This window comes from Petroclostridium xylanilyticum (assembly GCF_002252565.1).
GTDB lineage: Bacteria > Bacillota > Clostridia > SK-Y3 > SK-Y3 > Petroclostridium > Petroclostridium xylanilyticum.
This window is the reverse complement of sequence record NZ_NPML01000002.1, coordinates 115,344-230,686: the sequence shown is the minus strand read 5'-3', so window position 1 is coordinate 230,686 and position 115,343 is coordinate 115,344. Positions and strand designations below refer to the sequence as shown.

The window sequence follows — 115,343 nt, the reverse complement described above, 5'->3', positions numbered from 1 at the left end:
TTTCAAAAGAAGATAACATATGATAAACCTTGGTTAACCACTTATATTTACTCTGTTCACCAGCACTATTTAGCTTATTATCACTTTGTAATAAATGCTGCAGGAGATTATTCCATTTTACTAATGAAATGTCTCTGTCACGAACAACTTCTTCAAGCAATTGGGTATCCAAAGGAACACCATTATCTTCTTCCTTTAAAAGATGAATAGTATCTCTCAGTCCTAATACCAGGTTCATATCCGCTAACGGTTTACCCATATATTCTTTAAGGCCCTGTTTTAAGGTCATTAAATATCCAATAAAATTTCCACTATCTACAGTCGAAATATACCGTGGTCTTAAAATTTCAAGCGTCCTGGTATCATACCAGTTGTATAGATGTCCTTTCCATTTTTCCAGTTTTTCCACTGTCTTTAATGTATTATTTAGTCGTTCTCCCATCTCAAGGATACCCATATATCCCAAATCCCGGGCTGCCAATACGGATATCAGCGCAAACCCGATATTTGTGGGGGATGTCCTGTGCGCTATCCCATTTGGAGGGTCTTCCTGGTAATTATCCGGTGGGAGATAATGCTCCTGTGCTCCAACAAAATCTTCAAAATACCGCCAGTTTTTGCGCGCAAGCCGTCTTAACTCCTGCCTATCTTCGTCAGATAACTCTTCCACATTCTTTTCATCTACTATGCTTACAAAATAAGCAATAAAAGGTGCCGCACTCCAGACAACAAAAAGCAACAGTGCAACAAGCCATACCGGAGATGACAACAGTATTGCCACACCAAGAATGATGCCCCCTATTAAACCAGATACCCACATTCTCTTCCAGAAGCTTTTTATATCATTTTTTAAACGCTTTTCCGCATCGGCGGCCGTCACCCACTCCAGCGTATTTCTTTTGGTCACAAATACTCTAATGAGTGTTCTAATAATTGCATCGCCCATCAAGTATGCCTGGTACGGTAAAAAGACAAATAACAGAAGTACCTGGTAAAGCGTAGCCTTAAACCCATAAATGATGGTGCAGTGCCGCTTTTCACCACAAAACCTGTAGTTCTTTGCCAGAACTGCGTCCACTGTTGCAGTTACAAGAGAGAAAAACAGGGTGAGCACTGCAAAAGACAGCCATACCAGACTATTCCCCGGTAATACTCCAAAAGACAATGCAATTAGGATTGTAAGGGCAGGAGCCGTCAAACTTCTCCGCATATTGTCAAATATCTTCCATTTAGCGATTGTGGATAGAGAGTTCCTTACCAGTTTCCCCTGTCTATCTTTCACTCTGGACGCCAGCCAGGGTATAAGCTGCCAGTCTCCTCTCACCCATCTGTGCAGCCGGGCAGCATATGCACTATACCGCGCAGGATATCCGTCTATAAAATCTATATCGGTTACAAGCCCGGCCCTTACATAAGAACCTTCTAATAAATCGTGGCTTAGTACGGTATTTTCGGGTATAGCATTTTTTAAAGCTTTTTGAAAAATATCAACATCATAGATTCCCTTTCCGGTAAAAATACCCTCTCCAAAAAGGTCCTGGTAAACATCAGAAACCGCCGTGGTATACGGGTCTACCCCTCCCTGACCCGCAAATACACGGGAAAAGAAAGAACGGTTGGCACTTACAATATCCACATTAATACGGGGTTGAAGAAGGCCATAACCTTCCACTACTATCCCCAGTTTTTCATCCAATACCGGCCTGTTGAGCGGGTGAGCCATGGTTCCGATAAGCTTTTTTGCCGCATCTTTGGGTAAACTGGTATCAGCATCCAGGGTGATCACATATTTGATTTGAGGAATCTTGGATAAGTCTCCGCTAATCACCGAAAAACTGGTTTCTTTTGATCCCTGTAACAGGTCATTTAATTCAATAAGTGCGCCCCTTTTACGCTCCCATCCCATCCATTTGTTCTGTACGGCATTATACTGCCTGTATCTATGAAAAAAGTAAAAAATATCCTGCTCTTTTGAAGCATAGCGTTCATTTAATTCCTTGATACCCAAAATAGCTGTCTGAATAATTTTTGTTTCTTCCGGCATTTCTTCCTGTGGTGCATCTTTATAATCTCCTACAAGAGCAAAAAATAAATTTTTCTCCCTGTTGGCCAGATAAAATACTTCCAATTGACTTACCAGTTGCCTTACGCGCTCTTCATTAGGCAGGAGGGTTGGAATAACTACCATTGAAGTCTCATTTTCAGGAATACCATTTTCCAGCTCCAACTTGGGCAGTATAACCGGCCGGGATATGCGGGTGCTTACCCAATTCACAATGGCTACGGCTATATCACTTGCAGGAATAAGCACCACTATGCCGGCAAGAAGACTTAGCCATATATTATTCCTCCCTGTAAACCTATATGCATAGGAAATAAAAACACCGGCTATCACTGCGGTAATAAGGATAATTGAACTTAAATACAAAAATGTAGGATGATTTTTTGCAGCCTGAACAATTTTTTGCATTCCTTTTGGCTTGTAGCCAATCTTATCATTTAAAACTGCCCTCCCTTTTCCTATCAAATAATATCCTACATGCCCTAGTCTTTCATCGTCCGTATTATCTTTCGAAACTGCCTGCGCACATTCTATAGCTTTTCTTGCAATCTGGGTTTCATTGATTTTAGCAGCCCTGGATATTCTCTCAATTTCATGCCTGTAATAATCCCTCGACGCAAAATCCATCCGGGGATAAATGCCGGCAGGGTCCTGACGAAGTATTTGTTCCACCTGGCTTAAACATTCAAAGATGCCTGACCAGTCCAAAGCAGAAACCAGTCTTAAACTTGTAATGGAATTCCCTATGGAAATCTGTCTTGCAGCTTGCTCCTGGTGTTCTTGCTGGATAATCTTTTCAGCTGTATTATCTTGTTCAACCAGTCTTTCATCCAGGTATTGCAAAATCGGTGCGGCTTTATGCTGCTGCTTTTTAAGTCTTTGCAGCAAGTGTTCCGTATAGGATGGCGTTAATTTTTCCATTCCTTTAATATTTTCTTTCATAAGCTGCACCAGGACTTCAGGTGGTTGTTCCAGCCTTGACAGTAACAGGTCAGCAGTTTCATCGGCTTTTAAAAATTGCTGTTGTGAATTTATTATCTTTTCGCAAATATGCCTGATGTTTTCAATTAAAGCAATACGGACCATGATTGCCATCGCCCACAGTTCTCCACTGGAAAGTAAACTTTGGGATTGGTATGCCTTTATAAAACTGACCAAACTTTTTTCATTAAACCTTCCATCGGTATGCGCAACCAATTCCAGTGCAATTGCATATACTCTAGGATATCCCCTTAATGGTCCGCTTTTTAAAACCGGAAGTTGAGAACAGTACTTTTTAGATAGGCTTTGCCGGATTTCTTTAACCTGCTGTTCTATAATATAAAAATTATCAAGCAGCCATTCAGCTGCGGAAGCCGTTGGCTTCTTATTTTTAGCATATTCATTTAGTTTGTTGTATACTGCAGCAATCAATTTATAGTTATCATTCATCCTTGGAACCAGCCAGGAAATCGACCTCGTATCATCGGCAACGATATGATTTCTGGCTATCTCAACAGCATGCCTTTCTAATTCTTCAGGACCCAGTAAAGCATCCTGTATCTCTCCTGCTTCCTTATTACTGTGGCTGAAATGCCTGTATATCAATACGAATATGACAAAAGCTGCTAAAACAATAAACATCGCATTCAGAATATCGGTCATATTACTCCCCATTCCTTAGTTAGTATTTACAAGTATTAAATCCTGCTTTTTTACATATAATGAATGGCAAATTTTAGTGCATTTTGGGTGTCCTATAAAATATCTTACCCAAATTGCTAAATTTTCATAAGTTAACAATAACTTATATAAATTTTTTTAGGAAAAACAATGGAAAACAATGGGGACGGTTCTCATTGTCAAGATTTGCTAACAGCAGTTCTATTAATACCTGTTATCCTAAAATATATCCAGAACAGACATAATCTCTATTTCCCTAGCTCTGTTCAAGTAATTTATCAACAAGAACCGTCCCCATTGTTTTTCGACGCAACTGGTCACATTTGAGGTGTGAATGGCCCGGTTTAGGGTTTTAATTAACCGTCTTATCCGTCAAAAATGATAATATAAATAAAAATAATCTCCTCCATTTTAAGAAGAGATTATTTTTCCTTTTAATTCTTTTAACCTGTGTTTACTCATAAAAGCTACTTTATCAGTTTCTAAAAACTCAATTTGATAGGTTCTGTTTCCTGTTTTCCTGATTTTATGAATTTTATTTTTGTTTACAATAAAAGACCTGTGCACCCTTATGAAATATTGCGGCAGGCTTTGCTCCAGCCCGTTTAGCGTCTGTTGTACACAGTACACATTTTCAGCAGTATAGACCAATAAACTCTTTTTCTGTTTTTCTATGAAAAGTATGTCTTCGGGTGTTATAAAAATAATTTCATTATTGTTTTCTATAATAATTTTATTTGCTTTTCTTAGAACAGTTTTTTCTTTTTTTACTTCATTTGTTAATACACTGATGGTTTCTATAAACTTTTTTATATCAATCGGCTTTAGGATATAATCATACGGATGTACACCGAAAGAGTACATCGCATATTGTGAATGTCCCGTGATGAACACAAGTTTTGTATCAGGACTAACGGTATGGATGATTTTTGCAACATCCAGTCCATTTAACTTTTCACTGGCATCAAGTTCTATATCCAGCAGCGCAATATCCGGTAGATACTCTTTTGCAAAATCAATCGCTTCACTGCTCTTTGAGGTATCAAGAATTTGAAAGGCTGGTGCACTTTCTGATACTAATTGTTTAATAAATTTTCTGGTGTAATCTTCATCTTCTAGAATTAAAATGCTGTTCATCCATAACGCCCCCTATTTTTAAGCTCTGTAGAATATCTGATTCATAGAAGTACCATATACTACAAAACTTAGTAATAATGTAACATACCATGGTATTTACTGCAGTATACCAAATCATCCTTATACGACAAAATTAGTAATAATACGACTTTAAAATCCTTTACAACCAACTTGTAAACAAAATTTATACAGACGATTCAAGTTATAATCTAATTTTACCATAATAATACATTGAATACCAATACAAAATTTCCTACAAATACCAACAAATTTCGACATATGTATACTATAAAATATTCAGATTGCAGCAGGACTTTAGGTGCAAGCCTCTGAAAGATAGGGTCTTACAATGCTTTAACCTATGTGGTAGTATAAATGCACACAAAAAAAAGAGCAGGATAACCTGCCCGTAATATATTGAGACCTGAATTTTCCGTTATCTTTAAATATAGCCCGGTAAAATATATTATTTAAGTGCTTCATCCACCTCATTTAAAGTGATCATTCCTTCATTAAATTTATAAGATTTAATTTTAACATTGTTATTGCTAACCTTTATTTCAACAGGCATATCCGCCATCGGAATGCTTTTTATCTTTTTCCCGCCGGCTTTACAATCCAAAACCTCAATAACTGCCTCGTCCATGTTCTTTACAAAAAGCAAATCATCGTGCCAAAATATCTTTTTTGAGCCATTTACTTTGGTTATTTTCTCTTTTTTAGATACATCAACAAGCTGCAACTCATCAATTGTCCGATCACTTTTGTTTAAAGAGGATATTTTTAAAAGAACCATGTAGTTGCCCTGAGGAGAAATTTGCGGGTTCATTGCACTGTCCATAAAAACTTTTTTATCCCCATTATGGGTGTTATAACTCTTTATCAGCGGTTTTGTCCCTTCGCAATAGTCATAAAACAGTTCTTCATTACTTTTCCAGCAGAGTAAAACTGTTTCCTGATGCATATAATTTGGATATTTGAATGAATCAACTTCAGCATATTCCTTAGTTTCTATGTTGTATATGAATACTTTCATGATTGCTTCATTATTCTTGTCTTGCTTGCCTATAAGAGCCACTTTATTTCCTAGAACGTCATAATCAAATATGCTTAGATTAACTTCTCCTGCTAACGGTTTTAATACTTGTTCTTTCGTTGAATAATACATGGTTTTGCCTAAAATGAAATCGCCATTTTCCAGTTTTGTAAAGACAGGCCTGTTTTCCAACCAGGGTTTGTAATAAAATGAACCCATTACTTTGCCGTTATTCACAACCTCAAATATCATACTTCCATCATCAGCTATTTTTTTTGATTGGATAATATTAATATCTGCAGGTGTTTTTTCATCTTTGATGGATATTTGTTCCTTTACGTCAACTTTTGTCTTTTTTATATCTTCAGCATGTTCTTCCAATATCTTATCTCTGACAAATAATCCGGAATTTATGCTTGCAAAGGATATTACTGTTACCCCCAAAACGCAAATAAGTGCTGCGATAATCCAAATGCCTTTTTTCATGAATTCCCCTCCTCGATTATGGTAAGTATACGTCAGTTGCCGCAGAATCTGTATTAGAATATACCGTAATATTTTGAGTACGCTTATCGTTATCATAGCTTAAAGTAATATTTCCTGTTCTTATTCTTGCACAGTATTGTTGCATAAAATTTTTTAGCAAAAATCAACGGTAATAAATACCTGTTGGTAAAATGAAAACTCCTTGTTAATATTAGTGGTAGTACCCAACCAACCACATTCTATTAACGAAGGAGTTAACAAACATGAATGATTGTACTACAGTTTTTGAAACTTTAAAAGGCTTTTTACCAATGAACTTACTGGAAAAAGCCGTTGACGAAACCGATGCAGACCACGGAACCAAGAAATTTACTGTTCTTCGGCAACTGAATACTATGATGTATGCACACTTGGTCCAGAAAGACAGCCTTAGGGATATTGTTACAGGTATTATGGCTGACCAGAAACTCCAGAAATATACTGGCACAATAAGTTTTTCACAGCTATCCCGCAAAAACAGCGACCGTGATCCGGATGTTTTTAGAAGGATATTTGAAGCTGTTCTTGCTAAACTTAAAAAGCATCACGGTATACGTATCATACCTGGTAGCTGGGGCACGCTAAAGATACTGGACGCTACTATAATAAGGCTTTGTATCTCTCTCTTTCCCTGGGCTGACTATCGGGAAACTAAAGCTGCAGTCAAGGTGCATACCCTGTACGATGTTCTTTTAGGTTACCCGGATCAGATTATAGTGACAGAGGGTATTATACATGACAAAGAGAAGATGGATTCCCTTATTACCAAACCCAACATCACATATATATTTGACCGCGGCTATTTAGACTACAAAGAGTTTGACAGGTACTGCAAGGAGGATATATTCTTTATCACAAGGCTTAAAAAGAATGCTGTAATGGAGTTAGTTAGTATAAACTCAATATCCCAGGGAGGCCCTGTACTATCTGATAAAGAAGTAATTCTCGGTGGCTTTTATACAAAGATGCAGCACTCCTTGAGAGTTGTGGAAGTAATCGACTCTTCTACAGGTGAGCCCTTTTATATAGCCACAAACCGCTTTGACCTTACAGGTGAGGAAATAGCTGAAATCTACCGTCTAAGATGGCAGATAGAGCTATTCTTTAAGTGGATAAAGCAGCATCTTAAAATCAAGAAGTTTTATGGTACCAGTTTTAATGCAGTCTTAAACCAGATTTACACGGCATTGATTCTGTTTTGCTTGTTAAAACTCATGCATATTCTGGTGGGTACCAATCATAACTTCTTGGAGATGGTAAGACTCATTGCAGGCGGACTGTGGAATACCATTGCCTACCTTAAAAAGTCTCTATCCACTGTAAAACCTCCAGGTCGCAAACGAAAGCGGTTTAATTGGAAGAGAGAGTACGTTGATTTCTACATCCAGTGTATGTTTGGTAAGGTTTCGTCATATTAAGTTTTTAAATTTAATATTGTTAGGCTTAGGTGGTCACTCCCCTTTTCTCTAACGTTAACCATAATTTTCTTATGGGTGCAGGTTATACCTGTAAATTATTACTATTGATTTTTGCTAAACTTTTATTTGCAACAATACTGATTCTTGCAATATAATAATTAATACCATACGCAGTCTCATCAGGAAAAGGATTGCCATTAGCCATGACATAATACGAATAAGAAGCACCATAATTTATATCGGTTCCTTTTGTTGCACCGGATATTCTCTTGTATCTTGCCCAGTTACCATTTGCTGTGTACAACTTACCTCTTATTGCACCATAACCATCCGATGAACTTCTTGCAAGCAATCCCTCCGGGTTTCTCTGTGCATACCAATCATCTGCACCCATTCTAATTTCATAATGCAAATGAGGACCGGTAACATTGCCAGATTGCCCAGTCTTTCCTAAATATGTGCCAGCTGATATTGTTTGACCTTCACTTATACTCGTTGAAAACTCACTCAAATGGCAATAATAATGATAAAATTTTGTGCTCGTATAAACAGGATGTATAGATTCTATAACAATATATTTTCCGTATGAAGAATTACCTAAATCTTTTTTCTTAATAACTTTACCCGCATATGTTGCATAAACACTTGTACCGATACTTGATGCAAAATCTAGTCCCATATGTCCGTAAGTACTACTTGAAGTTAATTTTTCTCCATATAAATAGCCAGCATTAACAGGAGAAGAAACTGGAGAGCGCATATCTATTTGTCCATATGCTCCAAAAACATTGGATACTGCTATTATGGAAATCGTAACTACTATCGTACATATAAAGATAAATGATCTTTTCAGTGTTTTACAAAGTTTATCCGTTGTTAACATCTTTATCCCTCCCATTTGTTATTTTAGAACAAAAGAGCCTGAACTTTTCCCATTGATTCTCTGTTCAACACTAATAATATATTTGAAAAATATAAGAAAAGCGATTCTATATTATATTTAACTAAGTCTTCACAAAGATCAAGATACTAAGGCGTAAAAACCTTTTTTGTCCGGTGACCTTATATGTATTATCATGACTTGTATACCTCCTCGTATAATAGTACCTGTACACAACAAGTTAGTTCGTGTCCAGGTTTATTTAGGTTTATTTATTTTACCAGTATTTAACTGGTAATTAACACTTCACATTACTGATTTATGGCATACTAAATGCCAATAATATACTTTGTCTACATAACATAAATAAATAATTAAATTGTTTTGTAGCAGCAACCGGGCTTGTGGAGCTTGTGAGAAAGTGGCTTGAGATTAGAAGTTCCCGGTGAAGGTTGTGGATAAAATTGTGGTAAACACACCTTTTGTTTTCCACAGTTTTATCCATCAACCTGAACCGGTGGAACTTCTTATCGAAAGACATCTTTTCCATAAATCCACAAGCCAACCCCAACCATCACTTCTTTTTTCTATTGCTACTGCCATTAGGCCAAGCTGCTGTTTCCCTTCCGGTCATCTAGTAGCACCAAATTTGTCTGTAAAAAACTCTTTACATTTTTGAGATACCGTAGCATGATTATACTGTAAAGTTAATCTGGGACTGGCTTTTGTCCTCCCTTTGGGTGATGGTTAGCTTTGCTATGCCCTTTTCAAGGTTCGAATAATCAAGAATCACCCCGCTTTTTTCCTTTCAAAAAGTTTTCAATATAATGCATAATAAATGCTTTATAACGAGATTTTCCATTCAAAAATCAGTATATTGATATAACCATATTGCTTGTAAGATGTTAATTCTAAATTTTTGTTATATTTTATATATTCTTGATACATTCCCAAAATCCTTCTAATTTTCCTAACTGGTCACTTTTACGGCGCAACTGGCCACATTTGAGGTGCGAATGGCCCAGCTTAGAATTTAAATTAACTGTCAGGAGCCAATAGGGACGTGGAGCCAGGGAGCCAACAGGGACGGTTCTCATTGTCAAGATTTGCTGGGAGCCAACAGGGACGGTTCTCATTGTCAAGATTTGCTAACAGCAGTTCTATTAATACCTGTTATCCTAAAATATATCCAGAACAGACATAACCTCTATTTCCCCAGCTCTGTTCAAGTAATTTATCAACAAGAACCGTTCCCATTGTTCTGCAGTCTTCTTGTAAATAAATCAATTTCAATGAAATTGTATTTATAGCTTCCTTCATAATTTTTGTATATGATTATAAAGTTTACATTATTATGTGTGATTACATTTTCATTTACTGTATAACCATTATCTTTGTAATATTTAATAAATTCGTCATAGTTTAGTTTAGTATAATACGTTACCGCTGTATCTGAATGTCTGAAAGCAAATGCAGTAGATGGAGGCAAGGGTAATGTTGTAAAATTCCTTAAATCTTCAGAATATGATTTATGTTCTTTTGCGTTATTAAAATTGACATCAAAACTATACCTGAAGCTGGAATCAAATGCCCGTAAAACAAATATTCCGATAGCTGAAAGCACTAACAAAACTAGTACTAGCAAAATTGCAGCAAACAACTTTTTTTTCAATATATTATCCCCCTTTAGTGACGTATTTTAGACTTTACAAATTCAAACAAGTGAAATGGACAAGTTCATTGCCCTGTGTTTAAATTAAGATATCGTTCCAAAGCCAGATCCCAAAAGGCAATGAAACTATGTCCGATAAAGTTAAGCAATTAACGAGAAAATCAATAAAATCAAAAATTTCCATAAACTAGTTTATTAATATCACTATATGCATTTTCGGCATATTTGTTGAATTCTAATCTATGTCTATATTGGTTTTGGTTACACTTCCGAAATCATCGTACATTTCCTGATAGTGTATATATCTTGTAGATGTAGACCAATTATCTTTTACCATTAAAAAATCGGCAACGTCATATTCCTTATACCCAAAAATAGAAACTGAGTGATTACTATAATAGCCGGTTGCTATGTTAAAAATCACCGGTCTATTACGATCAATTTCATTTGTGAAGGTACTAAACGACCAAATATACACGTTGCTTGCGTTAATATCGTATCCCCATTCGTCAAATACATCTTCAATTATATTGTCAATTACAGTAGGATTTGTTCCACCTTCAGGTGTGTATCCATGGTCCTCTGCAACATCCAAAACATCATTATAAATTTTGGTGGTAGAACTTGGAATATCGTCATAACCGTTATTATGGCAATAATATGACATAGCTGTTATTGATACCAGGGTACAGTCATTATCATCACCGAAGTCATCCATATCCAAGCCCGGAAAACCAGAGAGACTATTTCCGTCCTCATATCTGTAATCCTCATACCTGTCTATCATATAGTCAAATCTATCATCAATAACATAGCCGCTGATTTGACCGTCATAGGTTGCTCCTATATAAGATTTGTAACTATCCTGGATTAATTTTTTTATTTCATGATTTCTCTTATACTATTGGAACTACCATTTTGCGACATTTTGTGTTTTTTAATATCTTTTTTATCGGGAATTTTTTTTCTATCCATGTCGTAATATTTCCCATCAGAATTCAGGAAATATTCTAATGGACCATTATATACAATTCTGCCTTTACGATTATTTTTGTTATTGGAACCTGAAAAATCATTCACCTCAACATCAGAAAGAATGCCTTCTTCTAGGCTTTCTTCAAATATAGGTGTTCCGCTGAATGAAAACTCTTGAATCGGCATTTCGTCTTCATTGGCTGAAACACATATATAACCGCTTTCATTGCCATCAGTATTCAAGCAAAATGTATAACCTGTTATAGCATCATCTACGTCATAGAGAGTGTATACTTTGTTTATCATTGTATTCTTGTTCCAGGTCCCACTATTGTCCATGTTTTTCAAAACGAACAGCAGTGCTATATCGGCAGCTTCACTTTCACTAAAGAATGGTTCTGCTTTCTCATAACCTCCGTTTTTAGCAAATATTTGAGAACTGGAACTCAATAGAATTGATAAAATTAAAATTACAGACAGTAATTTTTTCATAGTAGTAACCTCCTTAACTCTATTTTTTATTTGCAACAATAAGCACATCACTTTTTCAGCCCAAGGGAATCACCACGCTTTTTTTCTTTCAAAAAATTTTCAATATAACGTATACTATATAAATTACACTTAATACATTACATTGGTGGAAACAGCAGCATGTACTCCATGTTTTGCCGTCGGCTTATAACGGCACCCGTGCCGGAATAAGCCTAAAATCTCCCTCCATGGTGATTTTCTGACAGCAACATTCCATATATGTTGCTGCTTCCCCGTCATAACGCATGTAATATATTTAGTGTTATTGATATAGATGCTTTAGGGAAGTCAATAAGGACGGTTCTCATTGTCAAGATTTGCTAACAGCAGTTCCATTAATACCTGTTATCCTAAAATATATCCAGAGCAGACATAACCTCTATTTCCCCAGCTCTGTTCAAGAAGAACCGTCCCCATTGCTCCGTACAAGAAGAACCGTCCCCATTGCTCCGTCTTGCTCTAAATCGTCTTAATCAGTATAATGAAACTTTAATGGAACAGAGGGAGTACAAAATTCATTTGAATTAGTAATATCTGAGAAAATTAAAGGTTTAAAAAGAATATTGCTTTTTTCGTTTACCTTATATGTTACTATAACTTCATATATCTTTACGTTTTTAATTTCAGCTTCTGTAATAGATTTCTTATACTCTTTTTTTATATCTTCAGTTAGCTTATCATCGTAATTCCATTTAACACTTGTTATTGAAAAAAATTTAGTAAAAAATTCCGGTACATCTACTGTAACTTTAAAGTTATTGTTAAAGTTTTCTGTTAGCGTCATAATTCTATAACTAACTGTTGATTCCTTTCCAATAACAGGTAGTTTATGTGGTTCAATAGGCGACTCAACAACAGATAATATTTTATTATTGGCCATGTTATGTGTATTTATGTAATACATTCCAATCTCTTTTGTTATTTTCTTATCTGTATTTAAATTTAACTGTAATTTATCAATATAAACATTAGTATCTATTTTATTTGGAAGTATATTTACTTGTAATTCAAAATTTTTTATATTATCACTATCGTTTATGTTCCAAATAAAATTATCTGACTCCATAATAATTTCTTCATTTTGTATTAATGATATTGACTTCAGTTCTTGTTTAATATCTTCTTCTATTTCTTCAATCGCCTGTGATGAGTTAATTTTACCATAAAACAAGATAGATTCATATGAATTTGGATCTATATCATCATTTAGTGTTATTAATGAATTATATTTATCAAATTCAATAAGTTCCATATACGACAATGATTGATTATAATTTGCTACTTTACTATTACATGAAGTTAATATTATTATGATAGATATAAAAATAACACAAATACTTATTTGTTTCATTACAGGCCTCCTCTTATTACGCTAATTTATATAACCTATGCATAGTTTTTGAAACTTTAAAAGGCTTTTTACCAATGAATGTTCTGGAAAAATCCGTTGACGAAACCGATGCAGACCGTAGAACCAAGAAGTTTACTATTTTATATTGTTAGACTTAGGTGATCACTTCCCTTTTCTCTAACACTACCCATAGTTTTCTTATATGTCCAGGTTATACCTGTAAACTATTACTATTGACTTTTGCAAAACTTTTATTTTCAACAATACTGGATATAGATATATAAAAATATTATAGAAATATTATAGAACAATCAAAAAATGATTGTTCTATAATATTTTTATATACTTTAAAGTGAAACTTGTTGCAAAGTAAAGTACCCATCATATGCTGCAGATTTGCCATCTCCCTCACCATATTCATCACGATAATTAGGATTATCATAGTCTTTTACACAGGTGAAGGTTGCATAATCATAGGTATATCTGTAAATTATTCTCCCTTTATAACCTGAAGAAATTGTTCTTGTATATGTAGTACTACAAGTTACCGTTGTAGAAGCCCCTATAGTAACACCTGTATCCGCTTTGACTTGAGCAACTGCTGTACTTGCACTAACTCCGCAAGTTGTGTTAACAGAGCCCGAAATTGTGAAAGATTGTCCTTGCTGATATGCAATTGTAGCAGAACCAACGTACCAGTCTGTAACTGGATAATAATCATTAATCTGATATATCCTTACGTTTTCAATACGATGTGTATGCCACCTCAAATCCAAATCTTGTGTCGTAACATCACCTAGAGTCGTTGAGGTGTTATCTGAGTTGTCAATATGACTGCTTTTTTCTTGTTCTGCAATTTTTTGCGCTTCTTCCAAGTCATATTGCATAGTTGTAGTTACTTCATGTGGAATGTCCAATTTCTCTTCAGTTACATTCCCCAACGGTTTTTTTGATTTTGCACTTGCAGACACTGCAAAAACATTAAAAGTCAATGCCAAAACAGTCAATGAGCATATAATTTTTTTCATGATAATTATATACCTCCCTAATATTTCTTCGTTTTCTTTCATTTTTTCACTCAATCATAGAATTTCAACATTTTCAAAACATGCCATATGGACAGATATTGCATTGCTGCACAATTATGAATGATGTTGTATGACCTAATAACACTGCGTCTTTCTTTCAGTATCACGGCCATTGGTATCCACATAATCTCCGGCAGCAAACCTCCCATATCTAACGGGGTCATAGCCCTTAATTCCTTCGTTCTGCAGTCCATGAGGTGGATGTCAGTCAAACTCCACCACGGGGTCTTTGTCCTTATAGTGAAAATTCATCCCAACTATCCGGCTCATTTTGTCAAGGTTCAAATCTATCATCAAGTGTGAAAACGCTAGTTTTACTTAGTTTTACTTGCGTCTCTTGCACCGCTTGGTTATCCTTTCCATCGCAAGAATAAGGCTGTCAAAAGTCAGCGTAAGCCGAACACAGTATTGCCCTTGAGGGCTTACAATGACGATGTATCTTTTTATATGTGGTGCAACTTATGCTGCTTTAGGTCTTCTTATGTCATTTATCATCTTCTTATGTTAATCATTTTTTATAAATCTTTTGACACTACCCATTTAACATTGTAAAATCTTTTAATAAAAAAACATTCTGATTTTGTTCGGCGATCTTATATGTATTATCATGACTTGTATACCTCCTTAACTCTATTTTTTATTTGCAACAATAAGCGCATCACTTTTTCAGCCCAAGGGAATCACCACGCTTTTTTTCTTTCAAAAAATTTTCAATATAACGTATACTATATAAATTACACTTAATACATTACATTGGTGGAAACAGCAGCATGTACTCCATGTTTTGCCGTCGGCTTATAACGGCACCCGTGCCGGAATAAGCCTAAAATCTCCCTCCATGGTGATTTTCTGGCAGCAACATTCCATACATGTTGCTGCTTCCCCGTCATAACGCATGTAATATATTTAGTGTTATTGATATAGATGTTTTATAACGAGATTTTCCATTCAGTGTATTGATATAACCATGTTGCTTGTAAGATATTAATTCTAAGTTTTTGTTATATTTGATATATTCTTGATACACTCCCAAAATCCTGCCGATTTTCCTAACTGGTCACTTTTACGGCGCAACTGGCCACATTTGAGGCGCGAATGGCCCGGTTTAGGGGTTTTAATTAACCGTCCTATCCGTCAAAAATGATATATAAACAAAAATAATCTCCTCCATTTTAAGAAGAGATTATTTTTCCTTTTAATTCTTTTAACCTGTGTTTACTTATAAAAGCTACTTGGTCAATAGAGGTCAATAGTAGGGTCAATAGGGACTAGGGTCAATAGGGACGGTTCTCATTGTCATAGAGGTCAATAGGGACGGTTCTCATTGTCAAGATTTGCTAGCAGCAGTTCTATTAATACCTGTTATCCTAAAATATATCCAGAGCAGACATAACCTCTATTTCCCTAGCTCTGTTCAAGCGTCCCCATTGTTCGTGTCTCATAAGAACCGTCCCCATTGTTCCATACATTCGCCACACAATAAGAACCGTCCCCATTGTTCGTTCATAGATTTGCGACTCTGGAGTCATAAATCTACACATTTCCTTTTGTACTATTTTTTGTAAAACTTTAAACGAACCAGCTATTCATGAAGCTTCTCTACATAAAAAACATTTTTTTCAACGTCAATGATGATGACCTTTTCCCCCTGTCTTATATCCTGTTGGTTAATAGACCGTGCAGGAGCAGAATATGTACAGTCATTAACAACGTAACGGATTCTTCCAAATTTATCTCCATAAATTGATGAAGTCACAACGGCATCGGTACCCTGAAGATGATTTATATCATGGGCACTAGTATTTTGAGCGCGATATAGTGGAATAACTATTAACTTGTATATTAAAAATGCACCAATTAAAGCCATTGTTAAAGCAAGACAAAATGATAAAAGAAAAGTCATTCCATTGTAACGATGCGCTAATAGACCAACGCCGCCAAATATAGTTATAAAGCTGGCAATTATCACCGGTTTTAAAGGTGAAATAGGAATATCAAAGAACCCTATACCCTCCCAATCGAGATCTACATCAATATCTCCCCCATCAAAGCTCAAAATTTGACCTAATAAAAAGGAGATAAGCGTATAAACAACCCCAACTGCAAAGGCAATAAAGAATATGTTACCCATCATCTTCCCTCTCCTTGCCGCTTTTTAAATCTGACACATATTATTTTACAGCAATAATATATCTATTACAATAAAAACAATATTAAACTTTGTTTACATTTGTTACTATTTATATTTCCAATTCTTTTGTTTCTTTCAATTCCTTAACACTAATTTTTATTGACCCTGTCCTTTTTCTATTTTATAATGTAAAAATAGTGGGGAGTAAATCCAATGTACAGACTATTTTCATCTATAATTTATGACCTGTGAAGGTATATCGTAGCGATTAATATGAATTACGAACCGCAAACGTTCATCATAAACATCAGGAGGTACTCTATGAAAAATGATTATATAAAAGGTGCAAAAGGAGCCATGCCTATTGCTCTTGGTTATTTACCCATTGGCTTTGCTTTCGGAGTTTTAGCTGTCCAACAGGGCTTGACAATCTTAGATATATTCTTCATGTCCCTTTTTGTATATGCAGGTTCAGCACAATTTATTGCCGCAGCTATGATCGCATCGGGGGCAGGGGTAATCTCTATTATTATGACTACTTTCCTGGTTAACCTGCGTCATTTGCTAATGAGTGCATCACTCTCCCCCTATCTCAAACACATAGCTTCTCCTATCCAGGCATTGATTTCTTTTGGAATTACGGACGAAACTTATGCAGTAGGGATCACTCAAGCCAGGGCAGAAACTTGTTCGGCAAAATATTTTGCCGGCTTGCATATTACCTCTCAGGCCAGCTGGATTGCCAGCACAGTATTAGGAGGCGCACTGGGCAATCTAATTCCTGACCCTGCCCGCTGGGGAATAGATTTTGCACTATCTGCAATGTTTATCGGCTTGTTGCTCATGCAAATGAAAGACAAAAAAGACTTGCTGGTTTCTATCTGCGCCGGAGGACTCTCACTACTGATAGCCGTGGAAGTAGATGGAAACTGGAATATTATTATAGCCACATTATTGGCTGCAACGATCGGGGTGAGTGTAGAGTTATGGAGCAAAAAATTATCCTTGCCATTATCGGAATGAGTCTGGTTACTTATATCCCCAGAATGTTACCTTTAGTTATACTATCTAAATTTGAAATGCACCCATTGTTTCTAAAATGGTTAAAGTATATACCTGTAGCAGTACTATCTGCCCTTCTGGTTCCCGGGATATTACTGTCTGATAAAAATCTTGCTGTAAGTCTTGACAACAAAAATTTTCTTGCGTCTATTCCTTGTTTTTTAGTCGCAGCTAAAACTAAAAATCTGTTTTTTACAGTATTAGCAGGAATAGTAAGTATGTTTTTACTTAAATTAATCACACAACATTTAAACTATATATAACACATTATTTATTTTACATGACTGGTCAGGAATGCGACATGGGGATAATTCCTTAGTCATCTAAGGTCATGGGACACACCTCGTGCCGAGGAATGTCCCCAAGCCGCATATTAATTTATAGATATGCCTGTTGCCTTAACAATTTTTCAAACTCGTCAACCGGCAGTGGTTTACTAAATAAATAGCCTTGTACCCTGTCACATTTTTGCTCTTTCAGAAATGCAAATTGTTCTTCTGTCTCTACTCCTTCTGCAACTATGGTAAGCTTCATACTATGCGCTAACGAAATCAACGCTTTAGCAATTGCTTCTTCATTTGAGTTTGCGGTAATGTCATGTACAAAAGATTTATCGATTTTTAAGGTATTAATTGGCAAACGTTTTAAATAATTGAGTGAAGAATATCCCGTACCGAAATCATCTAACGAAATATGTATCCCCATTTCTTTTAATCTTTTTAATACCAGGATTGTATAATCCAGATCTTTCATAGCAATGCTTTCTGTTATTTCCAATTCAAGCCATTGCTGCTCCAGCGCTGTTTCCTGCAACAATGATGATATCATTTCCACCAGGTTTTGTTGTTGAAATTGGCGTGCCGAAAGGTTTACCGCCATACATATAGGCGGCAAACCTGACTCCTGCCACTTCTTATTCTGAATACAAGCAGTACGCAACAACCATTCACTGATAGGCACTATAAGTCCTGTTTCTTCTGCCAGAGGAATAAAATCCATCGGAGGTACAAAACCCATTGTAGGATGAATCCAGCGTATTAATGCTTCGGCGCCAATAATCTTACCGGTGCCAACATCAATTTGGGGCTGATAATAAACGGTAAACTCATTTCGTTCTAGGGCATGTCTCAGATTACTTTCCATCTCCAGCCTCTGTAATATTTTAGTATTCATACTCTGGTTAAACAGCTGATAGGTATTCTTGCCAAGTTCTTTTGCATAATACATTGCAGTATCTGCATTTTTAAGCAAGGTTTGTGCATCTTGTCCATGGTCAGGGTAAAGTGCTATTCCTATACTCGTGGTAATATAAAATTCACGATCATCCAATATCCATGGGTGCTGTAGTGCTTCAACAATTTTAACAACTATCTTTAGTACATCATCTACACTATAAATTCGCGGCTGCAGCAGTACCAGTTCATCTCCCCCTAAGCGTGCAACAGTATTCCCTTCTCCCAGATATCTTTGCAGCATCTCTCCAACATTTTTTAATAACAGGTCTCCAAAAGTATGTCCCAATGTATCATTAATTGTCTTAAAGTTATCAAGATCAAGAAATATCACACTAACCATATGATTGTCTCTGCGTGCCCTAACAAGCGCATCATTTAATCTTTCCATCAATGAAGTCCTGTTAGGCAAGCCTGTCAAAGAATCGTAATAGGCCATTTTATATTGCATTTGAAGTTCTCTGTCTGCTTTTAAGACCTTTTTTCTTAAATATTTAATATATACTGCAAATATATTTAAAACTACAATTAAAATGATTTCAATCACTATAGACTGAACAGCCATAACATTCCCCCAAGAAAAAGCCCTTTGTAGTTATATAAAAATTAGACAAGTTATATAATTCGTCAAAAAAATAGAAAATCCTGCATCACTCGACAAAGTTTAATGCAGGATTTTAAAAATTAACGAATAAGTAAATTATACTTATTCTGAGTCCTTTATATAACTCAGCAACTTTTCTCTTGTATTCATTTCAGGGGCTTCTATAACAATATCCAATAATTTCTTAAGAATGCTGCCAATATTTTTTCCTTCCGGTATACCGATAGACAACAAATCTTCGCCACTGACAGCCAAATCCTTTATTGATAAACATTGACCTGACTGCTTTATTTCTTCGTAAATCCTTTTAATATTATGAAGCTTTATTTGCCTTTCTTTCAGATATTCAGGGTTTTGAGCTTTTACATCCGCTTCTTTCACCTTTAATAAATCTAAAAATATATCTTCACCTATTATTCGAACTGCTCTCCGTACAGCTTTAGGTGTTGCTTCAATAGGCCGATCATGCCATTTTACAAGCCGGGTTATCCTATTTATGGTTTTATTATCAAATCTCAGCCGTTTAAGGATTCGGTCAGCCAGCTCCATACTTTTTTCTCCATGGCCGTAAAAATGGTCTATCCCCTCGCTATCTACCGTTTTTGAAAGGGGTTTACCCACGTCGTGGAGCAGCATTGTCCATTTTAAAGCAATATCTTTTTCAATACTTTGTACTGCTTTTAATGTATGCAGCCCTACATCATATACATGATAGGGGTGATTCTGCTTTGTAAACAGACAACATTCCAATTCCGGAAGTATATATGCCAATATTTTAGCTTTTTGCATAAGCAGTAACTTCATTGGATGGTCAGATAGAAGAAGCTTATTTAATTCCTCCCGGACCCTTTCATTACTAACTTCTTTAATTAACTTTCTATTTTTATGAATAGCTTCAAACGTATGTTTTTCAATATCAAAATTTAACTGGCAGGAAAAGCGGAAAGCCCTCAACATTCTTAAAGCATCTTCTTTAAACCTTTCATCAGCAATACCGACACACCGTATAATCTTATTTGTGATATCTGAAGCCCCGTTAAAAGGGTCAATAAGACCTTCTTCAGGATGAAATGCTATTGCATTCATGGTAAAATCTCTTCTTTTCAGATCTTCCAAAATACTTTTAGTAAAAAATACTTTAGAGGGTTTTCTATGGTCATCGTATACGCCTTCTATCCGGAAGGTTGTTACTTCAAACGTTTCCCTTCCTACCGACACCGTCACTGTGCCATGCTTAATGCCTGTATCGTAAGTATCAGTAAATATCTTTTTGACTTCCTGAGGCGTAGCTGAAGTTGTAATATCCCAATCCTTAGGAGTCATACGCATCAAGGAATCCCTAACACACCCTCCGACAATATAAGCTTTATGTCCATTTTCTTTTAGCTTGCTCATAATATAATACACACCTTCAGGTATATCTAAATCAAACACATTCATTTGTATATCCTCCAAAATTTTGTTTATTGAAAAAAGAGTATACTCGAAACCATCGCAAGTATACTCTTTACTCCCATCAACTCTTAGCTTTTTCAAAAAACAACTACAAATTTCCACCTATTAGTTCAATGATAAAATCCCCAAGATCCTTGGAAGCATTAGGCTTTCCAATATATTTTATCATTTCCTTTAAATTTTGTTGTCTCCAGTCGTTGAGCATCAGCTGGAAAACAGCTTCATCAATAGGAAAGGTTGGACTGGTCTTAACAGCCAATCCGTTGTTTAACAGGAATTCTACATTCCTATCCTCCTGCCCTGGAATAGGGTTTATTAAGATCATGGGCAATCTCTTTGCCAGACTTTCTGATACGGTTAAACCACCGGGCTTGGTAACGATACAGTTTGCGGCATCCATTATAACGTCTACATTGTTTACAAATCCATAGTTATAGATTTTCTTCTTACTTTTCAAATGATCAATCTTTCGTTTTAACCCCTTATTATTGCCACATACGGATATAATCTGAAAATCCATATCCAGTTCATCCAACTGCCGGATAATCTTGATTACATTACCATAACCCATGCTTCCACTCATGACAAAAATGGTAGTTTTATCTTCAACTTCTAATAACCTTCTCGCCTCAGCCTGATCAATTTTTTTAGAAAATTTCATATGTATGGGGATACCTGTAGCCTTAATTTTTTCTATAGGAATTCCCTTTTTTTCAGCTTGATGGTTTAGGAGTTCACTGGCAGTAATATAATAATCCAGGTCAGTATCTTCCCAAAACGGATGAATGGTGAAATCAGTAATAATTCCGATGGTTTTAGCACCCAGATTTTTTTCTTTTAGCTCGGTGATGATCTGTGCAGAAAAAATATGAGTACACACAATAACATCAGGGCTATAATCCCGAATATATGTAACTAGTTTTCTAGACAAAATTGAACTGGTTAATTTTGAAATAGAAAATTTGGCATCGCTTTTTTCTTTTTTTTCTGCCAAACGGTATAATTTTCCGTAAACCGCAGGAGTGAATTGGGTAGAAATCAAATATCCTCTGGCAATTGACTCGCTTAAAATAGGATTAATGTACTCAAAGGTATCCAACATTGTACATTCTACATTACGTTCGTTAAGATAATCCATAACAGCTTTAGCGGCAGAATGATGCCCTTGTCCAGCTGTTACCGAAAGAAACAATACCCTCATGTCCCGCACTTCCTTTCATTAGTACTAAACTGATTAATGTGTTGTGCTCGTATCTATTGTATCCTTCTTATTGAATATAATCAAACATTTTTTTATTTCTTTTCGTCCATATTGTGAAATATCATCATAATCTTTGATTAATCCCGCAAAATTACTTTTTGATTGTCATAAAGGTTTTTCAACAAGCTTTACTTGTCCCATATATACATACTCTTTTTCTTTAAAAACTTCAAAGAGATGCACATCTACTCCATTCTCATTTGACTCTGCTAATGTTCTATTCTGAGCAAAAGTCAAACTTTTTTCCCTCCCGGGAACTCCCATTTACCAGCCAACTTTTGGTTCTCAGCTCTTTGAGCTATTAATACTTTCCCATCATTTATGATAATCGCTGCAGTAACTTCTTTCATACGATATATCTCCTACTATTATAGCTGTAAGCTTCCAGATTAAACTCAAGTGCCCTGTCCAAATCTCCTTTTCACAGCTTCACACCTATATATCCTCATCCCCATTTGTACAAACTTATCCTCATATTCTGTTGTGATATTTCCCTCAAAATTGCTGTTATGCAGATCAAAAGTGATATTTTTCAGCTTGAAATCACAGTGTGAGAATTCATTTAAAGAAAATTCAAATAACTTTTCATTATCCGTTTTAAAGTGAATTTCACTGTTTTGCTGTAAAGAATGTTTATATCCTTCAAGAAATTTTCTATGGGTAAGCCTTCTTTTTGCCCATCTGTTTTTAGGCCATGGGTCGCAGAAGTTTATATAAATTCTGCTCAATTCATTTTCTTCAAATATATCTGCAAACTTATTTATATCATACCAGAGAAAAACGATGTTGTTCAATTGTTTTTCTTCTGCTTTTTGTACTGCTTTAAGTAAAATTTCCTCCTTCACCTCCACCCCGATATAATTGACAGCTGGATTTAATTCTGCCAAAGTTGTTATAAACTGCCCTCTGCCTGTTCCTAGTTCCACATGTATTTCACTGGAATTATTAAAATACTCATACCACTTTCCTTTAAAATCTTCGGGGTTTATACATACATATTGTTCATAGCTTAATAGTTTTTCCTTTGCTCCCGGCTTTTTTCTTCTTCTCATCTTTATTCCCCACTTCACTTCAATATATACCACAATAATATTTATTATTATACCATTTATTCTGATTTGATTCATTTTTTCTCTTTATGAAAATAAGGAAGCCCTTGGCTTCAAGGACTTCCTAAAAACGCTTTAGATTCAAAATGCTACCACCATTAAAATTCTGCTGTCTTGACGGTTCTTGGAAAAGATATAACATCCCTGATGTTGGACATTCCTGTTATATACATGATTGCTCTCTCAAAGCCAAGTCCATACCCTGCATGTTTAGTCCCGCCGTATTTTCTCAAGTCGAGATACCACCAGTAATCTTCCTTTTTAAGTCCCAGCTCATCCATCCTTCTTTCAAGATAATCCAATCTTTCCTCTCTCTGGCTCCCTCCTATAATCTCCCCCACACCCGGGACAAGTAAATCCATTGCAGCCACTGTTTTGTTATCATCATTCATTCGCATATAGAAGGCTTTTATATCCTTTGGATAATCAGTTACAAATACAGGCTTTTTAAAAATCTGCTCCGTTAAGTACCTTTCATGTTCCGTTTGGAGGTCGTTGCCCCACTCTACAGGATACTCAAAGTTATGTCCGGCTTTCTTTAACAGTTCTATTGCTTCCGTATATGTAATATGTCCAAACTCCGAATTCGCCACATTATCTAGTCTTTCAAATAATGTTTTGTCTATAAAATTATTGAAAAACTGCATTTCTTCGGGAGCGTTTTCCATAACATAACTAATAATATATTTCATCATTTCTTCTGCAAGCTTCATGTTGTCTTTTAATTCTGCGAAGGCTATTTCCGGTTCAATCATCCAGAATTCTGCTGCATGTCTTGCAGTATTTGAATTTTCAGCTCTGAAGGTCGGGCCGAAAGTATATACATTTCTAAACGCCATACAATAGGTTTCAACCTCTAACTGACCGCTTACAGTTAGATTGGTTTCCTTGCCGAAAAAGTCTTTCGAAAAATCTATATTTCCATGTTCATCTCTTGGCAGTGCATTGAAGTCCAACGTAGTAACCCTGAACATTGCACCGGCGCCTTCAGCATCACTGCCTGTAATGATAGGCGTATGGACGTATACAAAGCCTCTTTCTTGAAAAAACTTATGAATGGCATATGCAACCAGAGATCTCACTCTAAAAACCGCAGAGAAGGTATTGGTACGCGGTCTCAAATGGGCTATAGTCCTCAAGTATTCAAAAGAATGTCTCTTCTTTTGTAATGGATATTCAGGCAAAGAGGTACCTTCAATTACTATATTACTTGCTTTTAACTCAAAAGGCTGCTTTGCCTCAGGAGTTTCTACCAGTTCGCCTTCTATTGTAATTGCCGAACCTACATTAAGCTTTGATATTTCCTTAAAATTAGACAACTTTTCTTCTTCAAAAACCACTTGAAGGTTATTAAAAAAAGATCCGTCATTGATTTCAATAAAACCAAATGCTTTTGAAGCTCTTATTGTTCTTACCCATCCCGAAATCTGAATCATTTGGTTTAGCACAGACTTTGTTTCTTTATAAAGCTGCTTTATGGTTTTCTTTTCCATTTTATTTATTTCTCCTCCTTATACCAACTTTTTAGAAATAATTCCGCTATTCAAATTTTTCTTTTTGCTTTGCTTTATTTTATTTTTGCCTCTTTAACTAAAAATACACGTTTTGTCGACCCATATTATATCATTTTACGCTTACTAAATCTATCTGTTTTATAACTGCGGCTATATATTTAATATATTTCTAAAAAAATAAAAAGCTAGCCTTTGCAAACTAACTTTTTAATATACCTGATATAAATTAGTATTAATACTCTTAGGCACTTTTTAAAACAGTGTATTCTTCCTTTTCTAATTGTTGAAAATAAGCTCTGGTTTCACTTATAATTACCCCGCTCAAACCAACAAGAGCAATAAGATTAGGAATGGCCATCAAACCATTTACAATATCCGCTATTACCCAAATTAAATCCAGTTTTAGAAATGCTCCTGCAGCTACTAATATAATAAAAATATATCTATAAGGCTTTATTCCATTAACTCCAAAAATATACTCTGTACATCGTTCTCCGTAATAATTCCATCCCAAAATTGTTGTGAAAGCAAAAAATATCAATCCGATATTAACAATGAGTTTTCCAATCACCGGGATTGGCAATCCGCTACTGAAAGCTAGATTAGTCATTGCAGCACCGGCAGTATCGGAACTCCATGCACCGGTTAAAACCAACACCAGTCCGGTCATAGTACATATCACAATGGTATCAAAAAATGTACCCGTCATTGAAATTAAACCCTGCCGTACGCAAGATTTTGTCTTTGCTGCTGCAGCCGCAATAGGTGCACTACCTAAGCCGGATTCATTTGAAAATACTCCTCTTGCTACTCCACTTTGAATAGATTTCATAACTGTAGCTCCAAGAAAACCTCCAAAAGCAGCTGTGGGCGTAAATGCACTTTTTATAATCATTGCAATCGTCTCCGGCAGCAATTTTACATTAAAAATAAGAATTATGATGGAACCTATAATATAAAACATTGCCATAAAAGGCACAATAAGTTCCGAGACTTTTGCAATACTTTTAATACCGCCTAACGTTACCAAAGCTACAAGTACAGTAATAATAAATGAAGTAACTATAATAGGTACGTTAAAAGTAATTTTTACTGCATCTGCAATTGCATTCACCTGGGGAAATGTACCGATACCAAAGAAAGCTACGGCAATGCCGAATATGGCAAACGTCTTAGCAAGCCACCTATTGCCTAACCCCTTTTCGATATAGTACATTGGTCCGCCTGACATTTGTCCGTTTTTATCGATTACTCTGTATTTTACGGCCAGTAACCCTTCTGCATATTTTGTTGCCATTCCGAAAAATGCCGCCATCCACATCCAGAATAATGCTCCCGGGCCTCCAGCTTTTATAGCCGTTGCAACTCCTACAATATTTCCAGTTCCAATAGTAGCTGCTAAAGCAGTACATAAGGCCGCAAAGCTGGAAACGTCCCCTTCTCCTGTATTATCTTCATCCTTTTTAAACAGATATTTAATTGCCAGTGGAAGTTTAAAGATTTGTAAACATCCCAGTCTTATTGTTAGATAAAAGCCTGTGCCTATAAGTAGAATGAGTAGGGGAGGCCCCCATACAAGGTCATCGATTTGTTTGAATACATGTAAAATTTGTTCCATAACTGTTCCTCCAGTCTTTTTTAGTTAGTATGGTTATTAAGTACACTCCCAGTTAAAAAGACGTATTGGAGTACATTGTTATGAATAGCTTTTATCCAAAATAAAAGCCAAATCACACGATTTGGTCTCTGGTTCAAAATGTAGCTTTAAAAATTCCCTGTCCTTTTACCTGAGAGTTTCGCTAATTAATTTTTTTCGTTATTTTACATAACAACTCAATAAAAAATAATTAGCATGCTCCTTCGGTGCTCATTTAGAGTCTCTCCAGAGGTTCGTCCAATAACGGTCACTGCCCATTCGGGTACCTGAAAGATTTACTTCTTCGGTGGATGTTTCCATCGCTCTCCCGCTATCTTCATCCGATGTTATTAAATTGTATATATAAATATTAAAATATAAACTTTATTTTGTCAACTGAAAATTTGTCATTTTTTTGTCAATGGCAGTATTTAAAGAATCTACCGGTTATGCTATGATAGTAGTAAATATTTTCCTCAACAAAAAAAGACCCATATCAACAGGCCTTTATATGACACACGCTATTCTTTTTAAAGCACTTTCCTAATATTATATAATGATTGCAATACCAACCAGTTCTGCGGAAAGTATCTGCCTATTGTCCAGTAGCTTACACCTCCAAGATTATATTCATTTACTAATCTCAGTTTTGCTTCTATGCTTCTCGCATCTTCAAACCATACTACGTGCTGCCGACGGTTTTCATCATAATAGTTATAGAAGGGTGCCTGGGATACAGGATCATACCGTATAGCCGCCCTAACCCTCGCCGCCTGATCAACTGCACCTGTGTTGGATAATGTCCTTGCCCTCGTTCCTGGAGTATAGGGCAATGTCCAGTCATAGCCATAGTTTGGGATTCCCATAAGGATTTTTTGTCTTGGTATGGCAGTTACTGCATAATTTAAAACCCTTCTTACCTCGTTGAGAGGTGCTACTGGCAACGGTGGTCCGGCTGTATATCCCCATTCGTAAGTCATGAGTATAACATGATCTGCCAGCGCACCATGGACAGGATAATCATGGGCTTCATAAAGTAAACCTGGTTGATCGGCAGCAATTTTTGGAGCCAGCGCAGTAGTAATTGTATAACCTAAAGGTTTAAGCCTGTTCACAACTTTTCTTAGGAAGTTATTATAATTCTCCCTGTCGGCCGGATAGATATACTCAAAGTCTATATCCAGGCCATAATAATTTTTAGCTCTTAACGTTTCTATTACGTTATTTATTAAAGTTTCCTGTACCCGATTATTTCTAAGTATAGCCTGGGCTATATCGCTGCTAAATCCTCCGCCTTCCTGCAGATTGGTGATTACCATAAGTGGAGCGACACCAGCCGCCCTGGCAGCCCGAATCAAAGGTACATCATCAATAGTTCTTAAACTGCCATTGGGTCTTACCTCATAACTGAATATACTAAGATAGGTAAGGTAAAGAAGTGTTTTTCTCAAAACTTCCATATCAATGTTGGGAAATGCGTATCCATTTACTTCTATCGTTCCAAGTTTCCTTGTTCTTGGTGGAATGGCTATCACCTGTCCTGGAAAAATTCGTGAAGGATCTGTTATTTGTGGGTTTGCAGCTAGTATATCTTCAACACTTACTCCATAGTCCCTGGCTATTATATAAAGTGATTGACCGGGAGCAACTCTATGGGCTCGCGTCCCTTCCATTATTACTAATGTCTGTCCTACCACCAACCGGTCGGGATTTTCAAGTTCATTGTCTGCAATTATTTTAGAGGGTGATACACCATACAACCGTCCAATTGAATACACGCTTTCACCCGACCTCACAACGTGAATAATCAAGAAACTCACACCTTTCAATATAATACTTATATAGTTTAATATATGCAAATTAGTTAAAATAAGATACAATATTATGAAAATAGTGGAGAGTGGAGAGTGGACAGTGGACAGTGGAGAGTAAAACCAAAACCGCTAAAAAGGATGATTTAGCAGGAAGAAGGAGTGCTACATGGTATAGTTGATATAAAATTACATACATTATGAAGGGTAAGTAACATCATGTATGAAATGTTACAGCCGGAAAATCACCACGGAGGGTGATTTTAGGCTTATCCCGGCACGGACGCCGGTATAAGCTGACGGCAAAATATAAAATACATGATGTTACTTACCCTAATCAACGTATTAAATGTAATTTTTATAGATTATTGTATATCAATTCTTCTACCCTTCTGCTTGGAAGGTTCGACTTTGGGAATGGTAATAGACAGGATACCATCCTTATATTCCGCTTTAGCCTGCTCGGATCTTACCTCAACAGGCAGGGGAATAGTTCTGGAAAAGTTTCCATAATACCTTTCTGCCCTATATACATTTTCATCTTTAAACTCATCATTTCTCCTAGTTTGACCGGATAACCTTATAGAGTTTTCATCAATATAGACATTAATGTCCTCTTTAGCTACTCCCGGTATCTCTGCTTTCACTACAACATCATTGTCGGTCTGGTAAACATCCACCCTCGGAGAGGTCATTCCTCCCAAAAATTTAAAAGGTGAACGCTCAAAAAAGTTAGCCATTTCCCTACTGATATTGTCCATATCCCTAAAAGGATTCCATTCAATTAGACTCATATATATCACCTCTACAATTTTTTTATTCAATAATATATTTTCCTATTTTAAAATACTTATTCTTATTAAATATTACATCTTTTTATGGTTTATGACCTTCCTTATCTCTTTTAACATACTATCAAATTTTTTTGATCTAAGAGTAGGAAAAGCCCTTATCAATCTGGAATGCCCTATATCTTTTCTGTGTAATAAAAATTCATATCTATCCCTAAGCTCCTGTAATTTGCCCTCTACTTCTTCTATTTTTTCTATTGTTAGTTCCTTTGCATGTTCAATCCTACTTTTGAGTTCAACAGATATCGAGTGTAGTTGTCTGAGTCTGAAATTCAAATTTATGGCTGAAATTACAGCTATGATAAAATCCGCCAGGAAATATAAAGATAAAATGTAAAAGACCATGATCCCATACCTAACAGGTATAAACATAATGATGCGCTGAATATGAGGATGAAATACCCTTAATATGATTACAGAAACAGCACCCCAATATATAGAAAACCTTAAACATATTCTACCTTTAATATTAAAAGGTTGACTGCTGTAATCCCACCATGTACTATGAAAAGATTTTTCTAAAATTAAACCTGTTATGTATTCCAGAATAGAAGTTAAAACCATTGCACAAATAAATAGTAAAAGGGGATTCCTTATCGGTTCTAATAATATAATCAGTATCAGTGCCCCGAATCCATATACAGGGCAGAATGGACCATTAAGAAAACCCCTGTTGGCAAACCTTTTTTCTTTATACGTTGCATAGATGGTTTCCATACACCATCCCAGGAAAGAGTATATAACAAAATAATAGAATAATGCCAAATAACTATCAAGACCGGGAAAATATGCACTATACATAAAATCTCCTCCAATCTAAAATAAAATATTCTTTACTAATATAATATTTTTAATTAGACTGTTTTGTGATTTCATAAATATTGCGATTATCCAGGTCTTTTGAATATAATTAACCCATTTGTACCGGTTCACTTCAAAATTTTAAAGCTCCATGGTTAAGAGATTGTAAACTTTCTTCGCCACCATACATATTACTATATTTATTGTAGCACTAACTATTTTTACAGTAAATAACTATTCTAAAAGGGTGCATTTTAAAAGATACAGCGGGAACATTACAAAAACCCCTTCAACATCTGTAATAGCATTTTTCCCTCCTGGACGCATTTCTCCTATAATGATTCCGTAATCTCTTATTCTCTTCTAGCCTTTCATAATATCCTCCGATAATCAAATCAACTCCAAATTCTCATATTTTATTTTTTATTATGTATAAAGATTATTTATAATAAAAAGGACTATGCGAACATAGCCCTTTCTGTTTTATGTCTTGATGGAGGTTGTTTTTTTATCTTATACTAAATAAGTAGCCAGGATAATACGGCAATAAATGCGATGGTTACAATTCCTTGAATAAGAGTTGCTATAGTTTGTGCCTTATAGGCATCATTAACTTTCATATTTCCAAACTGGGATACTACCCAGAAGAAACTGTCATTTGCATGGGAAACCGTCATTGCTCCTGCACCGACTGCCATTACAACAAGCGTCCTTGCAATATCACTTTGAAATCCCAGGGCCGGAAGCAGAGGTGCTAATAATGAAGATGTAGTTACCAGTGCCACTGTGGAAGAACCCTGTGCAGTCTTCAATGCAGCGGCAACGATAAATGGAAGGAAAATACCTAAATTCCAACCGGATAAGCTTTGTCCCAAGTAATCACCTATCTTAGTGGCTTTCAATACTGCTCCAAGCGCTCCTCCTGCTCCTGTAACCAGAAGAATTATAGCAGCAGATTTTAAGGATTCACTAACCCAATCTGTAAGTGTTTCTTCGTTTAACTTCGGTAATAACAAAAGTGAAAAGAAAAATCCAATAAAAAGTGCATTTACCGGGGTTCCCAGGAAAGTCAACACTGCCTTGACAGTACCCGCTCCAAAAGGATCACCGGGAAATTTTGCAATAGATCCAAGTGCCATTAATAAAATAGGTACTACAATCGGCGCAAAGGACATCCACGCACTAGGCAACCTGCCATATTTTTTAAGCAAATCTTCGTAGCTCTCAATGGACTCCTCAATATCTTCAGGGGTTTCCAGCCGTTTTCCGATCCATCGGGCATAGAGGTATCCTGCCAGCATTGCCGGAATTGCAATAATTAATCCAAATATAATAATTAACAATAAATTTTTTTCCATACCCAAGTTAGCCGCAGCAGCTATAGGTCCGGGAGTAGGAGGCACTAAAGTGTGTGTAGCATATAAACCCGTAGCTAATGCTACCGTCATTGCAATTGATGATGCCTTAGTACGTTTTTGAAGTGATTTTCTCAAAGAATTGAGTATAACAAATCCAGAATCACAAAATACAGGAATGGATACGATATAACCGATAATAGCCATAGCAAGTGTGGGGCGTTTCTTGCCAACAATTCTTATGACTACATCAGCCATTTTCAGTGCTCCTCCAGATTTCTCCAGTATTGTTCCAATGATGGTCCCTAAGACGATAACAATACCAATACCACCCAGCAGACTACCAAATCCATCTCCTACGGTCTTTGATATATCCCCTAAAGGCATCCGGGCCGCAAGAGCAATTCCATAAGCTACTAATAACAATGAAATAAACGGGTGTATTTTGAACTTAGAAATCATTAGGATAATTAATACTATTCCTAGTATTAATATCATTAATAACATAGGTCCTTGTACCATTAACGCCCCTCCTGCTCATGATTAAAAATTCAATTTCATTTTGGTATTAATTCTCTTGAGTATTGTGAATACAATAAAATTTTATCACCTTAATGAAGGTTTGTCTAGTATTAATTCTCTTGAGCAATCTTTGCATCTTATAATAGTAATATTCAGTTTTCAAAAAATCTTTTTACTATATTATATGTAAAAATCTACAAATTATATGTATCAAACATTTACACTTTATAGATTAACTGCCCATGTATTCATTCACAAATTTAGAGCTCCCTCTCCCCACCTCCCAGGCCCCGGGTAAAATTATGGTACTGTTTAATCCCGTCAATCCCTTTCATCCTTTCACAAACTCCCAAAACATGCATTAATAACTGAATGGCTAAACCCCGGTATAACCGGGCCTTAGCCATTCAGTTAAATTAATCCTCCAGCGCATAATAGTTTGCCGCTATAAAATCGAATATGAGCTTTGCTGCCACAGTACTAGTCATATTCCTATAATCGGTAAGAGGATTTACTTCTACAATATCAATCACGTCGACATACGGCGCTATTTCCTTAATAAAAGCATAGAGTTGATAAGTATTTATACCTCCAGGTTCATTTGCCCCTGAGCCAGGTGCAAATGCTGAATCAAGTACATCAATGTCAACAGTTAAATAAATATGGTCTGTCCCTTTGCTTGCTTTCTCTAATGCTTCCCTTGCAATTTGTTTTACATCTCTAGTATAAAACGCTTCAGGATTTATTACCAGTATGTCATTATCTTTGATAAAATGGTAATGTTCTGCATAGTTATAACCCCTAATCCCAACCTGTACAACATTGCTTCCGGATATCCTATCCATTTCTATTGCCCTTCTTATTTCACTGCTTCCTGAAAACTTACCCTGAACATAAGAATCCTCAACTAAGTCTAAGTGGGCATCCATTGGAAGTTTTTCGTTTCAGCCAAAGCTTTCTGTATAGCTTTTTTGTCGGTTGAGCCTGCCCTTTTTATGGCATCTACCATAACATACATAGCGTCATACGCATAGGGTGACCATGAATTTGGTTCTTTTCCGTATTTCGCCTTAAATTTTTTTATAAATTCCTGTACCTCAGGCCTTGGATCTGATGGGTGGAAGTAGCTGACAACTATTGCTTCTTCAACTGCTTTTCCTCCTAATTTAATAAAATCATCTGTATATATACTGTCAGTGCAGATAAAAGGAATATCCAAACCGTTATTTCTTGCCTGCTGAGCAATAAGGGCACCTTCTGTAGGATAACTTGCCATCATTATTGCTTCGGCTTTACTTGCCTTTATTTTAGTTACTATAACATTAAAGTCCTTTTCCTGGCCTCCGATATAAGATTCAACTGTAGCAATCTCACCGCCCAGTTCTTTGAAAGTTTTCATAAAAACATCGGAAACTCCCTTTCCGTAGTCATTGTTATCATAAACTACGGCTACCCTTTTTATTCCCTTCTTTTCATATAACCACTTTGCCAGTTGCATACCCTGGTAATTGTCGCCAACATTGATCCTGAATACATATTCACCAATTTTGGGCACATCCGGATTGGTTGAAGCAATGGCAAGGGTGGGAACACCATTTTGTTCATATATAGGTCCTGCGGCTAATGTTGCACCGCTGAAAAAATGCCCTAAAACACCTACAATACCTTTATCATTAACAAACTTTTGAGCAACACTAACTGCCTCTTTCGGGTCTCCTTTGTCATCACCGTATACAAGTTCTATCTGTTTTCCTAAAACCCCTCCATTTTTATTGATTTCTTCCAGCGCCATCTCAAGGCCTTCTTTGCTATACTCTCCATATTGCGCATAATCACCTGTCATAGGAGCTGCTGTTGCTAATTTAATCGTTTTTGAAGCATTAGCCTGGCTTGAACAGCCTGTTAATCCTAATAAACTAACCATTAAAACAAAACTGATAAAAACTATAAATTTCTTTGACTTTAACATAATGACCCTCCTGTTTTTATTATTGAACAGTTGCAAAAACTGCACCTGCTTTGTACTTTTAAAATTAAATATATTTTAATAGTTGCTGTTTAAAAATCTAAGTCTATAGTATCAGCTTATCCTATTCCGTTGTTAATCATATCTAGTAAGTAATTAAGTATCAGCTTATCTCTCCAAGATATATTTTCTTTACGTTGGGATCATTGAGTAGCGAAGCTGCACGACCTTTAAGCATAATCTCCCCAACTTCCATTACATAACCGAAGTCAGCAACAGATAATGCCATCTGGGCATTTTGTTCAACTAAAAGTATTGTTGTACCTTGCTTATTTATTCTTTTAATACTTTCAAAAACATCTTCTACTATTATTGGCGCCAACCCCATTGATGGCTCATCTAAAGTTAAAAGTTTCGGCTTTTGAAGGATTCCTCTTGCAATTGCAAGCATTTGCTGTTCTCCTCCGCTTAAAGTACCTGCTAACTGCTTCTGACGTTCTCTTAGTTTTGGGAAATAATCTAATACTTCTTCCATTTCTTTTTTAAAATCTTTAAACTTCATCATTCTTGAAAAAGAACTAATGATAAGATTTTCTTTGACAGTAAGTTGAGGGAATACATGCCTTCCTTCCGGTATATGTACAAGCCCTTCTTTTGCAACCCTATGCGGTTGCTGACCTGTAATATCCTTACCATCAAATAGTATTTTTCCATTTACCGGTTTCAAAAGGCAAGATATTGTCTTTAATGTAGTTGTTTTTCCGGCACCATTATTGCCTATAAGGGCTATAATCTCGCCATCAGGTACTTCAAAACTTATATTATTTACAGCTGTGATATTTCCATATTTTACTGTAAGGCCCTCCACTTTAAGCACTTTTCCTCCTCCTTCCCAAATAAGCCTCAATTACTTTTTCATCAGACTGAATTTCATGGGCCTTACCTTCTGCTATTTTTACGCCATGGTCTAAAACTACAATCCTGTCGGATATATCCATAACAACCCTCATATTGTGTTCAATCAACAATATGGTGATTCCCTTGTATTTTAAATCATTGATAAACTTAACTAACTCCATTGCCTCTTGCATCGTCATTCCCGCCGTAGGCTCATCCAGCATAAGCAGTTGCGGTTTAGATGCCAGCGCCCTTATTATTTCAAGTCTCCTCTGCTCACCATAGGATAAATTTTTAGCAATTTCCATGCATTTATTTTCAAGATTTACCTGCTTTAGAAGTTCCATTGCATTGCCATAACACCAGGCTTCTTCTTGCTTTGTTTTTGGTAAATCGAGCAGAGAATCAATAATGCTTGATTTTAGTTTGGTATGAAGGCCTATCATAACATTTTCAAGTACAGTTAAATTTGAAAATAGTCTAATATTTTGAAAAGTCCTCGTTATTCCAACCTCCGCAATCTTATAAGCAGGTAAGTTTGTAATATCCTTACCGTTAAATATTTTTTTACCTTTAGTTGCAGTGTAATGTCCTGATATTACATTGAATAGGGTTGTCTTACCCGCTCCATTTGGACCTATAATACTTACTATTTCGCCCTTTTTTACGTTAAAAGATACATCATCAACTGCCTTTAAGCCAGAGAAATATTTACAAATACTATTAATATTTAATAGTTCCACAATAATATCACCTCTTTAAATGAATCCCCTTTAGTTAATTGCAGAACCTGGAAATCTTTTATTTCAAAGATTCTGCATTTTTGGTTGGCATCGCCTTCCAATATTTCATTTTCTGCATTTAATTATAACTGTTATTGAATAAATATTTAACATAAAATCGGTTATGCATGTATAAATATTTATAATGTTTTTGTTTAATTTAATATAAATATAGCTAATTATAGAAAACTATCATAAATATGTTAACATAAAATGTATCATTAAAAAAAATACATGTATAATTATAATTGCAATTAAATGAATAAATTTGTAATTGCGTTGCAAATTCAATTTATTAAAGCTATAGGTACGTTAATTACTGAATAAACAATATTAAATAAAAAGGATTAGGATTTAAATCTAAACCCTAATCCTGGTCTTATAAAGTATGTATACCTTCAAACCGGCTTTACCCAATAACTTTATTAGAAGTCTATCGGGCAAGTGTAAGAATGTTAAATACATCTTTTTTATTTAATTTCACAAAATTCCCTACAGTGATAGCGTCTGACTGAGTACATTTAGCTGCCATTTCTTCCAGCCTATCATCCGTTATACCCAATTCTCTTAAAGTGACCGGAAGGCCCTTTTTTATTTCTAAGAATAAAATATAATCTAAAGTATATTTTTAACATGCAGATATATTTTACCACTCATTCCCTATTATTATAACAACGGATATCATATACAAGTATCTATACTAAACCTAATAAGTTTACCGGTTCACATTTCATATGCACATCTTTCTATATAAGGTAGGAGTACACCCCTTTATCTCTTTAAAAGTCCTATTAAATGTGGCAATGCTGTTAAAACCTGTAGCATGAGCAGCCTGAGCAACCGTGGTATCAGTATTCATTAACAGCTTTTCTGCTTTTTTAATTCTAAACTCAGTTAGATAACTGTGAAAGTTTTTTTCGGTTATTTCCTTAAAAATTCTTGAAAAGTGATATTCACTGAAACCTGTTGCCTTTGAAACATCCTTTAGGGTTATATTGTTTTGATAGTTTTCTTCTATGTATTTAAAAGCCTTACTTAATTTCTCCAGACCACAAACCTTTTTAACGGTACCTCCTTCATTTCCGCTGCTGATTTTGCTTATAAGGTTGCGGGAAAGAATTACAATAATATCGTATATTCTTGCATTCAGATTCAAAGCATAAGCAAACTCCTTTTTTTCATATTCCGCTATTATTCTCAAAATTTGTTCCTCCAGGGCATGGTGCAAATGCTTGTCATCCTGAAAGGAAATTTTTTTTGTCTGGGACAGGAAAGGTTTTACAGCATTCATATCGCCAAATCCATCCAGCATCGAAATATCAAATTGTATAAAAACCCTTCTTCCCTTGTTATTACGTGTATAAAAGCCATGTATATCACCACCTGCAATAATAAGGATATCTTTTTCATTCAGGTGGTATTCCCCGCTGTTTACATTGACCTTATACCCGTTTTCAAGTACATAGACCAGTTCAACAGCGTTATGCCAGTGAAAAGGGTAATCAAAATTTTCTTCAATATTTATTGTGAGTCTGAAGGGATAATCTTCAGTAAAAATTCCTTTTTCATGCAAACCTTCTATAATCATAAATAACCCCCGAATCAATTATATATAAAAATTGACCCGGGGGCAATAAGAACTAATATTCAAGTTGGACAACATCACCAATCACTTCAAATGTGCTTTTTGAGACTTTTGTCCCAGTTAGCCTCTGGCTTCTTTCGTCCGGCTGGCTGCCTCCAATATATATCTCAAATATGCCCGGTTCAAGAATGCATTTTCCTTCATTATCTATCAATGCCATCTGCCGAGGTGTTAATGCAAACGTGACTTCCTTTTCTTCTCCAGGGTTCAAATGTATTTTTTTGATTCCCCTCAACTGCCATTTTGGGACTTCAACCCTGGCTTGAACATCTTTCAAATAGAGCTGTACAGTTTCTTCAGACTCACGTTGGCCTATATTTTTAACCTTTACGCTGCATTCAATGTCTTCACTGACATTTATCCTATCTTTATCAAGTCTGATTTCACCGTATTCAAACTTGGTATAACTTAACCCATATCCAAATGGGTAAAGTGCTTCATTTTGCATATATCTATAGGTCCTGTTTTTCATGGAATAGTCCCTGAAGTCAGGAAGTTCCTCGGTTGTCCTGTAGAATGTTACCGGAAGTCTTCCAGAAGGGCTGTATTCTCCAAAAATCAAGGAGGCAACTGCCTTTCCTCCTTCAGCACCGGGATACCAGGCTTGAATAATTGCAGGGATGTTTTCATCTGCCCATGAAACTGCAAGGGCACTTCCTGAGAGGATCACCAGAATAATAGGTTTCCCTGTTTTATGGACAGCTTCAAGGAGTTCCTGTTGAAGACCTGGAAGATTCAAATCTTTTTTATCGCCGCTTGAATATTCATTGGAAGCGTCTCCTTCTTCTCCTTCAATGCTGGCATCAAGCCCCAGGCACATCACTACGACATCTGCCCTTTCGGCAGCAGAAACAGCCTCTGCAAATCTGTCTTTGGGGTCGGCCAACCCTTCAACCTTATCCTTATACAAATGACAGCCTTGGGCATAATATACCCTTGTATCGTCTGCTACCGCTTCATGTATTCCTTCAAGTACCGTCACATATCTGGAAGCTGTACCGCAATAGTTACCTGCTAATGCTTCCCTGCTATCGGCATTAGGCCCTATCACTGCAATGGATTTTATTTTGTTCCTGTCCAGTGGAAGCAGGTTGTTTTCGTTCTTTAGCAGCACCATTGATTTTTTGGATACTTCCAAAGCAAATTCCCTATGCTCCTTGCAGTCATTTTTTTCATAGGGTATGCTTGTATAAGGAACCTTTTCAGGATTATCAAACATACCAAGCTTCATCCTTGTAATAAATAACCTTATTACAGCTTTATCAATAGCTTCCTCACTTACCAATCCTTCCTTATAAGCAATCAGAAGATTAGGAAACATATTTCCGCAGTTTACATCACAGCCGCTATTCAGTGCCAGTGCCGCCGACTCGGGAGCTGTCTTTGTCACCATATGATGAAGGTGAAAATCCCGTATCGCCCAGCAGTCTGAAGTCACATGACCTTTAAATCCCCACTCTTCTCTCAGGATTTTCTTAAGCAGTGTCTCACTTCCGCAGCAGGGCTCACCGTTTGTCCTGTTATAAGCTCCCATCACCGCTTCAACCTTGGCCTCCTTTACACACTCTTTAAATGCAGGAAGATATGTTTCACGCAAATCTTTTTGTGATACTATCGCATTAAAACTATGTCTTTCGCTTTCCGGACCGCTGTGGACTGCATAATGCTTTGCACAGGCAGCTGCTTTAAGGTATTTTTCATCATTTCCCTGGATGCCTTTTACAAAAGCGACACCCAGCCTTCCTGTCAAATAAGGGTCTTCTCCGTAAGTTTCATGGCCTCTTCCCCACCTCGGATCTCTAAAAATGTTTATATTTGGGGACCAAAATGTCAGTCCCTTATAGATACCATGGTCGCCTTTCCTTTGAAATTCGTGGTATTTTGCCCTTCCTTCGGTGGAAATGACATCAGCAACCTTGTAAACCAAATCCTCATCAAATGTTGCCGCCATTCCTATGGCCTGTGGAAACATAGTTGCAACTCCTGCCCTTGCCACTCCATGTAAAGCTTCATTCCACCAGTTGTATGAAGGTATGCCGAGCCGTGGAATTGCAGGTGCGTTATAAATCATTTGTGTAACTTTTTCCTCCAGCGTCATCCTTGAAACCAAATCTTTTGCCCGTTCTTCGAAACTTAACTCCTCATTTTTATAAGCAGGTATTTCGCACATAAAATCCCTCCAGTTAAATTTTATTAGTGAATTATTTTAGATAGCTGCAAGCACCGGTAAGAAGTGTAAAAACTTATGTACATTATGTAATAATTCTATAAATACATTTTAATGAATATAGACTATAAATTCATTTCACTTTTTGCTGTAACTTAATCATTTTTTGCTTTAAATTAATCTGTTGTGCTAGTCCACCTATACTCCAAGAATTAAAGAGTTCCAAAGCTAAGAGCCTGTAAATTTGCTCCGGGCCACATCAAACTCGCTGTCGCTCAAACAGGTGATGTGGCTTCTCCTTCGCTGCATTAACAGGCTCTAAGCCTTTCCACAATATTCTTTCCGTATAGGCGGACTAGCACAACTCGTTAAATTAAATAAGTCAGGGAACTATCCCTGACTCACACTTTCCAATACAATAAATTTAAAAACATATATTTTATTTAGAAAACCCATCCCAATACACTATTTCCTCTATTTTCTTCCTTTTGGTGCTATGCCGGTCAACGTCTGCCTGGTCAGCCGGATAACCCAATGGTAAGAGTGCGATAACTTCAATATGGGATGGCAAACCTAATATTTTATGACACTGCATTGAATTGAACGCACAAACCCAACAGGTACCGAGCCCCAGGTCTGTCGCTGCTAATGTCATATGATCGATTGCTATTGCTGTATCAATATCACAATGATCCTTGCCATCAGCCCGCCTCCAAGCTTTACTATGGTCGCCGCATACCACAATAATTACCGGAGCACTTGCAATCCAATTTCTCGGATAGGTTGTTAATATTTTCTTTCTTAATTCTTCATCCCGTACAACGATAAAGTATAGCGGTTGGTAATTAACTGCAGAGGGCGCAACTCTGCCTGCTTCAAGAACTTGTAAAATTTTCTCTTCCTCTACAGGAGTATCTTTGTAATCGCGGACAGAATATCTCCTTTTTGCTAATTCTAAAAATGACATTTATTCTTACCTCCAATCATTTTAATGTTTCTCTAAATAATTATATAGATGTCCAATCATAGGCGTCAAGCTAAGCCAACAATTGTTAATATATTTAACAATTGTTGTTATTCAATCTTAAATTTTGAAACAGCTGCCGTAAGCTCGTAAGCCATTTGATTCAAATTTCTTGAAAGGTTGGAAAGCTCTTCCGAGCTGGCCATTTGTTCCTCGGTGCTTGCAGAAACCTCTTCTATTGCAGCAGCCGCTTGCTGAGAAACTGCAGAAATTTGTTCAATCGATTCTAGCGTCTTATCTTTTGATAGCAGTATTTCTCTTATTGAATTGGTCATATCATCAAAACGTTTGGAAATTTGCCCCATCTCATTGAAGATTGTTTTAAATGCACTATCAGTTTCATTCACTGCATCTGTTTGTTGTTCTATAATAGTACCTGCATCATTAGCAATACTTGCAATTCCTTCGGTCTTTTTCTGGATATCTGCAATAATATTACTTATTGTTACAGTAGCTTCTTTAGATTGTTCAGCTAACTTTTTTACTTCATCTGCAACTATTGCAAAACCACGCCCGGCCTGACCTGCCCTTGCAGCTTCTATCGAAGCATTTAATGAAAGAAGATTTGTTTGTTCAGATATCCCAACAATAACGTTAATTATACTTTTTATTTGTTTCATATCTGCATTAAGATCTTTAATATCTTTAATGATTTTTTGTGATACTGATTTTGTCAACAAAGCTTTATCATTAAGAGATTTTACTGTCTCTAATGCATTTTCACTAAGTTTCCTGGCAGCCCCAACCCTCTTTGATACATTACTCATTTCGTTTCCAACTAAATTAATCTTTTCGGATAAATTGTTCATATTAGATGCACTTTCAGCTGCTTCATTTGCTTGTTCCAAAGCGCCTTTTGCAATTTGCTGCATTGTCACAGCTATTTGTTCTGAGGCGGAATATGTCTGTTCAGATGAAGCCTTAATATTCTCAGCTCTTGATAAAACATTGTGAGCAGATATGTTCACCTGCTTTGCAAGCACTCTTATACTTGCAATCATTTCATTGAAACTACTTGATATCTTAGCCACCTCATCATGCCTATCATCAACAATCTCTATACTTAGGTTTCCTTTTTCGGCCTCTTCCATAAGATAAACCATTTTATTTAGAGGTGTTGAAATACTAAGGGCGATGATAAAAGAGACAAATACTGCAAAAATGAGGCATATTACTCCAATAAATATTATAGTACTTCTAAGGCTTTTTGATTCAGTTTGAAGGTAGCTGTAGGGTATTGTACTTACAACATACCAGTCCGTGTTTTCTATGCCGCTATAAGCTACCAGGAATTGTTCCCCATTTATATTGAAAGGAAAAGCGTATTTCTTTTGCTGGCTATTTTTATTAATTTCCTGGATTAACGACTTTTCAGCAAATTCTTTATTAACTGGTATTTTACCCGGGTTCCTGCTCGAAATGATTGACCCTTTTGTGTCAATAATAAATATGTCAGCATTATCCCCGACATTAATACTTTTATAAATGTTAGAAATGTAGTCCTCTTTTACTGTTACAACGATTATACCGAGTTTATCACCCGTAATATTGGATTTTACCTTCTTGCTAATTGAAATCAGGAAATTGCCAAACAAATCATTAATAATGCCATAGTTATAATTGGAGTTATCATCCTTATGAATTTCAAGAATTTTATCGAATTGATTAGTTTCAAAGTTATTGTTACCTATTCCAAATATAGTATCTTTATTAATAAAGATATTGATACTTGTTATGAATCTCTCGTGGGTCATTTTTTGGTTAGTTTTATTATGTATACTATAATACACTTTGAACTGTTCACTCTTTTCCATACTTAAATAGTTTGGCAAACCTGTCTGAACTTCTTGAGATGATGATATTTCCTCACATATTTTTTCTATTTGTTTCAATTCTGCACTTAAGTTTTTACTAACGCCATTCATTACTTCAACTGAATATGTCTTGATTTTAGACTGAATAGCATCACTGGATTTTTTATAACTAATTATACTTATTAAGGCTAAAGGAATAAAGGATAGTAATATAAACGAAATAATCAGCCTGGTTTGGATTTTTGTATTTCTCAAAATCCTTGATTGTGCAAAGAACGAAAGAATATTTTTAAAAAAGCCGTTTAGACTTTTTATTTTCTCATGGATGTACACTCCACTCAGCTTTTTAGCATCATTTCCATGCTTCATATACATTATACCAACCTCCATTTTTTAAAATAACGTTGAGTTATTGTATCTACATATACTCTCGCTATCCATTCCTGTATTCCTCGCCCCTTTTTTCATAAAGCATATTATAGGGCAAAAGTCTTGGTAAATGAATACAATAAATTCCTGTAATGGTTGAAATTATTCCGATTTTTTTATCCGTTTGGAGGTTGGGTCTGCTGAGGGAAAGCAAGGATAGAAAGGACATCCAATCCATTTCTTTCTCATTGCCATTTTCAAACGTAAGCCGGCTTTATGCCTTTACAGCCCCTGCCGTCATTCCGGCTACGATCTTCTTGTTGAAGAAGATAAACAGTATCAGCGGCGGAATGGATATAAGTACAACGTCGGCAAAAAGCAAATTCCAGGAAGTTATATACCTGCTCATAAAATTATAAAGAGTGAGCTGTACCGTTGCATTTTTTGCACCGGGAAGAAAGTACAGCGGATTGGCAAAATCATTAAAAATAGTTACTGCCGATAAAACTATAATTGTAGACGTAACAGGCTTTAAAAGCGGGAAAATAATCTGAAAAAACATTCTAAATCCGCTACACCCGTCCACAACAGCGCTCTCGTCGATTTCACGCGGTATGGACACCATAAAACCTTTATAAAGTATGGATGAAAACGGAAATGCCAATGCAACCTCAACCAGTATTAATCCCATTAAGGTTTTAAAAAGCCCCATCCTATTAAGAACCCATATGGTGGGTACTATTGAAGGCGGAATCATCAGCCCTGCAAGGACAATGAAATTGATCAGCGTTGAAGCTTTGTCTGTCCTCCGCTGCATGACAAACCCTGCCATTGAGCAAACTATTATTAGTACTACAATAGACAAAACAGTAATTATTGTGCTGTTGTAGAAAGCACGAATTACTATTCCATTTTCAGCCGTTAATACCGATGTATAGTTTTCAATAATCTGAAAGGTTTTAGGCCAGACAATGCTCATTTCGGCTGCTTCTGCTTTGGTTTTGAAAGAGTTTAAAATGACGAAGTAAAATGGCACCCAGAAGATCAATATGGACAGCAGGACAGCAACGGCCTCCACTACAAACTTTTTTACACCCCTGCTCATAAATCCACCTCGCTTTTGGTAAGAAATCTATATAATGGGAAGGCTATAATCGACACTATTATGAACAATATGACATTACCTGCCGTTGAGAGGCCATAAAATCCCGCAGCATACTGTTTGTAAATAATCGAAGCAATGAGGTCGGTGGTGAAACCCGGTCCTCCCTTTGTCATTGTCCATATCAGGTCGAAGGAACGCAAACCGCCAATCAATGCCAGGATGATGACCGAATTCATGGCCGGACGGCTAAGAGGCAGAGTGATATGCCAAAACTTTTCAAAAGAGCCGCCCCCATCGATCATAAGCGCCTCATAATACTGCTGGGGAATTGACATGATCCCGGCTATGAAGATGACGGTAGCCACGCCTACGCCCTTCCAAACGTCTACAAAAATAACCGATAAAAGGGCAAGTTTGGTGTTGCCCAGCCAGTCCGGCCCTATAATTCCAACTGCGGCAAGAGCCTTGTTAATAAGTCCCTGAGACGGGTGCATCATGCTGCCGAAGGCAACCCCAACTGCTATGGTACTCAAAAGATTTGGAAAAAAAACCACCGAGCGGAGGTAATCTTTTGTCTTGATATTTGTACAAAGGAATGTACCAAGCAGGAACCCAAATATCACTTTCAAGCCGCAGGTCAGCACAGCGTAAATAATTGTGTTCCTAAAACCGATATTCAACGATGGCTCCGATAAAAAAGTGATATAGTTTTCAAATCCTATAAACTGCCAATCGGTAAGTGTCCACCTTGTCATGCTGAAAAAGAACGACATCACGGTTGGCAGCAAAAACAATCCGCAATAAATGATGCCGGCAGGTAAAAGAAAAGCATACGAGTACATTTTTTTTGATATTTGGGTCATAGTCATCTCTCCTTTAGAAAATTGGCCCTACATGAAAATTGCAGGGCCATGCATTATTCATTCAAAATCAACTAAGATTATCGGCTTACCAGCCGGGAAAGCCAAGCTGCTTGGCCTGCTTCTCAACATCCCTGTCATACTCCTGAGCAGCCACTGACGGCGCCTTAAGGCCGCTGCCAACCTCAACGCAAATCTGCGGCAGGTTCGGACCCTTGATGGGTGAAAGGAATTCAAGCGCAGGAGCAGTATTGCCTGCATCAAAGTATTGGATCACATCCTTAACGGCAGGGAAGACATCGTCGGGAAGTGTTGCCCCCTTTATAGCAAACGGTCCTCCAGGTTTTTGCTTTGATACATAGGCAGCAATACCCTCCTGGGAAACAAAGAATTCTGCCCACTTTTTAGCAGCTTCAATGTTTTTGCTGTTCTTGCTTATATAAATACCTTCGGGCGTCCATACAGTAAGTCCGTTTTTATCCGCACTGTCGCCGGGTTGTGCAAAAAAACCGATATCATTTACCTTATCAGGGAAATTAGCCTCTATATTACTAACACTGGTGGAAAGCATCGGATAATGCACCCCGGTACCTTCAGCCAGCATTTTTAGAGCAGCATCATAGGTGGTGGCAAGAAAATCCTTGTTCATGTAACCCTTCTTATTGATCTCATACAGTTTTTCAAAGCCACGGAGGGCGGCGGGGGTAGTGGCAAATTTGGCCTTGTTGGCAGTATAGTCCGCAGCAAAGTTGGGAACCTGCGCCTGCACATTAAAATAATCGGCAAGCAGGATAAGCTGTGAGGTCCAGTCATCCTTGTATGACCCAATTACCGCAGTTTTACCGGCACCCTTAATCTTTTCGCAGTTGGCCAAGAGTTCATCCCATGTCTTGGGAACCGAAAGTCCTAACTCGGCATACACCTTTTTATTATATAACCATCCTCCACTCATAACAGTGTTGGCAGGGATTCCGTATACTTTCTCGTTTGCGCTGACGGTAGATTTAAAGAAATCTAATACGTTGCTCATAAACGGCTCGTTTGTAAGATCAACGAAGTTTTGCTCGGGATTTAGGACTTGGAAGAGCGAACCCGAGTTGTAAAAGCACAGGTCGGCCATATCGCCGGTGGCAAGGCGGGTCTTTACAACGTTATCCCCCTCCGCACCGCCCGGCCGAAGCTCAATCTCGGTTGCAATGTTGTACTTTTTTTCAATGGCTTCCATTACACCCTTCAGGCCATCCAGTGTGGTTTGATTACCAATCAGTAATGTAAGGGTAACCTTCTTATCGGGAGCAGCCGGGGTCTGGTTTTGCGTACCGTCCGACTGTGCCGGGGCGTTTTTGTCCGGTGCTGCCGTTTTCTGGTTTGCGCAGCCTGGAAATACCGCTATAAGCATTGCGACACAGGATATCAGCGCAACCATTTTTTTAATTTTCTTTCTTGTTTTACTCATACATGCATCCTCCTTATAAATTGTTTTATTAGAACTACGATACGATTGTACCATTGTTAGCTGTAATAATACATAGAGTAAACAGTACATTTTGATGTAAAATCCAACACAATCACCGCACAGCCACTGTATAAAGGTGCATTGTTTCACCCGCAGAGATTCGAGGCATAGGACTTCCAAGGCTTGTGTCAGGCAGGCGCAAACTCGCTTCGCTCAAACAGTGCGCCTGCATATCTCACTGCGCCAAGAAGTCCTAATACCTCGATCCTTATGGCTGTCAGGTACTCGTTAAAGGACATATTTTTATATTTGCGGAACAGCCTGCTCAAATAGGTCTGGGATATGCCGAATACTGAACAGACCGATTGAAGCGAAAGCGGCTCCGAATTAAGGTAAGAGTATTAAACGGTGACGGAGCAAAATGGATTAGTGAATGTACAAATACAGCTGAAAAACACTGCCAACTGGACAGGTTTCATATATTCAAGGCAATTCTGTGGCAGGTATACGATAAGAAAGAAGCAAAAAAGATAGCACGACTGATTAAATCCGGAAATGTACAAAAAGCTTTAGCGCGTATAGAAGAACTCAAATATGAGTGTGGAGGAGAGTGCGATAAGGTAGAAAAGCTTCAAAATCTTGAAGAATGCCTAAAAAGCAATCTTGATGGATTAATACTGTACCATGAGAGGGACAACCTTGAGCTGCCGGAACCTCCGGAAGGGATAAAAAATTGCAAACTTCTACTTGACACAAACATTAGATTATTGATAAAAATATTTCCATATAAAGAAGAGCAGGAATAATCCTGCTCTTCCTGCTTTTCTTTTTTATTACATCAGCTATTTTGTTTTTCCTTACGGGATACTACTCCCTCGCCACACGTTTATTATCATTTTCATGGTTCAGAGTTAATAAGCTATGCTAATAGAAAAATTAGAAAGTCGGATATATGTCTATGGTTTCACCACCTACTCCTATGAAGTTATTCCCTGATGACCATGTAGTATCATTTATAAGAGGCTTAAATTCAAAAGTAGTACCTGCTGGAATACGTTCTATCTCAAATTCCCAAATATCCGGCGCAACATTTCTCATTTTTCTTCCTTGATCCCACCATAATGGATAAGTATCTCCTCTTAAATACATTGTGTTACCCCAGCCAACATCATAATGTACTCTTATTGTAGTTACTGTAGGCGCTGAAGGAATATAACTTGCAGGTGTTCCTGGAACCAGTATCATAGCATTATTCTTAGGAATAGTTACTGTTATCTGTTTTCCAGTTACTCCACCAGAAGTAACCTCAACTGTTTGTGAAGTATCTAAAAGATTCGTTAATATAGTTCCTACAGGAATAGAACTTTCTGTTCTTAATGGAATAGTTCTTGTTACAATATTCCAATCATTGTTGAGTATGGTTATTACTTCATCCCCTGTGGTATCATTTCTACGTGAATATGAAAATACTTTGTCATCAACCCACATTTCACGTTGTGTACCATTTCTTAAAGGTTCATAATCTTTTCGTATTTGTGCAAGTCGCTTGATATGTTTATATATAATATTATTCTGGTCAAATACATTCATTACTTCACGATTTTCTTTATTAGCAATTCCTTGCCATTCTGTTGGTCTTCCACCACCATAAAATGCTTGCTCAGTTCCGTAATATACATCTGGAATTCCTCTTACGGTAAATAAAAATGTCATTCCCAATCTTAACTTAGCATAATTATCATCTGCAAGGCATAAGAAACGATCTCTATCATGATTATCAAGGAATGTTACTAGCTTATTAGGATCTTTATATTTATAATCTTGGTCTAGTATATTTTTTACATCATAAAAACTAGCATCATGGGCAAATACTTCTCTAGCTTTGAAAAATAATGGAAAATCTAAAACACCCCATTCATAGTTCTGATAATCACTTACATAATCAACATCACCGTAAAATATTTCCCCAAATGACGGTACCCCGAGATAAGATTCAAATTCTTGTAAAAAGTCTTTAGGTATCGAACGAGCTGCATCTACACGAACAGCATCAATATCAAAATCATCAACCCACATTTTGTAAACCTTTTTGATTTCATTTCTTGCTGCCGTATTTTCTTGAGCAATATCATCTAATCCACCTAAATCACAATTTTCCACTTGCCATTGATCATTCCAGTCCTGAATATCTCCATTATGATGATACCAATTAGGATTATTAAATGGATAAGCTGGTTGATAATCAGCTGAACTGTACTCAGTCGCATATGGATCTAAATAATCTGCTGTATGATTTGGTACCACATCAAGAATTACCTTTATACCATTTGCATGAGCAGTATCTACCAATTCTTTTAGTTTAGCTTTAGTTCCAAAATGAGGGTCTGCACTATAATAATCATGAGTAAAATATCCATGGTATCCTGATTCGCTACCATCTCTACTAAATAGCTCATTTTCTGAAGGAGGAGAAATCCATATTGCTGTTACTCCTAAATCTTTAATGTATGGTATCTTGTCAATAATACCCTGCCAGTCTCCACCTTGATGATATTTGAGCTCTCCCGGCCTATATTCTTGACCTAATATACCATTATTTGAAGGATCACCATCAGGATAGCGGTCAGTTAATATCATATATACTATATCATTATTATCGAATCCTAATCTTGCTGCATTTGCTATTGAGAAATTTCCACTTACTACTGTAAGTATAAAAATAAATGTAACAATTAAAGATAATTTTCTAAATCTTTTCATTCTATGTTCCCCTTTCTTTTATCTTTTGTTTTTTAGTAAAAATTAAAAACTAAAAACCGATCAACCTATTGTCTACCCTTGATTCTTAAGTAACCATTGGTATCCCCTCCTTTATCAAAAAAGTACGCTCTCGAAAACTCAGAGAGCTTTAATTTTATAGATTTTCAAGGTTCAGCATTTCTGCTTCACCCCTACTTTTTAATGAAAAATTTTTTCTAAATTTCCAGTTATATTCCCATATATACCCATAAATGGCTCTTATCTATCTTGACAAACACACGTTCGCCCCAAAATGGAAGTGGATGGTATTTATTACCATATCTTCTGTTTTGGAGGTTTTTTATGTTACGAGATTGGACACCACATTGCAATTACCAGGAAAAGCTTCGCCTGAAAATGCTCCTGTATTATGAAACGCAAAGAAGCAGGCTGGTTGCACTGGATAAAAGCATTTCAAAGCTCTATCTACTCAACCTGGATAACCTGCTTCCCGTAGTCAAGCCTTTATACCCTGATTCTGGCCGACCCGCCAAAAATCAGCAAGGTATAATACGCTCACTCGTATTAATGCTTGACCAACAGGTTTATTCTATCACAAATTGGGCTTTAAAGGTAGCCTCTGATCCTTTGCTTTTTGATATTTGCGGTTTTGTCGTCAAAGCTCCGGCTGCTGCCTCCTACTATGATTTCCTAATCCGATTTTGGAGAGCAGACCGTAAGCTTCACCTGAATCGGAAAAAGAAAGTCAAAAAGTTTACCAGCAAGCCAAGGTTAAAACTGAAGGCTGGCGAAAAGCTTAAGCCAAATTCGACGGCTCACCCTTTTATTCTGGCGCCAGTCACTATGGTGTTAAGGTTTGCGACTGCCGCTCAAAGGGAATCTTTAATTGCCAATGCCCCAGAAGGTTCTCCGACCCGGATGCAAAATGGGGATGGGATAGTTACCGCGAACAGTGGTTCTTTGGCAATACTCTTTTCAATGTCACCGCTTCAGACAGCCCCTATGACCTTCCCATTTACATCAAGATGGTTCAGGCAAGCCGCCATGACAGTATTACCACCGTCTTCGCCCTCCAGGATATCCATAAACTATATCCATATCTTAATTTTAAAAGCTTTGTAGCGGATGGCGCCATGGACAACTATCCTATCTATGAGCTTTTAAAGCATTACGGCATTGCACCTTTTATCTCTCTGGATTCCAGGACTAAAGCCAAATTCAACTATCCCCACCCGGATATCCTCTGCTTTGATGACCATGGCCATCCCATTTGTCATGGAGGAATCCCTATGGTCAACTGGGGCTTTGTTGAACCTAAAGGCGTTAAATATCGTTGCTGGTTTGCGACAAAAGGCTTGGAACCCCCAAAGGAGTGTAAATGCTCGGACAGCAATTACGGCAACGTCGTCTACATCAAACCTGATTTTGATCCAAGAATGTTTCCTAAAGTCCCTCGGGATTCTGAGGCCTTTGCGGTTTTCAAGGGGCAAGTATATTGAATTCAAATTAATGGATATTTTACTGTTAAAATTCTCTGTTTCTTTAATTTCCAGCTGCTTTTCGATTACCTTCAAAAAATTGATTAGGCAGTTGTATACTCTACAACACCTTTTATTTCAAGGGTTTTAACCTGAAATTCTTAATAATTTCCTCCAAATTGTCGATATATGTTATCCGCACATAACAAATTTTCATTATGATAATATTTTTCTCTATAAATCCAAAATAACCTCATCTTGAATCTTTTTAACATCTCCGCTAGTATATGCTATGAACGTTTTTAAGAATCATCTATAGATAGACACTACTTATCCCTTTATCGCTCCTGCAGATAAACCTGTTACAAAAAACTTTTGACAGGCAATAAATATTACAATAACAGGTATTAACGATATAACTGACATTGCAAATACATAACCCCATTGAGTAAAATTATGTTGTCCGAAAAATCCTGAAATAGCTATTGGTAATGTTCTTTTTTCAACATCATTTATAACTGTTAAAGCCCAGGGATATTCCTCCCATGCAATCAAAAAGTTAAAAATACTTACTGCTGCAACCGCTGGGCTTGCAAGCGGCAACATTATTTTATTATATACGGTAAACACTGTTCCCCCATCAATATAAATTGCATCATCAAAATCCTTTGGTATATCTTCAATAAATCCTTTTATCATAAATGTTGAGAACGGAACCACCCAGGATACATATACAGGAATTAGTCCAAATAATTTATTAATAAGCTTTAACCATACAATAAGCTCAAATTGCGGTATAATAAGTGTCATTCCTGGAATAATCATAGTAGTCATTATAAGTCCGAACAATAATTTTTTTCCTATAAAATCAAACCTCGCTATACAATACGCAAGAGTAGATGAAACAAAAGCTGCTAATAAAACTGTACACAGCGCTACAATCAGACTGTTTAAAAAGTTTTTGTAAAAGTTTACTTTAAAAAGAACATATTTATAATTTTCCAGTGTAAAAACATCGGGTATTAATTTTGGGGGATATTCATATAATGCACCATTAGGTCTAAAAGAAGTACTTAACATATATAGCATTGGTGTTGTTGTTATTATTACTCCTAATGTTAATATAAAATATATCAACAAACTGTAAACTCTATTTTGCTTTTCCACTCGCAATCCCCCCATCTAATCATTAAATCTCTTAAAAAATTTAAATTGAATAATGGTAATAACTGCAATTACTAAGGCAACAATATATGATAGTGCAGCAGCATACCCAAAATCTCTAGCTTCAAATGCCTTATAATACATCCAAGTCAATACCACTTCCGTTTGATGCGCAGGCTGTCCGCCAGTCATTAGTTGTATTGACGTAAATACATTAAACGCACCAATACTAAGCATAACCACCGCAAATAGTATGGTATTTTTTATAGACGGAAGAGTTATATAAAAAAACTTTTTCAATCTATTGCATCCATCTATATCAGCAACTTCATATAACTCTTTTGGTATGCATTGCAATGCAGCAAGGAATACTACCATATTCCATCCAATACCTTTCCAAATCCCTAATAACTCTGCTACAAACATACCTGTCATGGGCTTATCGAGCCATCTTATGTTATCACTTACAATATTTATAATGTCCTTTAAAAAGTAATTTAAAAATCCTTCATTATTAAAAATATATCTAAATACCAATGAAACAATTACCCATGATGTTATTACCGGTAAGTAATATAAAACTCTAAAACCAACTTTAAATTTTGAAATATTATGTATTAAAACAGCAATTAATAGCCCTATAACAATCTGGCTAGGAACCGTGATAATAGCATACATAAGCGTATTGGTAATAGAAATTCTAAATACAGGGTCTTTAAATACCTCTATATAATTACCCATCCCTACAAATGGTGATGCCTGATTTAGCCCTATTTTCCAATCAAAAAAGCTCATTACAAACAACTTTACAATAGGATATATAGTAAATAAACCAAAAGTTATTAAACCGGGTAAAAGAAGCAAAAATATTTGTAATCCTTTAATACTTATTTTGTTAAATCTGAATTTGTTTTGCAAAAACATATCTATAGTACCTTGCTTTACCTGAGTCATTTCTTCCACCCCAAACTTTAATTAATTTTATAATATTAGCGTAATGGTAAGTAACGTTACTTACCATTACGCTAATTACATAATTTTACTGCTTTTTCAATAATTCATCAATTTTTTTAGCTGCATCATCAAGAGCAGCTTTAACTGGCTTTTCTCCCGTTATTGCTAATGTTACTGCAGTTGTTAACTCTTTATCAATTTCCGGCCAAGTTGATACAGGCGGTCTTGGTTTAGCAGTTTTTATTGCTTTAAGGAATGGAGCGAAGTTTTTAATACCCTTAACAGCATCAGATTCAATAGCGGTTTTGTTTACTGGAATTTGCCCAACTTTAGCCATCTCTATTTGAGCAAATTCACCAGTCATAAACTTCATAAATTCCCATGCAGCTTCTTTATTAGCAGTACTGAACATGATAATATCTTCTCCTCCAAGAACCTGCGCTGAACCACCTTTTCCAGCAGGCATCTGAGCGGTTTCAGGCTTAAAGTCAGGATACGAACCAGCTAATTCTGCAAATTTCCATGGCCCTTCAATAATCATAGCATATCTGCCTCGTCCATACCCGTCTGTAAGAGGAATGTCACCTTTGTTAAATCCTATCATTGCGCCATCTTTATAAAGATCAGCGAGCTTTTGAATTATTTCTATGGTTTCAGGACTATTAAGGTATCCAGTAGCAACTTTATACTCAGGGTCTGTTATATCCCCTCCGTTACTCCATATAAATGGGCATATATTCCATCCTGAAAGTGCCGGCTCTGCATAACCCCAAATCTTTTGTCCATTCTCTTCCTTTGTAAGCTTCCTCGCTGCTTCAAAGAATTCATCCATTGTTTTAGGAACTGCTACTTGTGCTTTATCAAACATTTCTTTATTGTAAAACAATATTTTGGTATTGGTATTTAATCCTAATCCATAATAATTTCCTTTAACCTTTGCTGTATTCATCGGACCTTCTAAAATGTTATTTGCTACGTTCTGAAAGTCTTTCATTTCCTTATCTAAAGCCACAAGTATGTTTAATTTCTGAAATTCCGGAACCCATGCTATATCAGATCTTGCAACATCGGGTAGTTGATTGGCACTTGCACTTACCAATATTTTTTTATGTAACTGGGCCCATTCATGAGAAACTGCTTTAACTTTTATGTGAGGAAATTTTTCCTCAAACGCTGGTATAATCACTTCATTTAATGTTTTGTTTTCCGGAGATTGTGCATTGTAATGGTGCCAAAAACTAATTGTTACTTTTTCCTTTTCTTTTTCCTGTGAAGTGCTCTCCGTACTTTTTAAATTTTTATCTTTGGATTCACTAGGCACCTGATTGCTACATCCCACAGCCATAGACACCATCATTACAAAAATTAAAGCAATACCTATAATCTTTCTAAATAAACGTTTTTTCATAAAAACCCCTCCATTTCTATATTTTTAATATTTTACTTGCATAAAATACATACTTGATATGGCTTAAGTTGAATATGTAAAGTACCTGAATAATCAATGATATCGTCATTGTAATAAATGCTGTTATCCAGCTGTTCTATTCTATAAATTTTTCCTGAAATTTCATCTGTTAGAAAACCACAACTTTGCTCTTTGACTGGAAGTATGACTTGAATAGTTGAATCAGCATTATTTATGACAATATAGACTCTTTCATTATTTATTTCCCTGAAAAATGCATACACGTTATCTTCTGAGTTGCAGTAATTACATTTGAAAATTCCTAACTTTAATGCGGACTTTGATTTTCTAATCCTTATAAGTTTCTTATACCATTCCAGAAGTTTTTGATCTTGTTTCTTTTCATCCCATTCCATTGCCTTCCTGCAATCAGGGTCATTTTCTCCATCCAACCCTACTTCATCCCCATAATATATGGAAGAAATACCCGGGAAACATAATTGAAATGCTGCAGCTGCCTTCAGTCTCCTACTATCACCATTACTAAGTGTCAGGAACCTTTCTGTATCATGGCTTCCAATAAGATTAAATAGTGAATGATGTACAGACGAAGGATAAACGCCTAAAAATTTGTTAATCCTTGAATCAAACTCTAAACTATTAATACATTTTTTTGCAAAGAAGTCAACTACTGCATCTCTAAAAAGATAATTCATTACTGAATCCATCTGATCTCCACGGAGCATATCTCTATTTTCCTTCCATGTCTCAGCTAAAATAAAGCATTCAGGCTTTATAGACTTAACCAGTTTTCTGAACTCCTGCCAGAATGTAAAATCAATTTCATCGGCTACATCCAGACGCCATCCATCAATATTTCCTTCTTCAATCCAGTACTTTGCAATCTTAAGTATAAAACTTCTAACTTCCGGATTGCTCATCCTTAGCTTGGGCATCCACTTATAATAGCCAACGCACTCATAGTTTAATTTTTCTTTATCAACCGGAAAACTTTCAATATAAAACCAATCCTTGTATTTTGAATTTTGACCATTTTTTACTACATCCTGGAATTGGTCTGAAAAATATCCACAGTGATTAAAAACACCATCAAGTATAACCTTTATCCCATATGAATGACACTTATGTATTAATGTTTTAAAATCGTTTAAGTCTCCAAAATGCGGATCAATTTTAAAATAATTTATAGTATCATACTTATGGTTAGCAGAGGCTTCAAAGATAGGATTAAGATATAAAGCGTTTATACCCAGATCTTTAAGATAATGTATTTTTTGAATTATTCCTTTTAAATCCCCCCCCATAAAATTCTCTCTAGTGGGTTTACTACCCCATTGTTCTGTACTTTTAGGATCATTATTTTTATCTCCGTTGCAAAACCTTTCAGGGAAAATTTGATAAAATATAGAGCCTTTTACCCAATCAGGCACTTTAAAAACATCATTTTCATTAGTATATAAGTATTCAAAAAAGCCATCTTTAGGAACCGAACTGCTTATACCATGATAATTTAGGAAAAATGTATTAATGCCATCATTAATTTGAAAAAAATATTTAATATACCTTGTAACCTCCTTTGTATTTATAATTGTTTCATAGTAATCAAACATTTTATCTCTGGCATAACATTTCATTTCAGAATGTTGTTCTCCTGTTCGTTCTCTTTTATGTCTGTTCCAATAAATCAAGGTACAAGATTTTGCATCTTTTCTCTTTATTTTCAGTCTTATCGCCAATTTATTCCTTTCTATTGGATAAACATAATCTCTTGTTTGTTCATGAATAATAGCTTCCCAAAACATTGTTACCATTCCTTTTTAATTAGTATTTTAATTTCATGTCACCCTTGAAATAATTAGCTATTACCTCTTAATCTTAATTTTTTGCTTGTTCCTCTGCTCACCAGCTCTACAGATAGAAGGCTATGCTGCTTACTTGTAGACGGCGTTTCTATTTCCTTTAAAAGCATTGTAGCAGCTTGCATGCCTAAATCAACAACATCAATATCTACGGTAGTCATCTTAGGATCAGAAAATTCGGCAACAGGATAATTGTCAAAACTAACAAGTCCAAATTCTTCAGGAATCTTATATCCTTTTTCCTTTATAGCTGTTAGTGCTCCAAAAGCAGCTATATTATTTGTAAATATCACTGCATCTAGAAAATCCTTAGTTTCAATTAAATTTTTCATAAGTCGATATCCATCTTCTTTCGTGCATCCACCTTCACTTATCAGCTCTTCATTCAACTCCATATTATGTTCTTCAAGAGCTTTTTTATATCCATCTAATCTATGCCTATTAAATTTATCTTCAAAACTACCGGCAATAAATGCAATTTTTCTATATCCGTTGTCAATTAAATGATTTGCAGCGACCTTTCCGGCCATTTGGTTATCGATATCCACCCAATTAACATCAAAATGAAAATTAGGCTCTCCTAAAACAACGAAAGGAAATTTCTGTTCCTCCATTTTTTTTACAAAACTTTTTTTTAATAAAGATGCCGGAAGTATAATACCGTCAACCCTTTTCTCGAAAACAAACTTACTTAAAGCAGCTTCACGATCAATCATTGTTTTTTCATTAGCAATCATTAAATAATAGCCTCGTTTACAAAGAACTTTTTCAATACCATACTGTACCTGATAAAAAAATGGGTTGGCAAATGCTTTTGAATTGTCTATATCAACAATAAGTGCAATAGTATAAGTGCTTTGATTTGCAAAACTTCTGGCCATGCTATTAGGAAAGTAATTTAATTCTTGCATTGCTTTTTTTACTCTTATGACAGTTTCAGGTGATATAAGTGGACTGTTATTTAAAACTCTTGATACAGTTGATGTGGATACTCCTGCCATTTTCGCTACGTCTTTTATTGTTACAGCCATTTCTTACCCCCTTATTTTATGCAACCAGTTGCATTGCACCTTAAAAAAAATACTTAATTAATTCTAAATTAATAGCTATCAAAAAAAGAAATTTATATATATTTTGTATCAATAATGCAACCGGTTTAATTAATACAAACAAAAAAATTATGTATTTATTATTTATAATCATATTAACATTTATTTTTAATAAATGCAATAGTTTAATATTTGTATTCTTTTTAAATATCTGCAATTATCTTACTATATTGATAATTATCTCTTTTATTCTTTATATTTTGTGATAAAAAAAATCAGACTTAATATTTTATTAGGAGTACGTCCGCTTTGCAATTTTATTACGCTTATTATATGGTAAATTCATATGTTTGATTCTTTTTTTCTTTTTTGATTGCACAAAAAGCATAGGTATATACCATCCGATACCACCAAAAAGTATACCGGTAATAATGCTTTGTGAAACCAGGGCAAATATTATAGCACATACTATCGCACTCATAATGCATATTGTAATAAATTCTTCTCCCTTTAAAGGAATATGTGCTTTCACAAGCTGGAATTGAACATGTCTTTTATAACCGTTAAATATGCCCAGATTTCCGTTCCTCTTCCAGATATAAGAATTTCAAAATTGATATCAGCAACTTTTATCTGAATAACAAACAGCTTTCTTTTTCTTCTATTGAAGTTCTTAACAAAATCACTAAAACCACTCCCTACACTTTCAGTGTAGGGAGTGGTTTTAGTGTTATTTATATAAATGCGCTCATTCATATCTCTGTTATGATTTGGACGAAGGACTTTTTAAGATGTATTCAGATGGTGGCACACCGGTTACCGACCGAAATACGCGGCTGAAATAGAACTGGTCGTTATAACCGACTAGCATGGCTACATCCTTTAGCGGTATATTCGGATTTTCTATAATAAGCCGTTTTGCCTCATCGATCCTTATGGCTGTCAGGTACTCGTTAAAGGACATATTTTTATATTTGCGGAACAGCCTGCTCAAATAGGTCTGGGATATGCCGAATACTGAACAGACCGATTGAAGCGAAAGCGGCTCCGAAAGATTTTGCTCCAGGTATTGCTCAATGGAGTTGAAAAAGGCTGGGGTATCCACTTTGTGGTCCTTTTTTTCAACACACTGTACAATTTTCTCCACCAGCTCCCATATATTGGCCATAAGTTCACCGAAGGTTGTTGAGTAGTACAGGGCTTCATCAAGCAAAAATTCAATGTCGTAACTTTGCCCTCCCCGGGCTACCGCAGAATGTTTTTCGACATGATGGAGTATCTGCCGCAGATTGCTCTCCACCCACAGTTGGGTGCGCCGTTCTTTTTCCCATGTGCCAAAAAGTTTTATTAATTCCTGTTTTAACCCATCATACATTGCGTTTGAAACAAGGAAAGCTATCTTGTTGCCCAGCGACCCGTCCATACTGGCCCGGTTTTCTACAGCGGACCGGACTTCGGTAAGCTCATAAATTGTCTGGGAAAGCCCGATGACAATATTATTGTCCAGAGTCCGGTAAAGGTTGGAAACCATATTCTTACACTCCAGCAGCCCGAAAAATTCCGAGGCAAAGATTGTGGTATGGTAGCCGCCGGTCAGCTTTTCAGCCGTTCCTGCAACCAACGACTCAAAAGCGTTCCTATCAGTAAGTTCCGGAGTGCAGAAAAAGAGCAGTTCCCGTTCATCTCTGCCCGTCAGAACCCATATGCTGTTATCACCTGTGGTGCATGACACCGCGTAAGCTTCTACAGCAGGATTATATGCGGCTGCGGTATGTTTCGAGGAAAATCTCGAGGGTAACCCGTTTTCCCGCAGAATGGCCGCCGAATAGCACTTGAATGGCAGGTATTTTTCGACCTGCCACGTCTCCGCCGGCGCGCCGATCAAAATATGTTTCAGCAATCCGACACGCTTTATATAGTATTCTGTTTCGAGCTTTTGCCGTATTGAATCAAGCAGTTTTTTCAACTGGCCGGCGTTAACCGGCTTCAGCAGATAATCAACAACGCCGGACTGTATTGCACCTTTGGCATATTCAAAATCCTGATATCCGCTTACAATTACCGAATAGATAAACGGGAACTCCTCCTTGATGTGGGAAACAAGTTCGATACCGTCCATGACCGGCATTTTTATGTCGGTAATAACTACATCAGGCTTTAACAACCGGACCTTTTCAAGCCCCTCGGCACCGTTTTCCGCCGTATCGACTATTTTAAAACCGCTGCACCGCAATTCTATAATTGATTTGATATAGCGCATAGCTGACGGCTCATCTTCGACCAGCACAATCCTCATCATTTTTCATCACTCCCCTTTGCAAACTCAACAGCACCGCCTATTGTCACTTGTGCGCCTCCGGTTTCGGTGTTTTTAAGCGTAAAAACAAATCTGCCATTGTAAAACAGTGCCAACCTTGCATATGTGTTGATAATTCCCATTCCACCAATTGCAAACCCGGTGTGGGTTTCTACACCGAAAAGTTCCTTTTCCATTAACTTTATCCTTTCCTCCAGTTCACAAAGCACCTTTTGGTCAAATCCCTGTCCGTTGTCGGTAATTTCAATATACCACCACCCGTCAGACACATAGCCTCTGATTCCTATTTTCATGATTTTCTGTAATTTTTCAAAGCCGTGGTTTATTGAATTTTCAACAATTTGCTGCAATACGATTTTAGGTATTGCTTGTCCGCAAATGGCCGGATCTACGTCAATATTGAATTCCAGCCGGTGTTCAAAACGCTTTTTCATCAGCAGCAGGTAATTACGGACATGTTCCAGTTCCTCGCCAATGGTGGCTGAACGTTTTAAGGTGGAGGTTGAGTAGCGCAGCATAGCCGCAATACTGTCGCATATCTCACAAATCTCATCATCGCCGTTTACAATACCCTTATTGGAAAGCACATTAAGGATGTTGTAGATAAAGTGGGGGTTTACCTGTGCCTGAAGCGAATCAAAGCTGGCCTGCATTTGCAGCGACTGGGACTTGATTTCGCGGCTTACCGCTTCATTAAGCCTTTCACGCAGGCGCTGAAATGCGTTGTTTAGCGCCTCTATTTCATTGTTTGAGCTTTTAATGATGATTTTCTCCGGCAGGTTCCCCAATTCGATACACTCCATTTTTTGCTTGAGCTGCCGTATCGGCCTGGCCAGCTGCTTTGAAAAAATGTATATATATATAAACGAAATGATAATTACGAGAATACCAACGATAATGGTGATATTGCCTGTGAATAGAAGCGGCTTGAGCAGGGCGTCCTTATCCTGCACAAGGATAATCTTTATTCCCGTGTAACCTGAACCTGTTCTTGCCAATATTTCATCCTTTCCGGTAACCAAATTCCTTTCAACGGACACAGGTTTATTAACCTCGACGGGAAGCTTGGAATAATAATCGAGCAACGTACTGTCCGTTATACCGCTGTTATAAAATATTTCACCTGCGCTTGTGACAGCAACCACCTTAATATTTTCCTGGTCAGGTACGGCGAAAATTTTTTCAAGCTCCCGATATGGGTTCTGCACCTCGATATAACCCATCCCGCCATTCGGTCCCTGTACCGAGCGCGCCAATCCGAAAACCTTGATGTTGTCGGACAATGCCCATGGGTCGGCATACGGCGGAAGAATTACCACTTTTCCCATGGAACTATCGGCCCGCGCCGTCCATCCGAGACCATGGATCAGTTCCAGCAAATTATGGCTCACGTTGTGTGTCCTGAAGTTGCTGGATAAAAAATCCCCTTTGTTGTTGAAAACGCTTACTCTGTAAAAGTTTTTGTCCATCGAGTAACTGAGCAAAGTGCCCTTAATGGTTTGTATACCCTCGTTGATATAGACTAGGTTTTCGGGATTGTCCCTATCAAGATTGGCAATACTTGCCATAGATGACATAAAACTGCCGCTGGAAAGCAGATAGGTCATGATAAAGTCCATTGGGCGAATAAGGTTGTCGAGCTGTTGTGACATCTTTTCCGAAATAACCGCGAGGTTTGAATAGGCATTGGCTTCAAATACCCCGGCACTGTATTGATAAAAACTTACTCCAAGGGTAACAACAAGTAGTATGATTAATAGAGAATAGGTCAGCAATAGCTTCGTTTGAAAACTCATAGATTTTCCGTCCTTCCCATCAGAACTTTACTATTATTATAGCAGCAAGATTCCAATAAACCAATGGAAAATGAGTGCATTTTCATATTATACTTTCCCGAACAAAAACAAAGCAGGAACGGAACATTAAATTCCGCTCCTGTGCCATATGGTTTTATTTCACATATGGATAGCTAAACCGGTAGATTCCGGAACCTATTTCAGCCTCAGCGCCGCCGGGACAGGCTGTGAAGGACACACCCTCGGCACTGACGGTCTCTGGCGAGGCGCCGGGAAGGGTGACATGCGCCGTCGTGTTGTGGGGCACGATGACGTCAACGATCATATTACTACCCTTGATACTCCACTTGATGGCCGCCTTGCCGTAAACACTCATATATTCAGCTTGTGCGTGTGTCAGTTCGCCGCCGGGCTGCGGTCGCATGAGGATACGCTTGTAGCCCGGCACATCAGGGTCTGTATCAAGGCCGGCAACCACACGGTAGAGCCAATCACCAATGGCACCGTAGGCATAATGGTTAAATGAGTTCATGTCGGCACTCCACATTGAGCCGTCGGGCTTGATACCGTCCCAGTGCTCCCAGATGGTTGTAGCACCCTTTTTGACCTGATATAGCCATGACGGGTAATCGTCCTTCAACAGCAGGCTGTATGCCGCATCGAGCTTGCCGTTCCGGCTCAGAACATGACAGAAATACGGCGTGCCCAAGAAGCCGGTCATTAGGTGGCCGCCGTTCTCATCCAATAGGGCTATCAGCGTGTCGACGGTTCGGGCGCGATGTTCCTCCGGCACAAGTCCGAACATGAGTACGAGGATGTGGGCTGTCTGTGTCCGCACCGCAAGACGGCCGGAAGGAGTGAAAAATTCGTCCTGAAAAGCCTTAACAATGGCGGCATGGAGTTGTGAATATTCCTCCGCATCGGGCTTGTTGCCCAACACGGCCGCCGATTTTGCAAGCAATTCCGTGGAATAGGCGTAAAAGGCGGTGGCAACCAGGTCGTTTGGTGTTGCTCCAAAATAGCTTCCTTCCTTGGCATCAAGAGCAAGCCAGTCGCCAAAGTGGAAACCGGTATTCCATAGAACACCGTTCTGCGCATGGCTACGTATGTATTCTACCCATCCCTTCATACTGCTGTACTGCTCCTCCAGGATGCGCCGGTCGCCGTAACACTGGTATACCGTCCACGGGCAGATGACAGCCGCATCGCCCCAACCGGTGGATGAATGGTCGTCATGTACCATCTTGTCATTTTTCATGGCACCCGTCAACACGTCAGGGATGACAAATGGAACACCGCCGTTTTCAAGCTGCTCAGCCTTTAAATCCCGCAGCCACTTCTTGAAGAATGGCTCGGTGCCCATGAGATAACAAGCAGTACGTATAAACACCTGCGCATCACCTGTCCAGCCAAGGCGCTCGTCACGCTGCGGACAGTCGGTGGGTACATCGACAAAATTACCCTTCAGGCCCCAGAGGATGTTGTGCTGCAATTGGTTGACAAGTTGATTGGAACAAGAAAAACTTCCAGTCTGTTCCATGTCGGAATGGATGACCACGGCGGTAAAGGCATCGACCGTCGGCTCGCCGGGGAATTCCTCTATCATTACGTACCGGAAACCCTGGAATGTGAAATGAGGCTCAAAGATTTCGGCTTCACCACCCTTGAGGATGTATTCAATGCGTGCCTTTGCACTGCGGAGGTTTTCGGTGTAGAAGTTGCCGGCGGCGTCGAGCACCTCGGCGTGCTTTAGCACTACTCTGTCACCTGCCTTACCCTTGACAATGAATTTTACCCAACCGGCCATATTCTGGCCAAAGTCAATGACTCGCTCGCCCTTGGGCGTTGTGAACATGGATACCGGCTTGAAGGTCTCCTGCCGTCTGACCGGTAGGCCGTCCTGCGCGGTAAGCACCGACATGTCTTGTTCAATAACCTGTACCGACTCCCAAAGTGAATCATCGAAGCCGGGCAAGTCCCAGCCCCACTGCTCAAGACGGGCATCATAGGTCTCTCCGTGGTAGATCTCGGAATACAGGATTGGACTGTCTGCGGCCTTCCAGCTTTGGTCTGATATCACAAGCTGTTCACGACCGTCGGTGTAGCGGACAAGCATTTGGAACAGCAGTGCAGTGCGACTGCCGTATATGTTGCGCCGCCCCAGCCATCCGGCGAGCTCTCCCTTATACCATCCGCATCCGACTGACGCGCCAACGACGTTGGCACCCTTCTTGAGCATATCAGTGACGTCGTAGGTCTGGTATTGAAGCCGCTTTTTGTAAGCTGTCCATCCGGGAGTCAACAGGGCATCACCTACACGGCTGCCGTTGATGAACAGCTCATACATGCCGAGGGCAGTAGCATAGATTCGTGCAAAAGCAACTTCACCGTCCAAAGTGAATTCCTTGCGCAGCAGCCTGCCCTTGGAGGATGCGCCGGCGTCATTGTCCTCAGGCGAGATAAACCGGGCCTTCCACTGCGAGACGTCAAACATTGCGGTTTCAAAATATCCCGTGTCGCTCCACGGGCTTTCCTGTCCATGGTTGTCGGTTATCTTAACCCTGTAGAAATACCTTGTGGACGGTGCAAGAGCGGGACCGGCGTATTCTACGTGGACTGATTCGGACGAATTGACAGTTCCCGTATCCCACATCACGGTGTCAAAACCGGCATCGGTGGCGACCTGCACACGGAAGGTCTCCTGCATTACGTTTTGCCCGTCCGATTCGATCATCCATCCGAAACGGGGTTTGGTCTCCCCGATACCAATGGGATTTTCGAGGTATTCGCATTTCAGTTTAACAGCTTTTAACATTTCAATCACTCCTAAGTCGTTATCTTTATAGATTTTATTAATTTTACCATCCCGGCCGCTAATATTACATAGATTAACCAAAACTACAATATGTATTTTTGAGTACACAGCTTGCACCATACCTGTTATAATTAGGCTTAAAACATATATCTTTACTCCATAATTATTTCATAAGACTCTTCCGTCGAATCCATAACCCTAATCCCCGCATTTAACTTTCTTTAATAACAATAACAAAGGACTACCTAACCAGCAGATAGTCCTTAATTTTGTCTTAAGTATCAAACGATGCGCTTTATTAATAATGCGACTCATATACTTCATTTAATTACCAAATCGCCGTCGTAGGACGTGATAATTTTATACAAGTCAGGACGACGATCTCGAAAGATTCCCCACTCGATGCGTTGTATCTCTAACTGATCCAGATCAAACTCTGCTAAGAGGACTGTTTCTTGGGTACGGTCCGCTTCCACGATTTTGTTTCCCTGGGGACCTGCAATAAAGGATGAACCGTAAAAGGTAATTTTCGAATCATCATCCTCTTCAACCCCGACTCGGTTTGATGCAATAACCGGCACCAAGTTGGCCGCAGCATGTCCCAACATACAGGCCTGCCAGTGATCCTTGGAGTCAATGGACGCATCCTGGGGCTCAGACCCGATGGCAGTAGGATAAAAAAGCATCTCTGCGCCCAAGAGTGTCATGCACCTGGCCGCTTCCGGAAACCACTGATCCCAGCAGATTCCAACACCGATTTTACCATATCGGGTGTTCCAGACGCGAAACCCAGTATCCCCCGGATTAAAGTAGAACTTCTCTTCATAACCGGGACCGTCGGGAATATGACTCTTGCGGTATTGTCCCAGAATTTCTCCATTGGCATCGATAACTGCCAATGAGTTATATCTGGCCCAGTTTTTCTTTTCATAAAAGCTAATGGGCAACACAACACCAAGTTCTTTTGCAACATGTTTAAAATGATTGACTGCTTTGTTTGTTTCCAGTTCTGTAGCATATTTATAATAATCGGATTTTTCCTTTTGGCAAAAGTAAGGTGTCTCAAACAGTTCTTGCAGCAGGATGATTTGAGCACCCTTTTCAGCTGCCTCCCGGACCAGTGAATCTGCTTTGGCAATGTTTTCTTCGATGTTGCAGGAGCAACTCATTTGTGTTGCTGCCACTTTGACTTTTCGCATTCTATATCACCTCTTATTCAATGGAATTACAATCCTCTATAAAATATAAGCCCTAGCCTTGTTGTCCTCTATGATTATTTTTTGCCTGCTATCATCTGCTGGGTTGTACAATGCACATTGCCGCCCTCTTTGATGATTGCCATACCGTCAACTTTACGAATCCGTCTTTCCGGGAAGGTTTTCTGCAGCACTTCTTCTGCCAATTTATCCGTCTCTTCTGCCTTTCCACCAAACTGAGGTAAAATGATACCACCATTGACGAAATAAAAGTTAATATAACTCAGGGTTAATCGTTTGTTTTCGCAAATACGTTTCGGTGGCTGCTTTATGGGAATGACTTCAAATTTTCTTCCTCTTGCATCTGTTGCATTCTGCAAAACTTCCAGGTTCTCCCGGGTAATCTCATAGTTCTCATCTTCGGGGTCTTCACATACCTGCATAAGAATCTTCCCAGGTGCTGCAAAACAGGCAATATTATCCACGTGTCCATCCGTCTCGTCACCGAATAAACCCCGTTTCAACCAGATAATTTTTTCAACATTCAAATACTGCTTAAGATAGTTTTCAATCTGCTCCCGGTTAAGTTCTGGATTCCTATTGGGATTTAACAGGCATTCTTCCGTTGTTATCAGGGTACCTTCTCCATCGACGTGGATGGAACCACCTTCCATTACAAGGGGTGCATTAAAATAAGGAATGCCATAATATTCAAGAATTTTTGGTGCTACTTGATCGTCAAGATCCCAAGGGGCGTATTTGCCTCCCCAGGAGTTAAACATCCAATTCACTGCAGCTATATTTCCTTCATCATCTACCACAAAAGTAGGTCCGTTGTCTCGAATCCATGCATCATTATGCTCTATTTCAAGAAATTCAATGTTTTTACCATCGCATATGGTACGTACCTTTTGAAGCTCTTTAGGATTAACAATAACCGTAACCGGTTCAAATTCTGCGATTGCCTTGACAAGTTCTCCATAACCGCGGCAAACATTACCGTAATCTTCCGGATAACACATGGACTCCTGAATCGGCCAAGAGATGAATGTTCTCTGGTGTTTTGTCCATTCGGCAGGCATCCTATAGTTCAAGTCTTTTGGATACATAAGTTACCTCTCTTTATTTATCATTAGATTTTATTTTTGTTTTTATTCCCTCGTTGCTTTGCTGTTTTCCTTTTTAACCTTATTTTTTTCCTTGACATGGACTGATTGCTCAATTTTTCATATACTAAAATAGCATAACCAAAAAGAAAAGTCAAATTACAGTTAATTTTACAACCTTGCTGAATAATTAAGAGCAATAAAATCAAAATCTCTTATTGTCCTGCAGGTGGTATTCGTTAATACAATAAAAACCGTTGAAGCCTAATGGTTTCAACGGTTTTCGGTGGCTCTGCACTTTTAGCCTATCTTTTTCATCTTATCTATCGCTTCCCACAGTCCGTTTAAATATGTGATTCCAAGTGCTCTATCATATAAACCATAACCTGGTCTTCCTACTTCTCCCCAAATCATTCTTCCATGGTCTGGTCTTATATATCCCTTATAATCAATATCATGGTATGCTTTCATGATTTCAAACATATCTAATGATCCATCTGAGGATAGATGGGATGCCTCATCAAAGTTTCTATATGAATGTATCTTTATATTTCTTACATGTCCAAAATGTATTCTTCCTTTTCCACCAAAGTAACGAATCATTTCAGGAATGTTGTTCTCTGGATTTGCACCCAAACAGCCACTGCACAATGTCAATCCATTATATGGACTGTCTACCAAATTAATGATTCTTTCTAGATTTTTCTTGCATGTGGTAATTCTTGGCAATCCAAAAATTGACCACGGCGGATCATCCGGATGTATTGCCATCTTGATATCACATTCTTCAGCGACAGGAATAATTTCTTTCAGAAAGTATCCAAGATTTTCAAACAGCTTTTCTTCATCTACATCCTTATATTGTTCAAAAAGGTCTTTTAGCACTTTTAGTCTTTCTGGCTCCCAACCTGGCAATTCAAAGCCGTTTGAATTCGCTTCCATTTCTTCTACCAGCTTGTTAGGGTCTACTTTTTGCACTTTTTCTTCTTCATAAGATAAAGCGTTAGATCCATCAGGCAAAACCTTTGCTAAGTCCGATCGGGTCCAGTCAAATACAGGCATAAAATTATAACATACTACTTTAATGCCGAATTTGGACAGATTCCTTAACGTTTCTTTATAATTTTCTATATACCTATCTCTAGTCGGAAGTCCCAGTTTAATGTCTTCATGGACATTTACGCTTTCAATTACTTCTAATTCCAGACCGCTTCTTTCTACAGTGTCTTTTAAGTTCTTTATTTTTTCCACCGGCCATACTTCCCCTACAGGTACATCGTAAATAGCACTTACTATACCCGGTGAACCAGGTATCTGCCTTATTTTGTCCAGAGAAATACTATCATAGTTTTCTCCAAACCATCTAAATGTCATTTTCATAATTTCACATCCTTATATTAAATATTAGTCAAATTTTAAAATAACCTTAAATGTTTCAATAGGATTATTTTCTACCTGCTCAATAGCCTTTTTAATATCTGTAAATGGATATACATTCGATATAAGCGGCTTTGGGTCTACTTCCTTATTATTAAACCACTCAATTACCTGTGGAAATTTATTGCTATGAAGTCTTGATCCCCTCACATCCAATTCTTTTTTGGTAATCTCAAGCTGAGCTATCTGTGAAGGCTTATCCGTAAAACCAAGAAGAATAACCCTTCCGGCTGAAGAAGCCAGTTTTACCGCCTGCTCAAATGTTTGCGGTATGCATACCGCATCAATAATAACCGAAACGCCCAAACCGTTGCTTTCATTCATAATTACTTCTTCTACATCTTGTTTTGAAGGATTGATGGTAATATCCGCACCCATTTTTTTAGCCAACTCGAGCCTGGACTCAACCAGGTCCGAGATGATACATTTTGCACCGATTCTCTTAATTGCCTGTACTGCGCAAAGCCCTGCCGGACCTGCACCCATGATAAATACCGTATCCCTTTTGGTTACTTCTGCACGTGAAACAATCTGAGCAGCTATGGTAAACGGCTCAATAAGAACAGCTTCTTCCCAGCTTAGTTCTTTCGGGATCTTGTGGATACTGTTTTGAGGCAGTACCATATATTCCCGGTATCCCCCATCCTCATGCACTCCACGTACTTTAAGATATGAACATACATTGGGTCTTCCCACCGAACATGGATAACATTCACCACACCCAATAACAGGGTCCACTATAACATGATCACCAACGTCAAATTTTTTTACTTTATCTCCAACTTTTATTACTTTTCCTACAACTTCATGGCCAATAATCCTTGGATATGTTGCTACAGGAGATGTCCCATGATATATATGAATATCAGAGCCACATATACCTGCTGCCTTAACTTTTATTAAAATCTCATCTTCATTGGTTATTTCAGGCATTGGAACTTCACATATTTCCAGATTCTTTGGTGAAATAACCCTAGCTGCTTTCATAACGTTACCCCCCTCCTAGCTTCTACAGAACCTCAGCCTAAATATTTTTGCAACGTTGTTCTTACAGCATTATTTCCTGATACCAGTTCCTTGAAATACCCCTCAATCTTTTCTCCCAGTCCCACATCATATAGGTTTAAGCCAAACAGACTCCCATTAGATAGGATAGGTTTCAAGCTATCCCCCACAGATTCGCTGTCACCTAACTTTACATCTGCAAGGTATGATCTCAGCGTATCCAGCATCGGGTCGGGACTTAATGGCATTGCTTTCCCATTATCATCTACTCCTAATAAGTACCTGCACCAACCGGCGATGGCCAAGGGAATAAATATAAGGGTCATAGGATTCAAGTCCTCTCTTTTCACATAAGCTTTAATAGTCTCTCCAAATCTGATACCCACCTTTTGTGAAGTATCGGTAGCAATCCTTTGTGGCGAATCGGGTATATAGGGATTAGGAAGTCTTTGTTCTATCACTTCTCGAATGAAATCTTGCGGATTTATTACACCAGGATTTATAACTACAGGCAGACCTTCTTCATATCCTATCTTTTCAACCAATTTTTTCAAAGTGCTGTCTTTCATTTCATCGGCAATCAAGGTATATCCAAGAAGACATCCATATACAGCAAGTGCTGTATGCAGCGGATTTAAGCATGTACAAACCTTCATTTTCTCAACCTTATCCACTGTCTCTCTATCAACAAACAACACTCCTGCTAAATCAAGGGGCATACGTCCATTAGGAAAAGCATCTTCAATAACCAAATACTGAGGACCTTCTGCATTAACAAAAGGAGCAATATAGGTATTTTTAGAGGTGTACACTATTTCGGTGTTTTCAAAACCTGCTGAGTTCAACGAATCTTTTACCGCCTCAGAAGGTCTTGGAGTGATTTTATCAATCATAGACCATGGGAAAGAAACTTTACTCGGGTTATTGATATATGTCAAAAACTCACTCTCCACCAGTCCGTTTTCCACCCATTTCTTTACAATCATTTCTACAGATTCATGAAGCTTTTCTCCGTTATGAGCACAGTTATCCATACTCACAAAAGCAATAGGCAGCTCGCCGCTTTTATATCTGGTGTATGCCAGCGCAGCAACCTTGGACATAGCATGTGTTGGTTTTTCAGGCCCGTTTTGCATATCCGCCAAAACATTATCAAAGTATTCACCCGAAATCTTCTTAAGACTATATCCTTTTTCCGTGATAGTGAAACTAGCCATTTGCAGGCTAGGTTTTGTGAAAATTTCCTTCAATCGATTCCAGTCTTTCTCTCTTGATACATCTCCAACCAATCCCTCAGTTATACTTGCTACTACCTTTTTTTCCAAGCTTCCGTCAGGATTCATAATAACCAGAAGACTTAAGTTATCATACGGAGCATAAATCTTGTCTATTATTTCAAAATCAAAGGTCTCTACTGCTATAATTCCGGTATCGGCTTTACCCAAATCCAGAAGTTTTTGCTGTAGTACAGCAATAAAACCTCTAAATATGTTTCCGGCTCCAAAGTGCACCCAGGTCGGGTTTTCCCTGGTATTCGCCGCAATTTTATCATAGTCGAATTCTGGAAGTTCTATTTTAGCCTCCTGCCAGACTTTTTTATTTTTTATGCTTGCAATGCTTAAGTTTAACATCTGAATTAATCCTTCCTTTGATAATATTTCACACCTATTAGGTTTACCAAAAATTCCCTTAATCACAAAATAGGAGCAGCTCTGGCTCTTTATAGATAAACTTATAGATGAAATAAAATGCTTGAAAATCTTAAAGAGGCTATTCAAAAGCATTTTAAAAAAATACTTTTGAAGTAGCCTTTATATACTAATTATAATTCTTTGATTTCTTTCCAGATACCCTCATCCACCGGAATGCCATTTTCAAGGTTATCTTTTCTAAATCTAATAAAATCTTCTCCAGGATAGTAAATTTCGTTAAAACCTTCTGCAAGCTCGGAGCTCTTCAGATGTCCTATCGCTTTATTAATAGTATCCTCTATTTTATCTTCACTGCATATTTTCTTCGGATCTATTATGATAAATATTTGTGATGCGCCGCCACAACTACCCTTTCCGACTTTATCTATATCCACCGCTCCTATACCGTCAGAAAGTATAGCTCCAAGAACATCAAGCATAAATGAAAAACTTGCGCCCTTCCAGTAACCCATAGGCAATATTCTCATTGATTCCTCAATCAGACCGGGAACATCCGTGAGATTGCCGTCTTTATCAAATCCGCCGGGATATGGTAGTTTCTTCCCTGCAAGTCTGGTAACCTGCAGCTTGCCGTATGAATATTGGGATATAGCCATATCCACTGCAACAGGTTCACCTTTTGTCGGTACTGCCATAATAAAAGGATTATTGCCCAATTTGACTTCTTTTCCACCCCAAGGCGGCATAACTGATTCGGTATTTGTCCACATCAATGCTACATAACCTTTTCTGGCAGCATACAATCCGTATGTCCCTCCTCGCATCCAGTGAGTGGTATTTTTAAAACCAACCATACCTATACCGTACTTATCTGCCAATTCAATTGCCTTATTCGTAGCAAACATAGCATTAAGTACACCGGGACCCATATTACCGTTATATACCTCAATTGCTCCAAAAGCTTTTTCAAGTGAAGGCTCTGCGTTGACATCAACCCAACCCTTATTAACATAATCTACAAATCGCGCGACCCTGTTTAAACCGTGTGAATAAATACCGTCACAACTACTCTCGGTATGAATCTGTGCACATATATCAGCTTTTGCTTCTTCCATACCATACTTCATAAAAACTCTTTTAATTTCATTTTTCATTTCTTCGAATTTAACTCTCATAATATTCTCATCCTTTCTTTTATACTCCAAATACCATATTAGGTATAAATAAAACTATCTGAGGAAACAATGCCAATATTACAATCAACAGCAATACCGCTGCGATAAAAGGTAACGATTCTTTGACATAAACCTCTGTCGGACATTCAAGCAGTGAGCACGTGGTGTACATTGTAACACCAACTGGCGGAGTCATACCTCCCATTGTATTGATTATCATAAATAATATTCCGAAATGCACCGGATCATAGCCTACAGACTTGATGATGGGCAGGAATATCGGTGTCAAAATCAGTACATTAACAGTAGCTTCCATAAACATTCCGATTACAAACAAGAACGCCAGAATAATAAACAGAATAATTACGGGCTGGCTGGAAATTCCGGTAATAAAGCCTGCCAGATGCTGAGGCACCTGGTCAGAAACCATTATATATCCGAAGATGGCCGAACATATAATAATAAACATGATAATACCAATATCAAGCGACGTTTGTTTCAATACCTCTATCAACTTTTTATACGTTAGTTCTTTGTATACGAATTTGCCTATTACAAAGGCATACACTACAGCAAACGCTCCCGCTTCGGATGCGGTAAATATACCGAATCTTATACCAACGATAAGTATAAGCGGAAATATCAATGCAAGAATGTTTGAGCGAAGCTCATGAAACACTTCTCCTAGTGAAGGGGGGTTCGGTCTCTCAACCACATAGTTTCTTTTTTTTGAAATAATGGCAGTTGCGACCATAAAAGCTATTGTCAGAAGCACTCCGGGAATAATTCCTGCGAGAAACAATTTTCCTATGGAAACTTCTCCTACAAATCCGTAAAGAATAAGTCCTATACTGGGAGGAATAGTGGCTGTAATAAGTCCACCCATCGCAAGGACAGCGGCAATAAATCCCTTGGAATAACCTCTCTGGATCATTGAAGGACCAAGTACACGACTCTCCATAGCGGCATCGGCTGTGGCAGAACCGGAAATACCTCCCATAAGGGCACTAAGCACAATACTTACCTGTGCCAAACCACCTCGCATATGTCCTGTTATAACCTTAGAAAAACTTATAAGCCTTCTTGTAATACCTGTCTCATTCATCAGGTTTCCCGCCAACACAAAAAACGGCACAGCAAGTAAGGGAAAGGATTGTGTACTGGTGACCATTCTCTGTGTAGCAATTTCAAGAGGCAAACCACTTGCAAAAAAGTAAAGCAAACTGGAAATACCTATCGTAAACGCCAGTGGAAGATTCAATGCCAGAAGAACCAGAAACGCTATTGCAACATAAATCATATAATCTGCCCCCCCTCTAACTTCTCTTCTTTCACCAGACTTGAATAATCATTCTTAATGAAGTTCATTATATTCTTTTTTATTCTGCCAATGACAGTAAGAGCCATCAAAAGGCAACCAAAAGGTGCACTAAATGTAACATAAGAATAGCTTATGGGCATTGTGTTAAAATGACGTTTATAATTTTTGATACCGAGTTTTGTTCCATAATAGAATATCAACAACACAAAGGCCATAATCAAAATATTGTTGAGCAATGCTATTATATTTTGAACCTTTAAAGGGAATTTTTTTGTCAACATATCTATACCGATATGCTTGTCGATTCTCAGAGAGAGGTCCGCACCGATAAAACAAACCCATACAAACAAAAGCTGCGCCATATCTATCGACCATGCTACAGATAAACCAAACCATCTGAGCAGAGCGGCTATGAATACCAATAAAACTACCGCTGACAGGAGCGTAACTACGACCACTTCCTCTATTTTAATTAAACGCATTCAAATCCACCTCGTATTTTCCAATCTTTATCAGTTTTTTATTATTTGCATTATTTTCAAAAAATTAACTATTATTGTTCCCTGAAAACAGATAATGATGCAATATTGATTCATAACATAAATCAAACTATATACTTTGCAAAACTGACATCTGAAGTTTGAAATAACTTTTTGCAAAATATATAGTTTGAAAAACCAAATGCTACATCAAAACCTTAGAAATATGATACTGTTCAAAAATCCTTATTTACCCAATTCAGCATCTATTTTATCCTTAAGTTTTCTGTAGCCAAGCTTGTCATAAACAGGCTCGGTAGCCTTTTTGAAAGCGTCAATATCAACATCAACCATCTTCAGACCTTTATCCAAAAGCGTTTTCTCATATTCGGCATTCTTCGCTATAACTTGCTCTGACGCATATTTCCCAGCGTTATAGGATTCTTCGGTAAGAATCTGCTGATATTCGGCAGGTAGTTTTTCAAACCAGGAGTTTGAAATAACAAGTCCTGTGAGCAGTTGGAAGTGCGCTGTCTTAGAAAGGTAATTCGTCACTTCAAATATACTGGACCCTACAGCCGCAGAGTAATGAACCTCTACACCGTCAATAACCTTCTGCTGAAGGCCAGGATATGCCTCAGACCACGCGAGAACTGTCGGATTTGCTCCCATGTTCTGTACTGTAAGAGTAACAATATCAGAACCAGAGCTTCTTATCCGTTGACCCTTTAAGTCTTCAGGCTTAGATACTGGGTTTTTTGTGAAAAGTTGTCTTGTTCCTTGGAAGTAATTGAAAGAAAGTATTCTGAGTCCGTCATCCGCAAACTGTTCTACAAAATCTTTATACACGGATGTATCAAGCAGCTTCAGACTTTCCTCATAGCTATCAACAAGGTACGGACCACCAAGAATTCCGAATTCCTTTATATATGAGCTCAGTCGTCCTGGATCAGTGATAACACCGACACCCGCACCGACTTTAGCTTGTTCAAGAATATCTTCGTCGCTACCTAGCTGTGAGCTTGCAAAGAGCTGTACTTCAACAGCACCCTTTGTTCTTTCTTCAACGTTCTGTTTGAATTTTTCGAGTCCTTTATAGAGAGGATCTGCTTCTGTAAGAACTGTTCCTACCTTCAATACATATTCGCCTTTTTTTACGTCTTGAGGAGTACCAGTTCCTCCGGTTGAGCCGTCAGAACCTGCCACAGGCGGTGTGTTCGCTGACTGCTTACCACATCCAACTGCAGATAAGATTAGTAATGACGCTAAAACCAAGATCAATAATTTTTTCATAACTTTACAACCTCCTTTTTTTACTTGTATATTAGTATACCTGTTTATAAATTATTTGTCAATAAGACTACATAAAAAAATTTTTTGCTTTGTGTATGTTTTTTGAGAAAAATGTCAATAAATCTTTCATTGAAGCTTTTTGCTTTGTAGCACTTTTTTATAAAAAAAATACTAAAAAAATTACCAGCTTATGGGGTTTAAGGGGCGAAGCCTCTTTAAATTTATCATCCGGGAACATTTCCTCCTTGAAAGGAATACCCCTAACTCTGCGGATGTGACCCCCTACCTTCAGAAAAGACAACAACCACCCTCCCCTCTGTATCCACGCCCTCAAAGGGCGGGGAAGAGAGTTAACAGGCGGAGATACCCCGCCGCCCCGTCAATGTCCCATTGCATCCCGCAGGATGTCTCCTGCACCTCGTTATCTTAAGCAGGTTTTACAAGGCTTCTTATTTTATCCTGCTGTTTTTCTTTTATCCTTCCTACTGCCATTGCAAGCATTACACATAAAGCAATTCCGCAGCGTACTGTCATTTTTGTTTTACCGCGGATATAATGCTTCTCAAACCCAAATGATTCGTCCAGCCTGCTGTTTACCCTCTCTACGGATGTCCTCTTGTTATAATATCTTTCCCATTTATAGCTTGCCCGGTCTATCGGTGTAAATATCCTACGGTCCGTTTCAATCGATATCCTTATGCCATGCTTTACACAACATTTATCAGTGCATTCGCACTCAAGCCCGTACTGCTTTGCCGGGCACAACTTCTTTAATGTCTTTCTGTCCTTCTCAAACCCACCACAGGCCATTTCTCTCTTTTTTCCTGTCTCAAGACAATAGCAGTATACGTTTCCCTTGTAGTTGTATACTACATTTTCGTATTCTTCTAACATTCGTGTCCCGTCAGGATCCTTCCACATATTCCGAATATCTATTACCGGTTTTATCTCATATTCATCATAAAGCTTTACTAATAGCTTACTGTCATCATAGCCCCGGTCTGCTTCCATTGTTTCACAACTTTCCAATATTTCAGGCCTTTGGGCATCAAGTTTGTCTATCATTCGGTGTGCTTCGTTGATATCAGCTTCTGAAGCCTTAGTTACACTGAATGCTACAGGAAGTTCATAATTGGCATCAACTATCAGATGCAGTTTATATCCAAACCATTTTACTATTTTCTCCCACGCTGTCCCGTCTTCCCTTACTCCACGGTACTCCTTTTTGCCCCAGTCTGCATCCTTATCTCTTCTCCCGTCTGCTTTGGCGTTTTTGTTCTCACGCTTTGAAAGAGAAGATATAGCCTTGCTGTCTATCGCCAGATCTTTCCCAAAGTCCGGGAGGATTTCTCTTAGCTGCCCATTCCTCGAAAGCTCACGCCTTAAGCTTTCTATTGATATATGCCCAAATACAACTCCTGCCAATATTGAATTCCACATGGCCCTTACAGGGTAATCATCACGACCGTTCTTCCGTTCTCTTTCAAGTTTATCCATTAATTCTTCATCGGGCATATATTCAATGACAAGTCTTAATCTTTCCAAATCTCCTAAATTTTCAATTTCACTCCACACAAATAGTGTTTGTTGTGGTATAATAGCCATATGTGAAACCCCTTTTCTTTAGTGTTTTTGTGATCGTCAATTACCATTATACACTACAGTAAAGCGGGTTTCACGCTTTTTTAGGATTTTTTTATTCCTGGGTGTAGTTTTTACATTTTATATTTTGCATGCGCTTCAAAGCTGCATTTCTTTACGTTTTCCTGGGGTAAAATTATTTTATTGATGTCTGGGAACATGCTGTTTCAGCGTGTTCCCAGACATCGCAAATTACTCCATTGGAAAATTGATTTTTCATGCTTTTACCGTGAGAAATACTACCTATAGAAATACATTGACAATAACGTTAAAAGAATTTAAAATATAAGCATACTAATACTTAAATATATTAGTATACAAACTGAGAATTACTGAATGAAATGAGAGGATATAAAATGAATTTAAATATAAAGCCTAGAAACCGAGGTGAATCTACTAGGACATATATATATAATATCTTAAAAGAAAATATTATTAATCTTAACCTCAAACCGGGCGCTACCATATCGGAAAAGGATATTGCGGATCTGTTACATGTTAGTAGAACACCTGTCCGAGAAGCATTTATACAACTTACACATCAAGATTTGATTGAAACATATCCGCAAAAAGGCAGCTATGTCTCTTTAATTGACATGGATTTAGTAGAACAATCCAGGTTCATGAGAGAAACTTTGGAAACCGCAGTTGTCAAACTGGCCGCAGAAAAACTGTCTTCGGATGTTTTTTTTGACCTTGATAAAAATTTAAATATGCAAAACTTTTGTATCAAGGAAAAGAATTACAGCCAATTCGTTAAATATGATGATACTTTTCACGAACTCTTATTCAGAGGTACAAAGAAAGAAAGGGTATGGGAAAGCATACAGTATATAAGCGCACAGTTCAGCAGAACTAGAATATTGCGTTTATCTTCTATCGACGTCTCCATGTGGGATACATTTTATCAAGATCACCTGGCAATCTTGAATGCTATAAAAGAAAGAAACCCCCAAAAAGCTGAAGATACAATGAAGATACATCTCACAAGAGTTAAATTTTATACAAAAGACCTTATGGAAAAATACCCAAATTATTTTAAATAAGTATAACTAGACTTGTACAGTAATATGTGACGTCTCCCACTGTAACAGGGCAGATTTCATCTGTCCCTGTTACAAGTGAGTTTATTGTAAATAGCAGAGATAGTTTTTTTTACCTTCGGTCAAAATTATGCTTGTTACCATATTGACCATATGATTATGCAAAGCTGTAGAATTTGACAAACCTAGCATATTTATATAACTGATAATGTCTTGATTTTGTTCTATGATAATATCAGGTATAAGTATAACAGATTATTTCAAAATGCTACCCCATTGTGACATTATTTTTGCATATTATCGTAGCATTATATTTTCTTATCAAATTATTTTGCCTGAAAAATCAGAGAGGATTTTTGACATTTAAATACGCCCTTAATTTATTGGACATTTCGCTTTGAAATTAGTATGATATAGGTAGTAAACATTCTTATACATTACCAAAGGAGGATTTCTTATAATGACTTATCAACCGAATGCCAGCAGATACAGCACCATGAAATATAACCGCTGCGGCAAAAGCGGATTAAAATTGCCGGCAATTTCCCTGGGGCTCTGGCACAATTTTGGTGGAATAACAGTTTTTGAAAATAGTAGAGAAATGATAAGAAAAGCTTTTGATTTAGGCATAACACATTTTGACCTTGCAAATAACTACGGTCCTCCACCAGGGTCTGCAGAAGAAAATTTCGGTAGAATACTTAAACTTGATTTTTCGGGATATAGGGATGAAATGGTAATCTCCACTAAAGCCGGTTATCACATGTGGCCCGGCCCTTATGGCGAGTGGGGTTCGAAAAAGTACCTCATCGCCAGTTTGGACCAAAGTTTAAAACGTATGGGATTGGAATATGTAGATATTTTCTATTCCCACAGATTTGACCCGGAAACTCCACTTGAAGAAACTATGTCGGCACTTGACCTCATTGTACGCCAGGGTAAGGCACTTTATGTCGGAATATCTAATTATAAACCGGATGAAGCAAGGCAAGCTATAAACATATTAAAAAAATTGGGAACTCCATGTTTAATTCACCAGGCAAGGTACTCAATGTTTGACCGCTGGGTTGAAGAGGGCCTCCTTGACTTGCTGGAGGAAGAGGGAATCGGATGTATTGCTTTTTCACCTCTTGCAAAAGGTCTGCTCACAAATCGATATTTAAATGGTATTCCCACGGACTCAAGAGCTGCGAGTCAAAGCCAGTTTCTCACCCCTCAAGACATCACCGAAGACAAACTCACCAAGATTCTCCGGTTAAATGATTTAGCCTGCAAACGCGGACAATCACTGGCACAAATGGCTCTGGCATGGGTTCTAAGAAACAAAACAGTTACTTCAGCTCTAATAGGAGCGAGTAAACCAGAACAGATAGAAGATTGTGTAAGAGCAGTAAATAATCTTGAGTTCAGCAGTGAAGAATTGTCTTTGATTGAAGAAATATTAAAATAGCATAACCAAGACTGAAATTGAAAACTGTGTATCGGCATAATAAAATACAAGCAGGACGGTTTAACTGCTGTCCTGCTAGCAGTCCGGGCCTCCAATCGGTCCATCCGTCATACCGTCCGTTAGATAAGAGGTTTTGCAATTCTATAACGGTATTCATCCTGTAACATTACATTATTGTACTGAGAAATGTAATTATCGTAACTTTCGCAAAAAATTCTAAACATTGTATCTCTCCCTAAAAAACGGCAGTTTGCCTAAAAAAGTTTCACGTTTAGATTCATAAAGGTCATTACGTTGTAATGTTTCATCAATAATTTGCGAAATAAGATTTAAGTCACTATGCTTTATAAGCAGATCCATGTCTTCAATATCCTTAGGCTCCATTCGAATAATCTTGCTAACAATGATATCTTCCCTGGATAGAACGTATATTTGTAAATACTGAAACTGTTCCAGCCTGATCGCCCTATCAGTGTATTTTCCTAAAATGCACGCAGAACCGCCCAAAAAATATACGCCCCATACAACGTAATTATAGCATAAACGAGAATCCACATCAAATGATTGTTTTCGCCTCTTCAATTCGTAATTTGAACCACACTCCAAAACTCGTGTTATACTTTAGCCAGAATCGGATCCAGGCATTGCTTTACTTCTGTGCCGCATGATGCATAAACAGGTCTTTCTATAATTTTCAATCTTTACTTCAGGAACAATTCTTATATGATTATCCCCTGATACTCATAAATACCCATTACCAGGAGAGTCTTTATATTAACCCTTCTGATAATGGGTATCTTGTAGAGGGGGCTACCTGTTCAAGCCTCTACCGGCTCTCATTCCGCCACCAAATCCACCGCCATTGTACATTCCTGCACCTCTGCTTATTACTTGTCCTCTGCCCATACCATTACCCTGGCCGAAACCTGCTCCATATTTTTTACCAATTCCGGCACTTCCGGTTCCATCACATGCAGCCTGGTTGTCTTTGATAGAATTGTATATTTCGTCGGCCTGTTCCTGAGTAAGCTTTCCATCCTTTACACGCTGGTCAAGGATAGCTTTCTTTTGTTCCAGCATTTGTGCCTTGAATTCTTCAAGTTTTCCGGCATCTTTTGCAATGGTACCGTATGTCTTTCCTGAAGCACGCTCCTTGTAGAGGTCCTCAACGGTTTTCCCTGTCAATTCGGATGCAATTTCTGCAGGTGTCTTTACTGTTGCTGCATAAGCAGCACCGGCTGCTCCAAGCATACCTACTACTGTTACTGCTGCAATCATTTTCTTTAAGTTTTTCATAAAATCCACACTCCTTATAATTTTGTTTTGTTTGATTTAGATTATGTTTTCATTATAAGGAGCAATTGTGATAGAAGTATGATAGAACATTAAAAGAATGGTGAAATATTGATTAAAACAATGTAAACACTGATCTATTTCTGGAGCTCAAACCAAAATGTAGTTCCGGCTCCTTTTTTGCTTTCAACACCATATAAAGCCTTATGGGCCTCAAGTATGCTTTTTACGATAGCAAGTCCAAGTCCTGTACCCACCATCTTCCTTCCACTTGTTTTGTCTGCTTTATAATACCTGTCCCACACATGCTTGATGTCCTCATCCGAGATGCCCGTTCCGGTATCCGACACCTCGACTTTAACAGTGTGTTGACCGTCAATTACTTTAACCGTTATGCTTCCTCCTTCGGGTGTGTGGTTGAAAGCGTTATTGATAAGATTATACAATACCTGTTCTATTCTCTGCTCATCAGCTGTTACCATTATGTCCCCGGTATTTTCGAATATAATCTTAATACCTGTCTTCTCACTTAAAATATCATATCTTTTAACTACATCCTCTATTGTTTTGTTGATCATAAACCGTCCTGGGTTTAAATTCAGGTATCCTGCCTGCATCTGTGAAAGGTTGAGAATATCATCCACAATCTTACTTAGCCGTTCTGATTCTTCAATAATAATATCAAGCTGTCTTTCACGTTTTTCGGGAACGTTTCCGCTGACATCCCTTATGGTCTCGGCATAGCCGCGGATCAGGCTTAACGGTGTCCGAAGCTCATGAGATACGTTGGCAATCAAGTCTTTGCGAAGCTGCTCGATTTTAGAAAGCTCCTGTCCCATATAATTGATTGTTTCTGCAAGTTTGCCGATTTCATCCTTGCTCCCGGATTTTATCCTGTCTGAAAAATCGCCGGAAGCCATCTTCTCAGATACCTTCTTAATCTCAAGTATCGGCTTTGTAAATGTTCTGGAAATCATGTATGAAATCATCACTGCTGCAACAAGCAAAATCAATGTTATAAATATAAGCTGTTTTTTTAATATTGAGACAGTATCCTCAACTGGAGCCAACGGCATGTTTATAAAAAGCACGCCCGTTAATTCTCCGGATTTTTTTACCGGGAGGCCGATCAGCATGAACTTGTTCCCAAAGCGAGGATGAGATAAGGGGACGGTTACTTCCTTTCCGGAAAGAACTTCCTTAAAAGCCTCAACCCTTTCTCTGTTTCTCATCATGGGCATTTGTCCGCCGAAGCCTGTCGATCCTGTCGTATATACAATATTCCCACCCAAGTCTACAAGCTCGATGCTCAAGTTGTTATTAAATGCAAAAGCATCCGCCTTATTTTCAAACTCGGCTTTACTTCCCTCATCAAGTAATTTTGCTATGGAAGCACCTTCATTTTTTATATCCGATACTCTCATGCCGGTATAAAAGCTTTCAAGAAATACAATCTGGAAAAGCCATAAAAGTGCCAGTACAATCATAACAAGCACCATCATTCCAGTCCAGAGCTTTAAACCTATACTTCTCATTTTCTGCCTCCAGCTTCAAACTTATATCCTGTTCCCCAAACAGTCACAATAAATTTCCTGTAATGGCCCAGGCTTTCGCGGAGCATTTTTACATGGGTATCCACAGTTCTATCATCTCCGGTAAAATCATAGCCCCAGACCTCTGTGAGAAGCTGCTCTCTCGAAAATACCCTATTGGGATTCCTGACAAAGAAATTCAGCAGTTCATACTCTTTTGGTGTTAGGCTGACGATATTCCCATCGACATATACATTACGTGAATCAAATTCAATGACAAGACCTTCAAAGACAGCTTTATTCTCCTTTTGAGCGTCTTGAAACGGTAAAGTGCTTCTTCTTATAATCGCTTTTATACGGGCAAGCAGCTCCTTCGGGCTGAAAGGCTTTACAATATAGTCGTCCACCCCCAGCTCAAACCCGAACAATTTATCGTATTCTTCTCCCCTTGCTGTCAGCATGATTACAGGCACATGAGAGGTTTTCCGGATTTCCCTGCACACACTCCAGCCGTCCATTTTCGGCATCATAACATCAAGCACAACAAGAGAGTATTTATTTTGTTTAAACAGGTTTAACGCATCAACTCCATCTGAAGCTTCATCAATAATATATCCCTCAAGACTGACATATTCCTTTATCATATCCCTTATACGCTCTTCATCGTCAACTATCAAAACTCTTTCTTTATCCATAAACACACCTCTTTTTATTCGTCGTACGCTCTCGAAAACTCAGAGAGCTTTAATTTTATAGATTTTCAAGGTTCAGCATTTCTGCTTCACCCCTACTTTTTAATGAAAAATTTTTTCTAAATTTCCAGTTATATTCCCATATATACCCATAAATGGCTCTTATCTATCTTGTCAAACACACGTTCGCCCCAAAATGGAAGTGGATGGTATTTATTACCATATCTTCTGTTTTGGAGGTTTTTTATGTTACGAGATTGGACACCACATTGCAATTACCAGGAAAAGCTTCGCCTGAAAATGCTCCTGTATTATGAAACGCAAAGAAGCAGGCTGGTTGCACTGGATAAAAGCATTTCAAAGCTCTATCTACTCAACCTGGATAACCTGCTTCCCGTAGTCAAGCCTTTATACCCTGATTCTGGCCGACCCGCCAAAAATCAGCAAGGTATAATACGCTCACTCGTATTAATGCTTGACCAACAGGTTTATTCTATCACAAATTGGGCTTTAAAGGTAGCCTCTGATCCTTTGCTTTTTGATATTTGCGGTTTTGTCGTCAAAGCTCCGGCTGCTGCCTCCTACTATGATTTCCTAATCCGATTTTGGAGAGCAGACCGTAAGCTTCACCTGAATCGGAAAAAGAAAGTCAAAAAGTTTACCAGCAAGCCAAGGTTAAAACTGAAGGCTGGCGAAAAGCTTAAGCCAAATTCGACGGCTCACCCTTTTATTCTGGCGCCAGTCACTATGGTGTTAAGGTCTGCGACTGCCGCTCAAAGGGAATCTTTAATTGCCAATGCCCCAGAAGGTTCTCCGACCCGGATGCAAAATGGGGATGGGATAGTTACCGCGAACAGTGGTTCTTTGGCAATACTCTTTTCAATGTCACCGCTTCAGACAGCCCCTATGACCTTCCCATTTACATCAAGATGGTTCAGGCAAGCCGCCATGATAGTATTACCACCGTCTTCGCCCTCCAGGATATCCATAAACTATATCCATATCTTAATTTTAAAAGCTTTGTAGCGGATGGCGCCATGGACAACTATCCTATCTATGAGCTTTTAAAGCATTACGGTATTACACCTTTTATCTCTCTGGATTCCAGGACTAAAGCCAAATTCAACTATCCCCACCCGGATATCCTCTGCTTTGATGACCATGGCCATCCCATTTGTCATGGAGGAATCCCTATGGTCAACTGGGGCTTTGTTGAACCTAAAGGCGTTAAATATCGTTGCTGGTTTGCGACAAAAGGCTTGGAACCCCCAAAGGAGTGTAAATGCTCGGACAGCAATTACGGCAACGTCGTCTACATCAAACCTGATTTTGATCCAAGAATGTTTCCTAAAGTCCCTCGGGATTCTGAGGCCTTTGCGGTTTTCAAGGGGCAAGTATATTGAATTCAAATTAATGGATATTTTACTGTTAAAATTCTCTGTTTCTTTAATTTCCAGCTGCTTTTCGATTACCTTCTTTTTATCTATGTATTTATTTTAACATGTCATTGATACATGGTCAACTATGTGGTAAAATTAATTTATACTATTTAGGAGGTGCTTAAAATGGCAAGAAAAAATATTAATACAACAATAGATGAAGATTTATATACTGAAATTAAAATATTGGCTATTAAATTAAAAGTCAATTATCAGGCACCTACCCTTCTGTTTGTCAATTTTATAAATACATCCTCAAGGTTGGATGGACGGATATTGACGCTGCCCTGGATTTGTGAAGCATAGCTGACCGCCTCCTGCCGTGTATCAAAAAAACTGCTGCTGGTCTCACCGTTTTCAAAACATTCCGCCACAAACCTGCCCACCTTTTCCACCAGCTTTTTCGGTGTGTCAAGTTCTATAAGCCTGCCTTCATTCATGAGTCCCACTCTATTGCACAAAATTTCAGCCTCTTCGATGTAATGTGTAGTCAGCAGTACGGTCAGCCCGTTTTTGTTCAAGCTTTTCATCAGGTCCCACATTTTTCTCCTTGCAGCAGCATCAAGGCCTACAGTCGGCTCATCCATAAGGAGTATATCCGGCTTATGCATGAGCGCTCTTGCAATCATCAGTTTTCTTTTCATGCCTCCGGAAAAGTTTTTTACCAGGTCATTTGCCCGCCCGGACAGTTCTGTAAATTCTAAAAGTTCATCAATCCTTTTCCTCCTTGCATCTTTAGGCATCCTGTACAGGCACCCGTGGAGTTCAAGGTTTTGCCATGCCGTCATTTCCCCCTCCAGGTTGGTATGCTGGGGTACAACGCCAATTTTAACTTTCACTTCAGACAGGTTCCTGTCCATACTCCTGCCGTCAATGGAGATCGACCCTGAAGTTGGGGCTGTAAGAGTACTGAGCATTCTTATTGTTGTGGTTTTACCTGCCCCGTTCGGGCCTAAAAGCCCAAAAAATTCCCCCTTTTCTATTTCAAGGTTAAGGTTGTCCACGGCAGTAATGTTTCCATACTTTTTTGTTAGATTCTTAAAAACCAGCAATCGTCTGTCCCCCCTTAAATGCTTTCTTCAATATTACCCTCTATATCCAGGTACAGCTGCTTCAGCTTTTCCAGGTACTCGCTGCTTGCGTTCCACATTTGTAGCTGTCCCGTAGCAGTAAACGGGTATTTTTGCGTCTCTCATCTGCTGAATCGCTTCTTTTTTCATCCAGCTTGCCGCAAAAACAATGTCGGGCTTTAAGGATATTACCGTCTCGACATTTTGTTCTGCTTTCGGAAATTCCTTTGCTTTATCAGCAACGTTTGAAATTCCTTCATCCTCTGCAATTTTCCCCGACAGTGCCTTGATCCTGCTTTTGTCTACAAGGGATAAAAGCATTTCATCTGTCCCGAGAGTCAAAGACACAATACTTTCGGGTTTCTTTTCAATTGTTATTTCAAATCCATTAAAGTCCTTGACTTTTAAAGGATAAACTTCAGCGTCCTTTTTGTCTTCCTGCGCCTTTGCCTGTGCTTCTTGCTGCGCTTGCGCCGGTGTCTCCTGTACTGCTGCCACGGAGTTATCCTTTGCTGTATTGCCGTCTTTAGCGCCGCATCCTGCAAAAACTGCTATAATCATAAATACTGCAATTAATAAAGCTATAAATTTATTTATTTTTAGCATATCAAACATCTCCTTCAATTTAATCTTGCAAATTTCATAGAATCACTATTAAACCTGTACAAATCTAAAAAACCTCTCAACGCAAATCGTTAAGAGGTCCCATAATAAACGCAGTTATATTTGTACAGCACTGCAAAAACACCCCCTATCGCTCGTAGAGTTAACGGTGTACTAAAACAGGCAGGTCTTCTGGCTCAAGTATCATCATCCTCTCAACCTTCCCGGTTTCCCAGTGGTTATCTAGGAGGGCTCCTCTTTTACAGCGGCGGGACCGCGCGGGACTTTCACCCGACTTCCCTTTTCACCAATTCATGATTCTGTTCATCAGAACCATAATTAGCACCTGTTTTTTTATATTTAGTTTTCATACTCACTATATCCTATAAACTATCTTTTGTCATGTAAAATATTTGTTTTTTTATAAATAATTTTTAAGTTCATCAACGACTTTTGTGAAAAATAGGGCGTCAATGAATTTTTGACATGCAAATTATACCATGTTGATTTATGAAACTCTCATCAAACTCCTTTCTTTCTTGCTAATACCTATTAATTACTTTTGAAATATTCATATTATTTTACTATTCCAATAACTGATTCACCCACTTTGCCCCTATCTCCGGGTTTTACATTTATTTCTGCACTATCAGGCATAATGATCTCTGTTCCTGAACCAAATTTAATCATGCCAAAGCATTGACCTTTGCTCAGAATACTACCCTCTTTAATACTTCATACAATCCCGGCAGTCTTTTCTCAAGATTTAGAGGTTTCAAGCTTTTATCCGTCCATGCATGAGCTGTTTCCCCGGTGGCTATCAGGTTTTTATCAAGGTCGTTGTAAACCTCATAAAAAAACATAATCCTTACACAGGTAAGTTTTATAACCTTGACCCTGATTTCAATTTCATCCTCATACCTGGCAGGGTTTTTAAAGCAGCACTTTATGTCTGTTAAAGGGAGTAAAATACCCTCACCTTCAATTTTTGAATATGGAAATCCGAGTTTCTTGAAAAAACCGGTTCTTGCAGCTTCAAACCAAACGGGATAATTAGAGTGATGCACGATTCCCATTTGATCCGTTTCAGCATATCTTACTGTAAATTTTGTCTCTGAAATAAACAATCAATCACCGCCCAACCTTTTTTCAAGCATTTCTATGCAGCCATTCACATAGTCCTTATCGAATTTTTCAATTTCCCCTTTATCACAAAGAGCTGCCAGGTCGGGGTCAACAGGCAGTCTGCCCAGAAACGGAATGTCCATTTCTTGTGCGACCTTTTCTGCCTTGCTTTCTCCAAAATCGTTCTTTTCCAGCAGAAGATTGATAGACATGATCTTGATATCATTATGCGTCCTGGCAGGATATATGCCGAATTCACCGGTATCAGCCCTGTAATCATCAGCGCCGAATACCTTTGGTATAGAAGGGCCGGTAATATCTGCATCCAGTATGCCAATGTTATAGCCTTTTCTCCTCATCACAACGCCCAGCAAGGAAGTTACAAGGGATTTGCCCACTCCACCCTTGCCGCTCAAAACAGCCACTGTTCTCTTAATATCATTGAGTTCATGCGTTTTGCATCTGAAATCCTCAGGATTACACTTTTCTTCTCCCGGACATCCATTATTCCTGTTCTTTTCTGAAGCTTGCTTCATTTTCTCCACTCCTTCATTTAATAAATGATAAATTATTTGTTGTTAACTTTTCTGCTATAGTAATTTTCAATAGCGCTTCTTAAAGCTTTTACACCAAGATTTGAACAGTGCTTCTTGTTCTCAGGCAGACCGCCTAACGCCTCTACAATATCATCTTCAGTTATTTTCATCGCTTCCTCTATTGTCTTGCCTTTAGCCAGTTCGGTTGTCATACTGCTTGTCGCTATTGCAGCAGCACAACCGAAAACAAGGAAACTGATATCTTCAATAATTCCATTCCTTACTTTAATGTATATAGTCAGTGAATCTCCACAACCGGGATCACCGATGGTCCCTTCTCCATCTGCATCATTCATGCTTCCTACATTTCTGGGGCACATGAAATGCTCAATCACCGTATCGGTATACATCTCATCATACATACAACCCACTTCCTTTTCAAAAGGGGACATTACGAAACTGCAGAGAACAGATAACAGACTCCGGAGAACAGAACTAAGAACTGCTTCAAAGCCTTTCATAAATATGATTTCTGAGTTCTTATTTCTGTTCTCTAGAACGTGTGTCCCCTTATCTTATTCCTTCTATGTAAAAATCAGAATTCAATTGTGTCTCCCGCACACAGGATAAGACAGCGGTCACCCAGGAAGCGTTTCATCTCACACATCGCCCCAAACCCGGTACAATGCAAAGGAACAACCTTTTGGATATTCATATCCAGTATATGTTGGATGGTCATCTGTAGCCGTATGGGACTTACATTCTCAAGATGCATTCCGGCCACCAGAAGTTTTATACTTTTCTCAGGAAAAAGCTTCTGCGCATACTTGAGGCTATTGATAACTCCCGGGTGGCTGCACCCAAGAAAAATAGCTATTTCATCATCATCCTCAATAATAAGCATCTGTTCATCCAGCATCATATCATGCATCATCCTGCCGTCCTTCTCAACGTAAAAGTCTTTCGGCACTTCTTCAAAAGTGCTGGAACAAGGAATTTCTCCGGATACCATGATGCCTTCATCAATCTTCAAAGGCTTTCTGGTATAAACAATCCGGTCTTTCATCCAATCCTGCCCGGATATTTCAAACGGTATTCCTACTTCCATGGACGGTTCGTCCTTATCAGTGGAAGCAAACTTTTTTAAAAAAGCATCGGGATGAGCATAAATTGCCGGAGCCTTATCCTTATAGGGAAAATACTGCAATCCGCCACAATGGTCATAGTGGCCGTGACTTATCACAATATAGTCAGCGGCTTCGAGACCGATGCCCATGGCTTTTGCATTATGGGAAAAAACTGAAGATTGGCCTGTATCAAACAATATTGCTTTGTCGTCTTTTTCTATCCAGAGAGACAGCCCGTGTTCTGCAAGCAGCTCACGTTTTCTGACTCTGTCATCAGTAAGAATATGTACTTTTAACATTTTTGTATCACTCCAATGTTTCATAAACCAAATAATAATTATGGGCTTTTGCCCATTTAATATATCAAAATAATAGCACTCTTTCACCAGTCTGTCAATAATTACAGCAGTAGAACAATGCATAATATTTTTATGTAATAGAACATATTAATTAAAATAATTGTTTTTTCAAATACCTAAAAATGCGTCAACACATATAATTTCTTTATTTTCATTTCGAGCATATATATAATAAAATCATACATCAACAGCTTTTATTTTACCTATAAATGACAAACAGAAAATATACACACAAACATAAAAAAAAGAGCCCCCGGCGCGACTCTTTTTTTCATATAATTCCATTTGTTCAAATGGTAACTTGCTATCAATCCATTCTTCCCCTTCTCCAGCAATTGCGCTTGCAAAACTTCTGGCCATTAGTATTAAGACATACTATCTTCTTAGATTGGCAGTCCGGGCATATATATTGGCCATTAATAATTTTTTCAAAGTTTTCATAGCTTTCTTTCCACTCTTTCCCACAATCAAGGCACCGGACCGGACAAATGTGGCGGGTAAAATTTCCACCTTCTATACGTATAGCTTTACCGTTTATGATGCTGTCGGCAATTTTTTCCCTTGCATTATTAAGAATCCTCTGGAAGGTTTGTCTTGAAACTTCCATTTTTTCGGCGCATTCTTCCTGCTCCAGTTTTTCTACATCCTTAAGACGTATAGCTTCAACTTCCTCAATTCGCAATATGTTTTCTTCTACATTATTTGTCTGTATGTCTAAAGGCACAAAGTGTTGTATATTCGGAATAAATTCAACTCTTCTCCATTTAGGTGGTCTAGCCAATTTGTTATTCCCCTTTCAATATACTTGTTTGTATTACTATTCTATCATTTTTACTCGTTTTAAAAAAGAGGGTAAGCATATTTGCCATATTTCGGGTATATCTATATAATATCCTTTCTCAATCAATAATAACAATTAGCAAAATAGAAAGCAGGTTCTCTATATTTTAGAACCTGCCATCCGAAAAGAATGGGGTATGCTATTCTCCTTCGTCAAAACTCTTTAAACGGTCTTTTACCTGTTTAAGCTGCTTTTCAAGGAACTCTTCCTGGTTTTTCAAGGCCGCTTTTTCATCATAAACTTGTCCATTCGGTATAGGCATAGTATAACCGTTTCTTGCCCATCCTGGAATTCCTGAAAGATAGAACATTCTTCTAAATCCTCTACCTCCGCCCATTCCTCTCCCGAATCCAACGCCACCATAGTTGGCAAAACCGGGCATTGCATAACCGGCGTAAAAAAGTTGATTTTAAGCAAATTAAATGATGGTGCATTGTTTTATCATATATTATCAACTCGTATCGTGCTGGTGAGTTTTCCATCAACAATCTTGATACCAGGCCTATCTTTTCAAACAATTGTATATTCAATCAAACCTCTTAAATGGACATCATCACCCACAAACTTCTTTCTTACTCTATCAGCAGCAGTATAGATGGGAACTGCGTCATCAATAGACTTAAATACATTTTCCTTTTGACGCTCCGGTAATCAAAACAGTCTTCATTCAAGCACCTTCTTTCAATCAAGTTATCATCTGTACCAGTTTGCTGGTATAACTTTCTTTTGGCGATTCAAAGATATCAGCCGCATGCCCATATTCGATAATTTTCCCTTTATACATTACATACACCCTGTCGGCTATCTTTTGAGCCAACGCAAGATCATGGGTGATATACAGCATGGCAAAGCCTTTTGTATTCTGCAAGCCCTTTAAAAGCCTCAATACATTGGCCTGCGTAGAAGGGTCCAGCATCGAACTGATTTCATCGGCAATCAGAAGCTTCGGCTCCATGACAAGACTCCTTGCAAGAGCCACCCTCTGCCTCTGTCCTCCGCTTAAGCTATAGCATTTTCTTGCAATAAACTCATCATCAAAGGGAAGTTGAACATCTTTCAATGCCTGTTTTACTTTTTCCGCTCGTTCCACCTTTGTACCAAGCTTTAATATATCCAGAGGTTCACTGATCACCTGTCTGATGGTCAAATGCTCATTGGTAGCCGAGAACGGGTCCTGAAAAACAATTTGTATTCCGTTTTTACGACATGTAGCACTATTTCCTTGAACCTTCTCTCCTTCAAACAATACTTCACCTTTATCTGCCGGCAATATTCCCGACAGGATACCGGCAAGAGTGGTTTTACCAGAGCCCGATTCTCCGATCAACACCACTACTTCCCCTGAACGGATTTCAATGTCGCAGCTTTCGCATGCCTTGACTGTCTTACCTTTAAATTCAAAGCTTTTATGTAGGCCTTCTCCACGAAGGAGAGTAACGATGCCTTTCCGGTTGCAGGCAACCCTCCTTTCAACCGAGACATACTCAAGCTGCGGCACTTTTGTCCTGCATTGCTCCACCTTTTGATTGCAGCGGTTATAAAACGGACATTGTCCTGTGCTGCTATTACCCTTTTCCCCCGGTATGCCCCACAGGTCGCGGTAGGGATTTATCGTCGGGGATGCATGAATCAATCCCCTTGTATAAGGGTGCATAGGGTTCTTCAAAACGTCCTTTGTAAAACCTTCTTCGACAATATGGCCGGAATACATCACTATTATTCTGGAAGTAAGCCTTGCTATAACCTGCATTTCATGAGACACAACCATCAAAGCAAATTTTCTTTCCTTGTAAAGCCTTAACAAGAGTTTAATAATCTCATCTTTTGCAACCACATCCAACGCGGTAGTAGGTTCATCCACAATTAAAACCTCCGGTTGGCAGGACAACGCCATTGCAATCAATACCCTCTGCCGCATGCCTCCGGAAAGCTGATGAGGATAATAGCTGCTCCATGAAGGCTCAAGCCCCACCATTTCAAGCAGCCGGACAACTCTTTTATATGCTTCCTGAGATTTAAGCCCGGTATGCTGATGTATGCACTCCGATATTTGCTCATATACCGTCAAGACGGGGTTTAACACATCCAGACTGTTTTGAAATACAATGGCAATCTTCCCCCAGCGGTAACAGTTCCGTTCCTTTTCCGAAAGCCTGTTCAAATCGGTATCCCCATAGTGGATTTGCCCTGTTACTGTGGCCGGTTTCTTTAAAAGCCCCATCATAGCCATGGCAAGAGAAGTTTTTCCACTGCCCGATTCGCCGATGACTCCGAGACTGCCGCCCCTTTCCAGATTGAAGCTAATATCGTTTACAACCGGAGTTCCGTTCTTATCCGTATTGTAGCACACTGAAAGATTCTCCACCCTAAGTATTGTATTTTCCATCATCCACCTCGTCATATCTTTGAATTGACTATTTTTTCAACATCCCTGCCGATAAATGCCGTGGCAGTAACCAAAAACGTAATTGCAGCAATAGGACTGACCACCCACCATTTCCAGTAGTCGGTAAAGTATATCCCTCTGAAATTGATGGCATGGTTTAAAACCAGTCCCCAGCTTTTTGAGGTAGGGTCTCCAAGTCCCAAAAAAGCCAGCCCTGCTTCTGCCACAATAGCTCTGCTTACAAGCCGGATTACATTTACCATGACAATGGGAAGTATGTTTGGCAGAAAATGCCTTATTGTCAGATGCCAAAAGTTAGCTCCGTAGCTTTTTGCCGCCGTTACATACTTTTCTTCTTTTACAGAAATGACCTTTGACCGGACGATTCTTGCCGGAATCGTCCAGGAAAACAGGGCCAGGACAATTATAATATTTCTGACACTTGGCCCGAAAAATGCTCCCAGTACAATCAGCACGGGCAAATCAGGGAGCACAATCATCATATCGGTAAGCCTCATAATAACTTTATCCGTCAAACCGCCAAAATATCCTGAAAATATGCCTATAAGACTCCCTCCGAGCCCTGCCAGCAAAGCTGTTCCAAACCCCACCATAATGCTGACTCTTGCACCAAAGCAGATTTGAGCCCACAAATCAATTCCCAAATCATCGGTACCCAGCCAGTGTACTAAGCTTGGAGACTCTAGAGAGCTTCCTGAAGGTGCGTTATATGGATGTAAGGATATACAATTTGAAAATATTCCTATCAATAAAAAAAGAAAAACAATTGTTATACCTATTTTGCCAGTGATAGAAAATTTTTTAATAATGTTATTGGACACACCTTTACAGGAAGTCCCCCTCTGTATATCTGAGGAATGTCCCCTTTTATATTTTATATGCTCCATTCAACTCACCCTAGGGTCTAATTTTACGTATAAGATATCTGCCAATAGATTCATGGTCAGAACCATAATTGCCATAAAAATAAATATTCCCTGGATTAATACATAATCCCTTACCATGACTGCTTCCCTCATCAACCTCCCTAGTCCCGGATAGCTGAATACATTTTCTACCAGAATAGCCCCTCCAAAAACAGCCCCAAGAGATAAAAATACCCTTGTTACAATGGGCAGCATTGCATTTTTAAGCGCATGCCGGAATATAATGCGCACCTTGTTCAGTCCCTTTGCTTTTGCCGTTCTTATATAATCCTTAGACAGCACCGAAACCATGCTGTTGCGTGACAGCAGATAGAATTCTCCCAACCGGGTCATTGATAATGTCAGTACAGGTAAAACAGCATGATGGATAATATCCATTGCCTTTTCAGCAGAGTTGTTATACTTTGCAAATGTACTCATACCGCCTGAAAGAGGGAATATTCCCAGCTTTGCGGCAAGTATGAAAAGAAACAAAATTCCTATTAAAAAAGAAGGTATTTCTGATATAGGAATCATTACAGCATAAATAACCTTGTCAGGTATTCCGTTCCGATGCCACGCCGACCAGCTTCCAAGTATTGTGCCCACCAGGCAGCTTAATATAATAGATGCAATAACAATGGATACTGTCCATGGTATTCTTTTGCCAATAATTCTAACCACGCTGTCATTATAGTAAATACTGTAACCTAGATTGCCTTTAAAAAGGTTTGTGATATAACTTGCGTATTGGACAAGCAATGGCTTGTCAAGTCCGTAATAAGCCTTGTATTTGTTTATTTGTTCCTCAGTATAGGTTACAGTAATCTGTCCTTCTGCTGATGATAAAAACGTGAAAGGGTCCCCGGGCATTAGTCTGGGGATAAAAAAGTTCAACGTTATTATGATAAAAAAAGTTATGAGATACTCGGAGGCTTTTTTCAGTAATCCTTTTCCCATTTCTTTACTTCACATCCAGGTAGGACAGTTTGTTGTGGGTTACTTCATGATGGTCGAACATATACTTCCACCCATCGTATTTAGAAGGTCTGTAAACAATGTACCCGGTTGTATTGTACAATGGGATTTGAGGAATTTCTTCAGCGATAAGCTCCTGAAGCTTGAATATTATATCTTTTCTTTTGCTCTGGTCCATCTCCTGCAATTGGAGCCTGCAAAGCCCATTTATCTGCTCATTGCTGTATCCCGGTATCCCATCCGCCGAAGGGCTCTGGTTGGACGTCTTTTCTTTTGCATACATGGTCCTCAAAAGGTCGGCATCACCGCCCCATCCGCCATGGCCATTCAAAACAATTTCATAATCTCCTTTCTTGACAGCGGCATCCCGCGTTTTCATATCTACGCTCTTCACGTTGATTTCTATTCCGACTTTTGCAAGACTGATTTTTAAAAGCTCCGCTATTCTTATTTCAGCATTTGAATTTCCGGTCAGAAGATTAAATGACAGCTTCCGTCCCTTCAATAAAGCCTTTGCTTTGTCGATATTGAATTGGTAGTTTTTAACACCCTTGTTGTACCAGATATGGTCCACCGGCAGATATCCGGCGCTTCCCGGCACAGCCGCTTTCCTTGCCACCTTTTCCACAAGCTCGTTTTTATCTATTGCATAGGCAAAGGCCTGGCGGATTTCCTTATCCTTCAATTCAGCCCTTTTCTCCATGTTGAAAATCAGGCGGTAACCCCAGAAGGCCGGGTTTTTCATCACCTTATATTCCCTGTTTCCCTCATACTTTGAAAGAATGTCGGGTGTAATTCCCGTAAGGTCGATTTCTCCTTTGTCAAAGGCAAGTACGCTGTCGCTGACCGGAATAAATTGAAGTATGTCTACCTTTGGCTTCGGCCCCCAGAAATCCTTAAAGGCCTCGTATTTATATGCACCCTGTTCTTTGCTGTAATCCTTAAGCACAAACGGCCCTGTGCCTATTACAGCCTCAGGCGTATTGAATTTCCGAGGGTCGTCTACCTTCTCCCAGATATGCTTAGGAATAATCCTTGTATTTCCTATTTTCCCCAGTATTATCGCCAGCGGTTTTTCCACCTTGATGCGTACCGTTTTTGCATCCACCGCTTCCACCGATTTTATAAAGCTTTTTCCGTCAACCGTCAGGTCGTTTGATACCGGAGGATGCTTTGCAAAATACTCGAATGAGAATTTTACATCCTCTGCTGTCATCGGCTCCCCGTCATGCCATTTAACATTTCCCTTAAGCGTAAACGTATATTCCAGTCCATCCTTGGAAATATCCCATTTCTCCGCAAGCCATGGTATATATCCTTTTTCTCCTCTTTCAAGCAGGCTGTCGAATATTAATGTCATTTTAAATACTCCAGGCCCTCTCGAGTAATGACTAAACGGTGTCGGATACCCCCAGTCTCCTCCCTCAAGACTAATAACGACTGGCTTACTCGACTCATTATCTTTATTAACTGTCCGTTCAGAATTGCTGCATCCTGCAATCCCTGTCAGCATTAAACCTGCCAATACTATTGCAATAATTATGTTTTTAACTCTCCAAAACATCTTTCCACTCCTGTCTCTTTCCTACCAACCTCTCGAATAGTCCTTGAAGCAGTCAAGGCAGACTTTTTTACCTTCACTGATTCTAATTTTGTGTTCGGGAGCGCCCTCTCCGCAGCTTTCACACACAATGGTGGTAAACAGTCTTGCCTTTTCCGGTATTTCAAAGGGCGGCTTCTTAAAATCAAAAATATCCTCGACCGGTGAGTTTAATATATACTCCTGTCGCTGTTTGCGGTCCATTTCGCCCTTAAAGGGCTTCAAAATCATCCGGAGGCTTTCGCCGCTAGTCCGGTTGAAAAAGCTGAAAGCCATTTTACCCGTACCCCTGTATATCAGGTTTCCTTTTCCAAAAGTACAACCTGTGATAACCTGGACTGCATCCACACCGCATGCATCGTTTTCAGTGACGCAAACAGTTTCTTCATCGGATGAAAATTTAATCCCCATCTTTTCCATAGCTGCTTCACAGGCCTTGAAGCCTATAGCAAGTCCGGGACACTCATGTCCGTGAAATTCAACTGATTTTTTCCATAATTCCTTATCCATTCTGATCCTCCTTAGAAAATTAAAAAACCACAAAAAGAGCTGTTCCTTACAGCATCCCTTCGTGGTTCCGTTATTGTTTAAATAAAAATCTATATTTTTCTAAAACCTTCTTGGTTTTAATTTCCTAAATATAAAATAGCACAAAAACACTGCCCTGTCAACCAGGTCGATAATATAACAGCTATGAAGAGTAAATTTTTCTTATAATGCCCTTCTAAGCTAAAATTGAATAACTATAATTTAAATATTTTCATATTTATTACATTTTGTTTTTTCTGTTTTTTGCTAGCAAGAGTACACCAAATTTCCTGATATGAATTTTTGAAATTGTGAAAAAAAAATCTTGCAAATCACGCCCCTTTCATATAACTGCAAACCCTTCATTTTCAATTTTCCAACGCTTTCGACCAAATGTTGCAATCTCCTCTACATTCTTTTTACTGGCTCTAATACTGCTAATATATATAAATTTGAGTTCTGCTGGGCTGCATAAGCTACCCGTTCCGGTAGAAGATATGTTTCCCTGTGAAACCTGCACCACGTGTCCTGTTGCTTTCTTCCAACTGTTCCAACTGGCTTGCTATTTCCTCTACTACAGTACCAATCTGTCTCGTAAATTTCAAAAAGCTCTCGTTAATGGTTTTCGCGCTTCTTTTATAATTGAACAACTTTTAGGTCTTACTTACTATCCTGCGCCTTTTTTCCTTCTTCAGCGATAAAGCCAAGAGTATCAAAGGGATTATTATCTGGAAGGGAATAGAATAGTAAGGCCAGACCTTTTCAGCCCAGCTAAGCATTTCAAGCACATTTTCGTATATCCATATTGAAAGTACCACACAAAAGGTTGTTATTGCTGTAGACAATTTCCTACAGTCACCGATTCCCAACACCTGGCTTAAAGCCTTTACCGCTGCATATATACAGACGGAAATCTTTGTCCCACCCCCTATCAGCAGGTTGATATCAACCAGCGGCTCTACGTTTAGACCTGGAATAAGTAGTGATGTTAAATGGGGCGTAAAAGTTGCTCTGTACATTAAATCACTCCCCAATACACTTATATCTCTGATAAAAATCAAAAGGCTCAATGCAACTATGAATAATACCGATAAAGCTGAAACCTTTTTCAGATTTCCTTTTTTGTTCAAATGTGGAAACAGCATAAGAAATGCGATTGTTTCTCCAAATGGAAATGTGATAAAAATAAAAGCTGCATTTAATACAGGTGCCATGCCATTTTCCAGTATAGGAAGGAAAGCTGTGAAATCATGGGTGGTTATGAGCGACAGGCTGATAATAAGGGCTATGATTGATATAATAGGTACAAACAGTTCACTTAACCTTCCCATAACCTCTATCCCGCTGTTTACTCCGTAAACCAATAAGACCGCAAAAATTCCAATAACCACTACCATAGGGGTTTCAGGAAATGTCACCGTGACTATAAACTCCCCAAAGTTCCTGAACACCAGAGAAGCCAGGTGGATAAAGTACCATATGTACAGGATGGCAACTGCATTCCCGATAAACTTTCCAAACCTGCCCCTTAAAATTTCCACCAGCGTTTTTGAAGGGTTCAATAATGCAATGGACACATAGACCCCTATCAGCAAAGCCCCCCCCACCCCTCCAAGGATGATGGCCAGCCATGCATCATTTTTTGCACTCAATGCAGGGTTTAAGATCACCGTGCTCCCGAAAAGAAAACCTATTAAAAGCAAGAATAATTGTATGCTGGATATTCTGGATTTTTCCATTACTTTACCACTCCAATCATTTTCAATATCCATTTTATCCATTGAGCAGGGCTGGCAGGCCTTTTGTTTGCTGCTAAGAGCAAGCTGACAATCAGGCTTGCTGCCATCAGGGAAACATAAATAGCAATGACTTTTATTGATTCTTTTCTCCTTATAAGTCTGGGTAGGTCATAAAGGACTAAAACTGCAAACACTGTCAGGATTACTATCATAGCTTTATCCACCCTTCTTCATCGGGCTTTTGATAACCCCTGTCCGTCTTATTTTGGCATCCACTTTAATGTCCACTGGCAGTTTGCTGAAAATTTCATTCCAGTCATCTTTTACCTTTTTCCAGTAATGCGGGTGATATTTATGCACCTGTGTGCCAAAACCGAAGATGTCGCTTGAATAATCCTTTTGTGCCTGGTCTAATGCCATTCTGATTTCTTTCTTTACTTCCTCAACTAAAACTTCCTCCAACTTGTGCAAGTCATCAGGCGAATCCAGTTTCCCTTTCCCTTCGTATTCTCCCAGATTTGCCTCAAGGCCCACCTGGATAGTTAACATGGCTGGTTCGCCATTTTCAAATTCTGCATTGACTTTTCCTTTTGACCGTATTACTTCCATGGAAATTTTACCGTTATCTGCAGGGATATTGACAATAGTGCTTTTCACTTCGCCAGTGGCGAACAAATATCCTCGTGTTGCATATGGGTCAAGCCAACCTGCCAGTTTTCCATCCCTGAAAACTGCAGCACCTTCCGTCCTGACCTCCTTTTCCCCTGCTTTTGCAACCTGACCGATGACGAGCTGCCTACCGCTGTTTCCCATATCTTTTATTAAGTCTATCAGCATTGTCCGCTTTACTTTTGCCCGTGAAACCGTGTTTTCCACTGTTTTTTTTATGTACACAGCTGGTATGGGATCTATGTCGGTTTCCATTTCAAGAATTTCTTTTGGTGTGACATCTCTTGCCACGAGGACATCCATTTCATATTCCACCTCATGGTCCCGCTGCAGAAAGTCCATTACTTCGGTAATTCCTTCTTTTGCAAGCCTTTCTCCAATAATTAAAACTTGAGTTGTACTTAAAAACAATCTATTATCAACTATAGACAGCATACTTCTTAAAGCGTCAAAAACCGTTTCACCTTCGTAAGATTCAACAAATACAGGTTTAGACTGTGCGCCTCCGCCTTTTCCTTTTCCTGAAGCCGTTGATTGAATAGCGGCGGGTTCTACTACCTGAACAGTCACAAGCACCTTCCCATCTTCCAACTTGTCTATCCCCAGTGCAGTAACCATATTAATTTCCGTCAAATCCCTGTTGTTCCAGCAACCAGTCAGGAGCAGAAGTACCACGCATAAAACGATAAATATAGCAATTTTCATAGCATCTTTAACTTTCCTACATCTCACTGTTTTAGCCGCACCCCCTGGCGTTTTATCCCTGCAGCACCTTTGGTTTTCTCCTGCCGCAGTATCCTCGGCCTTGTCACCATCGCCCAGATGGGCACCACAACCAAGGAATCTTTAAGGTCGGAAGCCGTAAGCGGTGAAAAAGGTGCCATATAAGGAACCCCAAAGGAACGCAGCCTGCAAAGGTGTATGTAAACAGCGACAAACACAAAGGATATTCCAAGGAAACCTAAAAAATTTGCCGCAGCCAGGAACACAAAGCGTAGTAACATGGTTGCCCTGATCAGTGGTGGAATGACAAAACTGCATATGGCTGTAATGGCGATTATAATCACCATAAGGTTGCTGGCAATACCTGCTGCAACCGACGCCTCTCCCAGTACAATGGCACCGACAACGCTCAATGCTTGGCCTATCGGCCTTGGCATACGGACACCCGCTTCACGGAGGAGTTCAAATGCCACTATCATTAATATTGCTTCAGTGAAGGGCGAAAAAGGTATCCCCTGCCGTGAAGCCGCTATTGTAATCATCAGCTTGAAGGGAATTACTGTATGGTGGAAGCCAACCAACGCTACATACATTCCTGGCAACAAATTCGATACCAGCAATGCAAGCAGACGTATCAGCCGCATAAAGGTTGCAAAAAAAGCATGGTCATAGTAATCATCTGAAGTTTGCAGAGACTCTATAAAAAGATAAGGGGCTGTAAGGACATACGGTGTCCCATCACAGAATATTGCCACCCGTCCTTCCAACAGCTTTCCTGCCAGTTTGTCACATTTTTCGCTGTTTCCCACCGTAGGGAAAAGGGATAGCCGACTGTCGGAAATAAACTGCTCGATATACCCAGAGTCGAGGATAGCATCGGTTTTGATTTTTTTGAGTCTTTCCCGCACTTCCTTGACAATCTCCTCATTGGCAATCCCCTTGATATAGCAAATGCAAATATCGGTTTTGGTCTGCTCCCCCAGTTGTATCATTTCCAGCTTTAGGTTAGGGTTTTTAATTCTTTTTCGTAAGAGTGTGGTGTTTATAAGCAGATTCTCGACAAAGCCCTCCCTCGGTCCACGCAAAGACACCTCTGTATCTGGCTCTGCTACCTGCCTGCCCTGTGGGGCTTTAACTCCGATAACCAATGCCCTGTTTTCTCCATCAATAAAAAGCAAGGCTTCTCCTGACAAAATATTGTCCACTGCCTGCTGCATATTTTCCGCTTTTTTAATGTCGTTGTTGTTGACAACACATTCTTTGAGCATCTCATATGTACGGCTTCTTTTATCCTGTAATTTTGCATTTGAAAAATAGTCAAGGATTGGGCGGACCACATCCTGGTTTAACACCCTCTTGTCTACAAAACCGTTGATATATGCCACCAGCATTTTGATGGAGCTGTCTTCTCCGCATGCAATTTCCCGAAGTAAAAAATCGCTGCATTCGGAAAACACTTCATTGAGTCGTGCTCTTACTGCTTTAATTGTCTGCGGTATGGGTTCATTTGTATCAATCATGGTAATGCTGCTGTCAGCGTTTTGTTTTACCATCCTGTTTCGTTTTCTTGTTTTCCCAAACATATCTTTATCACCCATGTTATAGTGTAACCAATACCTTTTTACCGCATACAAAGATAATTACTTTTAAGCAGCAGATAATGAAAAATGAACCTGTCGGTGCAAAACTGCAGGAGCATTATCCCGTATTTTTACATCCAATAGTCCTATTCCTGCCACTCCTTTTAGCTTCATACAAATTCTTATCAGCAAGTTCTATAGAGGTAAAACTATATTAACTTCTTTTCTTCTCACATATTCTGTCTATTATGAAAAGTACAATAGCCGGCACAAACAATCCAGACAAGAGAATCCTTCCTTCTCTTGTCTGGAAAAGTTCATAATACATCATCACCTTACAACTCCTTCAGAAAAGAGTTGATATTTATCCCATTTATTCCACCACATTCCATAAAATACACATTATATTTTACTACTTTATTTGGCATATTGCAAATATTAATTATTAGCAATATGCACATTCTATCCTCTTAAAATATCCTATACCATTATTTAAAAAGGTGGAGAAGAGGTGGATGAGAAGTGGAAGAAGAAATAAAAGATACGATTCTTGATAACGAATCTATTGGAAACAGGATACGGCAGGGGCGGGAAGCCCTTGAACTTACACGGGACCAGTTAGCAGAGCTTTTGGGCATATCCAGTTATTACCTCGGCCAATTGGAACGGGGAGAAAGGCAGATGAGCCTGCCCGTACTGGTGAAAATTTCTGAAAAACTTCATGTTTCTTTGGATTACCTGGTTTTAGGGAAAGATTCCCATGAAAGCCATGATACAACTGAAATCGAAGCATTGCTAAAGAAATGCTCCAAAAAAGAACTGGAACTGGTAATAAAACTTATTAAAACAGTCCTGCCTTATACAAATTAGCTGCCAAGTGGCAGTTTTTATAATTATCAATCGTCTTGAATTTTAAAAGGGACAGGATTGAACAAAAAGAACTAAAAAAATTAAGAATCGCCGATAATAAACCTGTGGAAACAAAACTTTCAGACTAAAATCCTGTCGCAGGACATATCCCGTTCCCAAAAACTGTAACAGGTTTCTTCCTTCAGAACATAAGTCTCGCCTTGTATTGTAGTAAAGCTGACCTTTTTTATTGGATCGACCACCCTTACGGTATCGTATAGGTTTTTGAATTTGGCTAAATTATTAATTACCTCCTCTAATTTTCCTTTAACCAACTGAACCACCCCTGAATAAATACATTACATTAGATTTTTCGACAAAATAATACCACATTTTTATAGCATATTAAAGCCCGAAAGACCGTACAAAGGCCACAATACCTTCCGGTGGCATCGGCTTGCTGATGTAATAACCCTGGATTTTATCACAACCCATATGCCTTAATTTTTCAAATTGTCTTTTGGTTTCAACCCCTTCCGCTGTTACTTTGTACCCCGATTTTTTTGCCGCATGGATAATTGATTCTACAATCACTTCGGTTTTTTCATCATGCAATAGCTTATCTGTAAAGCTTTTATCAATTTTTATTTCTGAAATTGGAAATAGGATCATATTTTTTATTGATGAAAAGCCCACCCCAAAGTCATCAAGGGAAATGTCCAGGCCTGTTTTCAGCATCCTGCCAAGAAATTTAACAATTCCTCCTTTGTCTGTCAATATCTGTGTTTCGGTAATTTCAAACTTGATTTTCCTATAATCAATATCAAATTTCCGCACCAATTCCTTAAATTTCGAGATAAAACTTCTATTCTTTTTCCCATAGTTTCAACTGTCTGAAAACACTCTCCATCACAAAATAGCCGATTCCACTTATCAGACCATTTTCTTCGGCTACAGGTACAAATTCAGCAGGAGAAACACTCCCGAGAGACCTGCTTTCCCATCTCAAAAGTGCTTCTGCCTCCGTTGCTTTCCCCCTGCTTATATCGAAAATCGGCTGATAATGGACAGAAAATTCCTTCTCATTCATACTTTTTCTCATTTCAGAAGTCAAAAGAAGTTTCCTCTTAATTTCGTCATCCATAGGCTTATCGTAAAAAGCCAATTGGCTTTTCCCATTGCTTTTTGCCTTAAATAAGGCAATATCTGCCTTCCTTATCATATCCTCCGCTGGTTCATTCCTTTTTTCTGGAATATATGCACCTATACTTATCGTTACCGATACTTCTTGTCCTCCAATGGAAAATGCCGTTGTTTCAAATTTCTTTATAACCTGTCGGGCTTTACTTATAATTTCACTCTCCGTGCAATGGTTTACTACAGCAATAAACTCATCCCCGCCAAATCTGAATACTTTCCCGTAATTGCCAACTTCATCCTCCAATCTGCTGCTTATATGCTTTAACAGGCAATCTCCAAATTTATGCCCGTAACAATCATTGATATACTTAAAATTATCCACACCCATAAATAATACTGCTGAAACAGCTTCTTCGGCTATGTATTTATATAAATATGCCCGGCCTGGTGTTTCTGGTAGAGAGTCAATGCAATCCTGCTTTTTTAACACGCCTGTGTTTATAAATTCCATAGTGTATACCTCCCCTTTCCTTCTTTCTGTTTAAGTTCCATTTGAAAAGGGAAGGTATCTTTCCCTTTTCATGGCAGAGTCATATATTAAATTTCCCCACTGTTTCTTTCAAGTTCAAAGCGATATTGCTCAAGTTTTCCGCTGTTAATGCCACCTTCTCCGAAGAAGCAGACAATTCCTGGGACGAGGCTGCCACTTGCTCTAAAACTGCAGAATTTTCCTGTGCAACAGCACTTGAAGACTCAATATGTTTTAAAATCTCTTTTTTGATTTTACAATTCCATCCATGCCGTGATATGTGTCGTCCATTAAAGGTGCTATTTTGTCTACCGATACAAGTATATCCCAAAAGATTTAACTGTATTTTCTACAGAAGACGTTTGAGAAACAATAAAATTTTCCGCGCCCTGTTTAATGGATGTAATGCGGATAAACATTTTTTTCTGGCTTGCAAAAACTGAATTTGCCTTGTTAACTACAATTTCCGCTTTTTGAGCATTCATCCCTACCAGTGAATCAATATTTTTTTTGGACATTTAGTGCCAGGTCGCCAAAAGCAGAGGCTTGGACCATGCTGACATCTCCATGGTCATTAAAAGGGTTGTAATTTTTGTTTTGTTTAATATAGATTTTAGTTTAAAGGCATTATTTTGAATCATTTTGACCTTCTCCTCTATTTTTCACTTTTGTACACTGTAACAATACCTATAAAATCAATGAGTAAGTCTCAACACCCTTATTAGCACTCATTAACTGCGAGTGCTAATAAATTATATCATATCCTCATTTATAAAAAAAGCAAAAAAAATGCAGTTATTTTGGAGTAATCCAAACTGCATTTGATAGGCTTATTTATGCTTAATTTTTCATTTTTTCTTATAAATTTTAATATAGCAGGGTATTTTCAAATCACTGATTTGTGTTTTATTAAATCCTCAATTCCTTTTGCAGGTAAAGGCCTACTGATATAATAACCTTGGATTTTATCACATGATAGACCTTTTAACATTCTGAACTGTTCCTCTGTCTCAACCCCTTCAGCAGTAACTTTTACCCCCAGTTTCCCTGCCAAATACTTGACTGTATCAATAATAATAAGAACTTTATCATTCTTCCCAATCATATCGATAAAAGACTTGTCTATTTTTATCTCCTCAATAGGGAAAAGTGTTATATAATTCAGGGAAGAATAGGCTACTCCAAAATCATCCAATACTATTCCTATTCCTAATCTCTTAATTTTTTCAATGATATCAGCATTTTTTACTGTTAATTCCACAATCTGTGTTTCTGTGATTTCAAATTTTATCATCGATGGAAGGACGTCATATTCCTTTAACATATCCTCAATAAAATTCAATAAACAACTGTCCTGCAGTTGGGCAGCCGATATATTTATACTGGTAATCAGCGGATACCCTTTTTTGCACCATTGTGAACACCTGTTAAAAGAGTTTTTTATAAGCCATCTCCCTAGCTCAATGATAAACCCTGTTTCTTCGGCAACCGCAATAAATTCGCTTGGGGGAACACTCCCCAGTTCGTAGTTTTTCCATCTTGTAAGCGCTTCTACCCCGACTATCTGTCCGCTCCTTATATCAAGCTGCGGTTGGTACTCCAGATAAAGCTCGTGATTGTCAATAGCTTTTTTTAAATTGGAAATAATTCTTGACTTTCTTTGAAAATTCTTATAAAAAACCTTATCATAATACTTATATGTATTTTTTCCGCAAGACCTTGCTTCATAAAGCGCGATGTCTGCCAATTCAAGCAGCTTGTCAAGCTCTACAGAGTGTTTTGGATACAAAGCTATTCCTATATATACTGTACTTGAAACCTCATAAAAGTTTACCTTAACATAGTTCTTGAATTTTTTTATAATACTTTCCGCAAGTGCAGATGCTTTTTCTTCCTGCACCTCATCATAAGGGACAATTATAATAAAACTCTCCCCATCAAATTTGAACATTATCCCCTTATCATTGATACATCCCTTTAAGATTTCAGCAGATAATTTGGAAAATTCATCTATGAACCTGTGTCCGGTATATATGCCGTTTATATATTTTAAATTTTCAAATTCTATAAGCATAAGTGCAAAATTTGTAATTCCATATTTTTTGTTGTTTAGCTGTAATTTCCTAAAAAGTTTGTATAAGCAATTCCTGTTTGGAAGTCCTGTAATATGGTCATAATAAATGCTTTTATTATGTATGGCAAAATCAAATAGTTCTTCAAATTTCATCATTTTTTCTGTATGTCGCTCTCCTTGGAAAGATATTAAATCAAAGCTCAAAATATTAAACTCTCTTCTTCAATTTGTTAGCCTCTCTTATATTGGTATTTTGTTCAAGCTTTGGCACCCATCCAAAATGTCCAACAGCTCAATATTATTTTTTAGTGAGCTTATAAGTTCGTTCATCTGCTCAACCTCACCTATCCCCTCATGGGATGCAAGCGCTATTTTTTCTACAAAGGATAATATCTCCCATTTCTTTTTGTCCATTTCTTCTCCACTCGACTTTACAGTTTCAATTTCTTGTATGAACGATGATAATATGCCTTGAATTTGGTCAAAAATATCTTTTGTGCTTCCTACTATGTCCCTCTGTTCATAATTTACAGAAATAGCCCCTCGTACAGCCATATCCGCATATTCGTATTGTTTTTGGATACTGGATATTAGGCCATTTATACCTTTTGTAAACTGTGTTGTCTGGGCAGCTAATTTCCTGACTTCTTCTGCTACAACCATAAAGCCTTTTCCAGCATTGCCAGCCCTTGCCGCCTCAATGGCAGCATTTAGGGCTAGAAGGTTGGTTTTCCTTGCAATATCATCTATATCTTCCATAATAGCAGCAATCTCCATATCCTTTTTTCTGGCAGCAACAATAGCTTCGCTAACCTGTTTAAACGATTCTTCCGCATCTTTCTCTTTTTCTATTAACCTGCCTATAACGCATACTCCCTGGTCCCTTAGCTCCTGTGCTTTTAAAGAAAGCCCAAAAAGGCTGTCAGTTTTTGCGATAACATCCGAAATGTTTTCTGACAGCTCCAATGCCTTTTGGTAGCATAATTCCATGTCGCCTGCCTGCACTGTTGAATTTTCAGCTATCCTCAATGCTTTACCCTGGATTTTATTAATTCCATCATCAAGCTCATGCTTTTTTATTTCAATTTCCTGTACATTTTGTTGGGCACATCTTAAAATTTCACTCCTGCAGTCTTGCAGTTCCCTTATATGTTCCAGCAACAGTTTCAGGCCTTGACTTCCAGCTGAACCTGTCCCTTTTGGGAGTCCAAGTTCAAGCCATATTTTCTCAACGGTTTCAAAGCTTTTTAATACATATATAAATTCCTTTGCCACAAACAGTACAACAACTGCCTGCAGGAGCAAAAAAGCAACCAGCAACACCCTGTAAGGCCAAAAAATACATATTACACCATTTATAGCAATCGCAAGAAGCAGCGCTGCAAATAAAACTTTTGCCACTTTAGTCTCCATAGCCATCCTTCTTCCTTCTTGCAGAGTATTTTGACACAATCATGGCTAATAATTTAGCTGGCTTTATATCCTTTATATAACCGGCAATTTTCTTGAAGGTCTGACTATACCCTGCCTTTTTTACATATTTTTTCAGTTTTGAGTCCCAAACTTTGCTTATAGACGCCTTGCCGATAAAATCAATTGCACCGATAAGGAGGGCTTTCCTGACGGTACTTTCATCACCTTTTGAGCTTACGATAATAATCCTGGCGCAGGGGTCAATCTCAAGTATCCGCTTGGTTGCCGCTAACCCATCCATGGTCGGCATTTCAATATCCATTGTCACCAGGTCGGGTTTCAAAGAAATATACTTCCCAACACCATCCTGTCCGTCAGCAGCTTCGCCTACAATGATAAATCCCAAATCCTTGAGCCTTTTCCTTATAATTTTGCGCCATACTGCCGAATCATCAATAACCAAAACAGTTGTATTTCTACCCATGAAGCCCACCATGTCAAATATTCAAAATTTTCCTTATATCAAGGAGCATGATAAATGCTTTTTGGGTTTCCGCAACCCCATACACATAATCGGCATTAAAGTCCCTGTCTACCATGGGAGGCTTTATATCTTCTGGCAATAATTCCATTACCTCCATAACCTGGTCAACTATAAACCCGACTTGCGTGTCTTCCCTGTTCAAAATGATAATCCTGTTTTTACTGTCATTCGTTCCGTTTGCCGTAAGTTTTTTCCGCATGTCGACAATGGTAATGATTTCCCCTCTTAAATTCATCAATCCGGTTATGTCTTCATCCAAATACGGTATCGGGGTAATTTCGGATATTTTTACTATCTCCTTTATTTCAGACACATTAACCCCATAGCACTGGTCTGCAAGTTTAAAAATGATATATTTGTTGGATTGTTCTAGTTCATCATCTCCTTCATACCTGTCAGGATTATCCGTGTTTAGCCTTATTGTGGACAAATTATTTTTTGTTTCTGAATCCTTTCCTGCATTATCAATACTTGGCGCTTCGTTTACAAAAGACTGGTAATCAATATTTTTATCTTCGCCCGTCTTGACTTCATGTACCAATCCCTGCAGCAAGTCAACTCCTTTCAAAAGGTAATTTACTACTTGTTTATTTGCTTTAGCTGTACCATTCCGCAAATCATCAAGTATATTTTCCATCACATGGGCTGTTGCTACTATTTTATCCAGTTCCAAATAATCAGCCGCACCTTTAATGGAATGTACCGCCCTGAAAACAGTATTCAAAAGCTCATAATCGCCACTATCCTGTTCGATGATCAAAAGGCCGTCCTCCAAGGTTTGCAGGTGTTCCATTGCCTCGTCAATAAAATCATTTTTAATTTCCTGGTATTCGCTTGAATTGAATTCTTCCACTTTTACCACCTCTATTTCAAATATTTATCAATGCTTGACAAAAGTTTTTCCGAAGATACTGGCTTCTTTAAATACAGGTTTGCGCCTGCTGCCAAAGCTTTCTCTTCTTCGGCTGGGTTGGTGGTCAATATGAATATAGGCATGCGTTTATATGAAGGCATCTTCCTTAACTCTCTTGTAAACTGTATGCCGTCCATTTTTGGCATGTTCAGGTCAGTTATGACCAGGTCACAATGAGTGCTGCTTATTCTCTCCAGAGCTTCCAATCCATTTGACGCCTCCACAACCTGGTGTCCCCCTCTGGCAAGCGTGCCCACAACAATTTTCTTTATCATGTCAGAATCGTCCACAATGAGTATTTTTGCCATTTTTCAACATCCTCCTCAACCTCTCATTTCAATGGTTTCCTATAGGCTATATCATCGCCCATCCTTAACATTTCAAACGCCCTGGTTATCCTCAACATGCTTTCAGAGTGTCCAAGTATTATATACCCCCCTGGCATTAAAGCATCATAAAATCTTTCAACTACGCTTTTCCTTGAATCTTCATCAAAATATATCAACACATTCCTGCAAAAAATTACATCTATATTTCTAAAAAACGCCATCTGGTGCGAATCAAACAGGTTTAAATGCTTCAACCTAACCATATCCTTAATATCCTGGTTAATTGTATACATATTTTTTAAAGCATCGTGTCTGAAATATTTTTTTTTAATATCCTCCCCCGTGTCCATCAAGGACCGCGGGAAATATTCGCCAACCCTTGCAAGTTCCAGCACCCTTAAGCTTATATCAGTCCCATATATGTCAATATCCCAGTCTTCTATATACTCGAGCCGTTCTTTCAGTATGATGGCGATGGTATATGGTTCTTCTCCGCTTGAACATCCCGCACTCCATATTTTCAGCCTGAAATCACCTGAATTGGCTTTCCGCGTCAGCAATTCAGGCAGCATATGATACGAAAAAGTATTAAGCTGCGGGATATTCCTGAAAAAATATGTCTCATTTGTTGTGATGAGTTCGGCCAACTTATTGAATTCACCGTTTTTGTCAACCTTCAGCATATAATAATATTCAATAAAGGACTGCACTTTCAGCTGGTTCATCCTGACAAACAGCCTTTTTTCCAGGTAATCTTTTTTTGTATCATCAAAATACAGCCCGCTTTTTTCATATATGTATTCCCGTATATGCTTAAATTCATCATTGCCCAGTTTCTTCAGCATTTCCATTTATCCCCCATCGTATCTTTTCTGCAGCTTCAATTGCGGCGATAGATATATCCATATTCGGGCTGGCAATTAACTTTTCAAGTAAAGGCTCAAATTCTTCCCTTCCCATGTCAGAAGCAATCCCGATAACATTTATGAGCATACTGTCTTGAAGCATGGCGTTTTCCAGCAGTTGTCCAACCGCATCCACCACCCTTTGGTCCTGATATCCTGATTTCAAAAGTATTTCTGTTAATACATAGTACCTGGCCTCATCATTGAACTCACCGTACAGATGGTAAATTCCGTCCAGGTCTAATTTATCATCAGGCCATGAGCCAAGCAGCTTGATTGTCTCAATAATCCTGCACTTTTTCTTTAACAGCCCTACAAGCTGCGGATACAGATCGTATATGTGTTTTTGCTTTAAAATGTCCAATGAAATCCCGACATATGGCTCGCAACCGTTTTCCAGCACATCTGCCAGTATATCCTTTGCAGTGCAGCTGTCAAAAAACTTTACGCATTTGAACAGGTTTATATGGTAGTCGTCAACAACAGTGCAATTTTTTATAGAATCTTTAAAGACAGATACCATAGTTTCATCAAACAGCGTCCTGCCCAATATTGCTATGGCAGCCGGCGCTTCCAGCCCGGCAATATAAGAGACCAGCTTGTTTTTTTGCGTTTCTTCACCGAAAATTATCGTGCTTTTCAAATTGTATATGATATCACTGTTATTTAATATATTAGCAATAAATTCAACTTCTTCCATCCTGGATATCGAAAGCACTGCATCAACCACCTGCATTTGCAGCTGCAGCATAATCCTCTCATATAATCCAATTAAGTCTTCAACATGTCCTCCATCGCCCTTATCTCTCATTATTTTGAATATTTCTCCATATATTCCTGTTTCTGTTTCCCAAGGCATATTTAATATGTTGGAAAAGGTTATGCTGTCTCCTATCCTTGAAAGCACATCAAGGATTGTGTATTGTACCCATTGATGGGAGACGGGCAGCATTTCCACCAGAAGTCCAGCAACACTGTTGTCCCCGATATTGCCCAGCGCTTCAACAGCACCCTGTACAACATTTACATCTTCATCCTCAAGGCGCTCAACCAAAGGTCCAACTGCTTGCTTGTCACCTATGCTTCCAAGTATATCGACAATAAACTTCCTTACATTCCTGTCCTCATTTCCTGTCTGTTGTATAATTAACTCTACATCCTGCCCTCCGATTGCCATTAACACTTCAAAAGCAAAATTCCTTATGTAAGCCTCGCCATGACCGAGCAGTCCCAGCATAGCTGACATTAGGTAACTTCCTCCCATCTGTTTGAGGCTTTCCAATAAAACATCTTCCACCATCTTATTCTGGTTATTCAATAACACTTGGACCAGCCTGTCAATTACAATGGGTTCATTGTAGTTTACAAGCTTCCTTATTGCTTCTTTTTGTACAATATAGTCATTGCTTTCCAGATTTTTTAACAATAATTCTTTATCCACTAAAAACACTCCTTCTATCCTGCTATCCTGTCAATCAAGCCTACAGGCTCAAGCATCAGCACCACTTTGCCGTCGCCAAGGATGGTTGCCCCCATGATGCCTTCCACCATCCCGATGTATTTGTCCAGTGGTTTCACCACTGCTTCCTGTTCCCCCAACAGCCTGTTTACAATTATTCCAACTTTAGAACTACGATACTGGACAACTACGGTATACAGGTGTTCATCATCATATTTTGCTTCCAAACCAAGCATTTCACCTAAACTGAATATAGGAACGATTTCCCCGTTCCAACTAACGATTTTCTTGTTGTTCACGGTCCTGATGTTTGATGTTTTAACCTTGAATGTCTCAACTACCTTGTCTATGGGCACCAAATAAAGCCTTCCGCATGCAAATACCATCAAGGACTTGACAATGGCTACAGTAAGCGGTATCTGGATTATGAATTTGGTCCCATAACCTTTTTTGCTCTCAATCTTGATGTTCCCTTTTACAAGGGATATATTCCTGCGGACAACATCCATCCCTACTCCTCTGCCAGAAATTTCACTTACAGTTTCTGCAGTGGAGAAGCCGGGCCTGAAAATATAGTCCATTATCTGGCCCTCATCCATCATCTCAATTTCCTCTTTAGAAGCAAGCCGGTTTTCAAGGATTTTTTCCTTTATTTTTCCGACATCGATACCCCTTCCGTCATCTTCCACCTCTAAATAAACAATGTCCCCTTCGGTATATGCTTTGATGGTTATCCTTCCCTTTGCAGGCTTGCCATTCACTGTCCTCTCTTCAGCTGCTTCAATGCCATGATCCACACAATTCCTTACAAGATGCACCAACGGGTCAGAAATCTGTTCCAGCACCGTTTTGTCCAGTTCCGTATCCTCGCCTTTGATATCAAGTTCTATCTCTTTGCCGCATTTTACAGCCAAATCCCTGACAATCCTCGGGATTTTCCTGAAGACCGTCTTTATAGGGAACATCCTAAGCTGCGTTATTTGTTCCTGCAAATCAAAAGATATCCGTTCGAGCTGGGATGTCCCCTTTTCAAAATAATCTATTACAGTCTGAATATCCTTGTCTGCAACCCGGAGGGATTTAAACATATTCAGGACTTGCACCACCTGCGCTTTGCAGGTTACAAGCTCCGCTGCAAGGTTGCTCAATATATTTAGTTTGGCTATGTCTATCCTTACCGAATCGGCTTTTGTGTTCTTATTCTCTTCCTGTCCTGCAACGCTGTCATTGTGAGCCATTTCCTTACCATTTCCAACCTGTTCCAGATTATAAATGCCAACAGCGGCATCAATATCATCCATTAATACTTCCTGGATAAAGTATGTATCAATACCGCATTCATTGGTTACAAGGCCATCCATCAGTTCTTTCAATGCTTGCAGCACGATATCACCTTCCAGGAAAAAGCGGTATTCACAGTTGTCTTCATCAAGTCCGTCACTGCTTAAGTCCGGCAATGTGAAAAGGACGCTGTATTTTTCTTTCAATCCTTTCAATATTTTTGCTGCTGTTGCGCTTTTAAATTCAGCTTTTGCATCGAGAAGGAGTTCTACCTTGAAAATTCTTACACCCTTCTGTATCAAATCTTCCAAAATCCGTGCGTACTCCATTCCCCATCCTCCTTCCAATTTCTATTTATCCTTTGAAGTATAGACAGCCAAACTTGAAGTTAAAAATTAACACTAACTACAAGGCTGGCTTGATATAGGAGTCCAACTGCGTTATTATTTTTAATTTCAAAGTTGGACATGTATAAACCGCAAGAACCCTTTAAATAAGCCTGCACCGCATTTATGCATATGCAAGTTCTTTGATTTTTTCCGCAATTTTAAATGAAGGAAGCACAAAATCCGCATTTCCGGAATCCAAAACCACTTTTGGCATGCCGAAAATTACGGCAGTACTTTCAGCTTCCACAATGTTGATGCCCCCGCACTTTTTTATATATCCAAACGCCCTTGCCCCGTCATTTCCCATTCCTGTAAGCATGACCCCGAGTGTACCAGCTTTATAGGTTTCTGCTACAGAAAAAGCGGTAATATCTACACATGGTTTATACAGGGCATCTTCCGGCCCATCAGTAACCTTGACGGCGATTTTCGCCGTCAAGGTTCTGAATATCTCCATTTGCCTCCCACCCGGTGCGATGTATACAGTATTTGGCATAACCGGTTCTCCATCACGGGCTTCTTTTACTTTAATATTGCTTACACGGTCAAGTTCTGCAGCAAAATTACCAGTAAACAAGGCAGGCATATGCTGTACTATAAACACAGGTACCCCCAGGTTGGAAGGTAGTTTTGGCACTATCTCATGCAATGTTTTAGGTCCGCCTGTCGAGACGCCTATTATAACTGCTTCAGCTTTGAAACCTGGCCTCACTGTCTTCGGTGGTATATAAATATTCCCTTCTGTCCGCTTTACCCTGACATTAGCCCTTGCGGCATTCAACACTTTATAAATAATCGCTTTACGCTGTTCCTCAAGCTCGCTGGAGTATGATGAAGGTTTCTCCACAAAATCCACAGCACCCATCGAAAGGGCTTTTAAAGTAACCTCTGCCCCCCTTTTTGTCATTGTGCTGATCATGACAACAGGAGTAGGGCATATCTCCATAATCTTCCCAAGTGCTTCTATGCCATCCATCACAGGCATTTCGACATCCATGGTAACAACATCTGGCTTTAATTCTATTGTTTTTTCCAAAGCCTCCTTTCCATTTGCCGCAAAACCTGCAATTTCAATTTCCTGGCTGGAAGCAAGCATGCGTGAGATTGCCCTGCGCATAAACAATGAATCGTCAGCTATTAAGGCCCTTACCATCCTAAACCCCCTTTAAGCTTATGCATTTTTATTCAGTTCTTCTGCAATTTCCTTTATCCTTATCACTTCACTTGTATTAAGGATCCGTGCCATGTCAAGCAAAATGATGATCCTTCCGCCAATCTGGCCAATACCCAGCAGATAATCGGAATTCATGCCTTTTATAACTTGTGGAGACGGTTTTATGGCAGAGTTCTGTATCCTCAATACTTCTGTCACTTCATCCACAATCCCGCCGATGGTGGTGCTGTCAAGGTTTATTACGAGTATCCGTGTAGACCTTCCCTTCTCTTTTTTGGGAATCCCGAATTTTTCACGCAGGTCTATTATAGGCAGGATTTCACCTCTTAAACTGATTATGCCTTCTACAAACTGGGGAACCTGTGGCACCTTATTTATGGCAGCCATCCTGATAATTTCCTTTACCTGCATTATATTTACGCCATATTCTTCGTCTCCCAGTTTGAATATTACCAGCTGCGTCTCATCAAGGAGTTCCTCGTCTTCTTCATCAAGCTGCACCATAGCATTGCTTTCTTCCATCATCTTTTCCGCCATAACCAACCCCCCTTTATAAATTCCTTAATTCTTCAGACATTGAAACAATCTGCTGGTTTGCAACGGCAATCTGTTCAAGCGCTTTTGACTGTTCCTGGGCCTGGGTGGAAGCATTCTGGGCTGCCTGTGAAGCCTGTTCTGCCCCGTTGGCAATTTGAGTGATTCCAGCCACAACCTCTTTGATATAGTCCTTATTTTCCTTTGCCATTGACAGGAGTCTACCTGTATCCGTTTTCACATCTCCCATGTCGTTTTTGATGTTTTCAAGCAATTGCGTTGTTTTCGAAGCTTTTTCCACTTCCTGGAGCGATTTCTGTACTGCACCCTGGACATCGCCGGCAACTACGCCAATCTGGTCATCCACATCCTTTATCATGTCCTTTATATTCTCAACTGCTTGCGCTGATTGTTCTGCCAACTGTTTTATATCTCCCGCAACCACTGCAAATCCTTTACCATACTTGCCGCTCCGTGCTGCTTCTATCGAGCCGTTCAGCGAGAGAAGGTCTATCTTTGTAGTCACATTGGTAATCGAGTCAACGATTTTATCAATTTTCCGCATCCTTTTTGACAATACCCTGACATTTTCCAGTGATTTGCTGTTCTGGGCACTCCCTTCGTTTATACCCTTGATAAGTGCCTCTACTTCCGACTTGTTCTTTTCAAGCCTTGCTTGCAGTTCATCGACTTTCTTGTTTATGAACTCAAGTTTCTGTTCAATATTTGCAGACTGTGCTTCAACCTGTTTCGCTCCCTTCTGGGACTGTTCACATGCGGCAGACTGCTCTTCAGCAGCAGTCATTATCTGCTCCAGAGCCATGGAAATCTGTGCTGCAGCCTTGTTTGACTCCTCAACCATGGATGATATTTCCATTGCTGCGGTTGCCAGCTCTTCCGCATTCCTCTTTGTCACAGAAACCATCTTGATTTCTTCAGCCATATCTGCCAAAGCAGTTGCTGCATTGGATATTTCATTAAACGCCCTCGATTGTTCGATAAGGGATGCGTTGCTTTCTTCGGTTGCCGATGCAGCCTCCTGCGCTGCGGCCTGGATTTGCTGGCTGCCTCCTTTAACCTCGGTTGCTGCATTCAAAGTATCTTTAGCTAAAACTACTATTTCATTTACAAGTTTTATGAGTTCTGCTACATCTTTCCTGGTTTCAACCAGTTCTTTGGTTACAATTTCCGCATCTTTAACCTGTTTGTCGGACATTTCCCCGGCCTTTGCAATGTCGTTTGCAACAGTTTTGACATCCTCCTGTATCTGCTTTATCACATCATTTATCTCAATTGCTGATTTGTTTGTAACTTCAGCCAGTGTCCTTACTTCATCTGCGACCACTGCAAAGCCTCTTCCGTATTTGCCTGCCCTTGCAGCTTCTATGGCTGCATTTAACGCGAGCAGGTTGGTCTGGTCTGCTACCTCCATTACAGCTTCCACTGTCTTGCCGATACTCTCGGCAAGGCTTTCAAGCTGCGTAACATTTTCAACTGAATCCTTGCTGACTTTACCCGCAAGGTTTATAGCATTAATCATCGCACTAATATTATCATTGGCGTCATTAATGAGTTCCTGCAGTTTTCCAAATACTGAAGATAAATTCACACTCTTTTCTTCAAACAATTTTGAATTGGTTTCAATCTTTGTGACAGCTTTCAAAGACTGGCTGCTTGCATTAGAAGCTTCTTCAGCTGCAGCAGCCATTTCCTGAACGGCAACCTGCAACTCATTCAGGTTTGCCATTGACTGGTTGATTGCGCTTGAAGTCTGGGCAGTCACTACAGCAAGCCTTTCAACAATTGAGTTCTTTTGTATCTCCTGCCGCTGTGCTTTTTTCCTGGCAAAATCCATATTATTGTCCTGCTGCATTTGGTG

General features: G+C 38.5%; 109 protein-coding genes, 1 pseudogene and 3 riboswitches (1 of these 113 only partly in view). Of the genes and pseudogenes, 11 read left to right on the top strand and 99 right to left on the bottom strand.

Annotation, left to right across the window (positions count from 1 at the left end; genetic code table 11):
• The 3 genes from CIB29_RS01240 to CIB29_RS01230 all read right to left on the bottom strand — a co-directional run.
• A protein-coding gene (locus CIB29_RS01240) for a glycoside hydrolase family 94 protein (protein ID WP_094545970.1) crosses the window boundary here: on the bottom strand, positions 1-3,706 show its beginning. Its footprint begins 5,093 nt before the window's first position; 3,706 of the gene's 8,799 nt are visible here — the first part of the coding sequence; its start codon is at positions 3,704-3,706; the stop codon falls past the left edge of the window.
• Positions 3,707-4,135: 429 nt separating this feature from the next.
• Positions 4,136-4,861 (bottom strand): LytR/AlgR family response regulator transcription factor, encoded by a 726-nt coding sequence (locus CIB29_RS01235; protein WP_094545968.1) that lies wholly within the window; start codon positions 4,859-4,861, stop codon positions 4,136-4,138.
• 466 nt (positions 4,862-5,327) lie between these two features.
• Positions 5,328-6,383, bottom strand: coding sequence for a hypothetical protein (locus tag CIB29_RS01230; RefSeq protein WP_094545966.1), 1,056 nt, complete (start codon positions 6,381-6,383; stop codon positions 5,328-5,330).
• A gap of 263 nt (positions 6,384-6,646) precedes the next feature.
• Between CIB29_RS01230 and CIB29_RS01225 the strand changes: the two genes are divergently transcribed.
• Positions 6,647-7,840 carry an IS4 family transposase gene (locus tag CIB29_RS01225; protein ID WP_094545964.1) on the top strand — a complete coding sequence of 398 codons (1,194 nt, stop codon included), beginning with the start codon at positions 6,647-6,649 and terminating at the stop codon, positions 7,838-7,840.
• A gap of 82 nt (positions 7,841-7,922) precedes the next feature.
• Here CIB29_RS01225 and CIB29_RS01220 read toward each other — a convergent pair whose 3' ends face one another.
• The 10 genes from CIB29_RS01220 to CIB29_RS01185 all read right to left on the bottom strand — a co-directional run bounded on the left by CIB29_RS01220 (position 7,923) and on the right by CIB29_RS01185 (position 16,471).
• Positions 7,923-8,723: a M23 family metallopeptidase gene (locus tag CIB29_RS01220; RefSeq protein WP_157910173.1), complete on the bottom strand. Its 801-nt coding sequence runs from the start codon at positions 8,721-8,723 to the stop codon at positions 7,923-7,925.
• A 1,234-nt stretch (positions 8,724-9,957) separates the two neighbouring features.
• Positions 9,958-10,392, bottom strand: a complete 435-nt coding sequence (locus CIB29_RS01215) for a hypothetical protein (RefSeq protein ID WP_094545960.1) — start codon at positions 10,390-10,392, stop codon at positions 9,958-9,960.
• Positions 10,393-10,627: 235 nt separating this feature from the next.
• The gene (locus CIB29_RS01210; protein WP_094545958.1) at positions 10,628-11,179 is read right to left on the bottom strand and encodes a C39 family peptidase; all 552 of its coding nucleotides are present in this window, start codon (positions 11,177-11,179) and stop codon (positions 10,628-10,630) included.
• 92 nt (positions 11,180-11,271) lie between these two features.
• Positions 11,272-11,859, bottom strand: coding sequence for a hypothetical protein (locus CIB29_RS01205; protein ID WP_094545956.1), 588 nt, complete (start codon positions 11,857-11,859; stop codon positions 11,272-11,274).
• Between the two features lie 508 nt (positions 11,860-12,367).
• On the bottom strand, positions 12,368-13,249 hold the full coding sequence (locus tag CIB29_RS01200) for a hypothetical protein (RefSeq protein ID WP_094545954.1): 882 nt from the start codon (positions 13,247-13,249) through the stop codon (positions 12,368-12,370).
• Positions 13,250-13,596: 347 nt separating this feature from the next.
• Positions 13,597-14,319 (bottom strand): hypothetical protein, encoded by a 723-nt coding sequence (locus tag CIB29_RS01195; protein WP_094545952.1) that lies wholly within the window; start codon positions 14,317-14,319, stop codon positions 13,597-13,599.
• A gap of 8 nt (positions 14,320-14,327) precedes the next feature.
• The gene (locus CIB29_RS18810) at positions 14,328-14,531 is read right to left on the bottom strand and encodes a hypothetical protein (protein WP_094545950.1); all 204 of its coding nucleotides are present in this window, start codon (positions 14,529-14,531) and stop codon (positions 14,328-14,330) included.
• A gap of 546 nt (positions 14,532-15,077) precedes the next feature.
• Positions 15,078-15,227 carry a hypothetical protein gene (locus CIB29_RS18805; RefSeq protein WP_198543693.1) on the bottom strand — a complete coding sequence of 50 codons (150 nt, stop codon included), beginning with the start codon at positions 15,225-15,227 and terminating at the stop codon, positions 15,078-15,080.
• Between the two features lie 477 nt (positions 15,228-15,704).
• Positions 15,705-15,866: a hypothetical protein gene (locus CIB29_RS18800; protein WP_198543692.1), complete on the bottom strand. Its 162-nt coding sequence runs from the start codon at positions 15,864-15,866 to the stop codon at positions 15,705-15,707.
• 53 nt (positions 15,867-15,919) lie between these two features.
• On the bottom strand, positions 15,920-16,471 hold the full coding sequence (locus CIB29_RS01185; RefSeq protein ID WP_094545948.1) for an NfeD family protein: 552 nt from the start codon (positions 16,469-16,471) through the stop codon (positions 15,920-15,922).
• A gap of 318 nt (positions 16,472-16,789) precedes the next feature.
• Between CIB29_RS01185 and CIB29_RS01180 the strand changes: the two genes are divergently transcribed.
• Entirely contained in the window at positions 16,790-17,491 is a 702-nt protein-coding gene (locus CIB29_RS01180) for an AzlC family ABC transporter permease (protein WP_094545946.1), read from the top strand.
• Positions 17,455-17,793, top strand: coding sequence for an AzlD domain-containing protein (locus CIB29_RS01175; protein WP_094545944.1), 339 nt, complete (start codon positions 17,455-17,457; stop codon positions 17,791-17,793). The genes CIB29_RS01180 and CIB29_RS01175 overlap by 37 nt, the downstream gene beginning before the upstream one ends.
• Before the next feature lie 115 nt (positions 17,794-17,908).
• Here the strand turns inward: CIB29_RS01175 and CIB29_RS01170 are convergent, their stop codons facing one another.
• The 24 genes from CIB29_RS01170 to CIB29_RS19620 form a co-directional block, all read right to left on the bottom strand.
• On the bottom strand, positions 17,909-19,327 hold the full coding sequence (locus CIB29_RS01170; protein WP_094545942.1) for a putative bifunctional diguanylate cyclase/phosphodiesterase: 1,419 nt from the start codon (positions 19,325-19,327) through the stop codon (positions 17,909-17,911).
• Between the two features lie 141 nt (positions 19,328-19,468).
• Positions 19,469-20,806, bottom strand: coding sequence for a CCA tRNA nucleotidyltransferase (locus CIB29_RS01165; RefSeq protein ID WP_094545940.1), 1,338 nt, complete (start codon positions 20,804-20,806; stop codon positions 19,469-19,471).
• Between the two features lie 103 nt (positions 20,807-20,909).
• On the bottom strand, positions 20,910-22,022 hold the full coding sequence (locus CIB29_RS01160) for an MGDG synthase family glycosyltransferase (RefSeq protein WP_094545938.1): 1,113 nt from the start codon (positions 22,020-22,022) through the stop codon (positions 20,910-20,912).
• 165 nt (positions 22,023-22,187) lie between these two features.
• A complete protein-coding gene (locus tag CIB29_RS19410; protein WP_278335795.1) occupies positions 22,188-22,319 on the bottom strand; it encodes a hypothetical protein in 132 nt (43 codons plus the stop codon).
• Positions 22,316-22,432, bottom strand: coding sequence for an NUDIX domain-containing protein (locus tag CIB29_RS01150; RefSeq protein ID WP_157910171.1), 117 nt, complete (start codon positions 22,430-22,432; stop codon positions 22,316-22,318). Before CIB29_RS01150 ends, CIB29_RS19410 begins: the two co-directional genes overlap by 4 nt.
• A 45-nt stretch (positions 22,433-22,477) precedes the next feature.
• The gene (gene trmB / locus CIB29_RS01145; protein ID WP_341444348.1) at positions 22,478-23,209 is read right to left on the bottom strand and encodes a tRNA (guanosine(46)-N7)-methyltransferase TrmB; all 732 of its coding nucleotides are present in this window, start codon (positions 23,207-23,209) and stop codon (positions 22,478-22,480) included.
• Positions 23,210-23,289: 80 nt separating this feature from the next.
• On the bottom strand, positions 23,290-24,684 hold the full coding sequence (gene asnS, locus CIB29_RS01140; protein ID WP_094545936.1) for an asparagine--tRNA ligase: 1,395 nt from the start codon (positions 24,682-24,684) through the stop codon (positions 23,290-23,292).
• 262 nt (positions 24,685-24,946) lie between these two features.
• A complete protein-coding gene (locus CIB29_RS01135) occupies positions 24,947-26,323 on the bottom strand; it encodes an alanine/glycine:cation symporter family protein (RefSeq protein WP_094545934.1) in 1,377 nt (458 codons plus the stop codon).
• Between the two features lie 147 nt (positions 26,324-26,470).
• A riboswitch (glycine riboswitch) is annotated at positions 26,471-26,601 on the bottom strand.
• A 5-nt stretch (positions 26,602-26,606) separates the two neighbouring features.
• Positions 26,607-26,682: riboswitch (glycine riboswitch) on the bottom strand.
• A gap of 189 nt (positions 26,683-26,871) precedes the next feature.
• Positions 26,872-28,152: a glycosyl hydrolase family 18 protein gene (locus CIB29_RS01130; RefSeq protein WP_094545932.1), complete on the bottom strand. Its 1,281-nt coding sequence runs from the start codon at positions 28,150-28,152 to the stop codon at positions 26,872-26,874.
• A 365-nt stretch (positions 28,153-28,517) separates the two neighbouring features.
• Positions 28,518-28,946 carry an Hsp20/alpha crystallin family protein gene (locus CIB29_RS01125; protein ID WP_094545930.1) on the bottom strand — a complete coding sequence of 143 codons (429 nt, stop codon included), beginning with the start codon at positions 28,944-28,946 and terminating at the stop codon, positions 28,518-28,520.
• 72 nt (positions 28,947-29,018) lie between these two features.
• Positions 29,019-29,804, bottom strand: a complete 786-nt coding sequence (locus tag CIB29_RS01120) for a putative ABC transporter permease (protein WP_094545928.1) — start codon at positions 29,802-29,804, stop codon at positions 29,019-29,021.
• 518 nt (positions 29,805-30,322) lie between these two features.
• Positions 30,323-31,681, bottom strand: coding sequence for a GntP family permease (locus tag CIB29_RS01115; protein WP_198543691.1), 1,359 nt, complete (start codon positions 31,679-31,681; stop codon positions 30,323-30,325).
• Positions 31,682-32,097: 416 nt separating this feature from the next.
• A complete protein-coding gene (locus CIB29_RS01110) occupies positions 32,098-32,610 on the bottom strand; it encodes an arginase family protein (RefSeq protein ID WP_094545926.1) in 513 nt (170 codons plus the stop codon).
• A complete protein-coding gene (locus CIB29_RS01105; protein ID WP_094545924.1) occupies positions 32,595-33,650 on the bottom strand; it encodes an ABC transporter substrate-binding protein in 1,056 nt (351 codons plus the stop codon). Before CIB29_RS01105 ends, CIB29_RS01110 begins: the two co-directional genes overlap by 16 nt.
• Positions 33,651-33,810: 160 nt before the next feature.
• Positions 33,811-34,524 carry an ABC transporter ATP-binding protein gene (locus CIB29_RS01100; protein ID WP_094545922.1) on the bottom strand — a complete coding sequence of 238 codons (714 nt, stop codon included), beginning with the start codon at positions 34,522-34,524 and terminating at the stop codon, positions 33,811-33,813.
• Positions 34,517-35,287 (bottom strand): ABC transporter ATP-binding protein, encoded by a 771-nt coding sequence (locus CIB29_RS01095; protein ID WP_094545920.1) that lies wholly within the window; start codon positions 35,285-35,287, stop codon positions 34,517-34,519. Before CIB29_RS01095 ends, CIB29_RS01100 begins: the two co-directional genes overlap by 8 nt.
• Before the next feature lie 769 nt (positions 35,288-36,056).
• On the bottom strand, positions 36,057-36,914 hold the full coding sequence (locus tag CIB29_RS01090; protein WP_094545918.1) for a helix-turn-helix domain-containing protein: 858 nt from the start codon (positions 36,912-36,914) through the stop codon (positions 36,057-36,059).
• Between the two features lie 52 nt (positions 36,915-36,966).
• On the bottom strand, positions 36,967-39,141 hold the full coding sequence (locus tag CIB29_RS01085; protein ID WP_094545916.1) for a glycoside hydrolase family 3 C-terminal domain-containing protein: 2,175 nt from the start codon (positions 39,139-39,141) through the stop codon (positions 36,967-36,969).
• 436 nt (positions 39,142-39,577) lie between these two features.
• On the bottom strand, positions 39,578-40,105 hold the full coding sequence (locus CIB29_RS01080; RefSeq protein WP_094545914.1) for a nitroreductase family protein: 528 nt from the start codon (positions 40,103-40,105) through the stop codon (positions 39,578-39,580).
• Between the two features lie 107 nt (positions 40,106-40,212).
• Complete coding sequence (locus CIB29_RS01075; protein WP_198543690.1) at positions 40,213-42,351, bottom strand: methyl-accepting chemotaxis protein; 2,139 nt, start codon at positions 42,349-42,351, stop codon at positions 40,213-40,215.
• Between the two features lie 268 nt (positions 42,352-42,619).
• A complete protein-coding gene (locus CIB29_RS01070; RefSeq protein ID WP_094545910.1) occupies positions 42,620-43,450 on the bottom strand; it encodes a carbohydrate ABC transporter permease in 831 nt (276 codons plus the stop codon).
• Complete coding sequence (locus CIB29_RS01065; RefSeq protein WP_242965017.1) at positions 43,447-44,205, bottom strand: carbohydrate ABC transporter permease; 759 nt, start codon at positions 44,203-44,205, stop codon at positions 43,447-43,449. Before CIB29_RS01065 ends, CIB29_RS01070 begins: the two co-directional genes overlap by 4 nt.
• Before the next feature lie 193 nt (positions 44,206-44,398).
• Positions 44,399-45,820: an ABC transporter substrate-binding protein gene (locus CIB29_RS01060; protein ID WP_198543689.1), complete on the bottom strand. Its 1,422-nt coding sequence runs from the start codon at positions 45,818-45,820 to the stop codon at positions 44,399-44,401.
• A 134-nt stretch (positions 45,821-45,954) separates the two neighbouring features.
• The gene (locus CIB29_RS19620; protein WP_094545905.1) at positions 45,955-46,110 is read right to left on the bottom strand and encodes a helix-turn-helix transcriptional regulator; all 156 of its coding nucleotides are present in this window, start codon (positions 46,108-46,110) and stop codon (positions 45,955-45,957) included.
• Between the two features lie 21 nt (positions 46,111-46,131).
• Here CIB29_RS19620 and CIB29_RS01050 point away from each other — a divergent pair, with 21 nt between their 5' ends.
• The gene (locus tag CIB29_RS01050; RefSeq protein WP_094545903.1) at positions 46,132-46,572 is read left to right on the top strand and encodes a UPF0236 family transposase-like protein; all 441 of its coding nucleotides are present in this window, start codon (positions 46,132-46,134) and stop codon (positions 46,570-46,572) included.
• 130 nt (positions 46,573-46,702) lie between these two features.
• On the opposite strand, the gene CIB29_RS01045 is transcribed toward CIB29_RS01050, so the two are convergent.
• Positions 46,703-48,526 carry an alpha-amylase family glycosyl hydrolase gene (locus tag CIB29_RS01045; protein ID WP_094545901.1) on the bottom strand — a complete coding sequence of 608 codons (1,824 nt, stop codon included), beginning with the start codon at positions 48,524-48,526 and terminating at the stop codon, positions 46,703-46,705.
• 342 nt (positions 48,527-48,868) lie between these two features.
• Here CIB29_RS01045 and CIB29_RS01040 point away from each other — a divergent pair, with 342 nt between their 5' ends.
• Positions 48,869-49,648 (top strand): hypothetical protein, encoded by a 780-nt coding sequence (locus tag CIB29_RS01040; RefSeq protein ID WP_094545899.1) that lies wholly within the window; start codon positions 48,869-48,871, stop codon positions 49,646-49,648.
• An 11-nt stretch (positions 49,649-49,659) separates the two neighbouring features.
• A complete protein-coding gene (locus tag CIB29_RS01035; protein ID WP_242965016.1) occupies positions 49,660-50,025 on the top strand; it encodes a hypothetical protein in 366 nt (121 codons plus the stop codon).
• A 309-nt stretch (positions 50,026-50,334) separates the two neighbouring features.
• Here the strand turns inward: CIB29_RS01035 and CIB29_RS01030 are convergent, their stop codons facing one another.
• The 19 genes from CIB29_RS01030 to CIB29_RS00930 all read right to left on the bottom strand — a co-directional run bounded on the left by CIB29_RS01030 (position 50,335) and on the right by CIB29_RS00930 (position 75,656).
• The gene (locus tag CIB29_RS01030; RefSeq protein WP_242965015.1) at positions 50,335-51,171 is read right to left on the bottom strand and encodes a carbohydrate ABC transporter permease; all 837 of its coding nucleotides are present in this window, start codon (positions 51,169-51,171) and stop codon (positions 50,335-50,337) included.
• A gap of 15 nt (positions 51,172-51,186) precedes the next feature.
• Entirely contained in the window at positions 51,187-52,122 is a 936-nt protein-coding gene (locus CIB29_RS01025; RefSeq protein ID WP_242965014.1) for a carbohydrate ABC transporter permease, read from the bottom strand.
• Positions 52,123-52,207: 85 nt separating this feature from the next.
• Complete coding sequence (locus CIB29_RS01020) at positions 52,208-53,530, bottom strand: extracellular solute-binding protein (RefSeq protein ID WP_094545895.1); 1,323 nt, start codon at positions 53,528-53,530, stop codon at positions 52,208-52,210.
• Positions 53,531-53,562: 32 nt separating this feature from the next.
• A complete protein-coding gene (locus CIB29_RS01015; protein WP_094545893.1) occupies positions 53,563-55,362 on the bottom strand; it encodes a glycoside hydrolase family 13 protein in 1,800 nt (599 codons plus the stop codon).
• A gap of 44 nt (positions 55,363-55,406) precedes the next feature.
• Positions 55,407-56,441, bottom strand: coding sequence for a LacI family DNA-binding transcriptional regulator (locus tag CIB29_RS01010; RefSeq protein ID WP_094545891.1), 1,035 nt, complete (start codon positions 56,439-56,441; stop codon positions 55,407-55,409).
• Between the two features lie 546 nt (positions 56,442-56,987).
• Positions 56,988-57,215 carry a hypothetical protein gene (locus tag CIB29_RS18795; RefSeq protein WP_094545885.1) on the bottom strand — a complete coding sequence of 76 codons (228 nt, stop codon included), beginning with the start codon at positions 57,213-57,215 and terminating at the stop codon, positions 56,988-56,990.
• Between the two features lie 7 nt (positions 57,216-57,222).
• Positions 57,223-58,758: a response regulator gene (locus tag CIB29_RS00990; RefSeq protein WP_094545883.1), complete on the bottom strand. Its 1,536-nt coding sequence runs from the start codon at positions 58,756-58,758 to the stop codon at positions 57,223-57,225.
• Complete coding sequence (locus CIB29_RS00985) at positions 58,755-60,572, bottom strand: sensor histidine kinase (RefSeq protein WP_094545881.1); 1,818 nt, start codon at positions 60,570-60,572, stop codon at positions 58,755-58,757. The genes CIB29_RS00990 and CIB29_RS00985 overlap by 4 nt, the downstream gene beginning before the upstream one ends.
• Before the next feature lie 154 nt (positions 60,573-60,726).
• Entirely contained in the window at positions 60,727-63,387 is a 2,661-nt protein-coding gene (locus CIB29_RS00980; protein WP_094546012.1) for a family 78 glycoside hydrolase catalytic domain, read from the bottom strand.
• A 320-nt stretch (positions 63,388-63,707) separates the two neighbouring features.
• Positions 63,708-64,586: an N-carbamoylputrescine amidase gene (aguB, locus tag CIB29_RS00975; protein WP_094545879.1), complete on the bottom strand. Its 879-nt coding sequence runs from the start codon at positions 64,584-64,586 to the stop codon at positions 63,708-63,710.
• Positions 64,587-64,660: 74 nt separating this feature from the next.
• Positions 64,661-65,692, bottom strand: a complete 1,032-nt coding sequence (locus CIB29_RS00970; RefSeq protein WP_094545877.1) for an agmatine deiminase family protein — start codon at positions 65,690-65,692, stop codon at positions 64,661-64,663.
• Positions 65,693-65,989: 297 nt separating this feature from the next.
• A complete protein-coding gene (gene uxuA / locus CIB29_RS00965; RefSeq protein WP_094545875.1) occupies positions 65,990-67,069 on the bottom strand; it encodes a mannonate dehydratase in 1,080 nt (359 codons plus the stop codon).
• A gap of 24 nt (positions 67,070-67,093) precedes the next feature.
• A complete protein-coding gene (locus CIB29_RS00960; RefSeq protein ID WP_094545873.1) occupies positions 67,094-68,113 on the bottom strand; it encodes a Zn-dependent oxidoreductase in 1,020 nt (339 codons plus the stop codon).
• 32 nt (positions 68,114-68,145) lie between these two features.
• The gene (locus CIB29_RS00955; protein WP_094545871.1) at positions 68,146-69,762 is read right to left on the bottom strand and encodes a mannitol dehydrogenase family protein; all 1,617 of its coding nucleotides are present in this window, start codon (positions 69,760-69,762) and stop codon (positions 68,146-68,148) included.
• A 191-nt stretch (positions 69,763-69,953) separates the two neighbouring features.
• On the bottom strand, positions 69,954-70,958 hold the full coding sequence (yiaK, locus tag CIB29_RS00950; protein ID WP_094545869.1) for a 3-dehydro-L-gulonate 2-dehydrogenase: 1,005 nt from the start codon (positions 70,956-70,958) through the stop codon (positions 69,954-69,956).
• A gap of 19 nt (positions 70,959-70,977) precedes the next feature.
• Positions 70,978-72,258, bottom strand: a complete 1,281-nt coding sequence (locus CIB29_RS00945; RefSeq protein WP_094545867.1) for a TRAP transporter large permease — start codon at positions 72,256-72,258, stop codon at positions 70,978-70,980.
• The gene (locus CIB29_RS00940; protein ID WP_094545865.1) at positions 72,255-72,761 is read right to left on the bottom strand and encodes a TRAP transporter small permease; all 507 of its coding nucleotides are present in this window, start codon (positions 72,759-72,761) and stop codon (positions 72,255-72,257) included. Before CIB29_RS00940 ends, CIB29_RS00945 begins: the two co-directional genes overlap by 4 nt.
• Positions 72,762-73,004: 243 nt before the next feature.
• Positions 73,005-74,051 (bottom strand): C4-dicarboxylate TRAP transporter substrate-binding protein, encoded by a 1,047-nt coding sequence (locus CIB29_RS00935; RefSeq protein WP_094545863.1) that lies wholly within the window; start codon positions 74,049-74,051, stop codon positions 73,005-73,007.
• 426 nt (positions 74,052-74,477) lie between these two features.
• Positions 74,478-75,656: a transposase gene (locus CIB29_RS00930; protein WP_094545861.1), complete on the bottom strand. Its 1,179-nt coding sequence runs from the start codon at positions 75,654-75,656 to the stop codon at positions 74,478-74,480.
• A 392-nt stretch (positions 75,657-76,048) separates the two neighbouring features.
• Here CIB29_RS00930 and CIB29_RS00925 point away from each other — a divergent pair, with 392 nt between their 5' ends.
• Both CIB29_RS00925 and mgrA read left to right on the top strand, forming a co-directional pair.
• The gene (locus CIB29_RS00925; protein WP_198543688.1) at positions 76,049-76,738 is read left to right on the top strand and encodes a GntR family transcriptional regulator; all 690 of its coding nucleotides are present in this window, start codon (positions 76,049-76,051) and stop codon (positions 76,736-76,738) included.
• Positions 76,739-77,195: 457 nt separating this feature from the next.
• Positions 77,196-78,185: an L-glyceraldehyde 3-phosphate reductase gene (mgrA, locus tag CIB29_RS00920; RefSeq protein WP_094545857.1), complete on the top strand. Its 990-nt coding sequence runs from the start codon at positions 77,196-77,198 to the stop codon at positions 78,183-78,185.
• A gap of 216 nt (positions 78,186-78,401) precedes the next feature.
• Here mgrA and CIB29_RS00915 read toward each other — a convergent pair whose 3' ends face one another.
• The 4 genes from CIB29_RS00915 to CIB29_RS00900 form a co-directional block, all read right to left on the bottom strand.
• The gene (locus CIB29_RS00915) at positions 78,402-78,740 is read right to left on the bottom strand and encodes a DUF6036 family nucleotidyltransferase (RefSeq protein ID WP_198543687.1); all 339 of its coding nucleotides are present in this window, start codon (positions 78,738-78,740) and stop codon (positions 78,402-78,404) included.
• 255 nt (positions 78,741-78,995) lie between these two features.
• Positions 78,996-79,481, bottom strand: a complete 486-nt coding sequence (locus tag CIB29_RS00910) for a DUF2680 domain-containing protein (protein ID WP_094545853.1) — start codon at positions 79,479-79,481, stop codon at positions 78,996-78,998.
• 134 nt (positions 79,482-79,615) lie between these two features.
• Positions 79,616-81,013, bottom strand: a complete 1,398-nt coding sequence (locus CIB29_RS00905) for a sensor histidine kinase (protein ID WP_094545851.1) — start codon at positions 81,011-81,013, stop codon at positions 79,616-79,618.
• Positions 81,010-81,705, bottom strand: a complete 696-nt coding sequence (locus CIB29_RS00900; protein WP_094545849.1) for a response regulator transcription factor — start codon at positions 81,703-81,705, stop codon at positions 81,010-81,012. Before CIB29_RS00900 ends, CIB29_RS00905 begins: the two co-directional genes overlap by 4 nt.
• A gap of 243 nt (positions 81,706-81,948) precedes the next feature.
• Between CIB29_RS00900 and CIB29_RS00895 the strand changes: the two genes are divergently transcribed.
• Together CIB29_RS00895 and CIB29_RS00890 are read left to right on the top strand one after the other, a co-directional pair.
• The gene (locus CIB29_RS00895; protein WP_094545847.1) at positions 81,949-82,728 is read left to right on the top strand and encodes a hypothetical protein; all 780 of its coding nucleotides are present in this window, start codon (positions 81,949-81,951) and stop codon (positions 82,726-82,728) included.
• Between the two features lie 11 nt (positions 82,729-82,739).
• On the top strand, positions 82,740-83,105 hold the full coding sequence (locus CIB29_RS00890; protein WP_242965013.1) for a hypothetical protein: 366 nt from the start codon (positions 82,740-82,742) through the stop codon (positions 83,103-83,105).
• Positions 83,106-83,353: 248 nt separating this feature from the next.
• On the opposite strand, the gene CIB29_RS00885 is transcribed toward CIB29_RS00890, so the two are convergent.
• From CIB29_RS00885 to CIB29_RS19405, 21 genes are all read right to left on the bottom strand, one after another.
• A complete protein-coding gene (locus CIB29_RS00885) occupies positions 83,354-84,193 on the bottom strand; it encodes an ABC transporter ATP-binding protein (RefSeq protein ID WP_094545845.1) in 840 nt (279 codons plus the stop codon).
• A gap of 33 nt (positions 84,194-84,226) precedes the next feature.
• Positions 84,227-84,817: a TroA family protein gene (locus tag CIB29_RS00880; RefSeq protein WP_094545843.1), complete on the bottom strand. Its 591-nt coding sequence runs from the start codon at positions 84,815-84,817 to the stop codon at positions 84,227-84,229.
• Between the two features lie 162 nt (positions 84,818-84,979).
• A riboswitch (cobalamin riboswitch) is annotated at positions 84,980-85,174 on the bottom strand.
• A gap of 216 nt (positions 85,175-85,390) precedes the next feature.
• Entirely contained in the window at positions 85,391-85,504 is a 114-nt protein-coding gene (locus CIB29_RS00875) for a hypothetical protein (protein ID WP_094545841.1), read from the bottom strand.
• A 20-nt stretch (positions 85,505-85,524) separates the two neighbouring features.
• A complete protein-coding gene (locus CIB29_RS00870) occupies positions 85,525-85,941 on the bottom strand; it encodes an acyl-CoA thioesterase (RefSeq protein WP_094545839.1) in 417 nt (138 codons plus the stop codon).
• A complete protein-coding gene (locus CIB29_RS00865; RefSeq protein ID WP_094545837.1) occupies positions 85,942-86,475 on the bottom strand; it encodes a P-loop NTPase in 534 nt (177 codons plus the stop codon).
• Positions 86,476-86,507: 32 nt separating this feature from the next.
• Positions 86,508-86,897, bottom strand: coding sequence for an iron-sulfur cluster assembly scaffold protein (locus tag CIB29_RS00860; protein WP_094545835.1), 390 nt, complete (start codon positions 86,895-86,897; stop codon positions 86,508-86,510).
• A gap of 173 nt (positions 86,898-87,070) precedes the next feature.
• Positions 87,071-87,901, bottom strand: coding sequence for an MBL fold metallo-hydrolase (locus CIB29_RS00855; RefSeq protein WP_157910170.1), 831 nt, complete (start codon positions 87,899-87,901; stop codon positions 87,071-87,073).
• Between the two features lie 367 nt (positions 87,902-88,268).
• A complete protein-coding gene (locus CIB29_RS00850; protein WP_094545831.1) occupies positions 88,269-88,742 on the bottom strand; it encodes a DUF134 domain-containing protein in 474 nt (157 codons plus the stop codon).
• 199 nt (positions 88,743-88,941) lie between these two features.
• Positions 88,942-89,184 carry a DUF5320 domain-containing protein gene (locus CIB29_RS18470; protein WP_157910169.1) on the bottom strand — a complete coding sequence of 81 codons (243 nt, stop codon included), beginning with the start codon at positions 89,182-89,184 and terminating at the stop codon, positions 88,942-88,944.
• Positions 89,126-89,284 (bottom strand): hypothetical protein, encoded by a 159-nt coding sequence (locus tag CIB29_RS18335; RefSeq protein ID WP_242965024.1) that lies wholly within the window; start codon positions 89,282-89,284, stop codon positions 89,126-89,128. Before CIB29_RS18335 ends, CIB29_RS18470 begins: the two co-directional genes overlap by 59 nt.
• Before the next feature lie 203 nt (positions 89,285-89,487).
• On the bottom strand, positions 89,488-91,188 hold the full coding sequence (locus CIB29_RS00840; protein WP_094545829.1) for an ABC transporter ATP-binding protein: 1,701 nt from the start codon (positions 91,186-91,188) through the stop codon (positions 89,488-89,490).
• A gap of 11 nt (positions 91,189-91,199) precedes the next feature.
• The gene (locus CIB29_RS00835) at positions 91,200-92,096 is read right to left on the bottom strand and encodes an ABC transporter permease (protein ID WP_094545827.1); all 897 of its coding nucleotides are present in this window, start codon (positions 92,094-92,096) and stop codon (positions 91,200-91,202) included.
• A complete protein-coding gene (locus CIB29_RS00830) occupies positions 92,097-93,074 on the bottom strand; it encodes an ABC transporter permease (protein ID WP_094545825.1) in 978 nt (325 codons plus the stop codon).
• A 4-nt stretch (positions 93,075-93,078) separates the two neighbouring features.
• Complete coding sequence (locus tag CIB29_RS00825) at positions 93,079-94,656, bottom strand: ABC transporter substrate-binding protein (RefSeq protein ID WP_094545823.1); 1,578 nt, start codon at positions 94,654-94,656, stop codon at positions 93,079-93,081.
• 21 nt (positions 94,657-94,677) lie between these two features.
• The gene (locus CIB29_RS00820) at positions 94,678-95,202 is read right to left on the bottom strand and encodes an FmdE family protein (protein WP_094545821.1); all 525 of its coding nucleotides are present in this window, start codon (positions 95,200-95,202) and stop codon (positions 94,678-94,680) included.
• Positions 95,203-95,696: 494 nt separating this feature from the next.
• Complete coding sequence (locus CIB29_RS18790) at positions 95,697-95,870, bottom strand: hypothetical protein (RefSeq protein WP_198543686.1); 174 nt, start codon at positions 95,868-95,870, stop codon at positions 95,697-95,699.
• A 3-nt stretch (positions 95,871-95,873) separates the two neighbouring features.
• Positions 95,874-96,992 (bottom strand): GerAB/ArcD/ProY family transporter, encoded by a 1,119-nt coding sequence (locus CIB29_RS00815; protein ID WP_198543685.1) that lies wholly within the window; start codon positions 96,990-96,992, stop codon positions 95,874-95,876.
• Entirely contained in the window at positions 96,959-97,171 is a 213-nt protein-coding gene (locus CIB29_RS00810; protein ID WP_094545817.1) for a hypothetical protein, read from the bottom strand. Before CIB29_RS00810 ends, CIB29_RS00815 begins: the two co-directional genes overlap by 34 nt.
• 4 nt (positions 97,172-97,175) lie before the next feature.
• Entirely contained in the window at positions 97,176-98,360 is a 1,185-nt protein-coding gene (locus CIB29_RS00805) for a Ger(x)C family spore germination protein (protein WP_094545815.1), read from the bottom strand.
• The gene (locus tag CIB29_RS00800; RefSeq protein WP_094545813.1) at positions 98,357-99,949 is read right to left on the bottom strand and encodes a spore germination protein; all 1,593 of its coding nucleotides are present in this window, start codon (positions 99,947-99,949) and stop codon (positions 98,357-98,359) included. The genes CIB29_RS00805 and CIB29_RS00800 overlap by 4 nt, the downstream gene beginning before the upstream one ends.
• Before the next feature lie 48 nt (positions 99,950-99,997).
• Positions 99,998-100,123: a hypothetical protein gene (locus CIB29_RS19405; protein ID WP_278335794.1), complete on the bottom strand. Its 126-nt coding sequence runs from the start codon at positions 100,121-100,123 to the stop codon at positions 99,998-100,000.
• A gap of 330 nt (positions 100,124-100,453) precedes the next feature.
• On the opposite strand from CIB29_RS19405, the gene CIB29_RS00795 reads away from it, so the two are divergent.
• Complete coding sequence (locus tag CIB29_RS00795; protein WP_094545811.1) at positions 100,454-100,801, top strand: helix-turn-helix domain-containing protein; 348 nt, start codon at positions 100,454-100,456, stop codon at positions 100,799-100,801.
• Between the two features lie 119 nt (positions 100,802-100,920).
• Here CIB29_RS00795 and CIB29_RS00790 read toward each other — a convergent pair whose 3' ends face one another.
• The 17 genes and pseudogenes from CIB29_RS00790 to CIB29_RS19720 all read right to left on the bottom strand — a co-directional run.
• Positions 100,921-101,115 carry a hypothetical protein gene (locus CIB29_RS00790; protein WP_094545809.1) on the bottom strand — a complete coding sequence of 65 codons (195 nt, stop codon included), beginning with the start codon at positions 101,113-101,115 and terminating at the stop codon, positions 100,921-100,923.
• Between the two features lie 70 nt (positions 101,116-101,185).
• Complete coding sequence (locus CIB29_RS19400) at positions 101,186-101,617, bottom strand: EAL domain-containing protein (protein WP_157910166.1); 432 nt, start codon at positions 101,615-101,617, stop codon at positions 101,186-101,188.
• Positions 101,618-101,645: 28 nt separating this feature from the next.
• A complete protein-coding gene (locus tag CIB29_RS19395; RefSeq protein WP_094545804.1) occupies positions 101,646-102,431 on the bottom strand; it encodes a diguanylate cyclase domain-containing protein in 786 nt (261 codons plus the stop codon).
• 326 nt (positions 102,432-102,757) lie between these two features.
• A complete protein-coding gene (locus CIB29_RS00775) occupies positions 102,758-102,967 on the bottom strand; it encodes a hypothetical protein (RefSeq protein WP_094545802.1) in 210 nt (69 codons plus the stop codon).
• Positions 102,968-103,090: a hypothetical protein gene (locus tag CIB29_RS19390; RefSeq protein WP_278335791.1), complete on the bottom strand. Its 123-nt coding sequence runs from the start codon at positions 103,088-103,090 to the stop codon at positions 102,968-102,970. It lies immediately after the preceding gene.
• A 245-nt stretch (positions 103,091-103,335) separates the two neighbouring features.
• On the bottom strand, positions 103,336-104,679 hold the full coding sequence (locus tag CIB29_RS00770; RefSeq protein ID WP_094545800.1) for a putative bifunctional diguanylate cyclase/phosphodiesterase: 1,344 nt from the start codon (positions 104,677-104,679) through the stop codon (positions 103,336-103,338).
• A gap of 84 nt (positions 104,680-104,763) precedes the next feature.
• Positions 104,764-105,936, bottom strand: a complete 1,173-nt coding sequence (locus tag CIB29_RS00765; protein ID WP_157910164.1) for a methyl-accepting chemotaxis protein — start codon at positions 105,934-105,936, stop codon at positions 104,764-104,766.
• The gene (locus CIB29_RS00760) at positions 105,926-106,420 is read right to left on the bottom strand and encodes a response regulator (protein WP_094545796.1); all 495 of its coding nucleotides are present in this window, start codon (positions 106,418-106,420) and stop codon (positions 105,926-105,928) included. Before CIB29_RS00760 ends, CIB29_RS00765 begins: the two co-directional genes overlap by 11 nt.
• 13 nt (positions 106,421-106,433) lie before the next feature.
• A complete protein-coding gene (locus tag CIB29_RS00755) occupies positions 106,434-107,333 on the bottom strand; it encodes a chemotaxis protein CheW (RefSeq protein WP_094545794.1) in 900 nt (299 codons plus the stop codon).
• A gap of 11 nt (positions 107,334-107,344) precedes the next feature.
• Positions 107,345-107,701 (bottom strand): response regulator, encoded by a 357-nt coding sequence (locus tag CIB29_RS00750; protein ID WP_094545792.1) that lies wholly within the window; start codon positions 107,699-107,701, stop codon positions 107,345-107,347.
• A 23-nt stretch (positions 107,702-107,724) separates the two neighbouring features.
• On the bottom strand, positions 107,725-108,567 hold the full coding sequence (locus tag CIB29_RS00745) for a CheR family methyltransferase (RefSeq protein ID WP_094546010.1): 843 nt from the start codon (positions 108,565-108,567) through the stop codon (positions 107,725-107,727).
• Positions 108,545-110,068 carry a HEAT repeat domain-containing protein gene (locus tag CIB29_RS00740; protein ID WP_094545790.1) on the bottom strand — a complete coding sequence of 508 codons (1,524 nt, stop codon included), beginning with the start codon at positions 110,066-110,068 and terminating at the stop codon, positions 108,545-108,547. Before CIB29_RS00740 ends, CIB29_RS00745 begins: the two co-directional genes overlap by 23 nt.
• Positions 110,069-110,082: 14 nt before the next feature.
• Positions 110,083-111,696 (bottom strand): chemotaxis protein CheA, encoded by a 1,614-nt coding sequence (locus CIB29_RS00735; protein ID WP_094545788.1) that lies wholly within the window; start codon positions 111,694-111,696, stop codon positions 110,083-110,085.
• Positions 111,697-111,877: 181 nt separating this feature from the next.
• Positions 111,878-112,909, bottom strand: a complete 1,032-nt coding sequence (locus tag CIB29_RS00730) for a protein-glutamate methylesterase/protein-glutamine glutaminase (RefSeq protein WP_094545786.1) — start codon at positions 112,907-112,909, stop codon at positions 111,878-111,880.
• An 18-nt stretch (positions 112,910-112,927) separates the two neighbouring features.
• Positions 112,928-113,467 carry a chemotaxis protein CheW gene (locus CIB29_RS00725; RefSeq protein WP_094545784.1) on the bottom strand — a complete coding sequence of 180 codons (540 nt, stop codon included), beginning with the start codon at positions 113,465-113,467 and terminating at the stop codon, positions 112,928-112,930.
• Positions 113,468-113,480: 13 nt separating this feature from the next.
• Positions 113,481-114,560: a methyl-accepting chemotaxis protein gene (locus CIB29_RS19725; protein ID WP_479724513.1), complete on the bottom strand. Its 1,080-nt coding sequence runs from the start codon at positions 114,558-114,560 to the stop codon at positions 113,481-113,483.
• A gap of 15 nt (positions 114,561-114,575) precedes the next feature.
• Positions 114,576-115,004: pseudogene (locus CIB29_RS19720) on the bottom strand (methyl-accepting chemotaxis protein); the annotation flags it as partial.
• Between the last annotated feature and the right edge of the window lie 339 nt (positions 115,005-115,343).

Bases quoted from the DNA above. Each gene is read 5' to 3' on its own strand.
- CIB29_RS01235 (WP_094545968.1), bottom strand. From the start codon at position 4,861: ATGAACAGCATTTTAATTCTAGAAGATGAAGATTACACCAGAAAATTT.
- CIB29_RS01230 (WP_094545966.1), bottom strand. From the start codon at position 6,383: ATGAAAAAAGGCATTTGGATTATCGCAGCACTTATTTGCGTTTTGGGG.
- CIB29_RS01225 (WP_094545964.1), top strand. From the start codon at position 6,647: ATGAATGATTGTACTACAGTTTTTGAAACTTTAAAAGGCTTTTTACCA.
- CIB29_RS01220 (WP_157910173.1), bottom strand. From the start codon at position 8,723: ATGTTAACAACGGATAAACTTTGTAAAACACTGAAAAGATCATTTATC.
- CIB29_RS01210 (WP_094545958.1), bottom strand. From the start codon at position 11,179: ATGATAGACAGGTATGAGGATTACAGATATGAGGACGGAAATAGTCTC.
- CIB29_RS01205 (WP_094545956.1), bottom strand. From the start codon at position 11,859: ATGAAAAAATTACTGTCTGTAATTTTAATTTTATCAATTCTATTGAGT.
- CIB29_RS01200 (WP_094545954.1), bottom strand. From the start codon at position 13,249: ATGAAACAAATAAGTATTTGTGTTATTTTTATATCTATCATAATAATA.
- CIB29_RS01195 (WP_094545952.1), bottom strand. From the start codon at position 14,319: ATGAAAGAAAACGAAGAAATATTAGGGAGGTATATAATTATCATGAAA.
- CIB29_RS18810 (WP_094545950.1), bottom strand. From the start codon at position 14,531: ATGGACTGCAGAACGAAGGAATTAAGGGCTATGACCCCGTTAGATATG.
- CIB29_RS18805 (WP_198543693.1), bottom strand. From the start codon at position 15,227: ATGACGGGGAAGCAGCAACATGTATGGAATGTTGCTGCCAGAAAATCA.
- CIB29_RS18800 (WP_198543692.1), bottom strand. From the start codon at position 15,866: ATGACTCCAGAGTCGCAAATCTATGAACGAACAATGGGGACGGTTCTT.
- CIB29_RS01185 (WP_094545948.1), bottom strand. From the start codon at position 16,471: ATGATGGGTAACATATTCTTTATTGCCTTTGCAGTTGGGGTTGTTTAT.
- CIB29_RS01180 (WP_094545946.1), top strand. From the start codon at position 16,790: ATGAAAAATGATTATATAAAAGGTGCAAAAGGAGCCATGCCTATTGCT.
- CIB29_RS01175 (WP_094545944.1), top strand. From the start codon at position 17,455: ATGGAGCAAAAAATTATCCTTGCCATTATCGGAATGAGTCTGGTTACT.
- CIB29_RS01170 (WP_094545942.1), bottom strand. From the start codon at position 19,327: ATGGCTGTTCAGTCTATAGTGATTGAAATCATTTTAATTGTAGTTTTA.
- CIB29_RS01165 (WP_094545940.1), bottom strand. From the start codon at position 20,806: ATGAATGTGTTTGATTTAGATATACCTGAAGGTGTGTATTATATTATG.
- CIB29_RS01160 (WP_094545938.1), bottom strand. From the start codon at position 22,022: ATGAGGGTATTGTTTCTTTCGGTAACAGCTGGACAAGGGCATCATTCT.
- CIB29_RS01150 (WP_157910171.1), bottom strand. From the start codon at position 22,432: ATGAAAGAAGTTACTGCAGCGATTATCATAAATGATGGGAAAGTATTA.
- trmB (WP_341444348.1), bottom strand. From the start codon at position 23,209: ATGAATCAAATCAGAATAAATGGTATAATAATAAATATTATTGTGGTA.
- asnS (WP_094545936.1), bottom strand. From the start codon at position 24,684: ATGGAAAAGAAAACCATAAAGCAGCTTTATAAAGAAACAAAGTCTGTG.
- CIB29_RS01135 (WP_094545934.1), bottom strand. From the start codon at position 26,323: ATGGAACAAATTTTACATGTATTCAAACAAATCGATGACCTTGTATGG.
- CIB29_RS01125 (WP_094545930.1), bottom strand. From the start codon at position 28,946: ATGAGTCTAATTGAATGGAATCCTTTTAGGGATATGGACAATATCAGT.
- CIB29_RS01120 (WP_094545928.1), bottom strand. From the start codon at position 29,804: ATGTATAGTGCATATTTTCCCGGTCTTGATAGTTATTTGGCATTATTC.
- CIB29_RS01115 (WP_198543691.1), bottom strand. From the start codon at position 31,681: ATGGTACAAGGACCTATGTTATTAATGATATTAATACTAGGAATAGTA.
- CIB29_RS01110 (WP_094545926.1), bottom strand. From the start codon at position 32,610: ATGGATGCCCACTTAGACTTAGTTGAGGATTCTTATGTTCAGGGTAAG.
- CIB29_RS01105 (WP_094545924.1), bottom strand. From the start codon at position 33,650: ATGTTAAAGTCAAAGAAATTTATAGTTTTTATCAGTTTTGTTTTAATG.
- CIB29_RS01090 (WP_094545918.1), bottom strand. From the start codon at position 36,914: ATGATTATAGAAGGTTTGCATGAAAAAGGAATTTTTACTGAAGATTAT.
- CIB29_RS01085 (WP_094545916.1), bottom strand. From the start codon at position 39,141: ATGTGCGAAATACCTGCTTATAAAAATGAGGAGTTAAGTTTCGAAGAA.
- CIB29_RS01080 (WP_094545914.1), bottom strand. From the start codon at position 40,105: ATGTCATTTTTAGAATTAGCAAAAAGGAGATATTCTGTCCGCGATTAC.
- CIB29_RS01075 (WP_198543690.1), bottom strand. From the start codon at position 42,351: ATGTATATGAAGCATGGAAATGATGCTAAAAAGCTGAGTGGAGTGTAC.
- CIB29_RS01070 (WP_094545910.1), bottom strand. From the start codon at position 43,450: ATGAGCAGGGGTGTAAAAAAGTTTGTAGTGGAGGCCGTTGCTGTCCTG.
- CIB29_RS01065 (WP_242965017.1), bottom strand. From the start codon at position 44,205: ATGACAAGGTGGACACTTACCGATTGGCAGTTTATAGGATTTGAAAAC.
- CIB29_RS01060 (WP_198543689.1), bottom strand. From the start codon at position 45,820: ATGGTACAATCGTATCGTAGTTCTAATAAAACAATTTATAAGGAGGAT.
- CIB29_RS01045 (WP_094545901.1), bottom strand. From the start codon at position 48,526: ATGAAAAGATTTAGAAAATTATCTTTAATTGTTACATTTATTTTTATA.
- CIB29_RS01040 (WP_094545899.1), top strand. From the start codon at position 48,869: ATGTTACGAGATTGGACACCACATTGCAATTACCAGGAAAAGCTTCGC.
- CIB29_RS01035 (WP_242965016.1), top strand. From the start codon at position 49,660: ATGGACAACTATCCTATCTATGAGCTTTTAAAGCATTACGGCATTGCA.
- CIB29_RS01025 (WP_242965014.1), bottom strand. From the start codon at position 52,122: ATGACTCAGGTAAAGCAAGGTACTATAGATATGTTTTTGCAAAACAAA.
- CIB29_RS01020 (WP_094545895.1), bottom strand. From the start codon at position 53,530: ATGAAAAAACGTTTATTTAGAAAGATTATAGGTATTGCTTTAATTTTT.
- CIB29_RS01015 (WP_094545893.1), bottom strand. From the start codon at position 55,362: ATGGTAACAATGTTTTGGGAAGCTATTATTCATGAACAAACAAGAGAT.
- CIB29_RS01010 (WP_094545891.1), bottom strand. From the start codon at position 56,441: ATGGCTGTAACAATAAAAGACGTAGCGAAAATGGCAGGAGTATCCACA.
- CIB29_RS18795 (WP_094545885.1), bottom strand. From the start codon at position 57,215: ATGAATGAGCGCATTTATATAAATAACACTAAAACCACTCCCTACACT.
- CIB29_RS00990 (WP_094545883.1), bottom strand. From the start codon at position 58,758: ATGATGAGGATTGTGCTGGTCGAAGATGAGCCGTCAGCTATGCGCTAT.
- CIB29_RS00985 (WP_094545881.1), bottom strand. From the start codon at position 60,572: ATGAGTTTTCAAACGAAGCTATTGCTGACCTATTCTCTATTAATCATA.
- CIB29_RS00980 (WP_094546012.1), bottom strand. From the start codon at position 63,387: ATGTTAAAAGCTGTTAAACTGAAATGCGAATACCTCGAAAATCCCATT.
- aguB (WP_094545879.1), bottom strand. From the start codon at position 64,586: ATGCGAAAAGTCAAAGTGGCAGCAACACAAATGAGTTGCTCCTGCAAC.
- CIB29_RS00970 (WP_094545877.1), bottom strand. From the start codon at position 65,692: ATGTATCCAAAAGACTTGAACTATAGGATGCCTGCCGAATGGACAAAA.
- uxuA (WP_094545875.1), bottom strand. From the start codon at position 67,069: ATGAAAATGACATTTAGATGGTTTGGAGAAAACTATGATAGTATTTCT.
- CIB29_RS00960 (WP_094545873.1), bottom strand. From the start codon at position 68,113: ATGAAAGCAGCTAGGGTTATTTCACCAAAGAATCTGGAAATATGTGAA.
- CIB29_RS00955 (WP_094545871.1), bottom strand. From the start codon at position 69,762: ATGTTAAACTTAAGCATTGCAAGCATAAAAAATAAAAAAGTCTGGCAG.
- yiaK (WP_094545869.1), bottom strand. From the start codon at position 70,958: ATGAGAGTTAAATTCGAAGAAATGAAAAATGAAATTAAAAGAGTTTTT.
- CIB29_RS00945 (WP_094545867.1), bottom strand. From the start codon at position 72,258: ATGATTTATGTTGCAATAGCGTTTCTGGTTCTTCTGGCATTGAATCTT.
- CIB29_RS00940 (WP_094545865.1), bottom strand. From the start codon at position 72,761: ATGCGTTTAATTAAAATAGAGGAAGTGGTCGTAGTTACGCTCCTGTCA.
- CIB29_RS00935 (WP_094545863.1), bottom strand. From the start codon at position 74,051: ATGAAAAAATTATTGATCTTGGTTTTAGCGTCATTACTAATCTTATCT.
- CIB29_RS00930 (WP_094545861.1), bottom strand. From the start codon at position 75,656: ATGGCTATTATACCACAACAAACACTATTTGTGTGGAGTGAAATTGAA.
- CIB29_RS00925 (WP_198543688.1), top strand. From the start codon at position 76,049: ATGAATTTAAATATAAAGCCTAGAAACCGAGGTGAATCTACTAGGACA.
- mgrA (WP_094545857.1), top strand. From the start codon at position 77,196: ATGACTTATCAACCGAATGCCAGCAGATACAGCACCATGAAATATAAC.
- CIB29_RS00910 (WP_094545853.1), bottom strand. From the start codon at position 79,481: ATGAAAAACTTAAAGAAAATGATTGCAGCAGTAACAGTAGTAGGTATG.
- CIB29_RS00905 (WP_094545851.1), bottom strand. From the start codon at position 81,013: ATGAGAAGTATAGGTTTAAAGCTCTGGACTGGAATGATGGTGCTTGTT.
- CIB29_RS00900 (WP_094545849.1), bottom strand. From the start codon at position 81,705: ATGGATAAAGAAAGAGTTTTGATAGTTGACGATGAAGAGCGTATAAGG.
- CIB29_RS00895 (WP_094545847.1), top strand. From the start codon at position 81,949: ATGTTACGAGATTGGACACCACATTGCAATTACCAGGAAAAGCTTCGC.
- CIB29_RS00890 (WP_242965013.1), top strand. From the start codon at position 82,740: ATGGACAACTATCCTATCTATGAGCTTTTAAAGCATTACGGTATTACA.
- CIB29_RS00880 (WP_094545843.1), bottom strand. From the start codon at position 84,817: ATGCTAAAAATAAATAAATTTATAGCTTTATTAATTGCAGTATTTATG.
- CIB29_RS00875 (WP_094545841.1), bottom strand. From the start codon at position 85,504: ATGATTAAATTTGGTTCAGGAACAGAGATCATTATGCCTGATAGTGCA.
- CIB29_RS00865 (WP_094545837.1), bottom strand. From the start codon at position 86,475: ATGAAGCAAGCTTCAGAAAAGAACAGGAATAATGGATGTCCGGGAGAA.
- CIB29_RS00860 (WP_094545835.1), bottom strand. From the start codon at position 86,897: ATGTATGATGAGATGTATACCGATACGGTGATTGAGCATTTCATGTGC.
- CIB29_RS00855 (WP_157910170.1), bottom strand. From the start codon at position 87,901: ATGTTAAAAGTACATATTCTTACTGATGACAGAGTCAGAAAACGTGAG.
- CIB29_RS18470 (WP_157910169.1), bottom strand. From the start codon at position 89,184: ATGCCCGGTTTTGCCAACTATGGTGGCGTTGGATTCGGGAGAGGAATG.
- CIB29_RS18335 (WP_242965024.1), bottom strand. From the start codon at position 89,284: ATGGAAAACTCACCAGCACGATACGAGTTGATAATATATGATAAAACA.
- CIB29_RS00840 (WP_094545829.1), bottom strand. From the start codon at position 91,188: ATGGAAAATACAATACTTAGGGTGGAGAATCTTTCAGTGTGCTACAAT.
- CIB29_RS00835 (WP_094545827.1), bottom strand. From the start codon at position 92,096: ATGGAGCATATAAAATATAAAAGGGGACATTCCTCAGATATACAGAGG.
- CIB29_RS00830 (WP_094545825.1), bottom strand. From the start codon at position 93,074: ATGGGAAAAGGATTACTGAAAAAAGCCTCCGAGTATCTCATAACTTTT.
- CIB29_RS00825 (WP_094545823.1), bottom strand. From the start codon at position 94,656: ATGTTTTGGAGAGTTAAAAACATAATTATTGCAATAGTATTGGCAGGT.
- CIB29_RS00820 (WP_094545821.1), bottom strand. From the start codon at position 95,202: ATGGATAAGGAATTATGGAAAAAATCAGTTGAATTTCACGGACATGAG.
- CIB29_RS00815 (WP_198543685.1), bottom strand. From the start codon at position 96,992: ATGGATATTGAAAATGATTGGAGTGGTAAAGTAATGGAAAAATCCAGA.
- CIB29_RS00810 (WP_094545817.1), bottom strand. From the start codon at position 97,171: ATGATAGTAATCCTGACAGTGTTTGCAGTTTTAGTCCTTTATGACCTA.
- CIB29_RS00800 (WP_094545813.1), bottom strand. From the start codon at position 99,949: ATGGGTGATAAAGATATGTTTGGGAAAACAAGAAAACGAAACAGGATG.
- CIB29_RS19395 (WP_094545804.1), bottom strand. From the start codon at position 102,431: ATGGAATTTATAAACACAGGCGTGTTAAAAAAGCAGGATTGCATTGAC.
- CIB29_RS00775 (WP_094545802.1), bottom strand. From the start codon at position 102,967: ATGTCCAAAAAAAATATTGATTCACTGGTAGGGATGAATGCTCAAAAA.
- CIB29_RS19390 (WP_278335791.1), bottom strand. From the start codon at position 103,090: ATGATTCAAAATAATGCCTTTAAACTAAAATCTATATTAAACAAAACA.
- CIB29_RS00770 (WP_094545800.1), bottom strand. From the start codon at position 104,679: ATGATGAAATTTGAAGAACTATTTGATTTTGCCATACATAATAAAAGC.
- CIB29_RS00765 (WP_157910164.1), bottom strand. From the start codon at position 105,936: ATGGAGACTAAAGTGGCAAAAGTTTTATTTGCAGCGCTGCTTCTTGCG.
- CIB29_RS00760 (WP_094545796.1), bottom strand. From the start codon at position 106,420: ATGGGTAGAAATACAACTGTTTTGGTTATTGATGATTCGGCAGTATGG.
- CIB29_RS00750 (WP_094545792.1), bottom strand. From the start codon at position 107,701: ATGGCAAAAATACTCATTGTGGACGATTCTGACATGATAAAGAAAATT.
- CIB29_RS00745 (WP_094546010.1), bottom strand. From the start codon at position 108,567: ATGCTGAAGAAACTGGGCAATGATGAATTTAAGCATATACGGGAATAC.
- CIB29_RS00735 (WP_094545788.1), bottom strand. From the start codon at position 111,696: ATGGAGTACGCACGGATTTTGGAAGATTTGATACAGAAGGGTGTAAGA.
- CIB29_RS00730 (WP_094545786.1), bottom strand. From the start codon at position 112,909: ATGGTAAGGGCCTTAATAGCTGACGATTCATTGTTTATGCGCAGGGCA.
- CIB29_RS00725 (WP_094545784.1), bottom strand. From the start codon at position 113,467: ATGGCGGAAAAGATGATGGAAGAAAGCAATGCTATGGTGCAGCTTGAT.